The sequence below is a fragment of the Mycobacterium sp. NGS29 genome (assembly GCF_059812965.1).
Map to the genome: position 1 here is coordinate 113,602 of NZ_JCALDR010000001.1, position 111,911 is coordinate 225,512.

A 111,911-nucleotide genomic window follows, 5' to 3' on the forward strand; every position below is an offset into this window, starting at 1 on the left:
GCTGTACGGCGATCCGGAACTCGGCGCGCTGAGTGGCCAGACGTTCATCGGCGCCGAACTCGCCGAGCGGTACGGCATCACCGACGAGGACGGCCGCCGACCGCCGTCGCACCGTCACCTCGGTGCGCCGCGCACACCCAGCACGGTCGTGGTGCGCTGAAGCTCAGGCCAACTCAAAAGCACTGATGGGCGCCGCCTCTGGATACTGCGCCGGACCGCCGATGTCGAAAGCGGCATTGAGGGCGGCGACGAACTCCGGATTGTGCAGCGGCTCGCTGGGTATGTCGAGCTTGATGCCCCTGGCATTGACGTCGTCGACCATGATGTCGACGGCCTTGTCTGCGGTCAGGTCGTCGGTGCCCTCCATGTTCTTCTTCAGTTCGTCGAGGTCGGAGAAGACCTCGGCCGACCAGTGCACCAAGAAACGGAGTTCGTCGGTGTGGTGGCGGCCAATCACCTCGTGCCCATTCTTGAGCAACCACTGATCGCGGTCGCCGGGGTCGCCGGTGAACACGGTGTCGAACCCCAGCCCGGCCGGAATCTGGTGTTCCAGCGGGCCGTTGGCCTCGCCGCGGTGCACCATCATTTCGTTCTGCACCACCACGCCGCGGTTGTAGATCGGCGGCAACACCCGCTGAGGTGCCTTGAGCGGACCGTCGGGCCAGTAGGTGAATCCGCTGGTGCTGTCGAGGGAAAACCACGTGATCACCTGCGCCGTCTTGATCAGGTACTCGGTGAACAGGCCGGACTTGCCCATCACACTGGTGAGCCAGGTAGGTGCGTTCTCGTGCCGCACGCCGCGGAAGCTCGGCGAATCCAGGTGCCCCGGATCGCGATTGGCGCAGGGGCCGTTGATGTTGAACAGCATCAACTGCGGCTTGGCGTATTCGGCACCCCAGTAGCTCTTGGCCATCTCCAGGAACCGGGCGTGATAGAAGCAGTCGTGCAGTTGCGGGTAGAGCACCGCGCCATAGTTGGCCAGGTAGCCGCGGAACGTCGGGGTCAAGAAGAGGTCCAGGGACGGCGTGTAACCCTCGGGGAACAGACCGCTCATCGTCGCGATCAACTCATCGGCGGAGGCGAAATGTTGGGAAATGATCAGCCGCCATGGACCTTCGGTGCGGACCACGTCGAGTAACCGCTCGCGTTGATCATCGGTGTAGACGTCAGCGACTTCGCGGGGCGGTGCGGCGGGACGCAGCACATCCGATAGCTCTTCGCGGCGCTGTGCGGAATGCATCACGTGTCTCCTTGTCGCAGTTGCTTGTTCAATCGTGTGGGGTGCGGGCCCGGGCAGTGTCCGGGGTGTCCGGTGACCGGGACGTTAGAAGGGAACGCCGTTGGCGAGTTTGGCGCGCAGCAAGGCTCCGAGTTCGGCGATGGCCAACCGGCCCCGCGCGGTCGCCCCGGGCCGCATCAGGAAACCGTGATACATCCCGGGGTAGCGGGTCAGGGTGGTCTGCACGCCTGCGTCGCACAGCCGGGCCGCATAGCGCTCTCCCCAGTCGCGGATCGGATCGCAACCTGCGGTGACCACGATGGCCGGTGGGAGACCGGACAGGTCAGCTGCGTAGGCCGGAACCAGGTACGGGTCACCGGGTGCGCCGGCGTCCCCGTCGGCCACCGCGTGCAGGAAGTCGATGTCGTCGCGGCTGAGCATCGGTGCGTCAGCGAGCGACGTGATGGACGGAGCGGTCATGTCGCGATCCAGTCCGGGATACAACAGCACCTGAGCGCAGAGCCGTGGCCCGCCGCGGTCGCGGGCAGCCAGGGCGACCCCGGCCGCCAGTGATCCACCGGCGCTGTCGCCGACGACGACGAGCCCGTCGACCCATGGCTGACGTGCGGCCCACTCGGCCGCGGCATAGGCGTCGTCGAACTGGGCAGGGGGCGGGTATTCCGGCGCGAGCCGATATTCGACCGACACGACCGTTGCACCGGAGGTCGATGCCAGCGCGCGGGCGAGCGGTTCGAAGGAATGGTTGGAACCCATGACCATGCCGCCGCCGTGGAAGTAGACCAGCGCCGGTCCGACGGAATCGCTGGTCGGCCGGTAGACCCGGACCGGAACGGAACCGGCGAAAGCGTCGTCGATGCAGACCATCTCGGCCATGTCGTCGGGCAGCGGAGCAGCTTCGATCGCGGCACGTATCGCGGCCAGGCCGCGCTGCCGCATCGGCGGCAGCGGACCGAACGACGCCACCCGTGCGGCCGCGTCCGGATCCAGACTCATGTCAGCTCTGGGCAACGTTGTGTGGCAAGGGATTCGGCGCGGTCGCGCATGGCGTCGACGACCGACGGTTGGGTCACCAGATAGAAGCGTCCCTGGGCCGCCTGCTCGAACAGCGTCGCGGCGGCCGCCCACGGATCCATGGCCGTGGCCTTGACGTCGAGCATGGCTCGCCGTTGCTTCTCTGCCATGCCCACATCGCCGTTCAGGTCGACCCCGCCGGCGGACTCGAAGATGTTAGAGGTCACCGCACCCGGCAGGACAGCCTGGACGTGAATGTGGTTGTCGTGCCCGGCGGTTGCCACCTCCAGACGCAGACATTCGGTCATTGCCAGGACCGCGTGTTTGCTCATGATGTAGGGCGTTTGCAACGGGATTGCCACCACCGCACCGACCGACGAGAGATTCCATACCCACACCTGTTGCCGGGTTGCCATCATCTTCGACAGAAATGCTCTGACGCCGTGGAAGACTCCGCTGATGTTGACGTCGACGACGCGCTGCCAGTTGGCCAGCGGTGTGTCCCACAGGTAGCCGAATTGCTCGACCCCGGCGTTGTTCACCAGTAGCCGGACCGGACCCAGCTCCCGGTAGGTGCGGTCGGCCAACTCCTGAACAGCACCCGCGTCGCGGACGTCGCACACCACGTCAACGGCGCGGTCGCCGAGTTCGTCGCGCAGCGACGCCACCGCCGCGGCATCGATGTCGGCGAGCACCACCGTCATGCCCAGGTGGCTCGCGTACCGCGCCAGCCCGGCGCCGATTCCGGCACCGGCCCCGGTGATGACGGCAACGCCGCCGGCGAAAGTGTCGCGGGCGCTCACGACCCGGTGGCGGCATGCCGCTCGGCGAGCAGCACCGAGTTGGTGGTGTCCAGCACGACGTCGATGTCGGTGAACTGCAACCCGTCGGCCGTGCGGCGGACACCCACCTCAGCGACGCCGCTGGACACCGCGAACGGCACGAAGTTCGCGACTTGGTTGACGAAGATGTAGAACCGCGCCCGGTCGACGGCGGTCCGGTGCACATTGGTGGCGTGGTGCCGCAACGGGTAGGGGCTCTGCTCTCGGTGTTGGGACAGCCACTCCATGACCGCATCGCGGCCACGCAGCTCCGGCGACATCAGTTCCTCGAAAGGGCTTGTGCCACTGTCGCTTCTGCTGACATAGCGGATGTCTTCGGTGAAGCATGCGGTGAGCTCGTCGTAGTGCGCCGCGTCGTAGTGGTACCAGAAGCCGGCGATGAACTCCTGCAATTCCGGCAGCGTGATGTCGTTGCTCATGGGGCCAGTCAACCCTGCTGAATCAGGGATGAAACCCGGCTTGTCCGGTCAGTGGAACACCATCAGGACCCGGTGATCAGACCCCACAGTCCGCCTGCACTCGCATACAGGGCCGCGTCGGTCACCTGATCGTCCCAGTACCGCAGCGAACCGAACTCCGAGCGCCAGGCCAGCGCGGCCCGGGTGAATTCGTGCAAACGGTGCTCACGGGTGGTACCGATGGCGCCGTGCACCTGATGGGCATTGCGCACCGCCACCGAGGTCGCGTGCCCCGCACACGAACGCGCCACGGCCACCAGGAACTCCAGGTCGGGCGCCGTCCAATCGCTGGCGACCCCGGCGGTCGACGCGGCTTCGGTCGCTGCCCGGGCGAGCGCGGCTTCGGCGGCCAGGTCGGCGACGAGATGTTGTACCGCTTGGAATTTGGCCAGGGGGCGACCGAACTGGGTACGGGCAGTCACATGCTCGATGCACAACTGCAGGATTCGGTCGAGTGCGGCGCACACCTGAATCGCACGCACCAACCCCGATCTCAGCCGCAACTGGGTGATCTGGGCCAGGGTCACCGGTAACCCGGGCAGGTCGGTGACGTCGACGGTCACCTCGTCCCGTGGCTCACCGACCAGGTTGCTGCCAGGCATGATGTGCAGGTCGTCGACCGGGAGATCGGCGGCACGGTATCCGCCCTGCGCCCGCCACACCACCACGACGTGATCCGCCGCGGCCGCCCACGGCACACCGCTGGCGCGTCCGTGCTTGTCGAGCATGCACACCGTCCGCACCGCCGCGCCGGCCGGCGCCCCCAGTGCCGCCAACAGCCAGCACGCCAGTAAATCGTGCTCCGCCAACGGGATTCGAACGCCATGGGACGCCGCGGCGCCCAGCAATTCGGCCGCTTCGTACCACCCGGCGCCGCTGCCCCCGTCCTGCTCGGCGCCGGTGAGTCGCACCAGGCCCAGTTCGTCGAGTTGCTGCCACAGCGCGCGATCCAGTTCGGCCGTCGTCGCGGGCGCCGGCTTGGCGCGGTAGTCGGCGAAGACGGAGTCCATCATGTCGACCAGGTCCCGGTCGACGACCGTCCGGCCGGTCACCGTAACCCCAATCCGCGGGCGATGACCCCACGCAACACCTCGTTGGTGCCCCCGCGCAGCGTGAAACCCGGTCGCTGGTCGACCGCCGCCCGGACCAACTCCGTGTAGATCGCGTCGGGGGCATCCAGCACGTCGGCGAACTCCGCGATATCTCCCTCGGTCGTGGTACCCAGCACCTTGACCACCGCGGCCGGGATGTCGGCCGGATCGTGGCGCTCGAGGGCGCCGGCCACCGCGGTCGACATGTGATGCAGGCCCGCGACACGGGCCACCAGCCGCCCCAGACCCGCATCGCGGGGAATCGCGTTGGCGGCCATCCGATCCGCGCAGACCGCCAGCAGCGGGAAGGTGGACAGGAATCGCTCGGGGCCACTGCGTTCGAAGGCCAGCTCGGACGTGACTTGCCGCCAGCCGTCGCCGATCTCACCGAACACCATGTCATCGGGCACCACCGCACTGTCCAGGATGACCTCGTTGAAATGGTGGGCGCCGTTCATCGAGATGATCGGGCGGATCTCGATGCCGGGACTGCGCAGGTCCACGATGAACTGGCTCAGGCCCGCATGCCGGTGCTGCGGGTCCACCGGTTCGGTACGGGCCAGCGCGATGAACGCTTCGGCGACATGGGCGCCGGAGGTCCACACCTTCGTGCCGGACAGCGACCAGCCGCCCTCGACCCGCTCGGCTCGGGTACGCACGCTGGCCAGGTCGGAACCGGAATCCGGCTCGCTCATCCCGATGCCGAAGAAACATTCCCCGCGCACGATCCGCGGCAGAAAACGCTGCTTCTGCGCTTCGGTGCCGTACTTGAGCAGCGACGGGACTATCTGACGATCGGCGATCCAATGCGCCGCGACCGGGGCGCCGGCGGCCAGCAGCTCCTCGGTGACCACGAAGCGGTCGGTGAAGGTGCGGCCGTGCCCGCCGTACTCGGTCGGCACCGTCATGCCCAGCCACCCGCGTTCAGCCAGCGCGGCGGTGAAGTCCTCGTCCCACTGCGACAACCAGGCGTCGACCGACGGGACGAATGTGCCTGCGGCCAGCTGCTCGGCGATGAACGTGCGCACCTCGGCCCGCAGCGACGCGGTCTCGTCGGTCTCGATGCCGGCCGCAGGCACCAACCGCGGGGGCGCGGTAGCCATCAGCTTGTCCGCCACTTGGCGATGCGCTGCTCGTGCTCGGGATCGCGGTGCGCCAGCGGCTGCATGGCGGCGGCCATTCCCAGCGTCGACTCGAGCGACCCGGTGCGCGACTCCTGCAGCAGCCGCTTGGCCATCCGCAATGCGTGCGGCGGGTTCTTAACGATCCGTTCGGCCAGCTCCCGCGCTGCCGGGAGCAGGTCTTCGTGCGGTACCACCCGGGTGACCAGACCCCACTCCAGCGCGGTCGCAGCGTCGATCCGGTCCCCGGTGAACGTCATCTCGGCGGCCCGTTGGTACCCGACGACGCGCTGCAGGAACCAGCTGCCGCCATCGCCGGGGATGAGGCCGAGTTGGACAAAACTCTCCGCGAAAGATGCACGCTCAGAAGCGATCCGGATATCGCACATGGTCGCCAGGTCACAGCCGGCGCCAATGGCGGCGCCGTTGATCGCACCGATCAAGGGGACTTCGAGCCGGGCCAGGGCCCGGGGGATGCGCTGAATTCCGTCGATATAGGCATGCCGTTGGTCAAGGGGACTCAGCCCGAACATGCCGGCCTGGTCGGCCATCTCCTTGACGTTGCCGCCCGCCGAGAAGATCTTGCCTGCAGCGGTTAGAATCACGGCGCGGACCTCGGTGTCGGCGTTGGCGTGGTCGACCGCAGTCTCGAACGCGGCGATGACGTCCTTGCCGGTGATCGCGTTACCCACGCTGGGCAGGTTGATCGTCCAGGTCCGGATCGGTCCGTCGGAGGCGATGTCCAAAGCGTTGCTCATGCTGGCCACTGTAGGGAGTCCGATTTCGGGCTCGTGTCCCGCTCAGAGGAAAGACTCGTCGTCGACCTGCTCGCCGGCTCCGATACTGACGGGCATGCCCACGCTCGATCCCGGAGAACTCCGGCGCAACCTGCAGCAGGCTGACCCGGGCGTCCTGGTCGCCGTGCTGGCTCAGCTCACCGGCGACCCGTCGGTGGTCGACACATTCGGCCCGCGCATCTCACACATCCCCGACCCACCGGAACGCGCCGGGGTCGCCGATGCGGCCACCGCGCAGGCATTGGTCACCGCGGTGATGGCTGCCCTGGATCGGCCCGCCGCGCCGGTCGCGGACCCGGCGCTGTTCCAGCGACTGTTGCCGGTGGCGCTGGGCAGTGAAGTGGACGACGAATTCGTGCCGCTGCTGCTCGAACAGGGTGGTTTTCAGCCTTCCCAGCCGACGTTGCCGCGCACCGTGCCGATTCCGTCGTCGACGACGGTGGCGATCGTCGGCGCGGGCCTGGCCGGCATCGTCACCGCACTAACCGCCACCGACGCCGGCGTCGCCTTCGAGATCTTCGACCGCAACGACGAGGTCGGTGGCACCTGGCTGACGACCACCTACCCAGGCATCGGCGTCGACACACCGTCGGCGTACTACTCGTTATCGCGCGAGGTGAATCCGGAATGGAGCAGCTACTACCCGCAGGGCGCCGAGTACCAGGCGTATCTGGTGGCGCTGGCTGACAAGTACGGGCTGCGTGCCCATACGCGGTTCGGCACCGAGGTCGAAGCGCTGTGGTGGGATGAGGACAATTCCCGGTGGCAGATCCACGCCGTCGACCGGCACGGCAACCGCTTCGTCAGCCACGCCCGGGTGGTGGTCACCGCGGCCGGTTACCTCAACCGCCCCCGCTGGCCGGACCTACCGGGCCGAGAAACCTTTGCGGGCACCAGCATTCACTCAGCACAGTGGGACCCGGCGCCGGAGCTGACCGGACAGCGGATCGCCGTCGTGGGCGCTGGATGCACCGCCGTGCAGATCGTCGATGCCTGTGTCGATCAGGTCGCACACCTGACACTGTTCCAGCGACAACCGCATTGGGTGGCGCCGCGTAAGCGACCGACCGACGACGTCCCGGAATACCGCCGATACCTCGGGCGCCATCTGCCGCATTACGCGAAATGGCACCGGCTGAAGTCGTTCTGGGGCACCGCGGACAACAACTACCCGGTCATTCTGCGAGACCCGGACTGGGCTGAATCGCATCTGTCGATCTCACCGGCCAACGACGTGCTGTTGCAGATATGTCTGGACTACATCGACCGGACCTTCGGTGCGGGAAGCGAATTGGCGAAGAAGGTCACGCCTGACTTCGCGCCCTACGGAAAGCGGATCATCCGCGATCCCGGCGGCTACTACGCGGCGCTGACCCGCGACCATGTCGACGTCGAGGCCCGTGAACCCGCGGCGGTCAACCCCGCAGGCATCGTCACCCAGGACGGCAGACAGCTCGACCTCGACGTCATCATCTACGCCACCGGATACCACCTCGACTTCTTGTCCACCATCGACATCCGCGGGCGGGACGGGCGCAGGCTGGCCGACGAGTGGGGCGACAGCCCGGCTGCCTACCGCGGCGGCACTGTGCCGGGCTTTCCCAATCTGTTCATCAACTCTGCACCCAACTACAGCCCCGGCCACGGCGCAGGCGCCAATTTCTCGATGGAGGTGATGGCGCACTACATCGTCGAGTGCCTGCAACTGATGGCGCTGCGCGCGGCGACCACGATGGAAGTGACCCGCGAGGCGTACGAGGAGTATGTGGCCGGAATCGACGAGGCGATGGCCGGCACGGTCTGGTGCCACACTCCCAACGCACACACCTACTACCGTTCCGGTTCGGGCCGGGTCGTGGTGGCCACCCCGTACCGGTTGGTCGACCTCTGGCATCAGCACCGCGCGCCGGTCGAAGAGCATTTCGAGTTGCGATGACGGGATTGCTCTGCGACCGAACGGCTTTGGTGACGGGCAGCAGTCGCGGGATCGGCCGCGCGATTGCCCGGCGACTCGCCGCCGAGGGTGCCACCGTCGTAGTGACGGCGCGCTCGCTGGAGCCCTCGCAGTCGGTGCGTGGCGGGATCGGCTCGGCGCTGCCCGGAACAATCGGTGAGACGATTGCACTGATCGAGGCCGCGGGGGGTCGGGCGATCGGCGTGGCGGCTGACTTGGAAGATGCCGCGCAGCGCGACGGACTCATCAATGCGGTGCTCGACCGCACCGGCCGTATCGACATCCTGGTGAACAATGCGGGTTTCGCCGACTACGCGATAGTGGAGGACATGTCGCTGCAGACTTTCGACCGAACGGTCGACCACTACCTGCGGATACCGTTCTTGTTGACCAAAGCCGCTGTCCCGCAGATGCGTAACCAGGGCGCCGGCTGGATCGTCAACATCGGGTCGGTCACCGGGGTGGCACCGGTGCGTCCTTTCCGGGATTACAACAAGACCGCCGGCGACGTCGTCTACGCAGCGTGCAAGGCTGCGCTGCACCGTTTCACGCAGGGGGTGGCGGCCGAGTTGCTGGACGCCAATATCGCGGTCAACTGTGTGGGTCCTTCGACAGCAGTGCGCACTCCCGGTGCCGCGCAACTGATTCCGGAGACGTTCCCGACCGAACCGGTCGAGTACCTGGCCGAAACGGTGCTGGCGATGTGTCAGCTACCCGCTGCCGAGCGCACGGGTGTGGTGGCGTTCAGCCTGCATTACCCGTGGTCACACAGCCTGCCGGTGCATTCGCTGACGGCCTGTCAGTGCTTCCGTCGCTCGAGCCCCCCGCGACCGCCAGCCCCAATATCCCCGTCGGATAACCGCTCCCAGTGCACAGTCGCGGGCAGCGTGCAGAAACTGTGGCACACCCGATCGCGAACGATGACCTCGGGGCATTCCGGGTCGAACCACCGGTCCACCACCGCCCAGTGGATCGGATGCATCAGATAGGGACCGACCAGACCGTCGGCGTCGGTAAAGGCCTGCTCGAACACGTGCGTCCACCGCGTCTCGCCGACCGCTTCGTCGACCCTGCTCAGCTGCCATGCGGTGATGGTGTTCACGTAGCGCGGCATGGACCGGAGTTCGTCCTCGAACCGCGCGATGGTGTCACCGCCGGTGCCGGGTGTGACCCGCAGCAGCAAAGTGCGGTAAACCGTACCGCGGGTGCAGTGGGTGCGGACCGGGTGACCCGGATAGTTGGCCCCGTTGATTCGCGTCACCCCGGGATCCCCGACGGCCGCCGTGAAATCTGCTGCGAGTGCGTGCCATTCGTCTTCGGAGGCAAAGCGCAGGTGAATGAGAACATCGCCGCCGTTGCGGGAACCGGGCATCGTCGGCTGTGCGATCCAGTACGGCGCGCGAGCCGCGACCGCTCGCACGTCGGCGATGATCCGGTCGCGGTCACACGCGGCTACGTCCAGCAACCTGGTGACGCTATACATCGCAGAGACCGTCGATGTCCTGCGGGGCCGCGGCGAAAGACCGCGACCGTTGCTCCACCAAGTCGGCTATCCGCGACCACCAATGGGCGAGAGCGGGATCCGATCGCCCCTGCCAGGTCATCTCCCACCAAGCCTGCACACGGGGCAAGGTCCAGGTGATCGTGACGGTGTTGACGTCGTCGTCGAACCAGATCGGCGGGCTCACCAGGACGTCGCGCAGTGTCATGCCCCGATTCCGCGCGCCCGGGGCATAGTCGGCGAGGTAAGCAGTCACGAATTCGCGGGCACACCCCCGCCGGGTGACAACCCGGTCGATCACCACCACTTCTCCGTCAGGCATGGGACGACCCCACAACCGCGTGCAGCGCCGCGCAGGCCTGCTGCCGAGCAGCAATTGCGATGTCCAGAGCAGGCATGCTCATGAAACCGTGTATGCCGCCGTCGAATTGAGTCCGCATCACGGTTACGCCGGCGGCCTGTAGGGCGTCCGCATAAGCCGATGCCTCGTCGCGCAGCGGATCGTGTCCGGCGATCACCAGCACGGCGGGCGGCAGACCCCGCAGGTCGGCGTGCAGCGGCGCGGCGTACGGGTGGGTGCGATCTGCCGGCCGAGGCGCGTACTGGTCCCAATACCACTGCATGGCCGGCTTCGGGTTGTAGTAACCGCTTCCGAACAGCCGGTAGGACTCGGTATCGAAGTCGGCCGCCAGCACCGGATAGATCAGCAGCTGCGCGGCGAGCGCCGGTCCGCCGCGATCACGTGCCATCAGCGTGGTCACCGTGGCCAGGTTGCCACCTGCGCTGTCTCCGCCAACCGCGATACGGCCGGTCTTGGCGCCGAAGGCTCCGGCGGCCGCCGCAGCGGTGACCGCGTACATGTCTTCTGCCGCGCCCGGCCAGCGATGTTCCGGCGCCAGCCGATAGCCTACCGAAATAACAACGGCTGGAACCAGATTGGCGAATGCACGACACAGGCCGTCGTGGCTGTTCAGATCGCAGAACACGAACCCGCCGCCGTGGGCGTACACCAGCACCGGCAGATCGTCACCGTGTGGCCGGTAGATCCGCACCGGGATGTCGCCGCCGGGGCCGGCGACGACGTCGTCGCGAACGTCGGCTACGTGTTCGGGCTCGATTGGTGGAACGAGGCGCGCCCGGATCGCCGCTCTGGCTTGGGCGCCGGACATGGTGTGCACCGGCGGAAATCCCGCGTCGAGCGTCTCCAGCAGCGCGGCGATCTGCGGATCGAGGATCACGCGTATTGCAGCGCGGGGCGCAGCGGTCGCAGCGGCTGCAGGGTCGGAGCGACGCGTTGCGGGCCGTCCTCGACATTGCGCCAGATGCCCATCGCGATCATGCGGACCGGGGCGGCCAGCCGCTGGTCGAACATCATGCGGTTCATGGGACCACACACCGACACCGCCGCCACGGCTTCGGCGGCGGTACCGATCGGGGCGGCGACGCAACCGAATCCGAGTAACGATTCCTCCCGCTCGTAAGCGACGCCGTGAGCGCGCACCTTCGCCAATTCGACCGTGAGCTGGGACCCGGTGGAGATGGAGTACCTGGTCTTACGCACCCGCAGGTCCACGGTGGAGTCTCCGTCGCGGTAGGCCAGCATCGCCTTGCCCACTGCCGTGCAGTGCGCCGGCTGACGACCGCCAACGCGGGTGGGCAGCGCGCTCCCGATGCGCTCGCCGACCTTGTCCAGGTACACCACGTCGGTACCGTCCAGCACTGCCAGATGTACGACAAGACCTGTGGCGCAGTGTAATTCAGCTAGCAGCGGTTTGGCGGCGCGGACCAGCCGATCCTGGTGGACCGCCAGCGAACCCAACTCGACCAGCCGCATTCCGAGTTCGTAGTCCCGTCCGCTGCGCCGCAACCACCGCAGCTGTACCAGTCGCTCGAGCATCCGGTGCGCCGACGATCGGGGCAGACCGGTGCGGCGCACGATCTGGGCCAAGGTGAGCCGCCCGGGTCCGTCGAAGGCGTCCAGGACCAGGGAGATGCGGTCGATGACGGCGCTGGGGGTTTCGACGGTGCCCGACATGCAACCTCCTACATGGAATATTCCTAATAGGAATACCACACGAGTGTGTCGGCTGTCACCCTCACCTGCCGAGCAGACGCAGAATCGTCCAAATCATTGCCCCGTGATGCGATTCTGCGTCTGCTCGCGCCACCTCGCGCCACTTACATCCGCATCGCCGCGGGCGGCTCGTCGATCCACTGGTGCCCCCAATAGCTGTCGGCGGTGATTTCCTCTGCGGTGTAGGAGGTTTCGTCGACGCGCATACCCTCGGTGCCGAACTCGATGTCCCAGTCGCCGGGGGCACGCACATAGAACGACACCATCTTGTCGTTGGTGTGGCGTCCCAGCGTGGACGACACCTGGAAGCCGTCGGCATTGACGCGGTCTAGTGCCTGCCCGACAGCGTCGAGGGTGTCCACTTCGACCATGACATGGACCAGTCCCGGGTCGCGCTGATGCATCGCGGGAGCTATGGCCAAACTGTGGTGGCGGGCATTGATACCCAGGAATCTGACCCGGATCGGTCCGAACTCGGCGGGCAGCGGTATCCGAAACGCGCCACGCGACCGGAATCCCAGCACCTCGGTGTAGAAGTCGAACAACCCGTTAGGGTCCCGCGCCGGTACGACCACATGACCCAGGCCCTGGTCGCCCGTCACGAACTTCGCGCCGAATGGTGTGACGACCGGGCTGTGGTCCAGCACGGCGCCGTGAAACACCTCCAGGGTAGTGCCGGCCGGGTCCTCGAAGGTGATGACCTCTTCGACCCGGCGGGCGTCGGCTTCCCCGACTGACAACTCCTTGACCGGGACGCCGGCGCCGTCCAGCGCGGCCTTGACCCGCCGCAACGCGGCACGGTCGCGGACCTCCCAGCCGACGGTGATCACCCGGTCGGTCTCGCCAGGCACGACGATGATGCGGGCGGCCCGCTCATCCATCCGCAGGTACAACGCATCCGGGTCGGGGCCCTTCCCCTCGGCGAACCCCAGCACGCCGAATGCGAACTTGCGCCATCGCTCGATGTCAACGGTCGAAACTGTAATGTAGCCAAGGCTTTTCAAGTCACTCACGGACAACTCCTCAGATCAGATCAGTGCGCGCAGCGGCCCCATCGGCGGTTCCACGCCGAACGAGCTGAGCGCCGAGGCGTGGTAGGTGGAGCCGGGTACATGGATGGCATGCATCTGGCCGACGTGCACGTCGCGCCAATAGCGTTGCAACGGCTTGTCCATTCGCGAGGCGTTGCCGCCCGAGCGGGCGAAGATCTCGTCGACGGCCGATACCGCCCGCCACACCGCGCGCACCTGGGTGCGCCGGCCGGCGGCGCGGTCGGCGAAGGACACCTCCTTGCCGGCGGCGACCATGTCATAGATGCGGTCGGCGTTGGCCAGCAGCTCCTGGCGCGCGGCGTTGATGTCGGCAGCGGCTTCGCCGATGGCGTACATGACGTAGGGATCGTCCTTGATTGCAGTCCCGGTCGCGCCGACCCGCTCCCGCTGGTAGTCCAGGTGCGCAGCCAGCGCCCCTTCGGCGATCCCGATGGTGGCCGCGGAGATGCCCAGCGGGAACATCGTCGACCACGGCATCAGGTAGAGCGGTTCAGTCATCCCGGCCTCGCGCTGCGCGGTGCCGTCCATCACCTTGGTCGCGTCCATGGTCCGGTACGTCGGCACGAATGCGTCGGAGACGACGACGTCCTTGGACCCGGTCCCGCGCAGCCCCACCACATTCCACGAGTCGTCGACGATCTGATAATCCTTGCGCGGCAGGATCATGTGGATCATCTTCGGGGGCATCAGCGGTACGCCCTCGGAGTCGGCCAGCATTGCGCCCAGGATGATCCAGTCGCAGTGGTCGGTGCCGGAACTGAATTGCCAGTGTCCGTTGAACAGGTAGCCGCCGTCGACCGGCTTGGCCACGCCCTGCGGCGCGTAGGGGGATGCCATCCAGGTGTCGACGTCGTCGGCCCAGATCTCGGCGGCGACCTTCGGGTCGGCGTAGGCCAACTGGTAGGGATGCACGCCGACCACGCCGACGATCCAGCCGGCCGCCGGATCCAGTGCCGCAGTTGCCATCGTCGTCTCGGCGAATTCGCGGGGATGCACCTCGAAGCCCTGGTACTGCTTGGTCTGCAGCAGCCGGATCAACCCCACCGACTTCATCATCTTGACGGTGTCGTCGGTGAGCCGGCCGATCCGCTCTGCCTCGGTGGCCTGCTCGCGCAGTTGGTCGGCTAGCTCTACTACTCGGTCAAGTACCCGCTCGCTCATGCTGTCGTCCTAACGTATGTGGGGCTGCATCTGTGTCTACTCCACTGGGCGCTGCGACTCACCGGCAATCCCGGTCAGCGGACCAGATGCGTCGCAACCCCGGCGGAGGTCCTACGGTGAACGGTGTGGACGATGAGCAGACCCTGGATGCGGTAGTGGTCGGGGCCGGATTCGCCGGTCTGTACGCCCTGCACAAGCTGCGTTCCCAGGGGCTGTCGGTGCGGGTGATCGAGGCCGCGCCGGCGCTCGGTGGTACCTGGTACTACAACCGCTATCCGGGCGCGCGCTGCGATGTGGAAAGCGTCGACTACTGCTACTCGTTCTCCGATGAACTGCAGCAGGAGTGGGACTGGACCGAGAAGTACGCCACCCAGGCCGAAATTCTGCGCTACCTGAACTGGGTCGCCGACAAGCTCGACCTGCGCCGCGACATCGTGTTCGAGACTCGCGTCGTCTCGGCCGTGTTCGACGAGGCGACGTTGCGTTGGACGGTCAGCACCGACACCGGGGAAACATTCACCGCGCGGTTCTGTCTGATGGCTACCGGACCGTTGTCGGATGCGATGATCCCCGACGTCAGCGGTCTGGACACCTTCGCAGGCGAGGTCTATCACACCGCACACTGGCCGCACGAGCCCGTGGACTTCACCGGAAAGCGGGTCGCGGTGATCGGCACCGGATCCTCTGGCATTCAGACGATTCCGATCATCGCCGAGCAGGCCGCACATCTCTACGTCTTGCAGCGCACCCCGAACTTCAGTGTGCCGGCCGGCAACGCGCCCTTGTCCGCAGCAGAACTCGCCGAGATCAAGGCCGGCTACGCCGAACGCCGCCGCCTGTCCTGGCTCAGCGGTGGCGGCTCGCCGCACCTCACCGCGGCGAAGCCGACGATGGAATTCAGCCCCGACGAGCGGCGTGCTGCCTTTGAAAAGCGTTGGCAGCTGGGCGGTGTGCTGTATTCGAAGACATTCCCGGATCAGATGACAGACGTGACGGCCAACGACGAGGCGCGCCGATTCTACGAGGAGAAGATCCGCGCCGTGATCGACGATCCCGCGACAGCAGAGTTGCTGATTCCCAACGACCATCCGATCGGGACCAAGCGAATCTGCACCGACAGCAACTACTTTCAGACCTTCAATAAGCCGAACGTATCGCTGATCAGCGTGCGCGCCACCCCGATCGAATCGATCGACCCCACCGGCATCAACACCTCAGCCGCCCACTACGACCTTGATGCGATCGTGTTCGCCACCGGTTTCGATGCACTGACCGGGGCGCTGGGCAAGATCGACATCGTCGGTCGCGACGGAGTGTCGTTGCGCGATAACTGGGCACACGGACCCCGTACCTACCTCGGCCTGGGCATCGACGGATTCCCCAACCTGTTCGTGATTTCCGGCCCCGGGGCTCCCGCGGTACTGGCGAACATGGTGTTGCACGCGGAGGCGCACGTGAACTGGATCGCCGACGCCATCGGCTACCTCGACGACCACGCCTATGCCGCAATGGAACCCACCCGGGATGCGGTGGACGGTTGGGGCGTGGAGTTGAAGCGACGCGCCGACGCGTCCCTGTTCGTCAAGGCCGACTCCTGGTACATGGGCGCCAATGTGCCCGGAAAGCCCCGCGGTTTCATGTTGTTCGTCGGTGGGTTCGCCACCTACAACCAGATCTGCGCTGAGGTCGCCGATGCCGGCTACAAGGGATTCGACCTCCTCAAGGCGCCATGAGCACAGGTTTGGCGGGCCGGGCCGTCCTGGTCACCGGGGCATCGCGGGGGACCGGCCGGGTGCACTGCCTCCGGTTCGCTGAGGAAGGCGCCGACGTGATCGCGCTCGACTTCCCGCAGGCCGCCGATGAATTACGCGTCACGGCAAGCGAAGTCGAGGAACGTGGTCGCCGTTGCGTGACGGGCCTGGCTGATGTCGCCGATCTCGCTGCGCTCACCGGTGTCGTCGACGCCGCGGTCAGCGAGGTGGGTCGGCTGGACGTGGTGATCGCTAACGCCGGGATCCACACCGCCGGCGCGCCGTCATGGGAGCTGGACCCGCAGGTATGGCAACGCACACTCGACATCAACCTCACCGGGGTGTGGCACACGGTCCGGGCGTCGGTGCCGCACCTCGGCCCGGACGGGGGATCGGTGGTCATCATCAGCTCCACCAACGGAATTCGGGGTACCGCCAACACCGCGCACTACACCGCCAGCAAGCATGCTGTGGTCGGCCTGGCCCGCACGCTGGCCAACGAGCTCGGCGCGCGCAGGATCCGGGTCAATACGGTGCATCCCGGCGCCGTGGCGACCCCGATGGTGCTGAACGACGATACTTTCCGTCGCCTGCGTCCAGATCTGGAGAATCCGACGGCAGCCGACGCCGCCGAGGTGCTGATGGCGCGCAACCTGTTGCCGGTGCCGTGGGTCGAGCCGGTCGACATCGCCAACGCCGTGGTCTTCCTCGCCTCCGAGCAGGGCCGATACATCACCGGCACCCAGCTCGTCGTGGATGCCGGTCTGACGCAGAAGACCACATGAGACTGGCCGGTAAAGTTGCCCTGATCACCGGTGCGGCGCCGAACGCTGAAGCGACCGGCTTCCCCGGCGTTGACACTGCGCCGGCGGTGTCGTGCTCCCGCAGTTTTGCGCCCTGCACGCAGAGTGACGTGTCGTCGGCCGGGGCCCATGACTAGCGGGACAGGAACGCCAGCACTGTGCTCTCGAACGCGGCCTTGGCTTCAATCATCGCCCAGTGCCCACAGTTGGGGAATACGTGCAGTTCGGCATTGGGAATGGTGCGCATCGGGATCAGCGCCATGTCGAGCGGGCTCACCCGGTCGTCGCGTCCCCAGGTCAGCAAGGTCGGTGCGGTCACCTTGTGCATCACCGCCCACGGCATCGGTCGGTCGGCGGCGCTCATCGCCGCCATCATCGCCGCATACGCGGCCTTCCCGTACATGCGGCGCGCTGCGGCCAGGGTCTGGGGATCGATGGCCAGTTGCCAGCGTTCCTCGACGAGTTCCTCGGTCACCAAGGCCTGGTCGTACACCATCGACTTGAGCCAGTCGACGAGTCGTTGCCTGGTCGGTTCTTCGGTGAACTCCTGCAGCAGTCGGATTCCCTCGCTGGGACCGGGACTGAAGGTGTTGGTGCCGATGCCGCCGATGGTCACCAAACGGTCGATACGGTCGGCGTGCCGGATGGCGAAGTTGATCCCCACCCCGCCCCCCATCGAATTGCCGATGATGTGTACCCGCTCAATATCCAGCGCATCCAAGAACGGCGCCACCACCCCCTGGGCGGTGATCATCGGGTGGCCACCGAGATCGTCGGTAACGCCGAAACCGGGGAATTCCAGGATGAGGCAACGGAAGTGGTCCGCGAAGGCGGGCAGTACACCACAGAAGTTGCGCCACCCGGTCACGCCGGGGCCCGAGCCGTGTAGGAACAGCAGGGTGGGTGCGCCGTCGTTGGCCGAGTCGTAGTAGCGCAACACACCGGCGGAGGTGTCGATGTCGCGGAGGTCAGAAGTGTTGGGCACCACCGTCACCCTGCCATGCTGTTGCAGACGCGCGGCGGCGGTGTACCGCTGAGCGGGTATGTCGGTGTTGGAGAAGTGTGAGGAAGGAATGAGATGAACGCATCCGTCGAGCGGCAGGGCTTGGTCGTGGGAGTTGACGGGTCGCCGTCATCGAACGCTGCCGTTGTCTGGGCGGCCCGTGACGCGGCGCTTCGCAACGTCCCGTTGACCCTGGTTCACATGCTCAATGCCTACGTGCCGACGTTTCCGCAGATACCGCTGCCGGGCGGGGCGGCGGTATGGCAGGAAGACGACGGCCGCCGGATACTCGGTCAGGCAGTCGACCTTGCGCACGAGGCCGTGGGCGCGGATCGGACGATTCAGATCGCGAGCAAACTGAAGACCTCGCCGCCGGTCCCGACACTGGTCGAGCTGTCCGAGCGGGCCGAGCGGATCGTCGTCGGCAGCAACGGGCGGGGCGTGGTAGGGCGGGTCCTGCTGGGTTCGGTGAGTTCCGGTGTGATGCACGGCGCCAAGTGTCCTGTCGTCATCGTCCGCGACGAGGAGCCCGCGCCTGCCGCCGATGCTCCGGTGGTGGTCGGAATCGACGGGTCGGAGGTCTCGGAGCTGGCAACCGACATCGCGTTCGACGAGGCGTCGCGTCGTGGTGTCGAGTTGGTGGCGGTGCACGCCTGGAGCGACGGCGAGGTTCTCGACCTCGGCGGGTTCGACTGGGCGGAGCTGGAGTCACAAGCGGGACAGATCCTGGGCGAGCGGCTGGCCCGGTGGCAGGAGCGCTATCCCGATGTCACCGTGCGACGCCGGGTGGTCCGGGACCGGGCGGCCCGCGAGCTGATCGATCAGTCCCGCTCGGCGCAGCTAGTGGTGGTCGGAAGCCACGGCCGCGGCTGGATCGCCCAGCTCATGCTCGGCTCGGTCAGCCACGCGGTGGTGCATTCGGTGCACACGCCGGTGATCGTGGCGCGGCCCAGGTAATCCGCCGGGTCAGCAGGCCACGGCGGGTGGGTCTCGGTACCCGACGGTGGCAGCAGTCAGGACGGTGCCCCAGGCCCGCGCCGCGCCGCGCCGCATCGCCTCCGGGTCGCCCGAGGTGAGGAAAAGTCGGGTGGCCGGCGCCGCCTGCTGCAACTGCGGATACCGCGCGGCGATCGCGGCGGCCATGTGTTCGGCCGGATCGATCAGCCGGGTCTGCGGTAGCGCGTCCGCGAACCAGCGGGCGGCAGCGGGGTAGTGCGTGCAGGCCAGCACCAAGGCGTCCATTCGACGAAGCGGCGCCACGATTTTGGCCAAATCCGCCCGAAACCGCGGGGAGCCGGTGTGACCGGCTTCGATGTGCGCGGACAGCGGCTGTGCCACTCGGGACACCACCACCCGCCCGGATCGGGCGAGTCCGCGGCGGTAGTGACCGGCGGTGATGGTGCGCCGCCCGCCCACCACCCCGACGCGGTCCAGCTCGTTGGGAACCGAGGCCAACCCATGAGTGATGATTCCCCGCACCGGAACCGTGGCGGCGCCCAGTCGGTGCGTCACCGTGCTGGCAGCGTTGCAGGCCAGCGCCACCTCGGTCACGCCTCGCTCGGCCAGTGCGCTGACCACTGTCAACAGCCGATCGGTCAACTCATCGGCGGTCATCCGGCCATACGGCAGCACACCGGCATCCGACCAGTACAGCACCGGCAGGCCGGGCACCGACCGGTCCAGGGCTTTGAGCAGGCCGACACCGCCGATACCCCAATCGACGATGCCCAGGCAGGAATTCGGGCTCATGGCGTCACGGGTAAGACAGGGGCGCGGTCTGCCCCTTCGTCAACGGTCCGGAGTCGAAGGCCAGCACCCGCGCGGACATGGTGGCTGTCAATGTGTGCAGTCGGCTGTCGGGGAAACGGCTGCCGAAATACCACCGGTACTCGTGCTCGGCACGAATTGGGTTGTGTTGCAGCATGTTCTGCCAATCCGGGTGGGTGGTCAGGCAGGCCAGATCGGTGACGAACTGAGGCCGGGTGCGTCGGGTGCGCACGTGTGCGGCGGCCGAGCGGGCCAGCACCGGTAGATCGCGCATCCGGGCCGGTTTTTCGACCATATCGACCACCCACAATCGACCACCGGGAGCCAGCACCCGGCGGATCTCGGCCATCACCGGATCCCAATCCAGGTAGCGGAACGAGAGGAACGAGACCACCACGTCCACGTGATCGTCAGGCACATCCAGCACGGGTCCGTCGACCTTGCCGAAGCGCAGCCTGCCGCGGCCGTGGCTGCGCTCGCGTGCCCGGGCGAGCATGCCAGCCGAACTGTCCACGCCGACGGCAAAGTCGATGTGGCCGTTGTCATCCAGGGCGCGCAGCAGAGCGCCGTTGCCGCAACCGATCTCGAGCACCCGAACGCGGCGGCCGAGGTCGTCGTGGACCGCGGCAATCCGATTGGCCACCCACTTCCACTCCGCGTCGCGGACCCGGATGTCGGCGTAGGCGCGGTCGTAGAGTTCAGCCACCCGGTCGTACGAACGCTCGGGATGGGTTGCGGCGGGCCGACTTTCCATCATCGGTTCGGCGGCGCAACCCAGATACTTGCGCATACTTCCGGACCACCCGTGCGACTTCTTGCCCGGAGCCGCGATCAGGTAAAGATTCGGGCGAGCCGCCGGTTGACGGCCCGCCCACGCAAACCGGTCCCTGCGAGCGGACACGGTGGTGTAGTTGTGGTTGCCGAACGCGGACACCCCGAACACGTCGGCGAAGAACGGGGCGAACCAGCGCGCGGTTCGGCAGGCGTGGAAGTAAGCCCGTCCGTCGGGGGTGAACGGAATGGTGATGGCCCGCCATTCGTGCGGTGAGAACTGCTCAGGCCACTCCGTGGAACCGAACATGGGGCCGTACATGCCCGCATGGCCGATCAGGTGCAGTTGACTGAGCACCCGACCGCACAGCGCCAGCCAGGCGAGTTCGGTTTCAAACTCAGTCTTGTGGCGCAGACCGGAGACGATCACTTCGGCCTCGGGGTGTGCGGCGGACAATTCGCGTCCCATGGTGGCGGCCGCCACGGCGAACTCCGCCGAACCGCCGCGGTAGTGGGTGGTGTATCCCACCCAGATGACCGGCTTGGTCTGAGTTTTCGGCGCGATGGCGGCGAACGGGATGCGGGGATGGTCGCCTGCTGGGATCCAGGCGCCGTAGTCGCCGACGAGTTCGAGCGCCTCGCGGTGCTCCATGTCGAACACTCGCATGCCGGCCGGTGGTGGGCTGTACAGGTGCAGCGTGATGCCGTCGGTCTCGGCCGCCATGTCGTGGATGACGTCGGGCGAAATGGTGATCGCCGCCGCCGGCTGCCGCGTGGTCTCCTCGGTGGCCGCGAGTTGTGTTCCCGCCCAGTCGAATCGGCGTTCGTGGAACCGCCCGGTGACGGGGATGACGATGCCACTGGAGCCGCCGTGGTCATGGGGGGCGCACCGGTGGCCCGGTCGCCAGCGGGCGAGCATGATCTCCACCCGGTCGTCGACGCGCAAAATCGACCGCGAGTAGGGTTCGCCGTCGTTGGGGTCCTGCGCCAGTGCCGACAACAACGGTCTGGCTGCCGCGGTGGCGGCCAGCAGTTCAGGTCCGGGGACCTCGCCGCTGATCGCGGTCGCGGTGAGTGCGTCGAGCAGCGGTGCCAATTCGGCGAGTCGCTCGCGCAGGTCAGGAGGCAGCGGGTGCGCGATGTCGGTCATTTCAGGTTCCCTTTTCGACGAAGCCGCCCGAAGTGGCCGTCGTAATGGCGTGGGTAGATGAGTCGTTGCGATGTTGTTATCGACGCAACGTTCTCGCCGGGACCTAAAAGGATTCTTGAAAGATTCTTGGAGCGCCTGGCCGGCGCCGAGATGTCAGGCCGAAGCCGGGGCTGCTGCCGAGGTCATGCCGGCCAACCGGCCCGAAATCAGTTCCTCTGCTTCGCTGACGATACGCGTCACCAGTTCGCCGACGGTGGGGATGTCGTTGATCAGACCCATGGCTGTACTGACGCTCCAGATGCCGGCGTCGACATCACCGTCGTCGAATACCTTGCGGCCCCGGGTGCCGGCCACCAGGTCCTTGATGTCCTCGAACTGGCCGCCGTCCTTCAGGATTTCGACGACTTCGCGGGACACCACGTTGGAAGCCACCCGTGCGGTGTTGCGCAGGCTGCGGAAGATCAACTCGGTGCCGCGCTCGTCGCCGGCCACGATGGCCTCCTTGACGTTCTGGTGGATACACGATTCGGCGGTGCACATGAAGCGCGAACCCATATTGATGCCGTCGGCACCCAGCGCCAAGGCGGCGACCAGGCCGCGGGCATCGGCAAAACCGCCGGAGGCGATCATCGGGATCTCGATCTTGTCAGCCGCCGCCGGGATCAGCACCAGGCCAGGGATGTCATCCTCGCCGGGGTGGCCGGCGCACTCGAAGCCGTCGATGCTGATGCCGTCGACGCCCAGGCTCTGCGCTTTGACCGCATGGCGCACCGAAGTGCACTTGTGCAGCACCTTGATTCCGTTGTCGTGGAACATCGGCAGATGCGGTGCCGGGTTGGAGCCGGCAGTCTCGACGATCTTGATGCCCGCCTCGACGATCACCTGGCGGTATTCGTCGTACGGCGGCGGGTTGATCGCCGGCAGGATCGTCAGGTTCACCCCGAACGGCTTGTCGGTCAGGTCGCGGGTCTTGGCGATCTCATTGGCCAGATCTCCCGGTGTCGGCTGGGTGAGCGCCGTGATGAAACCCAATGCGCCCGCATTGGCAACGGCGGCAACCAATTCCGCGCGCCCGACCCACTGCATGCCGCCCTGGGCGATGGGGTGCTCGACGCCGAACGCCTCGGTGAACTTCGTAGTCAGTGCCACTCTGCTGTCTCCTGTTGTGTGCTGCTCCCGCAAGTTACGGTAAGCGGCGCCGATGCGTTCGGTGACAGCGGGCTACCGAATCCGGTGGCTCCGAGCCAGGTGACAGACTGCCGAGGTGCCTGACGTCGAATTCACCTCAGTGGCGCCGATCGTGCCCGTGCGCGACCTCGCGGCCGCCTTGGACCGCTACCGCCGGCTCGGTTTCGACACCCGCGCCTACGACGGCCCCGACCGCTACGGCTTCGTCGACCGTGGATCGGTGTCCCTGCACCTGACCGAGTGGGCCGAACACGATCCGCTGACCACCGCCGCTGGTGTCTACCTGTACGTCAGTGACGCCGATGCCTTACACGCGCAGTGGAAAGCGTTGGACGGTCTCGGCGGCCGGCTGCACCCGGTGCGCGAAACTCCGTACGGATTACGAGAGTTCGCCTATGTGGACCCGGACGGCACCCTGCACCGCGTCGGGTCGCGAACCTAACTGTTGCGGTAAACCTTGAGCGCGGTGGTGATCATCGGAATCTGCAGCGGCAGACGGGCAATGGCGAGGGCTCGCATGTACCACGGCTTGTCCCACCACAGCCGGACCATGTTGACATTGCCGGGAAAGACCCCGAGAAACAGCGCGACGGCCGCCAGCGCCCCGAGTTTCCGGGTTGGCGGCGCAAGCAGCAAGGCCCCGATGCCGACCTCCGCGACGCCGGAAGCGTGAGTGTAGAACCGCGCGGTTCCGGGCAGTTCGACCGGGATGATCTCGTCGAACGGTTTGGGTGCGGCGAAGTGCAGGATCCCCATGCCGACCAAACCCGCACCCATCCGGGATGCGGTTTTCTGGGCTGAGTCACGCTGAGCTATTGCAGTGGAGGTCATGCACCCAGTGTGACCGACCGACTAGCCATACAAACTTGGCATGGCTGTATTCCCTAATCGGTATTACCAACCGCACCGCTCTGGCTCTATCGTCGGCCGTGTGCCCTCCATCGATCAGGTGCTCGGCGAGGCCCGCGCGCAGACCGGCCTGAAAGACTTCGGTGCAGAATCATTCCGCGAAGGTCTGGTTATCCTGCTGTCCGCACTCGACCGCGAAGCCCGACTGAACGACCGGGGACAGGCGTTTTTGCGGCAGCGCATCGTCGGTTATCTCGCACAGCGTCTGCAGGTCGAGGACTGGTATCGGCGGCACCCCGAAATCGACGACGTGCCGCTGGTGCAGCCAGTGATCGGACTGGGGCTGCCGCGTACCGGCTCGACGGCGTTGTCGATGTTGCTGGCCCAGGATCCCGAGGTGCGCTATCTGCGCCGGTGGGAGTCGTCGCAGCCGTGCCCGCCGCCCGCGACGGTGCGGGGACCCGACCCACGCATCCCGCCCGACAAGGGCGAAATGGTCGGCACCCGTTACCACGTGCCGGCCGCAGTCCACGGTCCGATGGAATGCCACGAGCTGATGGCGTTGAATTTCACGTCGCACATCTTTCAGTCGTTCGCCGAAATACCCTCCTATTCATCGTGGTTGGTCGACTCGGCGGATCTGACGTCCACGTACCGCTATCAGCGTCGGGTGATGAAACTGTTGCAATTCGGGGAGCCGCACCGGCCTTGGCGGTTGAAGTGTCCGTCGCACGTGCTGTGGCTCGACGCCTTGAATGCGGTTTTTCCCGACGCACGGTTTGTGATGACACACCGCGACCCCACCGACGTCATCTTGTCGGTTGCCGACCTCTACGCCGACATCATCGGGTCGTTCAGCGACGACGTCGACCTCAAGTACATCGGCCGGCTCAACGTCGAACACTGGTCGCGCGGCATGCAACGGGTCCTGGAATTCCGCGCGGACGATGCCGACGAGCGCTTCTACGACATCGATTTCGTTGCCATGCAACATGATCCGATCGGTGTGGTCACCGAGTTGTACGGTTGGCTGGGGTTGCCGGTGGGGGAGGAGTTCGAAGCGCGCATGCACAGTTGGTGGGCGGCAGCGGCCGCCGAACGCGAACCGCCGTCGCACGCAGACCCGGCGGCGTTCGGCATCGACTTCGACGAGCTGCGAGCACTTTTCGCCGGATACGTCGGCGCCGCGCGGAACTGGACCGCCAATGTCAAGGATTCACATGTCCATTGACCTGACCGGCGGTATCGACCCGGCCCGCGAACTCGTCTTCGCGCAACGCCCCGACGACCCCGAGATGCGTGACTCGGTCAGCTTGTGGGTGGTCGACGACCGCGGCGAACTGGGCTTGCCGCGTATCGGTATCGAAGCGGTCGCCGCCAACTGGGACGCCCATGACATTCAGGTCAATGTCGCGTTCCCCGACGGGCGCGTGTACCGGCTGCGGACCAATGGCACGTCGCTACCGGCGCTGGACAATGCCGGCCGACCCACGGTGCTCGGCGCCGGCGGCTTGGTGTTTCAGTGCATCGAGCCGTTCAAGACCTGGACGATGAGCTACGACGGGCCCGCGGTGCAGACTTCGTCCGCCGATCTGGTCCGAGGCCGCAAAGACGGCCCGACGGTCGCTATCAGCTTTCACGTCGAGGCCACCATGGCCGTTCCGCCTTGGGTGCAGGGTGCGCTGCGGACCGACGCCGCGCTGCAGCTGCAGGACTCGATCGGCAACATGATGGGTGGCCCCCGCTACGAACAACTGTTCACCGCTGTCGGGCGGGTATCGGTCGCTGCAACCGAAAAACGTTTCACCGGAAGCGGATTGCGGATCCGCAGACAAGGGGTGCGCAAGCTCGCCGGATTCTGGGGGCACTGCTGGCAGTCCGCGGTCTTCCCCAGCGGCAAGGCATTCGGTTACATCGCCTACCCGCCGCGGCCGGACGGCCAGCCGAGCTACAACGAGGGATTTGTGTTCAGCGGCTCCGGCACGCTGATACCGGCACGCGCGGTGCAAGCACCCTGGCTGACCCGACTCGAACCGGGGCCCGACGACGTGTCACTGGTGCTGGAGACAGCCGAAGGAACCGTCGCAATCGACGGGCAAACGGTGTTCACCACCCACGACATCCACCACAACGACGATATGTATTCGATGCAGGCGCTCAAGCAGGAGACGTCCAGCTTTCCCGCGGTGCAGCAGGCGGGGGTGCGCTATCGCTGGGACGGCGAGGAAACCTTCGGCATGCTGGAACGGTCCAACCCGCTCGACAAGCTCACGCGTTAAACGCCGGTGGCGCGGCGGTTGATCTCACGCAGCATCCAGGTCGGCGCGGCGTTGGCGATAGTCATCAGTGCCTTGGCCTGCCTGCCGACCGCATAGTGCGGCCCATGCGGCAGCCGGGGCCGGCCCTGCGCGATCTTCAAAATCGTGTCGGCGACGTCGTCAACGGTGAGCGAAATTCCCATCGTGCGCGTGCTGCCGGTGTCCACACCGTCCACCATTCCGGTGTCGACGAACAGCGGCCACACCGCACACACCCGGATGTCGTCGGCGGCCCATTCCAAATCGAGCGCTTCGGTGAGTCCGCGGATCGCGAACTTGGAGGCCGAGTACGTCGCGAGTTCGGCCTGACCGTACATGGCGGACGCAGACGACACGTTGATGACCTGAGCGTTGGGCGTCGCGCGCAGATATGGATATGCCGAATGGCAGCCGTTCAGCGTTCCACCCACATTGACGTCGATGATGCTGCGCTGATCCCGCAGTGATATGTCCACAAAGCGGCCGGCCTTGAGGATGCCGGCATTGTTGATCAGCACATCCAACGTGCCGCCGGTGTGTTCGGCCAGTTCGCGGAGCCGGGTGGCCCAGGCGTCCGGGTCCTGCACCTCGAGGGAGTCCACCACCGCCTCGGGCCGCAGCTGTTCCCGCAGCTCATCGAGCGCCTTCCGGTTACGGCCGTACGCGGCCACCCGGTAACCCGCCTCGTCGAACTTGAGCGCCGTGGCGCGGCCGATGCCTGCGGTCGCGCCGGTGATGGCGACGGTTTTGCTGCTCACGGTTCATGTCGTTCCCCCCTGGCGCAGGGTGTAACCGGAATCGGCAGGGGTAAATGCCGTTGCACCAGCGGGCAATAGCCGGGCAGCGCCGGCGTTTAGCATGAGTGGCCATGGTCGAAATTCACGTGCAACGCCGAATCGCCGCACCCGTGGAACAGGTCTTCGACTGGCTGGCCGACCCGGCGGCCCTGGTCGCGGCTCCGCTGGTGATCACGTCGGGGTGGGCGAAGAACTCACTGGCCGAGGGTGCGGGCGCGGTCCGGGAAGTGTGGGGGACCGGTATGTGGTTCCGCGAAGAGATCACCGCCTACGACAGGCCGCACAGCTACACCTACCTGATCGTGCGCTCGGTCCCCGGATTCGATCACGAGGGCGGCACCTTGACCTTCACCCCCTCCGGCGATGGCACCCAGGTGGACTGGCTGACCAACTACACCCACCCGGTGTATGCCGGCGGCAAGCTGATGGAGAAGGTCAGTCGCCCGCTGCTGCGGCTGAGCTTTCAGGCGATTCTGAATCGCTGCGCCAACGACCTGGAGAGCTGACGATGCCGGATCGAGCACGCTCGCGCACATTCGTCGTGACGGGGGCCGCATCGGGCATCGGGTTGGCCACCGCGCGGCGACTGCTCGACGAAGGGGGCACTGTCGTCGGCGCCGACCTGGCGGCACCGCCGGATCTGGGACCGCGGTTCTGCTTCGTCGCCGCCGACGTGAGTGACGAGGCCGCGGTCGCCTCGGTGTTCGCCGCCGTGCCCGACCGCCTCGACGGCGTGGTGCATTCCGCCGGTGTCGCGGGTGGCGGCCCCGTTCACCTGCTTCCCCGATCCGAGTGGGACCGGGTCATCGCGGTCAACCTCACCGGCACATTTCTGGTGGCCAAAGCGGCATTGGCCAGGATGATCGAACAACCCCGGGTCGACGGCGAGCGCGGTTCGATCGTGACGCTGGCCAGTGTCGAGGGTCTGGAGGGCACCGCGGGCGGCAGTTCCTACAACGCCGCCAAAGCCGGCGTGGTGCTGCTCACCAAGAACATCGCGGTCGACTACGGGCCCAGTGGGATCCGGGCCAACGCGATCTGCCCGGGCTTCATCGAAACCCCGCTAGCTGAAAGCGTTTTCGGTATGCCGGGGATGGAGGGCCCGCGCGCTTCGATCACCCGCGAGCACGCTCTGCAGCGGCTGGGCCGGCCCGAGGAGGTCGCGGCAATGGCGGCTTTCCTGGTGTCGCCGGACGCGTCGTTCGTGACGGGTCAGGCCATTGCGGTCGACGGCGGCTACACGGCCGGCCGCGACCACGAGGTGGTGCAGATGTTCGGGTTCCCCGAGTAATGCTGATAGGACAGACGAATGACCGCGATCAAGAGTGAATCGGTGCTGGCGCAGGCGCAGCGGATGCGCGAGTTGGTACAAGCCGAAGCTGCGGCGTCCGAACGGAACCGCACCCTGACCGACGCGATCGTCGACGAGCTGTGGGCCAGCGGGCTGATGACGGCGTTGAGTCCGCCCGAGGCCGGTGGCAGCGAGCCGTCACTAGCCGAGATGATCGAAACGTGGATCGAAATGGCCTGGCAGGATGGGTCTTTCGGTTGGATCGGGATCGCCAATCTGCCGTCGCGGTTCGCTGCGGCCACCTATCTTCCCGACGACGGCTTCGCCGAAGTGTTCACCGCCCACGACAACCACGTCACGATGGGCGGCCAGTTCTTCCCCAACGGACAGGGCATCGTCGTCGACGGCGGGTACCGGGTGAGCGGGGCCTGGAGCTTCGGTTCGGGCACCGGCCATGCACAGTACGTGGCGGCGGGGTTCTTCCCGATGGACAACGGCGAGATGCGCTGGATCGGCGACGGCATCCCTGACATGCAGGTGGCTGTCATGCCGCGCGCGGAGATCCGGTTCAACGACGGCTGGCACGTGCAGGGGCTCAAGGGCACCGGGTCCTATGACTACAGCGTCGAGGACGTGTTCGTGCCGGCCGGACGCACGTTCGCGCTGTTCGAGCGGGTGCCGCAGCGCGGAACCTCGCCGGCTGCCCGGATGGGGCTGATGCCGGTGACCGCCGCCGGACACGCCTCCTGGGCACTCGGGGTTGCCAAGAGCATGCTCGACGACGTCACCGATCTGGCTGCGACGAAATTCCGGATGAGCGACATGGCGTCGTTGGCCAGCCGACCCACCTTTCAGAAGGGGTTGGCACACCACGTCTCGGCCTGGCGTGCGGCGCGTCTGCTGGTTCTCGACTCTTTCACCGCCGCCGAATCCGCGGTTGCCGCCGGTGCCGACCTCAGTCCGAGCCTGCGCGCGGATATGCGCGCGGCAGCGGTGTACGCCACCGACACGGCCCGCGAGTGTGCCGAATGGGCTCACCTGGTCGCGGGCACCAGTTCGATCCGCGAAGGCAGCCGCCTGGAACGTGCTTTCCGCGATATCTACACCGGCACCCAGCACGCGTTCATCAGCGAAAAGGTGGCGATCGACGCGGCGCAGATCTGGCTGGGCGTCATCGAAGACCAGTTCGGGCTCTGAGAGCGCTCACGCGTAGCCAGGTAAAGACGGTTAATATTGCCAACATTTCCCTGTTGAGAAAGCTGGTGGCATGAACGATCATGACCTGGCCGCGCAGTTGGCCACCGACGCAGGCCAATTGCTGCTCGGCGTGCGTGCGGAGTTCGCCGACGCGGAGGCCGGTGAACGGAAGGCCGCGGGGGACAAGCGATCTCACGATTTTCTCATGACGGCACTGAGCCGTGAGCGCGGCGACGACGCAGTGCTCTCCGAGGAGGGCGCCGACGACCCGGTCCGGTTGCGGTCGCAGCGGGTGTGGATTGTCGACCCGTTGGACGGCACCCGCGAATTCTCCGAACTCGGGCGCACCGACTGGGCGGTCCACGTCGCCCTTTGGGAGGCCGGTGAGCTGGTGGCCGGCGCCGTCGCGCTGCCGGCGCAGGGCGTTACCTTGGCAACGCCCGAGGTCGTGCCACCGCCCGCCACCCCCGACAAGCCCCGCATCGTGGTGTCGCGCACCCGTCCGCCTGCCATCGCGCTGGCCGTGCGGGATGCCCTGGACGGCACCCTGGTCGAAATGGGTTCTGCCGGAGCAAAAGTAGCGTCGATCGTGCAAGGTTTGTCCGATGTGTACGTGCACGCCGGGGGCCAGTTCGAATGGGACTCCGCAGCGCCGGTGGCCGTCGCCAGGGCAGCAGGTCTGCACACCTCGCGTATCGACGGGTCGGCGCTGGCTTACAACCAGTCCGATCCGAGACTGCCGGACCTGGTGGTGTGCCGTCCCGAGTTCGCCGCGGCGGTGCTCGCCGTCACCCGGAACTCGTGATCGACGAACGACTCGCACCGGCTGCAATTCAGCGGCGCTCGCGCACCGCTCGTCCCATCCGCGAAACCGCTTCGGTCAGAATAGCTTTCGAGGTAGCGAAGTTGAGTCGGACGTGACCGGATCCACCGGTGCCGAACACGTGTCCGGAACTGAGCGCGACGCGGGCCCGGTCCCGAAACCAGCGTGCCGGCCCGGACAGGTCGGCCACCACTTTGACCCCCGCGCTGTGCGCGTCTTCGATGCCGAGTTCGCGACAGTCCAACCAGGCCAGATACGTGCCGTCCGGGCGCAGCAGCCGCACTGCGGGCAGGTGTTCGGCGACCAGATCGCCGAGCAGCGAACGGTTTTCGTCTAACCCGGTCAGGAGTGCGTCGAGCCAGTCGCCGCCGGTGCTGAAGGCCGCGGTATGCGCGATGAGCCCCAGGTGACTGGCGCCGTGGCCCACCTCCTCGGGCATCCGGCGCAGGTCGGCGGCCGATTCCGGCCCGGCGATGGCCAGCCCCGCTTTGATGCCGGCCAGATTCCAGGCTTTGGACGCAGACGTCAGCGCCAGAGCGTTGTCCGCTCCGGGCACACTCAGATAGGGGGTGAAGCGCGCCCCGGCCAAGACCAACGGAGCGTGAATCTCGTCGGACACCACGCGGATATCGAACTGGCGGGCAAGTTCGGCGACACCGCTCAGCTCGGCGACGGTGTGTACCGCACCCGTCGGGTTGTGCGGGTTGCACAACAGAAAAGCGACTTTGCCCCTCGCCCCTGCCGACTTACGCGCCTGCGCAAAAGTATCCGCCAGCACATTCGGGTCGATTCGGCCCTGCGGGCCCAGGGGCGCTTCGACCACGCGCCGGCCATCGTGCGAGATGAACGCGTAGAACGGGGCGTACACCGGGGAATTCACTATGACGGTGTCACCCCGGTCGGTGGCCAGTCGCAGCATCTCGACAGCGCCGAGCATGACGTCGGGGACGACGCGGGTACGGCCCACCGACAGCCCGGCCCACTGCCAGCGCTGCGCGGCGAACTCGCTCACCGCCTCGGCGTACGCCTTGCCGTGCGGGTATCCGGTGTCGCCGGCGTCGACCGCCCGCCGGATAGCGTCGGCCACCGACGGCGCCAGCCGGACGTCCATCTCCGCGACCCACAACGGCAACACATCGGCCGGGTGGGCGCGCCATTTCATGCTGGTGCGGTGGCGCAACTGCTCGAGAGTCAATTCCTCCAGCGGGTTGGCCGTCACTCGCGGCAGTTTAGTTGAACGCTTGCCCGCCCCCTCGGCTCGCGGGAGCCAGGCAATGCTGAACAAACGTCAGGTTGACGGCACGGAACAGCGGCTGCAGTTTCTCACCAGGAAAGGATCGACGTGGTGTCCACGACGTCGACGGCGATGCGCGTCGTCAACGCCGTGCCCTACGTGGTCGCCGCTGAAGCGGGCCTGCTCAGCTCGCTGGACGTGCCGATGACCCTGCCGCGGAACGCATTCGACTGATCAGGCCAGTTGAACGCGGCCGGTGATCAGGTCCATGATCGCCTTGCCGGGCGCGAACGATCCGGTGATCGACGACATGGCGTGGCCCTGGTCGACGTTGAGCGTGATGCCGTTGATAGAACCCGACGCGGCGCTGTTGAGCATGATCATCGCTTTGCCGATGTCCTCGGGTGTCAGCGTCGCGCTGCCGGTGTCGTCGCGGTAGTCCTGCGCGAAAGTCAGCCACAGGTCGGCATTCGCGCGGGCCAGCGGGGTGTCGGTGGGACCGGGGCAGACAGCGTTGATCCGCACACCCTTCTTCTGGAAGTGGTAGCCCTGCCATGCGACATAGCCGTTGATCGCCTTTTTGCTGAAGCCGTAGTGGATGATGCCCTGCGGTTCGCGCTCCTGACACCAGTCGTGCGCCGACTTGTAGTCGGGCGTGGCCAGGAAGTCCTGCACCAGCTCCAGGTCGTTCTCCCAGCCCATCCCGGCGACCGACGAGATGAAGCAGATGGCCGAGCCCCGGGGAAGCAGATCCTTGGCGAACAACCGCTCGATGAGGTGGCGGTGCCCAATGAAGTTCACCTGCATCAGCTTCGGTCCGTCGGCGACGCCCGCGGCAGAAAACAGAGAGTGGACGGGCCCGTCGAGTTCGTCGACCGCCCGGTCGATCGAGTCCTGGTCGCTGAGGTCCAGCGAGATCACTTTGTCGGCGTCGTAGTCAACGGACGCGAAGTCCATCACCGTGACATGCGCGCCGAGGTCCTTGGCGATCTGTGCGGCGGCTGCGCCCATGCCGGTCGCTCCACCGACCACCAATACCCTTTTGCCCTCGTAGCCTAGTAAGTCTGACGCCGTCGTCATCTTTCCTCTTTTCCCAGGTGGTTGCTCGATGGACGTTACAATATCCGGACCAGATGTTAGTTTCAAACTAGCTGTTGACCCCGTTCGCCAGACCGACGTAGCGTACGTGGCACAAATATTAGGTTGTCTAGGAGATGGCGTGTACACGCTGCGCTTCGACATGCGGGCTCCGGCGTTCGGGGCGAATCCGACGGCACTTTATGCCGCCGCCCCAGCGATGTGCGCCTGGGCGGAGGGTCACGGCGCCCTGGCCGCTGTGGTCTGCGAGCACCACGGTTCTGAGGACGGGTATCTGCCGTCTCCGTTGTTGCTCGCCTCGGCGATAGCGGCGCGCACCGAGCGGCTGGCGCTGAGCCTGATCCTGATCCTGCCGTTCTACGACGCGGTGCGACTGGCCGAAGACATGGCGGTCCTCGACATCTCCAGCGCCGGGCGGGCGTCCTACATCATGGCGCTCGGATACCGGCCCGAGGAGTACGAGATGTTCGGGTTGGCACTGGGTGACCGGGGCCGGCTGGCCGACGAGAAGCTGGGTCTGCTGCGCCGTCTGCTCGCCGGTGAGACGGTCGTGCAGGACGGGCGTCGGATTGCGGTGACTCCACGACCGCTGACACCCGGCGGCCCGGCGATGATGTGGGGCGGCGGCAGTCTGGCCGCCGCGCGGCGCGCCGGGAGGTACGGGCTGGGCATGCTTGCCAACGGCAATGTCCCGGGTATGCGGGAGGCCTACGAGAACTCCTGTCGCAAGCACGGTTTCGAACCGGGGCCGGCGTTCTTCCCCGATCGCAATACGCCGTCGGTTACCTTCGTCGCCGATGACGTGGACCAGGCGTGGTCGGAGCTCGGAGAGCACCTGCTGCACGATGCGCGCACCTATGCCGCGTGGAATCCCGGCAACGAGACGTCGGCTGGTTTCTCGCATGTGGACACCGTCGACGAGCTGCGCGAGACGGGTAAGTCGCACGTGATAATAACGGTGGAACAAGCGGTTTCGCGAATCCGGTCCGGCAAGATGCTGACCCTGTCGCCATTGTGCGGCGGGGTGTCGCCGGACGTGGCGTGGCCATATCTGAAGCGGGTCGGTGAGGTCGTAGTGCCCGAAGCCGCTCGTCCGCTCGCCGCGGGGACTGCATGACGACGACCGAGATCTATTACGATCCGTTCGATTTCGACATCGACGACAACCCGTATCCGATCTGGAAGCGGATGCGCGACGAGGTTCCGCTGTACTACAACGACAAGTTCAACTTCTATGCGCTGAGCCGGTATGAGGATGTCGCCCCCGAATTGACGAACTGGGAGACCTACCGGTCGGGCCGTGGTACCACGATGGACATCATCATGAGCGGTATCCAGGTACCGCCCGGTGTGATTCTGTTCGAGGATCCGCCCCTGCACGATCTGCATCGCCGGTTGCTGTCACGGGTTTTCACACCGCGGCGGATGGAGGCGATCGAACCGCTCACCCGAGACTTCTGTGTGCGGGCGCTCGACCCGCTGGTCGGTTCGGGCCGCTTCGACTTCATCGCTAACCTGGGGGCGATGATTCCGATGCGCACCATCGGCTACCTGCTGGGCATCCCCGAGGAAAGTCAGGCCGATATCCGCGATCGGGGTGGGCGGGCGATCAACCTGCGCGAGGGCACATTTCGGGCGATCGACGACGATTTGTTCGAGAAGAGCTATGAGGTGTTCTCCGAATACATCGATTGGCGGATGGAGCACCCTTCCGACGACGTGATGACCCAGTTGCTCAACGCCGAGATCGAGGAGAACGGGGTGGTGCGGCGGCTGGATCGCACCGAAGTGCTGATGTACACCAGCATGATCGCCGGAGCGGGCAACGAGACGACGACCCGGCTGATCGGCTTCATCGGTCAGCTGTTGGCCGAACATCCTGACCAACGTCGCGAGATCGTGGCGGATCCGTCGCTGATTCCGGGAGCGATCGAGGAGGTGTTGCGCTACGAAGCGCCGTCACCGGTGCAGGCACGTTACGTGGCGCGCGACGTCGAGTGTCACGGGGCCCTGATCCCTGAGGGCTCGATCATGTTGCTGCTCAACGGTTCTGCCAACCGCGACGAGCGCAGATTCCCCGACGGTGAGCGGTTCGATATCCATCGCAGTGGGGGACACCTGAGCTTCGGTCACGGTCTGCACTTCTGCCTGGGTTCGGCGCTGGCGCGCATGCAGGCGCGGGTGGCACTCGAAGAGGTCATCAAGCGGTGGCCGACATGGGAAATCGACTATGCCGCCGCACAGAAGGCGCACACGAGCAGTGTGCGGGGATGGTCGAGTTTGCCGGTGATCACCGGATAGGCTCCCGCACCGGGGACCGCGCCGTCACTCGCGTCCCAGTAGTCACCGTCCGGCTGTGTGCAGACGATTGCCCGGCTCCGAGCGACAATCCCACTCCAGCGCGACGTTGCCGGGTCAGCACACGCGTCTTGTCACACTGCTGTGCCACGGTGACATCATGACGCCCGAGTGGGTTCAAGCCGTGACTGGGGTGACGCTTGTGACGGCGGGGACGGTGCGGCCAGCAAAGGGCCTCCGCGTGATTTCAGCGGTGCCCAGCACCTAGTTAGGCTGTGCTAAGTGAACGGCGTGTTTATCGGCACCTTCCTGATCGGCCTGCGCGAGGGCCTGGAGGCGACGCTCATCGTGAGCATCGTCGCCGCCTTCCTCAAGCGCAACGGCCGGTCGATCCGGCCGATGCTTGCCGGCGTGGCTCTCGCGGTTCTGCTCAGTGTGGGCGTCGGGGTCGGGTTGGATCTGCTGTCGGCGGCGCTGCCGCAGCGACAGCAGGAAATGATGGAAACCGTCATCGGGGCGGTCGCGGTGGTGTTCGTGACCTCGATGATCATCTGGATGAACCGCAACCCGGGCCGGCTCAAGGGCGACCTCGAACGTGAGGCCCGAGACGCTCTCGGCCGGGGCCGTTTCCTGGCGCTGGCGCTGATGGCCTTCCTGGCGGTCCTGAAGGAGGGCTTCGAGACGGCGGTCTTTCTGCTGGCTACGGTTCAGGCGTCGCACGACAGCCACTGGGCGGCTGTCATCGGCGGGGTGACAGGGATCGCGGTGGCAATCGCACTCGGTGTCGGCCTGTACTTCGGCGGCCTGACTCTCAACTTGAGCCGTTTCTTCCGTATCACCGGTACGTTCCTCGTCTTCATCGCCGCAGGGCTGGTGCTCAGCGCATTGCGGACCGCCCACGAGGCCGGCTGGGTGGCGATCGGGCAGCAGCAGGTACTCGACCTGTCGTCCTGGATCCCGGGCAGTTCGGTGCGTGGCGCGTTGATCACCGGGTTGTTCGGCATACCCGCCGATCCGCGGCTCGTCGAGGTGCTCGGCTGGCTGCTCTACGCGGTACCGGTGCTGACGATCTTCCTGTGGCCCGCCCGCAGCGTCGCCAACGCCACTGTCCGTCGCAGGCTGCTGGTGGCCACCGCCGGGGTGCTGATCATCGTCGCGGCGGTGCTGCTGATCGCGGTGCCGGCCCGAAATTCCACACCCGCCGCGCACGCGCGCACGGTGACCGACCATCGCGGCCGCCCCGGCACCGTGTCGCTGGCCGGGACGCTGAGTGGTCGTTCGCTCTCGATCACCACTGACGGCGGACCGGCAGGTACCGTCGCGCTCGTCGCCGCCGGCACGGATTCAGTGGACGGCGTGCCGGTCCGGGTGTGGCAGGCGACTCTGCCCGCACCCGCCGACGGCGCCCCGACCGCCACGCTGGCCGAGCTGGCGGGTCTGACCGGCGGCCGCCTTCCAGTGGGAGTGTCCGCATCCCGCACCCCGGGCCCGTTTCACGTCCGATGGGCCACCAGTACCGTGTACACCGTTCGCGCTCAGGATGATTCGGTACTGAGCGCGCAGGCGACAAGCAACCGCACCGCCGTCCTCAGCGGCGGCGGACTTGCAGCGCCGAAGACAGTCAGCCTCGGCGGGCTACCCACCGATTGGGCGACTATTGACGACGAGTCGGTCACCGCGCAACTCAAAGCCAACTCTCAACTGCACGCCGAACGTCTACTGTGGCGGCTCTGGCTTCCGTTGGTGCTGGCGGTCTTCGCGTTGGGTTGTATAGCCACCGCGCTGCGCAGCCACCGCACCGAACACGCGCAAGGAAAGGGAAGAGTCGCCAATGCCGAAGCGCACCAGCCGGTCTAGCGCTGCCATCGCGACCGCCGCAGCAGTGCTCATGACTGGGTGCAGTTCCGGCGACACCGACCCGCCCAGGTCCGGGACCCACCAGGTCTCGGTGACGATGACCAACGACAGCGGCAAGGACCGTTGCGTGCTGAGCACCACCACGGTGCCGGCCGGACCGGTGACATTCACGGCGTCGAACACGAGTGCACCGGGCATCTCCGAAGTGGAGTTGCTCAAAGATCAACGCATCGTCGGCGAGAAAGAGAACCTCGCCCCAGGGTTGGATTCGGTCTCGTTCACCGTCACCCTGGACGGCGGCTCGTACCAGATCTATTGCCCGGGCGCTGAAATCGAGTACCAGACCCTGACAGTGACCGGGCGGGCTCCGGCGCCGGCCACCGGCACGGTGGCGACCATCCTGGGCCAGGGCACCAAAGATTATGCGGCCTACATCGTCAATCAGATCGAGCAGCTGAACGACGCCGTGCAGGGGCTCAATGGCGCCGTCCAGGCCGGGAATCTCGACGGGGCCAAGACGGCCTACGCCAGAGCGCGGCCGTTCTACGAACGTGCTGAGACCAGTGTCGAGGGGTTTGTGCTGCCCGGGTTTGCCGTCGGCGACAACGCCGGCAACCTCGACTATCTGATCGACATGCGCGAGTCCACTCCGGTGGATGCGAAAGTCGGTTGGAAAGGCTTCCACGCCATCGAACGTGACCTGTGGCAGGCCGGTGCCATCACCGGTGGCACTAAGGCGCTCAGCACCGAATTGCTGGGCAACGTGGGCAAGTTGAAGGACACTGTCACCAGCCTGCAGTACCGGCCTGAGGACCTGGCAAATGGGGCGGCGGACCTGATCGAGGAAGTGCAGAACAATAAGATCACCGGCGAAGAAGAAGCCTTCAGTCACATCGATCTCGTCGACTTCGCCGCGAACGTGGAGGGTGCTCAGCAGGCCTACGCGGCGCTGCGACCGGGGCTGGACAAGATCGACAGCAATCTGGTCAAGCAGATCGACCAACAGTTTCAGGATGTACTGACCGTGCTGGCCGGGTATCGCGACCCGACAGCGTTGGGCGGTTACCAAACTTTCGTCTACGAACTCCAGGCCCGTGACGCACCGAAGTTGACCGCGGTCATCCAGCCGTTGCACCAGAGCCTGTCCGTGGTAGCCCAGAAAGTGGTCACGGCGAACTGACATGACCGACGACGACAGCAACGAACCGCCGAAACCGTCTGGCAGCATACCGGTTTCGCGGCGACGAGTGCTCGGCGGCACGATGCTCGCCGGACTGACCGGTGCCGTCGGGGGCGGGGCGGCCGGTTACGCGATGGCCGAGCGCGGTGACCGAGACGATCATGACACGGTCGATCTAAGCCGCCGCTACCCTTTTTACGGGCAGACGCACCAGGGCGGTATCGCGACGCCCCCGCAGCGCTATTGCGTATTCATGTCCTTCTCGCTGGCCCCCGGCGCCGGACGTCCCGACCTGCAGGCGTTATTGGCCCGGTGGTCCGCGGCGGCCGCGGTGTTCCAGCAAGGCAATCCCGTTGGCGCAGTGCAGCCGTCGGTCGAAGTGCAGCCACCGGCCGACACCGGCGAGGCCTTCGGGCTCAGTCCCGCGGGTCTGACCGTCACCGTCGGGCTGGGACCGTCGGTGTTCGGCGACAGGTTCGGACTTGCCGGCAAGCGGCCGGCGTTGTTCGCCGACCTGCCGCTGCTCAACGGTGATTATCTGGACCCACGGCTACGCGGTGGCGACGTGTCGGTGCAGGCTTGCGCCGATGACCCGCAGGTCTGCTACCACGCCACCCGCAACCTGACCCGCCTGGGTCGCAATATCGCCGCACCGCTATGGCAGGTGCTCGGTTTCGGTCGTGCCTCGGCCGGCCCCGGCCAGGCCACTCCGCGAAATCTGATGGGATTCAAGGACGGAACCCGCAACGTGATGACCGACGAGCAGTACCGCCGGTTCGTGTGGGTCGACAACAGCGATCAGGCCTGGATGAACGGCGGTACCTACCAGGTCGCGCGAAAAATCCGCATGCTGCTGGAAACCTGGGACACCGACCGAATCGGTGACCAGCAGCAGGTCATCGGTCGCAGCAAACAGGAAGGTGCACCGCTGGGCGGCAACGCCGAATTCGACACGCCGGATTTCGCGGCAACGGGACCGGACGGAAAGCCGGCGATCGACCCGCTGTCCCATATCGGCTTGGCCGCACGGGAAAACAACAACGGCATCATGATCCGCCGTCGCTCCTACAACTACACCGACGGACTGGACGTCACCGGCCAGCTCAACGCCGGGCTGCTGTTCATCTCCTATCAGAATGATCCGCAGAACTTCATCCGGCTGCAGAACCGGTTAGGCGCCAACGATTTGCTGAACGAGTACATCCGGCACATCGGGTCGGCGATCTTTGCCGTACCTCCCGCGCCCAGCCAGGGGCACTACATCGGTCAGTCGCTGTTCAGCTGATTGGTTCAGCAGTGGGCGTTTCAGCTCCATTCCTGCGGGAACACGCAGCCATCATGGACATCACCGTGACCTTTGTCGGAAACGCCACGACGCTGATTCGTGCCGGGGAGATCACGGTGTTGACCGACCCCAATTTCCTGCACAGGGGTCAGCACGCGTACCTCGGCCACGGCCTGATCTCCAAGCGCCGCAAGGAGCCTGCTCTCTCCATCGAGCAGCTGCCGGCGGTAGATGTCGTTCTGCTGTCACATCTGCACGGGGATCACTGGGACCGGGTGACATCGAAACGACTGAATCGCGAACTACCGGTCCTGACCACGCCGCCCGCGGCGAACAGGTTGCGGACGAAAGGATTTGACCGGGCGACGGCACTATCGACCTGGCAGACGCACCACCTCGTCAAGGGTGACGTCCAGCTCACGGTGACGGCGCTACCGGGCCGGCACGCTCCGGTGTGGGCCAATCGGCTCCTTCCGCCGGTCATGGGCAGCATGCTCGAGTTCGGCTCCATCCACGCAGCAGAGAGCCGACGCATCTACGTTTCCGGGGATACCTTGCTCATCGACGAACTGGGGGAGATTCCGGTTCGGTTCGATGCCATCGACGTCGGCATATTGCACCTGGGCGGGACCCGGCTGCCCGCCGGCTCCCGATTGCCGTTCGGGCTCACCGTGACGATGGATGCGCGACAAGGCGCCGGACTTGTCGAGCTGCTCGACCTGCCGAAGATGATTCCGGTCCACTTCGACGATTACACCGTCTTCGCTTCTCCGCTGGCGGATTTCACGGCAGAGATGCAGCGTCGCGGCTGGGCGGACCGTGTCATCGAGATCGAACGCGGTGCAACGGTGTCGCTTTAAGCCTTCTGATCCACCAACACCGCCCCCTCAGGTCGGTCTCCGAGTGTCTGCAGATGCAGGTTGATGTCTTTGCCCTGTGCGGTGAGCCGAAGGATGTGAGCGAGCTCGGCCGGGGCATCACATTGCAGGTAGTGATCGGCGGTCGGTATCACCCAGTAACGGCTCTGGCCCGGCATATTCCGCAGGTAGGCCTGCCAGACGTGGTTCGCGACCCGCAGCGGGGCTACCGTGTCGTGCAGGCCCCACACCAGAGTGGCGTTGACGGGGATCTTGGAAAGAGCCTCGAGCCAACGCTTTTCATCGGCAGCGCGCTCGTGCAGATACTGGATGGTGTCCGGCAGGACACGGATGCCGTCGTTGTAGGCAAAGCATTTTGCCAGGGCGGAGATCTCGGCATCCCCGGTGGTGCGGCGCGGCATGAAGGTGGTGATCCCGAGTCCGGCGGCCAGTAGCTCCGGGGTGGTTTCGGCGGCGGCTGCCCGTCCCGTTGCGGAGTCGAGCAGCGCGAGTTGGAACGCGGTGAGGTTGGACAACGGCAGGTAGATGTTTGCATTGGTGATGATGAGATCGACTGGCAGTGCGGACTTCTCCGCCAACAGGCCGGCCGCGATCATGCCGACGCTGCTTCCGCGGTCATGGGTGATCATGCGGTAGTCGGTCAGTTTCCAGACCTCAGTGATCGCGTGGACCAGCAGTCGTGCGTCGTCGTAGAGCGAGTAGACGTACGGCTCGGGTGGTTTGTCGGATACACCGTAGCCGGGAAAGTCGAGGGCGAAAATCTCGAAATCTTCGCTCAGTGCACGCGCCAACGGGTAGTAGTCGACGCTGGACGTCGGGAAGCCGTGTACGCACACCAATGCGGGCGCCCCCGGTCTGCCGAACCGGCGCAAAAACACCGTGACCCGCTGCCCGTCGTTGGCATCGGTAGTCGATCGCCAGCTCAATTCCGTTCCGCCACTGTGCCATTCCACGAAAATGTCCATGATCTCGGCCTTTCGAGGTTAGGTGTGGGGGAAGGTCACGACGCCCAGCAGCAGGGGCAACTGATTGGTTTTCAGGACAGGTGCCGGCAGCATCGCGGGCCCGAAAAACGAACCGCTGAGGTAGTTGTCGGCATTCCACACCTGATTCGCGTCGAGCTGACCCTGGTAGCTGAAACCTTCGATGACGTACGGCAGGGCGTCGGCCTCGAACAACGACGGGCCGCTCATCAGCTGGAAATGCAGGTGCGGCGCATTGGAATTGCCGGTATTGCCCAATCTGGCGATCTGCTGACCCTTCTTGACCTGGTCACCGGGCTTGACCATCAGCGAACCCTGGATCAGGTGGGCATACATGGCATAGACGCCACTACCGAGATCCATGATGATGTGGTTGCCGTCGACGTTGTCCACGGTCAGCTTCGCGGCCAGTTCGGGCACGGACGCGGGCAGGATGCCGGGCACGTTGGCCTCGAGAGCGTCCAGCGTCGAGACGATGGTTCCGTCGGCCACGGCGTAGATGCCCGAGCCGTAGTCGCTGAAGCTCTCGTTCCTGGTCCGGTCACCGGTATAGAAGTTGCCCTGGTCGTTCATCCGCATCCAGTCGATCGCGAAGCGCTGGCTGTTGTTCAGTTTCATGTTGAGCGGCAATATCGCGTCGCGATGCGCCCAGCCGGGATCGCAGCAGCCGTTGAAAGCCACCCAATTGTTGCCCCGCAGCGGCGGCGCGATGGCACGCGGCGTGCCGGCCGAGATGTCGAACGGGGCGCCCAGCATGTCGATCGGGCCCGGAACCTTGGAGGCGCCCGGATTGGTCACCCCGGTTCCGTGCAGCCGCAGCATCACCGCCCGAGGGAAGTCGGTCAGCTTGTCCAGGCGGAAATCGAGCAGCAACGACCTGGACGTCGCGGGTGCGATGGTGAAGTCGGGTGCGGGTGCGGCGGGCAGGATCCGCAACCGGTTGCAGTTGCCGAAGGTGCAGGCGGGATCGACCAGCTGGTTGCCGGAGAACGATGCCAGCACGCGTTTGGGGTCGCGGGCGTCGACGACGTCGACGGCGGTCAGGGCGGAGGGTTCGGCACTGGAGTTGGTGACCTGCATGTCGAAGGCCAAGTGATATTTGTCGTCGGTGCCGGGAAACGGAAACGTCGGCCGGCTGATCGGGGCAACTGTCAACGGAGTGAAGGCATCGGGCACCGTGATTCCGGCCAGCGGATCCGTCCTACCCGGACTGCTCGTCCCGCCGGATTGTTTCGGAGAAGCTGCGCAGGCAGTGAGGGCGAGCACGAACCCGATGACTGCCAAGCTTTTCCGTGCTTGGCTGCGCCGATCGGACGTCATTGTGCCTCCTCGATCAACCCGGGTGAGCGTTGCACGGGACGCGTCGGGTCCGAGCTCCACTCCGACCACGAGCCGGGAAATAACGCCGCCGGATAGCCGGCAGCGGCCAGCCCGGCGACCACCACGGCGGCGGTCACCCCGGACCCGCAATACACTCCGACAGCCGTATCCGGTTCAATACCAGTGTCGGACAGGTGTTTTCTCATAGTCTCTGTCTCGAGGAAGCTGCCCTCGGGGGTCAACAGTGTCCCGAACGGCAGGTTCTTCGCGCCGGGAATGTGGCCCGCGACGGGGTCGACGGGCTCGCTGTCGCCTCGGTAACGTTCGGGAGAGCGTGCATCGAACAATTGCACGCCGCCCGCACCTGCTTCCTCGGCCGTCAGGGTTGGTCGGCCGCCGGCGTACAGATCATCATGTGGCACAGTCACATTCCCGGCCGGCGGTTTGACAGGCCCGGTCTCCACTGCGCCCCCGCATGAGCGCCACGCAGCCAATCCACCGTCCAGGATGCGCACATTGGGCAGCCCCGCCGCGGTCAGCACCCACCACGCGCGGGCGGACCCGGCGCGGTTCCAGTCGTCGTAGACGACGATGAGCTCGCCTTGGTGGATGCCCAACCGGCGCGCGGCCGCCTGCAGCTGAAATCCCGACGGCAACGGATGGCGGCCCCGGCCGGCCACCTGGTGGTCGCTGAGATCGTCTTCGAGCGAGACGTAGACAGCACCAGGTAGGTGTCCGGCCAGGTAGGCCGAAAGTCCGTCCGGGGTGCCGAGTTGCCAGCGGACGTCCAGGATGGTCAGTGGATCGCCGGCTTCGATGAGGTTGACCAGCTCGGCTGCACTGATCAGCACCTCGCTGCGCACGTTCACTGCTCAACTCTAGCGCCGGGCGCACGGACAGTCCTGAGGGTCAATCTTCTTCGGGCCAGGCCTGCCAGCTGATCATGCTTCGCAGGGGACCGGCAAATAACGGTTGCACCGCATCGGAGCGCCAGCGCTCCTCGACCAGGGGTGCCACAGCAGCCGCGACAGCCAGCGGGTCATCGTCGAGGTAAACCACAGTGATGTACTGCGGCTCGGACCGCCAGCCGCGCGGCGCCGGATTCCATGTAGGTCCGAACATCCAGGCACCCGCGGTCCCGGGTGCCGCCAGCAGCGCCGGATAATGTTCGGCGACAGACCAGTTCAGCCACTGATCGAGCCGCGGGCCGCGCGGTTCCTCGACGATCAGCAACACGCCGCGGTGCGGGCGGAACGGCACCACCTCGGCGGAGACCGCCGATTGAGGTGCGGCGTGGCACTGCAGTAGAGGCAGGCCGCCGATCTGCAGCAGCGGCCGCATGCTGGGCATGCGACCGATGTCCCGCAACGTCCGACCGAGGTCGATGAAGTCGTCCAACGTGTCCTGGACCGGGTCGCCGACCAGGTAGTGCACGGCGTTGCCGATCTGGCCCAGCGGGCCGTGCGACGCCAGGCGGGCCGATGGATAGGCACCGTCGGCGATCCAGCGCAGCCCGTACACGATGCCGGGCAACCGATACTGCTCGGGCATGTGGTCCAACAGGTGCCAGCGCAGATAGCTGCCGTCGTCACCGGGTGGCGCCGCCGCGGTGAAGCTGAAAATGCCCGCCTTGACGCGGTTCACGAGGTACTCACCGCGCAAAACCCTCGTGGAACTCAGTCGGCTTTGCGGTCCCGGCGCTCATCGCGGTAGATTCTAACAGTGCTCGAATTAATTCGAACGAGGATTCAATGACCTCCGCGGTACGCCGTCCGTACGGGGAGCTGGACCGTGACCAGGTGGTGGCCTCGCTGCACACTCTGGCGCGACGTGTCGGCGTGCAGCACATCACCATGCGGGGAATCGCGGCCGAACTCGGGTCGGCGGTGCCGTCGGTCTACTACCACGTGCCGGGGAAACAGGCCGCTCTGGACCTGCTGGCAGAATCGGTACTTGCCGACATCCCGGTCCCGCAGGACGGCCCGTGGGATCAAAGGGTCGCCGAACTGTATTGTGCGGCACGGGAAGTGATACTGGCGGTTCCAGGCATCGCGAACATTCTGCAGACCGGCGGGGGTGGGGAGCGGGCCCGGCGGTTGGACCGGTTGAGCCGCTCGCTGCTGGCCGAGGCCGGTCTCGCCAAACCCGTTGCCGCGGCCGCTCATACGGTGCTGTACACCTATCTGCTGGGTTCGGTCAGTCTGGATGAGACGCGGCCGTCCAAACGCCCGTCCACCGCGCGCTTCCGTGCCGGACTCGACGTGATCATTGCCGGGATCAAGGCCTCCTCATGACCGTTCCCAAGCTCGGCTCGTTGGTCGTCGAAAATCAACACGGCCCCGCCGACCGGGACGCCGCAACGGTGCTGGATCCCGACACCTTCGTCGCCGGCGCGCCGTTCGACGCCCTGCAGAGACTGCGAGCCACCGCACCGGTCCATCCGGTGCAATTGCACGGCCTGCCCCGGGCGTGGCTGCTCACCCGGCACGCCGACGTGCGACTGGTCAGCCGCGACACCAACACCTTCACCAGCAACAGAGGCAACACGCTGGTCGAGGTGGAGGCAGCCCCGACCTCGGCGATGCTGCCGGGGATCGACCCGCCGCGCCACGTCAAGATCCGCAAGCTGATCAACCAGGGTTTCACCGTCCGCAATGTGCAACGCCTGGAACCGCACATGCGCAAGGTCGCCCGCGACATCGTCGCCACTATCACCGACAAGGGTGAATTCGATGCTGTGCCAGACATTTCCGCGGAGATGTCGCTGCAGGTGATCGCCGACGTACTGGGTGTGCCGGCCGAAGACAGGTTGGACGTGTTTCGGTGGAGCAACGCCATCGGCAGCCTGGGCATCGAAGATCCCGACTACGCGCCCACCCCGGAAGCGCTGGGTCAGGCCGCCGCTGAAATGTTCGCCTACTGCAACCAATTGGTGAAGCACCGACGCACGCACGGGCTGACCGACGACATCCTGTCGGCGTTGCTGGCCGCCGAGGTCGACGGCGAGAAGCTCAACCGCGACCAGCTCAACGAATTCTTCTTACTGCTGGCCGTCGCCGGCAACGAGACCACCCGAAATACGCTCAGCCACGGCATTTTGGCGTTGTCGCAGCACCCGGAACAACAAGCGCTGCTGGCCCGCGACCCGTCGGCGGTCAAGCCTGCCGTCGAGGAACTGCTGCGCTGGGCCACGCCGGTCCTGCACTTCCGCCGTACCGTCACCTGCGATGTCGAAATCGGCGGGCAAGAGATCCCCGCCGGCGACTGGGTGCTGATGCACTACCTGTCGGCCAATCGCGACGAGGACGTGTTCGACCGGCCCGATGAATTCGACATCACCCGGACCGATGCCGGTCATGCCGCATTCGGTGGCGGGGGAGTGCACTTCTGTCTGGGCGCTCAACTCGCGCGTCTGGAACTGCGGGTGATGATCGAAGAGCTGTACGCCGGCGTGCCTGGTCTCACCGTCACCGGCGAGCCGGAGCGCCTGCGGTCCTCGTTTTTCCACGGCATCAAACGACTTCCGTGTAGCACCGGTTAGCTACTCGACGTCTGCCGGTCCGAGCAGTCGGACCTCTTCCAGGTCCATGGTGGCCTGCACCTCGCGCAGCACGATGTCGTCAATCTGTCGTTGGTCGCGCAGTTTGGTGACGGCTTGACGTTTGCGGTCCAGGACGCGAAGACGCACCTCCCGGATCAGGTCGACCTTCTCTGCCAGTTCGTTGGTGCCGGGGTCGTCACCGCCGGCCGCCACGAGCAGGGCGTGCTCCTGGTATTCCTTTTCCAGACGCGCCAAAATTTTCGGTTCCACGTCGAGTTCGGCGGCGACTTCCGGCAACGCCTCGAGAGCTGCCTGCGCCCCGCGCGTTCGGGCCAGCTGCACTTCGTCGGCGCGGGCAACGTCTTCGGGCAACCGTGCCCACCGAACGACGGCGGGCAGGGTGCTGCCCTGGACCAGAACCGTCACCAGGATCACCACCGAAACGACGAAGATGATCAGGTTGCGGTCGGGAAACGGTGCGCCGGTGTAGGTTTCGAGCGGTACGGCCAAGGCTGCGGCCAGCGACACCGCGCCGCGAAAGCCTGCCCAGCTGGTGACGGTCCGTTGGCGAAAGTCAACATGCCGGCTCCGGCGTCGCATGCTCTTGTCGACGGCACGCCCCAGGACGGTGGTGAGTTCGACCCAGGCGAACCGCGTGACGATGACCACGCCGGTGACGGCCAGTGCCAGCATTGTGGCGCGTCGCAGCCCGTCGCCGTGGTCGTTGATGCCGCGCAGCGCGCCGGGCAGTTGCACACCGACGAACACCCACAGCGATCCGTTGATCAGGAACGTCGAGATGTCCCAGAAGGCGAAGGACTGCAGTCGCGACCGGGCCCTGATGACCCGTGGACTGACATAGGTGATGACGAGAGCCGAGACCAGCACCGCGACCACACCGCTGCATTCGACCGATTGGGCAAGCAGGAAGGCCGCGAACGGCGTCAGCAGGCTCAGCGCCCCCTCCTCGAGCGGTGCGTCGATGCGGCGACGCAATAGTGTCACCAGGAACCCGATGATCAGCCCGGCGGAGATGCCACCGAGGTAGGAGTAGATGAACCGCGCGGTCAGCGCGACCGGGCCAACCTCGTGGCCACCGACGGCGACGGAGATGGTCACCCCGAACAGCACCAGCGCCGTGCCGTCGTTGATCAAGCTCTCGCCCCGCAGCACGGTCAGCGCGCGCCGCGGTAGCTTCTTGGCCAGCCCGGCGACCGCGGCAGCGTCGGTGGGCGAGAGCACGGCACCCAGCACCGAGGCGGCATGCGACTCCATGCCCAGCGCCCGTGCGGTCCAAGACACCGCGAACGCGGTGGCGATCACCAGTCCGATGCTGGTCATCACGATGATCCGCATGTTGGCCTTGATCTCGCGGAAGCTGGTGTTCAGGCTCTCCCAGTACAGGATCGCCGGCAGGAAGAGCAGCAGCACGAGTTCGCCATCGATGTGCACATTGCCGAAGCGAGGAATCAGCCCCAGCAGCACACCGAGAAAGATGAGCAGAACCGGTGGGCCCACGCGGTAGCGGCGGCCCAGCAGCGTACCCAGGACGACGGTGGCAACCAGCGCGACGATGACGACAAGCGCAAACACCTGCCCATCCTCGCCTATGGGCTACGAGCAGTCGCAGCAGTCTCCGCAGTCGCAGCAGCAGTCGCAATCGCAATCGCAATCGCAGCAGCAGGCATCGGTGCAGCGGTCCCAGCAACCCCGCTTCTTCTTCGGCTCGGGAGGAAGCTGGCCGGGAGGCGGGTATCCGCCGGGTCCGTATATGCCGTACTGGTTACCGCCGAAGTTGATGCCGTCCTGTTCGCCGTGCGGGCTGCCATACGGGTAGTTGGCCCGCGGTACGGCACCGGCGAAAGTGCGTGAGACCGAGCGGCGTATTTCTTTGGTCAACAGCCGGCGCGGCAGGCGATCGTCGGTGAACTCGACATCGGCCAGTGCCAGTTCGATGCCCAGCACCGCATCATCGCACAGCGTGCGGACCTCGGCCATGGATATCCCGGTGGCGGCCAACGGATTCCACTTTCCATGTGCCAAATCGTCGTGGTAGTCCTCGACCGCGTCCAGCAGATGCGCGACCCGTCCGAAGAGTTGTCCGACCTCGCGCAGCGGTGCCTCATTGGCAGGGCGGCCGGCCAGCACCGCGGTGTGGGCGAATGCGGCGGCCACGGCCGTCTCGGTCGGCTCGGTGACGGTCAGCAACGGACTGCCCGGACCCGTGGTCGCCTCGAGTTCCATCTGCCGGTCCATGGCGCGGACCAGCACGGCGGTGTCGAAACCCAAGCGGCGGCCGGTATCAGTGCCGCGGCGGACCCACCGTTCGGCGACGCGTCGCGCAGCCGGACGTATCCCCGCCATGCCGACTACGCCGTCGCGGTCATCCACGTGGTCACGGACCTTCGCCGCGGCCAGTGCCAGCGACACCACAGCGGCCAGACGCACGCATTCGCCGGTCGCGACGTCGGCGCGTTTCATACCGCGCAGCGGGCAGGGCCCCGCGGTGCGACGCATCGGCTCCGCCTCCGACTGGGCTTCAACGAGCAGCGAGACGATCAGGCCGTCGTAGTTGGTGGCGATCCGCGCCGCTTGCCCGTAGTCGTCACGCAGAGCCAGGCACAGACCGCACAGTTGGGCGCGCCAAGCCGCGGTGAGTTCGCCGCCGAGATGATGACGACAGGGCCGAATGATGCCAAACACGGATTGAAGTTACCTGACCAGGCTGCGGTGCGTCCGCAAACGCGTATTCGATGTGGCGCGCGAATGGCTGCCGCACTGTGGCTATTTCACCAAACACGTTGTCCGCCAGGGTTATCCAAGTGCACTCAGTGCGTAGCACCGATGATCGTGCCGCAACGGAGGTGCACCAGATCCGGTCAGCGCGCACCGGACTGGGGCGGTGAACGGTTAGGGTGCACTGATGAAGGTCAGGCTGCTGGCGGTGGCGACCGTGCTGGTGATGCTATCGGGGTGTTCGAGTCCGGGCAGGGCATCGACCAACGCCATCGACGTGTCCATGGACGAAGTGTTGAAGCAGAACGCCATTACTCGGGATGTCACTCTGTCGGTGGGCGACACACTCAAGGTCTCGCTGGGCGCCAACCACAGCACTCCTTATCGTTGGACACCCGATCCGAAGATCGCCGACGGCGCGGTCCTGACGCAGACCGGTCACGAATACGTCCGGGGTAGCACCGACCGGGTGGGTGCACCAGGCACTGAGGTCTGGACGTTCACCGCGTCGACCGCCGGGACGACCACACTCGTCGCCGATTACGGTTCCATCGTCGGTGATGCCCCGCCTACATGCACGTTCACCGCCAATGTGGCGGTGCGCCAGCCGTGACCACCGTCGATTTCCACTTCGACCCGATGTGCCCGTTCGCCTTCCAGACGTCGGTATGGATCCGTGCAGTGCGTGCGCAGCTGGGGATCACCATCGACTGGCGGTTCTTCAGTCTTGAAGAGATCAACCGGGTGGAGGGCAAAAAACATCCCTGGGAACGGGATTGGTCATACGGCTGGTCGCTGATGCGGATCGGCGCGTTGTTGAGACGCTCGGATATGGACCTGCTCGATCGCTGGTATGCCGCAATCGGACACGAACTGCACACGTTGGGTGGCAAGCCGCATGATCCCGATGTCGCCCGCAGGTTGTTGGTTTCGATCGGTGTCGACGACACGATTCTCGATGCGGCACTAGCGGATTCGACGACCCACGATGAGGTACGCACCGAGCATCAACGGGTCGTCGACGCGGGAGTCTTCGGGGTGCCGACGCTGTTTATCAACGGCCAGCGCCTGTTCGGGCCGGTGTTGGTAGATCCGCCGACAGGGGACGGGGCGGTCAAGTTGTGGAACGTCGTCACCGGCATGGTGGAATTGCCGCACGTCTATGAAATTCAGCGTCCCAAGTCCGCCGTCGACGCCGAGTTGATCGGCCGCAGTTTGCGGCCCTACCTGGACGGTCGTGACTGGGTCAGCATCAACCGCGGTGAGGTGATCGACTTGACGAGGATTTCAGACCATGGCCAGCGGTGAGATCTTAAGCCCGATTGCCAAGGCGCCGGCCAGTTCTCGGCTGGCGTCGTAGTCGAAGATCACATGGCCGCTGAGCACGTCGATGTCGCGCTTGGCCCGCTGCAGCGGATTGTTCAGAAAATGTGCACTCGCGCCGGAAGCCTCGAGTAGGTGGCCGACCACCGCACGGGATTCTGTCACGACGTGGGCGGCCGCCAAGCGCGCGTCAGCCCGCACGGTACGCGGAACCCGTTCTCCGGCTTGCAGAAGCGTCTCGATCCGGTTAATCGTGTCGGCCACCAAACCGTGTAGCGCGCGCAACCGAACCCGAGCTTCACCCAGCCTCGCCTGCGCCGCGGGCCTGTCTTTCTGCTTGCTGCCCTCATAGGCGATGACCCTCTCGCAGAGCCGGTCGGTGAACAGATCGACCACTCGCTCGGCAGTACCCAATGCCGGCATCGACGCGAGGAATGCCAGGGCGGGCACCATCGGCCAGCGATAGAGGGTCGTGTCGTGCAGCAGCGCGCCCGGCGCGGTGCCGCCGTAGATATCGGTGACCTTGACGAGTCGGTGCTCGGGAACGAAGGCGTTCTCGACCACGATGTCATTGGAGCCGGTGGCGCGCATGCCGTCGGTCTGCCAAACGTCGACGATCTGATAGTCCTCGGCAGGCACCAGCACCAACGCGGGATAAATCCCGTCGTCGGGTCCGCAGAGCGCACCGACGATGGTCCAGTTGCCTTCCATCACCCCGGTGGCCCACGACCAGCGACCGGTGAGCCGGACGCCCCCGGCAGTCGGTGTGCCGCGCCCGGTCGGGGCCAGCGGCGAGGAGGCCAGGAATGGAATGGATGCGAAACCGTCCGCCTGCGCCCGCTCGCCGAACAGTGCCAACATCCAGTTGTGCAGAGTGAAGAAACCCGCTGTCCAGGCGGTCGAGGTGCAACCGTGGGCGAGCCGGCGGACTGGATCCAGGATCGCCTGGAAGTCAGCCTGCTGACCGCCGAATCGGGCAGGCTTGAGCAAATCGAGCAGACCTGACTCGTGCAATTCCTTGACGGTGTCAGCTGGTAGTCGCCGAAGTTCTTCGGCCTCTCGGGCGCGTTGCTGAATTCGTTGCACGAAGTCGTCGGAAATGCCGGTCACTGCGACACCATACCTTTTGGTATGTTCACTGCCGCAACATGAAGTCGAGAAAGGCCTCATGGTGCAACCATTTCCGGGGCGACGGACCGGTCAGGTGCAGCAGTCCCACGCCGGCGGCGAAGGTGGTGTTAGCGCGCAGTTCGGCTTCATCGCCGTCGAAGCCATAGTCGCGGAATGCTTGGCGCACTGCGCTGAGTAGCCGGCGGTCCGCCTTCTGGACCGCATCGGCGACGGCCGTATCAGAGCGAGCCCATTCGCGCATGGCCCGTTCCAGTGACCATTGTCTCGGCTGTACCAGCGACGTCATCATCCGGGACAGGCGGTCCCGCGCCGGGATGTCGCGCAGCTGTTCGATATCGCGACGGTCTTCATCTTTCAGCTGGGCCCAGGATTCGATCAACGTCTGACGGTAGGTCGCCATGTCGACGAAGTGCCAGTAAAAGCTGCCTTTTGTGACGTGCAGTCGCGCGCAGAGGCGGTCGAGTTTGAGTGCGTTGAGGCCTTCGTCGGCGATGATCGCGTAGCCGGCCTGCAACCAATCGTCGACGGTCAGCCGACTGCTGCTCGACGTGCGACCGGTCGCCATGGAATCGCAGCCTACGTATCGTCGCCGAATAACGGGGGCCCTGGATGGGAACCCTGGTATCTGCCAGGAAAGGACACGTGCATGACGTCGCCGCACAGCGGCTCACTACTCGGTACCCGGTTCGGACCCTATGAATTGCGGTCCCTGATCGGCGCGGGCGGAATGGGCGAGGTGTACCGGGCCTATGACACCGCCCGAGGGCGCATGGTTGCGGTCAAATTGCTGCGCAGGGAACTGGCGGCGGACCCGGCGTACCAGGAACGTTTCCGGCGAGAGTGCCGATTGGCGGCGCGGCTGCAGGAACCGCATGTCATCCCCGTGCACGACTTCGGTCAGATCGACGGCGTGCTATTCATCGACATGCGCCTGGTCGACGGAGGCACCCTCAAAGACCTGCTGCACGAGCGAGGTGCGCTCGATCCGGCACACGCGGCGTTGATCACGACGCAGGTGGCCTCGGCTCTGGATGCGGCGCATGCCGACGGCCTGGTACACCGCGACGTCAAGCCGGAAAACATCCTCCTCACCGCCGACAACTTTGCCTATCTCGTCGATTTCGGCATTGCTCAGGCGGGCGGTGACCCGAGTATGACGGCGGCGACAGGCTCGTTGCTCGGCTCGTGCGGTTACATGGCGCCGGAACGGTTCACCGGTGACCGGGTGGGTGCGCAGACCGACGTCTACTCGTTGACGTGCGTGCTCTACGAATGCCTCACTGGCGAAAAGCCTTTCGAGGTACCCGAGATTCACCAGCTAATCAGTGCACACATGTTCTCGGCGCCGCCCCGACCCAGCATCATGCGCCGGGGAATCGACCGGTCCTTCGACGACATCGTCGCCACCGGAATGGCCAAACAGCCTGCGGCACGGTTTGCTTCGGCAGGCGAGTTGGCGACGGCGGTTCGCTTGGCGGCCGGGTCCAACGTGGCACCAGTTCCCGCCCCGGTTGCGGCCATCGCACCGGCTGTGCCACGTCGCACGGTGCGCACCCGGCCGTTCCGGGTGCAATACCCGAACCCGGACGCTACCGGCAACAGTCCTTACCCCGTCCCGCCACCGCCACGGCCGGTGGTCCAGAAGTCTGGCCGGGGACCGGTTCTGGTGGGCGGGCTGGCGGCGGCGATGCTGGTCGTCGCGGCTGTGCTGGCCGGCATCTTGGCGTTCGGCTCCGGATCTGCACGCGATACCGCGGTGCCGGGTGCATCGACATCGCCTGCGTCGCAGTCGTTGTCGCTGTCCGGCCCGGTCGATGGTGCCGACGAATTGGGCTTCGTCGGCCACCCGGCAAGATGCGACGTCGGAAACCCTCCGGCAGCGGTGGTGCGAACCGCCCAGTCCCTGGCGGTGATCTGCCAAACCGGGTCGCAGAGCTACTACTACCGCGGTGAACGGATCCGGGACGGTGCCAACATCGAACTCCGCAACGCGGTGCGGGTCTCCGATGGATTCGATGTGACCAACCCGTCCAACGGAGTTCGTTATGAGATTCGGCCGCGACAGCTTTCGATCATCAGCGGCGATCACGTGGATTCCGCCGAGCCGGTGTTGCAGTACGCCACATCACGTTAGCGGCGATATGCGTGTTGAGAGTTCTTGCGCCTGTTCCGCCCGGAACGGCTTGAACTTGTGGCATGTGCCAGGCGGTAGGCGCCGTCGACTTCGTTGATGTCCAGCGCGGGTTGGCCCTCGGGCCGCGGGACGCCCATCGGATACCTTCCCGGGCGAACTAGTGGACGCCTCCGCGGTTCGTCGGCGGTGCCACGCCTCCGGCGCTCGATTGTCACTGGGCTATCTTTGCGTTATTACGCTGTTCGGCCGCGCGGAGAAGTGGGTGGGCGTCATCAAGGACTGGGCAGCGGGAGCCACCATCGGCGGATTGCAGATCCCTGACCGGCCCGATCTCGCACGGATGCGGCGGGATCGGTATGCCCGGCTACAGTCCCAGCTCTCGTCGCAGCGGCTGGATGGCCTGGTCTTACTCGCATCCACCTCGGTGACGTACGCGACCGGTGCCGCGATGCCGGCCATGGACGGCGACCGGGCGGCACTGTTCCGCGCGGTCGCGATCGTGGTCAAGGGCGAGCCGATGCCCCACCTCTACTCGATCGTCGCCGACGGGGTTCCGCTCGGTGTGCACCTGCACCCACCGTTGTTTCCCGATCTCGACGACGGGATCGATGCATTCGCCGCTGCTGTGGCCGACCATTTCCCGACTGGTGCCCGGGTGGGAATCGACCACTTGTCACACGCGATGGTCCGCCGATTGCAGGGTGTTTCATGGGTGGACGCCGCCGGCGTGATGGGTGCGGTCAAATTGGTCAAGACGGTGGACGAAATCGCGTGCGTCCGGGAGGCGCAGCGGCTCAACGAACTGGCGATGGAAGCAGCGTTGCAGGCGTTGCGGATCGGACTGCGCCAGAACGACTTGAGTGCGGTGTTCCTGCGCCACGTGTTCGAGTTGGGGGCTTCGGCAGGCGGCATCGACCCGATCTTTCAGGTGATGCCACCACGGCGGTCACAGGGCCCATGGACGTTGCACGGTGACCTCGCATACCCGACGGTCACCACCGACCGCTTCCTGCGGTACGGCGACGTCATCTGGGTGGATGCCGGGATCATGTGGGAGGGGTACGCATCGGGCTACGGACGCACCTGGATCACCGGACGACACCCGAATGCAACCGAGCTCGCCCAGTTTCGCCGCTGGCGCGCCGTCGTCGATGCGTGTCTGGAGGTCCTGGCACCGGGACTGAATGGCCAGCAACTCTGTCAGGCGGCCATCGATGCCAACAATGGTGTCCGGCCGTGGCTTTCGCACCTCTACCTGGCACACGGGGTGGGCGTCGACAATGCCGAAATGCCGCTTTTCGGAACCGACCTGGGCAACGAATTCGACGCCGGCTTGGCTCTTCAGCCGGGCATGGTCGTGGTGCTGGAACCGGTGATCTGGGAGGACGGCGCGGCGGGATTCCGCGCCGCGGACCTCGTGGCCGTGACCGATCGGGGCTGGGTCAAGCTGAGTGGTTCCAACTACCAGCCCTTCGGGTGTGCCCCGTGACCCCGGTGCCGCGCGATCCAGGGGTGCGCGTCGGGACGATGAGCCTGGAGGACGGTGCCCGGATCGACTTCGGCTGGCTGCGTGGCGAGCGGCGGCTGAAAGTGCTGTCGGGCATGGAAACTCACGATCTGGATGCGTTGATTCTCAGCGGTCCGGGAAACGTGCATTACGTGTCCGGTGCCCGGCTGCTGGGCCGGGCCGGGGTGCTGCCCTTCACCCCGCTGGCCGTGGTGGTGCGCTCGACTGGACGTGTCCATTTGCTGTCGTCGTGGGACGAGGGCGTCCCGCCGGAAATCGGTCGCGAGGACCTGTACGGGATGAGCTGGAACCCGAGGAAGCTGATGGCGTCGGTGGCGTCGATACCCGGGATGCGAAAAGCCAAGCGGATCGGTACCGATGGAACCTCGCCGTCGTTCGTGTTGCTGGCCGGGCTGGCCAAACTCGGGGAGATAGTGGACGCCGGGCCGCTGATGGAGGCCGCACGCCGGGTGAAGACGGCTGAGGAGATCACCTGTCTGCACGTGGCATCCGCGATATCGGAGTCGGCCCTGGGTGCGCTGGAGGCCGCGTTGCAGCCAGGCGTTACCGAGCGGGAGTTGCTCGGGGTCTACTACGCGTCGATCGCGGCGCTGGGATCGCCCGTTGCACCCTCGGAAAGTGTTTGTTTCGCAACGCCTTTGAGTGGATCGGTGCCTTTCCGGCACCTGGCCACAGACCGACCGGTGCGGGAGGGGGAGTTGATTGTCCTGGCGCCCGGGGCACTGTATGCGGGATACGAAGCTGGGTTGGCCTGCACGCGGATGGTCGGTGGGTCGAGGTCTGTTCGGGCTGCCGCGCTGCTGACGGCGTGCTCGTCAGGTTTGGATGCGCTGGTGGCTGCGTGCCGGCCCGGGGTTACCGGTGCCGATCTGTATCGGGCCTGGGAGCGGTCGGGTCGTGGTGAGCCGGCGGTGTTGTTGGCCCATGGGCTGGGCTTGGGTGCGGAGGCGCCGGCGATCGGCCTGGGACGCGGTCTGAACGCGTCATTGGCGGAAGGGATGGTGTTGAGCGTGCAGTCCTGGGTGACCGAAGCTGGTGTCGGAGGGTGTCTGGAACGTGCCACGGTCCTGATCGGCAGTGCGCGTGGCACCGTCTTGTCCCGCTACGGGAGGTCGTAATGGGTTCGCAGTCGGTCGTTTTCAACCATGTCGGTTTGTGCGTCCGGAGCAGGGAGCGGTCGCGCAGGTTCTACGAGGGCCTGCTCGGATTCGAGTACTGGTGGGAGTTGGACGCGCCGGAGGAGGGGACTGCTCAGCTGCTGCAGCTGCCCCGGCCGGTGGGGTTGCATGCGACCTATCTGGTCAGGGACGGGCTGGTGCTGGAGCTGCTGGACTACTCGGGGCGTGTGGTGTCCGGTGGCGGCGAGCGGACCATGGATCAGGTCGGGTTGACCCACATCTCCTTCTCGGTGTCAAACCTGGCGGCGGTACTGGATCGCGTCGGCGACTTCGGGGGCGAGGTGGTCGACGGTACGGTGTCCGCGGGATCAGCGATGGTCAGGGATCCGGACGGGCAGTTGCTGGAGTTGTTGACGGACGGGTGGATGCAGGTGTTGCCGGCGCGTCCGTAGGGCCGCTTCGCCGCCCGAACCGAAATCCCCGGACATTTTATTCTTCCTTGCGCGCGCCTCACCGAAAAGTCTCAACTAGAGCTTTAACCTTTCGATCCATGACCGTTCGGGGGTGCCTGCACTTACCAGAGCTCGAGATTCTCTCGGCACTGGACTTTGACACCGAGATTCCGTGTATCTGCCAGAAGTTCTGCAACGAAGCTGAGCATCCGGCCGATTGGTGGATCACCCTGTCGTGTGGTTGCCGATACCCGTTCTGCAAGAAAGCGTTACAAATCTCCAAGATCCGGTTGAAAGTGCGGTCGCTGACGTGCCGGTTGTGCTCGGCACCGGACATCACCATCCGGAGCGTGAAGCGCGCCTAGCCAGCTGGGCTCTGACTGGCGATTCAGTTGTACGCCGTGCTCTGCGCCACCGGGTGCGTCGTGCTGATGAGCTTGGCGATGCAGTGATCGCGGTCGAATCCCCTGCTGCTGCACCATGACAACGCGCCCCTGGCGTCGCTGAAGCTGTACCCCGCGATGGTCACCCAGTAGTTCGATTCTGAGAACGTCGACCAGTCGCCGGACCACAGCAGCTTGGCGTTGTAGAGCGATCGCAGCCGCTCGTGCTCCTGTAACGCCATCGCGTTGTCCCAGGCGACGCCACCCTCGACGGTGCCCGGACGCTTGGAGCTGAGCTGCGGAACCCATTTGTTGGCGGCTTCCGATGCAATCAGGGAGCGGTCGAGGTTGACGTATTGGCGCAATTGCTGCTCGGCCGTCTGTGCCTGCGCCGCGGTCGTGGTCGGAATCGCCACCGAGCGTGTCGTCGTCGGCGTCGTAGTTTGGTCAGTCGGCTGAGCCGTCGTCTCGTAAGCGGGTTGCGTCGAAGTTGGATAGGCGACCGCCGAGGAGGGGTAGTCCGAACCCGAGTTGCGGTTCGCCACGACCGCGACCGTGAGGACGACGACGACCACCACCAGTGCGGCCGCGAGCGCGGCCAGCGTGGGCACCAGGTACCGGCGCGCATCCTGCCCCGGTGGGGCAGCGAAATATGTTGGCGCAGAGCTGAATTGCCTGTTGAAATGCTGATTGTTGCGCGGTGGGGGTTGATACTGCGATGCGAAAACCGTGTGATCGGGACCCGCTGTCGGCCTGGGTGTCGACAAGGCGCGCTTGGCCGCGCGCGCACATGCGCCGGCGCTGCCGTAGCGATCGTCGGGGTGTTTGGCCATGCCGCGGGCGATCACCTCGTCGAGGGCCGGCGGAATCGTGGACCTGGCCATACTGGGCCGCGGCGGCGGCGACGACAAGTGAGCCGCTATCACCTGCTCGGTGTTGCCGACGAAGGGCTGACGACCGGTCAATGCCTCGTAGAGGACACAGGCCAGCGCATACACGTCCACCGCCGGTGTTGCGGGCGCTGCGCTGTTCAGTCGTTCGGTCGCCATGTAGGCGAAGCTGCCTACCTGATAGCCCGTGACGGTCAGATGACTCTCTCCGGGTGTCTCGGCGATGCCGAAGTCGACCAGGTACGCGAAGTCGTCGGCGGTGACCATGATGTTCTGCGGCTTGACGTCGCGATGGATCAGCCCGTTGGCATGCGCGGCGTCCAGCGCTGCCGCCACCTGGCTGATGATCTCGACGGCACGTGTCGGCGTGAGGACCTGCGTGGCGATGATCTCGTGCAAGGTCTGGCCCTGGACCAGCCGCATGTCGATGTACAGCGTGTGGTCGATCTCGCCCCAGTCGTGAATCGGAATGACGTGTGGCTCCTGCAAGATCGCCGCCGCCCGCGACTCACGCAGGAATCGCTCCCGGAACGTCGCGTCGCCGGCCAACTGTTCGCTGAGTACCTTCAGCGCGACGGGCCGGCGCTTGTCGGTGTCGAATGCCTCATACACCTCACCCATACCGCCCTTGCCGAGCAGTCGGTGAATCTCGTACTTACCGAACGTCCCGCCCACAAGTGTTTCCATCGGATTCTGCCTTCCTCCCCGCAGTCAGTATGCGACAGGGGTGTGACACCCGTCAGGCGTTTGCCGGATTGCAATGCTGTCAATGCTCGTCGGAGCCGTGGCAGCTGAGTGGACACGCGTAAATATCGAACAAAACGCAGCCAGGAGTCATGGCAGCACTAGTAAACAGCGGGACTGATGTGGCGGATGTGGCATCTGAGTCAAACGATCTGGTGTTTGCTGTCATCAACGCCGCGGTAATCGCGCGTTGCGCCATTGGCGGCCGAGATTTACTTCAACGGCGTCGTCGAGTGAATACTCACGTGATGCCAGTCATCCGTGTCGTTCGAGGAAATATCACCGAGCAGAATGTCGATGCGATCGTCAACGCCGCGAACAACGCCATGCGTGGTGGCGGTGGAGTGGACGGTGCCATCCATCGCGCGGGGGGTCCTGAAATTCTGCGCGACTGCGTAAAGCGGTTTCCCGACGGGCTCGCCACCGGCGACGCGGGTTGGACGACGGCAGGAGACCTCCCGGCTCGGTGGGTTATTCACACGGTCGGGCCGAATTACAAAGCGGGGCAGCGTGATCGGTCCCTATTGGTGTCCTGCTACCGTCGCTGTCTCGAGGTCGCCGACGAACTCGGCGCGCGAAGCGTCGCATTCCCGCTCATCAGTGCGGGAAGTTACGGCTGGCCCGGCCGCGATGCCATCGCAGCAGCTATCGAGACGATCGCCGCCTCCGACGCGGAAGTCAACGACGTCGTCATCGTCGTACTCGGCGAGAATGCGCACGACACGGTGCTCGAGCAGCTGGCGGCGCAGACTCCGACTAGCGCGGGAAATCCTGATTCAGGCACGTAGATCAGCAATCTCGGAGCTAGCTGACCCAAGCACCCCAATCGGATAAGGTTTGCGCTGGCAAGTCAACAGGCTGGGGAGCGTACATGGCGCAGTTGTATCAGCAGCACAAAAAGGTGATCGAAGCCCATCTGAACAACACCAGCATCCGCGCATTGACCGGCGCCATGGTGGCCTACGAGGGCAACATCGCGTTCAAGAACGCCGGCTTCGGGGGCGGCTCGGGCATGCTGGCCGGGCTCAAGCAACGCGTCACCGGCGAGGCGCTGAGCCTGATGGAATGCACCGGCCAGGGCCGGGTGTTCCTGGCGGTCAACGCGCAGAACGTGACGATCATCAACCTCAACAACGAGCAGTTGCAGGTGGAGTCGCGCCAGTTGCTCGCACTGGCCGGCAACCTGCAGACCAACGTGACGTTCACCGGTCTGCGCGGAGCCTCCTCCGGCCAGGGGTTGTTCACCACCGTGGTCACCGGTCAGGGCCAGGTCGCGCTGCTCTCCGCGGGCGGCCCGCTGATTCACCTGGAGGTCAGTCCGCAATACCCCCTGGTGGTCGACCCCGACGCCTTCGTGTGCGCGAAAGGCCAGATGCAGCAGTCGTTTATCACCGACGTGTCGTGGCGGACGGCGATGGGCCAGGGCAGCGGTGAGAACTTCTCCCTGCGGTGGGACGGCCAGGGCATCGTTTCAATACAACCGGCCGAGCGCTAGGGAGCCGCAGTGGTATTCACCAAGGTCAACTCGAAGGTCGTCAAGGTCAATGTCGGCCAGGCCGGCGGCGTCGTGGCCCGCACCGGAGCAATGCTGTTCTACACCGGCGACGTCGCCTTCGCGCCGCACCAGGTTCCCGGAGCGGGGCAAATGGGCGGTATGGGCGGCATCGTCCGGCTCGCCGGGCGCATGATGCAGGGCGAACACGAGCGCACCATGATCGCGCAGGGCAGCGGCGAAGCGCATTACGGCTACGCCGGCCTTGAAGTTCACATCGTCGAGATCCAGCCAGGCCAGGTGCTGCGCGTCGAGGCCTCGCGGTTGCTGGCCAACACCGCCGGGCTGCAATCCTCGGTGGTTTCGGTGGCCAGCACCGGCGGTGGTGGCGGCGGCGGGATGATGGGCATGTTGCGTGGCGCGGCCAGTGGCGCACTGACCGGCCAGGGCTTGTGGACGACGCAGCTGTCCGGACACGGCGCCGCGGTGCTGCTGGCGCACGGCGGGGTTCTCGAACTTCAAGTGGGAGGCCCCAATCCGATAGTGGTGGATCCGCAGGCTTTCGTCGGCGTGTACGGCAACGTGCAGACCGAGTTGAAGACAGCGATGAGTTGGCGGGACGCGGTAGGACGCGGATCGGGTGAAGCGATGCAACTGAAATGCCATGGGCAGGGAACCGTTTTCGTGCAAGCGTCGGAGGAGAAGCTGTGAGCACGTTTGGCCAATCGCTGAATCCGAACACGCTGCCCAACGACGACAACATTCCGGACAACGCCTACGCGTTCTGCATCGACCTGCTCAACCCGTGGTTCATCCGTAAGGGCGCCATGATTGCCTACTACGGGCAGATGCAGTTTCGGGCACTGACCCACGGTCTACAGGGTGGGCTGATGCACATGGTCTCGCAACAGTTCTCTGCGCCACTGTATTTCGGTGATTACACGGTCGCCGAGGGTCAGGGCAAGCTCATCATCGGCGACCGCGGCTATGACATCAACTCCTATGACCTCGACGACGGCAACCTGACCATCCGCGCGGCCAATCTGCTGGCGTTCCAACCGGGTTTGTCGCTCAACCAGTCGATCGTGCCGGGCTTCGTCACCCTGATCGGCACCGGCAAGTTCCTCGCGTCCTCCAACGGTCCCGTCATGTTCGTTGAACCACCGGCGCGCGTCGACCCCGAAGCGTTGGTCGGCTGGGCGGATTGCCCGTCCCCCAGCCATCACTACGACCAGCGGTGGATCGGCAGCTTCCTCGCTGCGGGCGCGGCGCGATTCGGCATCAACTCGGGTGAGGAACGTCAGTTCGATTTCACCGGCGCCGGCACCATTCTCATCCAATCAAGTGAGAAGGTGCTCAGCGACTCAGCGGTGGTGCGCACCATCGAATCTCAGCTCTACGGACTGACCAGCGGCGGATTGCAGCGGCTCAACCAGGTGATCACCGCGCAGCTGACGCAACAGCACCACTAGCGCTCGGCGTTGGGGCGATGCCTCAGTCCTTACGGCCGGCCTGCCACTGCAGACCCCAACCGTAGGCCTGGTCGAGAAACCGCTGGCTGCCGCTGATGTATTGCACCTCGCGGTTGACGTGCAAGGCGCCCTGGGCGTAGTAGACCTGGGCGATCGCGCAGATGCGCGCCTCGTTGTTGGGCGAGTCCATCCGGACCTCGACCTGCGGCCCCGATGTCGGGTACAAGGTGACCACGCCGTCGACTGCCGCCCAGTTCGGTGCGCCCTCGTAGATCATCGCGAAAATCAAGATCCGCCGAAAGCGTTCGGGCTGTTCGAGATTGATGCGCATATTCTCCCCACCGGCCGCTGATCCGGTGCGGTCGTCGGCATCCAGGGCGATGTAGGGAGCCCGGTCCAGCGACCCGTACGAGTTCCCCAGCGCCTGGACGACACCTTTTTGTCCGGTGGACAACTCATAGAGACAACCCAGGTCGAGGTCGACGGCACCGGCGTAGCCGCCGGTGTTCCAGTTGAGGTTGACCCGCATAACGCCTTGTTGCTCACCGGCTTTGGTCAGACTGATCCGCGGGGCATCCTTGGTCAGTTTGATTTTGGACAGGTTGACTCCGCTGGGGGCCGACGGAGGTGGTGGATGCGATGGCGCCGCAGCTGGAGTTGACCGGGGCCGCTTGGTGTAATCGATTGCCATTGCCGGCCTTTCGGTGACGTTGGACGTGCCGCTATTCAATCTCGGCAGGCTGCGGTTCCGGTGTTTCCTCGGCCGCTTCGCGACGGTTGCGGACCACGCTGGTGAGGAACGCCGCGCCGATGAGCACCACGCCGATCATGCCCGTGACCACCTCGGGCAGCTCGTATTTGGGGTTCACCGACACCAACAAGATCACCGCCAGGGCGCCGATCGCCCAGTGCGCGCCGTGTTCGAGGTAGACGTACTCCGACAGCGTTCCCTTGCGCACCAGGAAAATGGTGATCGAACGAACGAACATCGCCCCGATGAAGCCCAGGCCCAGCGCGATCAGGATGGGGTCGGCGGTAATCGCGAAGGCACCGATCACTCCGTCGAACGAGAACGACGCATCGAGTACTTCCAGGTAGAGGAACAAGAAGAAACCCGCTTTGCCCGACGCCTTGGCGAGGTCGGAGGGCCCGACCCGGGCCGGCTCGTCGGATTCGTCCCCGTCCCCGTCCCCGTCCTCGTCGACCTCGAACATGGACCCGAGACCGTCAATGACGATGTAGGTGATCAGGCCCAACAATCCCGACAACAACACCGTGGCGCGTTTGTCGGGTTCCGCAGCGAACTGTGACGCCAGCAGGATCGACCCTGCGGCCACCGCGACCGCCAGCTGGTCGAGCTTGCCGGCTTTACCCAGCGGCCGCTCCAGCCACGACAACCAGGTGATCTCGCGTTCGCTGAAGATGAAATTCAGGAACAGCAGCAGCAGGAACGCTCCGCCGAACGCGGCGATCTGGGGGTGCGCGTGGTGCAGTGCGGTCTCGTAGCTAGGAGTGCCGTCAGCAAACGTCTCGGCGTGGTTGGGCGGCGGATTGAGCGCTCGGTCGATAGCCTCGCGCGGCCCCATGTGAGCGGTGATCCACACCACCAGCAGTGGAAAGACCAACCGCATACCGAACACGGCGATCAGGATTCCGATAGTGATGAAGATCCGCTGCCAGAATTCGTTCATCCGGCGCAGCACGGTCGCGTTGATGACCGCGTTGTCGAACGACAGCGACACCTCAAGGACGCCCAGGATGGCGCACAGGATCAACGCATGAACACCGCCGTAAAACCAGGCGACGATGAGCGAAATGATCGTGACCAGAAATGACGGCCAGAAGATCCGCAATGCCATACCAGCCCCCCTACCAGGCCGGACGCCCTAGACGTTGACGCCGTAGTCGCGAGCGATGCCGGCGAGGCCGGATGCGTAGCCCTGCCCGATGGCGCGGAACTTCCACTCGGCGCCGTGACGGTAGAGCTCGCCGAAGACCATGGCCGTCTCGGTGGAGGCGTCTTCGGAGAGGTCGTAACGGGCCAGCTCGCTGCCGTTGTTGCGGTCGATGACGCGGATGTAGGCGTTCTGGACCTGCCCGAAGCTCTGGCTGCGAGCGTCAGCGTCGTAGATCGACACCGGGAAGAAGATGTTGGTGATGTTCGGCGGGGTGGCCGCCAGGTCGACGTTGATGACCTCGTCATCGCCTTCGCCCTCACCGGTGAGGTTGTCGCCGGTGTGCTCGATGGTGCCTTCCGGTGAACGCAGGTTGTTGAAGAACACGAAGTGCTGGTCGGAAAGCACCTTCTTGTTCTCGCCGGTGGCGATGGCGCTGGCATCGAGGTCGAAGTCGGTGCCCGTGGTGGTCCGAACGTCCCAGCCCAAGCCGACCGCAACCGCCGTCAGATTCGGCGCCTGCTTCGTCAACGAGACATTGCCGCCTTTGCTCAGACTGACACCCATCGAACACCCCTCCAGATGATTCAAAGAACTTTGTCGGACTAGATACCTGCAAACACCAGTCGTTGCCAACCGTAGTACACCAGCGCTGAGTAAAGCGACGGCTATCGGTAGGGATTCTTGAGCCCCGCTAAGATCGGACTGTGCGCGGGCGGTGGTTCAGACGGTCTCGCGAGCCCGGCGACAACGCGCACCTCGGTCCGGCGCAAGCGGCTCTGACAGCATCGTTTCTGGACCTGGAAAACCGCCGGAACGTGGTGGAATCCCTGTTTGAGGCCGCCGCGGCGGTCGAGCCGCAGCCCTCCCTCGAACCGCAGTTCGACGCCGTCCGCGCGGCGTGTTACGACGCTACCGCTGCCTACCTGTCCGCAACCGGATCGGACAGCGACGGGCTTGGCGCCTCCCGGAAGCCGTACCAGCTGACCGGGGCTACCGAACGGGCGCAGCAACTTATCGATTCGGCGCGGCACGGCTTGGATCAGTTCCATGAACGACACCGCGCGACGATGGACGCGGTGGCCGCTCGCGGCGTTGCTGCGCAAGCCGAGGCTGCTGCGGCGACCACCGAAGCCGATGGTGTCGCGCAGCGGTTGGCGCAGACCGCGCCTGCATTACGGGCCTACCCGTCCGTGCACCGCGCGGGTGAGGAATTGACCGCGGCATACGACAACCTGCAGTCGGTCCGTGCGCAGCGCAACGTGGCGTCGCTGGCCGGTGCCAGCCGCCGACTCAGGGCCGCCGTCCGGGCGGTTTCCGAGGCTCTCGACGCGGCGCCCCAGCTCGACGAACGGGCACAACAGACGGTCGCCTCGTTGCGCACCCGGCTGGATGCGTTGCGCAACCGGGTGGACAGTGTCGACGCCAACCGGTCAGCGCTGCTGCGGGAATTTCACGCCAACAGTTCGAAGGATCTGCTCGACAACGGCCCGGCGAGTCAGAAGCATCTCGAACGCGCCGACGAACTGCTGGCGCGCGCCGTCGCCGTTCAGCGCGAGCGCCAACCGGAAGCGGTGCTGGACCTGGCAACCCAGGCGCGCGCCGAGCTGTCCGCAGCCGAAGAACGCATCGATGCCGTCGCCGACCGGCTTGTCATGCTCCGCGAGCTGCGCAAGGATCCGGCTAGCAAAGAAAAAGAGGTGCGTTTCCGGCTGCGTGACGCCCAACGGTTAGCGGTCGACCGCGGCGCCGCCAAGGAATGGGGTACGGCGTTGGACGCCCAGGCCACCCGCATCGACCTGCTGGTCGAGGGTCTTGGTGTCCCGCACCCGGACTACTGGGGCTATTACCGCGGGATGGAGGACGTATCGAAGTTCATCACCACGATCGTCAACCGGATCCGGCAGGGAGCGGCGAAGTGAGGCACCCGTCGTCGGCGACGGCGATTCGACATTTCCACCATCTGGCGCCAGCCGAACAGGAACGGCTGTTCATCCGCCCTCCGGAGGTGCTGGCCGTCGACGGCGACCGTGAGCTGCTTGCCGTCGGGTTGGGAGCCACCCTGTACATCCCCGCTGACCGGGCCGAACTCGCGGCGACCGTCGCCAGGCGTGCCGCCGAGGGGGTGTGCTCGATGGTCTTCGACCTCGAGGACGCCGTCGACGAAGGTGCGGCAAGTGGTGCACTGAGCAACGTCGTCGGCGTCCTTGATGAGCTTGCCGTGACCGCAGATGCGACGCAGGCAATGCTTTTCGTGCGGGTCCGTAGCGTGGAATGCATTTCCCGCATCGCAGAGGCATTGGCCGACGGACGGGATGTGTTGACCGGATTCGTGATCCCGAAGTTCTGCGCGGCAACTGGCGAGCGGTTTCTGCAAGAGATCACCAACGCCGGCCGAACCCTCGGCAGACACCTGTATGGCATGCCGGTATTGGAGTCGGCGGAGTTGGCTTTCCGCGAAACCCGCAGCGGTGAGTTGACGGCTATAGCCGAGGTCCTTGCCGGGCACCGGGATTCAGTGTTGGCTCTGCGCATCGGTGCGACCGACATGTGCGGGCTGTTCGGGATCAGGCGCGATCGCGACCTCACGATTTATGACGTGCGGGTGATCGCGGACGCGATCAGTGACATCGTGAACTACTTCGGTCGTGCGGACGGTACCGGATACGTGATCACCGGTCCGGTATGGGAGTACTTCGCCGATCACGAGCGATTGTTCCGGCCGATGCTGCGGACGACGCCGTTTGCTGAGCACGACGCGGTGCGGTTCCGTGATCAGTTGGTGAGCCGCGACTTTGATGCCCTGCTGCGCGAATTGAGCCTCGACCGAGCCAACGGCCTGCACGGCAAGACCGTCATCCACCCCTCGCATGTGCCTGCTGTGCACGCACTGGCCGTGGTGACTCACGAGGAATACCGCGACGCCCTGGACGTTGCCGAGGCCGAGGTGAGTGGAGTGCGCCGCTCGGAATACCGGAACAAGATGAATGAGCCACGGCCGCACCGTATTTGGGCCGACCAAGTGCTACGTCGTGCTCGCGTCTTTGGTGTCACGCGGCAGGGCGTGTCCTTCGTCGACCTGCTCACGGTGCTTGCTGGACGATGACCCGATCGCACTGGGCAACAAGCTCTTTCGGTTTCGCGGTCCTGGACAGCGATGGGACCGATCCGGTCTCGGTGACTGATCTGGTGTTGCCCGGACTGCGCCGCAACCCACGCCGTGCCCACTTGCTGGTCTCGACCGTGCTGGGTAAGCACATCGCTGCGTCGCCGGCCTCGGTGATCGGGGCGGGGCACCGGCTCGGCGACCGCATCCGCGATGGCATCGACGGTGAACTCGACGTGCTCGGAATGGCGGAAACCGCGACAGGATTGGGGCATTGTGTCGCCGATCGCGTCGACGCCGCCGTCTATATCCACACGACCCGGCGACCCGCGGCGCCGGAGCTGATCTATGCCGGGTTCCAGGAGGGGCACTCCCACGCCACGGATCACACGCTGCAACCCAGCACCGGCGACCTGCTCGAACAGCGACGGACCTTGGTCATCGTGGACGACGAAATCTCCACCGGTAGCACGGCGTTGGCCGCCATCTGCGCTCTGCAGCGTCGAGCACCCCGATCGCGTTACGTGGTGGCCTCCCTGGTGGATGTCCGCGAGCCGCACCACGAACACGCGGTGCAGCGCACCGCCGCGGAACTCGGTGTGCAGATTGATCACGTGAGCCTCGCCAGAGGGCGGGTCACTCTGCCGGACAGCATGGTTGACGACGTGAATGCGTTGCCGTCGCCAACGCTCAATGCCGCGTTCGGTGCTCGCGCCGGCTCCGCCCGCCGGATCGAGGTGGCCTGGCCCGACTCGATCCCGGAAGGAGGCCGACACTGCTTCACCCGGGCGGACCGCCCGGCGCTGGACCGTGCCTTGGAGCATGCGGTGGCCCAGGTGGCTGACGGGTTGGACGCCGGTCGCCCGGTGTTGGTGGTGGGTCACGAGGAGTTCATGTACCTGCCGCTGCGGGTGGCAGAGGGGCTCGCGGGTGCGGGGCTTGCCGTGCGCTACCAGTCCAGTACGCGGTCGCCGGCCTACGTGCGCGATGTGCCGGGCTATCCGCTGCGCCGCGGGTACCAATTCAGTGCGTGTGAGCCAGGCGACGACGCGCCCCGGTTCCTCTACAACGGGTGGGCTCCCGAGGAATCGGGTGGTGAAACCCAGCTGGTCCTGATGGTGGACTCTGGCGCCGACACGCTGCGCCTCAACGAATCTGGCGGCATCGTCGATGTCTTGACCACAGCAGGCTACGACATGCTGGTGGCAGCGGTGCACGGACCGGACGTGGCCGGACTGGCCGTCGCGCGTTGCGGTGCGCACTCGTGAAGCCGCTGCGCGGGCCGGCTTTCGGGTCCTACACCGCCGAAGAGGTGAGCTGGCTGCTCACCGACCTGTCCGAGGTTGCGCTGGAGGCGGACACCCTCGAACGGGAGCGGGAGATCCAAAGCGGCCGCGCGCATTACGCCGAATCCCTGCCCATCGAGTACCAGCCCGACCACGACTACCGCGAGCTGTTCACCACCGTCTTGGCGGAGAGCGCGAGACGGCTTGCCGTCGCCGTCGGCGTGGTCACTGAGTTGGTACTGGCCGAGCGCGGCCGTGACGTGGTCCTCGTATCGCTGGCCCGGGCCGGCACGCCGATCGGAATCCTCATGCGGCGCTGGGTGCTGCGCCGGCACGCCAATGCCGTTCCGCACTATGCAATTTCGATCGTCCGGGATCGGGGGATCGACACGGTGGCATTGGATTACCTTGCCGCTCAACATGCTCCGGAGATGGTCGTGTTCGTCGACGGTTGGACTGGGAAAGGTGTCATCACCCGCGAACTCAGCGCCGCCTTGGCGGAGTATCACCGGGTGACCGGCATCAGGTTCAACGATGACCTGGCCGTGCTGGCCGACCCCGGGCACTGTGTGCGCACCTACGGAACTCGTGACGATTTTCTGATCGCATCGGCCTGCCTGAATTCGACCGTCTCGGGTCTGGTCTCCCGTACCGTGCTCAACCCCCACCTGCTGGCCCCGGGGGAGTTTCACGGCGCCAAGTTCTATCGTGAGCTGGCCGCCGACGATCAGTCCGCGACCTTCCTCGACGCAGTGTCGGTGCACTTCGAGGACGTCGCCGAGGACGTCCGGCAGGGCGTGGCAGCGGTCCGCGGCAGCGACCGGGCGCCGACCTGGTCGGGGTGGGCGACAGTCGAGCGGATACAGCGCGAATACGGCATCGCCACCACCAACTTCGTCAAGCCTGGCATTGGCGAGACGACGCGCGTCCTGCTCCGGCGGGTGCCGTGGCGAATTGTGCTGCGCGACAACGACGATCCTGCCCATCGCCATATCCGGATGCTGGCGCAGGCCCGCAATGTGCCGACCGTGCACGATCCCGACCTGGCCTTTGCGTGCGTCGGGCTGATCAAGGACATCACCGCATGACGGCGCTGATCGCCTGCGACCTGGACCGCACCCTGATCTACTCGCAGCGCCACTTCGGTGCTGAAGACCGCACCTGTGTGGAGATTTACAACGAATCGCCGGTGTCTTTCATGACTACCGAGGCGGAGGCCGGGCTGCGGGCGCTGGCCGCTCGGGTGACGGTGCTGCCCGCCACCACCCGCACCGTTGTCCAATACCAGCGAATAAAACTGCCGGGCGGCCCTTTTCGTTATGCGGTGACGAGCAACGGTGGCAAGATCCTGGTTGATTCGGTGGCCGACGCCGATTGGAGCAAGAAGATGGCCGCCCGGATCAGCGGCGGCGGGCCGCCGTTGACGGACATCGTCGCCGCGTTGAAGGCACGCATCAGCGATGACTGGGTGCTCAATTTGCGCGTGGCCGAGAATCTCTTCTGCTACCTCGTGGTCGACGAGGCCTCGATGCCGGCCAATTTTTTGGACGACTGGGCGGGTTGGTGCGGGGACCGCGGCTGGACGGTGTCCCGGCAGGGCCGCAAGATCTATGCGGTGCCCGAGAGCTTGCGCAAGTCGCATGCTGTCGCGGAAGTACGCCGACGCCTGGTCGATGAAGGTGCGTTACCGGAAACGGCGCCGGTGCTGGCCGCCGGTGACGGTGCACTGGACGCCGACTTGCTGAGCTACGCTGACAAGTCCATTCGCCCCGCGCATGGCGAATTGCATGTACTCCACTGGCAGTCACCGCGCACGGTGGTGACCGCCTCCAGCGGCGCCCGCGCGGCCGCCGAGATACTGACCTGGCTGGCTCGGCAGGCGCGCTGACCCGGTGTGACCAGCGGTTCGGTGCGATACGCGGCGGCTCCGTCAGACGGGCTCCACCACGCGACACCGGCTGCGCCGCACTGTCGGTGGCCCGCGGTAGAACTGCGATATGTCACAGTGTGCGGGGACCGGGTGAAGCGGCGGAGGGTCGCCGAGGCGTTGGTGATCATCGGGGTCTTGCTGGCCGTAGTGGTCGGCTGCGCGTCGCCGGTCACTCAACCCAGAGCGGTGCCGCCGAATCCCGTGGCGGCGCCTTCGCCCACCACGTCCAGCGCTACCCTCGCCCCGGGCATTTCTCAACACATCGCTCAGTTGTTGAGCTCGGCCGTCGTCATCCCGCGGCTCGCGAACGTCCCGGGATATGAACGAAGTTGCAAGGCGGGCAAGGGTTGTGTGTTCGGGCCGGCGTGGGCCGATACCGAACACACCGGATGCGATACCCGTAATCGGGTGTTGGGGGCGCAGTTGACCGACGTTGTGTTCAAACCCGGGACCAGGAATTGCAAGGTAACCGCCGGAATCCTCCAGGACCCGTTTCCGGCGCGACCCTCGTGTTCGGCGCCCCCGCCCGCGACGCCATCGAGATTGACCATGTGTTCGCGTTGAAACGGGCGTGGGATGCCGGCGCGGCGCAGTGGTCCGCTGCGCGGCGCCTCGAATTTGCCAACGACACCGCAAACCTGCTCGCGGTGTCGGCGGCGGAAAACGGGCGCAAGTCCGACTCCGGCCCGGACGAGTGGCTGCCAACCAATCGCCAGTTCACGTGCCGGTTCATTGAGATCTACCTCGGCGTCGCGGTCAAGTATCAACTCGCCGTCACTGCAACGGATAAGTCTGTCGCTGAAAGTAATTGCCCGCCATGACTGTTCGGGTTCAGTGCGAATGCGCCCGCAGTCGCGTGGTAAAGATCGCCAAATAGCGACTGCTGCATGACCGCTGTCGCAAGTATTACTACTTCGGCTTCAGTGCCACGATCTGGCTGTTGTGTCCTCCGACATAGACGGTGCCGTTCCTGTCGACCGCCAAACCCCACGGATTGTCGAGTCCGGTGAAGCGCAGCTCGACTTGTTCTGAGGATCCTGGGGGCAATTTGAGGGTTCGATTGTGCCCGGCGTCGTTGACGTAGACCGCGCCCTGACCGTCCAGCGTTACGCCGCCGGGTTTCTTCAGGTTTTCGAAGCCCACCTCTTGCTGGTCCTTGCCGGGAGCCAACATCAGCACCCGATTGTTTCCCCCGTCAGCGACGTACACCGTTCCACCGCTGCTGACCACCAAACCGGTCGGACTGTTCAACCCGGAAAAAGGCACTTCTTCTTGCACGATCGACCCGTCGCGCAGCATCACCACCCGGTTGCGCGCGGTGTCGGTGACATAGACGGTGCGGCTGCCGTCCACCGAGAGGCCGGTCGGGTCTTGCAAGTCGGTGAAATGCAGCTCCTCTTGTTTCTGTGATCCGGCGCGGAGCACCAGCACGCGCCGGTTGCGGGCGTCGTTGACGTAGACCGAGCCGCCGGGGTCGGCGGTCACCCCGGTCGGATAGTTGAGGCCCTCGAAGGGCAGCGGGTGCGGCGCGTCCGCGCCCGCGAACAGCGCCAGAATCCGGTTGTGCGGGCTATCGGCGACGTAGACCGTGCCGGCCGCGTCGACCGACAGCCCCTGCGGTTCGCTCAGCCCGCGAAACGGCAGCGTGATCTGGTGAAACTCTTCGGTGGCGGGACCCGAACTACCGAAGGCGACAACCCCGGTCAGGATCGCTGCCACCGTGACCAGGACCGCCGCTGCGACGGCCTTGCGCCGCCACCACGGCTTCGACGGTTGCGGCGGTGTGGTGGCCGGCCGTGCGGCAACCGGCGCAGGGGTGGGAGGTGGAGTTTGCGCCGGTCGCGCCATGGTGGGCGGGCCAGGGTCATGCTGGGGCAGCGGGGTCCGCGGGCCAGGGTCCTGCTGTGGTGGCGGGGTTCGCGGAGGCGGCATCCGCGGGGGCGGCGGCGGCGGGGGCTGCGGTGGCGGGAATCGAGGCGGACGCGGGTCCGGGCGCGCGCCGAAATGGTCGTGGATCGGGACCGCCGGCCGCATCAGCGTGGGTTCCGCTTGTGGCGGTGCGACCAGCGCATCGTTGGCGGCTTTGGCCAACTCCACCGCGGTGTCGTACCGGTCGTCGGGGTGTTTGGCCATGCCTTTGGCGATGACGACGTCCAACGCCCCCGGCAACCCGGGATTGGTGCTGGTGGGCCGCGGCGGCGGCGCAGTGAGGTGACTGGTGACCTGTTGCTGCAGGGTGGTGCCCGGAAAAGGGTGTTGCGCCGTCAGGCATTCATAGAGCACACACGACAACGAGTAGACATCCGAACGGGCGTCGACGGTTGACGTGCTGAAGCGCTCCGGGGCCATGTAATGCCACGTTCCGACAAAGTCTCCCGCCTTGGTCAACGCCAGATCGCCTGCCGCGCGGGCGATTCCGAAATCGATCAGATATGCGAAATCATCGGGGTCGAGCAGGATGTTGGACGGCTTGACATCGCGGTGCAGCAACCCGTCGCGGTGGGCGGCGTTGAGGGCTTTGGCGACCTGGTTGATGATGCCGACAGCGCGCGCGGGCGCCATGGGCCCGGTGTTGAGTTCGGCCTGCAGGTCGCGCCCCTCGATCAAACGCATGTCGACGAACAATCGACCGTTGATTTCCCCGTAGGTGTGAATGGGAATCAGATGGGGATTGTTCAGCCGTGCGGTCGAGTGCGCTTCGCGTCGAAAGCGTTGCTGGAAAATCGCGTCGTTGGAGATCTCGGCGGGCAGGATTTTAAGCGCGACGACTCGTTCGGTGGCGGAGTCGTACGCCCGCCACACCTCGCCCATGCCGCCACGGCCCAGCAACTCGATGAGCTGGTATTTCCCGAACGACGTGCCCTCCAACAAGCCCTCCATCAATTTTGCCAGCAACCCAGCCAAACCATAATGCTCCTTTTCCATGGTCGACCGCTAGGCTGCCCCTGTTTAGCTGCATCAAGTCCGGGCCGGGTGGCGCGCGCTCATCACCCCTTGATCCTCCGGGTCCGCCAATAAGGTTGATTCACAACACAGCTCGTGAATCGGACCCGAAGATGATGCGAGGCAACGTCATCGCTCACCCGTGCGCTGAGCGCGCAACCGGGATCGGTAAGCGCACCGGTTCGGTCCCCGCAGACCGTGCACGGAGCTCATCGTGCCCATAGTGCTGGACGTCGCCGCTGTCCTTTGGACGTCGAGAGCGACCTCGGCCGTTCCCGTAATTCCCGGACCGACCCGGAGCAACACCTGCGCGAGGCGCTTGACAGCTGAAATTTGCTGAGCGCCAATGGGAATGGGCTACCCGAGTTCGAAGGAGTCCCGCGACACTCGGAAGAAGTGCTTGCTGGCGGTGTCGGTGCAGCGCACCCCCGACTGCTCGCTGAGGCACGTCAATGTCCCGGCGCTGATGGTTTTGCCGTAGTCGAGAGTCGGTTCACCCGGCACTTCTGTGGTGTCACCGTGACAGGTGACCGCTCCGGGTTTGCCCGGCGACAACGTGAATCGGTTGCCCCACTTGATGTGTTGGGCGCACTCGGGGGGTGGCGGCGGAGTGAAGGTGTAGTCGCTGATGTCACACTGGACCAGCGTGCTGTCCAGAATGCAGGTGATGTTGCCGGACGGGGATTTGAAGTTCTTCGAGTCCGCGTGTGCAGTGGCCGGTAGGGCGAGCGCCGTCACCGCCGACACCGTTGCAATGGAACCGAGCATCACGATCCGCATTTTTCAGAGCTTAGCCCCCGCGGTTCACAGCTGCGACGGTTCAGGTGAGGGGCGTGAGCAGGCGCCCGGTTGTTACCATCGCGCGGTGAGCCGAGTATCCAGGCGCGACGTGCTGAAATGCGCCGCCGCAGCACCGCTTGTCCTCGCCGCCACGGTCACCGGTCCACGCGCCGCGGCCGTCGGGATCGCCGGCATGAGCGTGTTCCTCGACCCCGGTCACAACGGTGTCGCCGACGCGTCGATCAATCAGCAGGTGCCGAACGGCCGCGGCGGCACCAAACCGTGCAACACCTCGGGCACCGCGGCGGGCAACGGATATCCCGAACATGCGTTCACCTGGGATGTCACCAACATGGTGGCGGCGAATCTGAGCGGTTTGGGCGTCAACACCCAATTGTCCCGGAGTGACGACAACTCGGCCGGGCCCTGCATCGACGACCGCGCCGCGCGTGCCAACGCCGCGCACCCCGACGCGATCGTCAGCATCCACGCCGACGGCGGCCCCGCGTCCGGACACGGCTTCCACGTCAACTACTCCAGCCCGCCGCTGCGACCTTCTCAAGAGGGACCGTCGATGCAGCTTGCCAACGCGATGCGCAGCGCCCTGATCGCCGCCGGCTTCCGCCCGGCCAACTACATCGGCTCCGACGGTCTGTATGGCCGTGCGGACCTGGCCGGCTTAAACTTCGCGGAATACCCGGCCGTCCTCGTCGAACTCGGCAACATGAAGAACGCCGAGGACGCCGCCCAGATGGAAACCGCCGACGGTCGGGCCCGATACGCCACCGCGGTCACGCAAGGAATAGTTTCTTATCTCCAAGCCAAAGCGGGGTAGCGCCCGACGGGTGATGACGGTGGCCGCAACGCTGGTTGCGGCGGCCGCGATTGTCACGCTCACCGCCGTCTACACCTACCGGCACGGACCGTCGCCGCCACGCTCGGACCCTTCAGTGCCACCGGTGCCGCCCAGCGCACCCACCCCGCACGCGCCCGACCTGGCCGGCGATTTCACCCAGCTGGCCCACCGGCTGAACGCCGCGATGGGCCTGGCGGTGGTCGCCGTCGGAAGTGCAGAACCGCCATTGACATACGGCGACTGGCAGCAGGGCCCGGCCTGGTCGACGATCAAAGTACCGCTGGTGATCGCTGCCTACCGCGCGCAGGGAAAAGTCACCGACCAGATGAAGGCCGCGATCATCGAATCCGACAACGCCGCAGCCGAAGCGCTTTGGCAGCAACTGGGCGATCCAGCCACCGCCGCCGCCGCAGTGCAGCAGGTCCTGCAGGAGACCGGTGACCCGACGACCGTCGAATCACGAAGGCTGCGAAGGGAATTCACCATATTTGGACAGACGAATTGGTCGCTGACCAATCAGGTGCGGTTCACCGGCCACGCATTCTGCAACAAGGCAAACGCGCCGATTTTCGCTCTGATGGGCGACATAAGCCCGCAGCAACGCTGGGGCATCGGCCAACTCCCCGGTGCTCAGTTCAAAGGCGGCTGGGGTCCGTCGCCAGCTGGCAAATACCTTGCGCGTCAACTGGGTGTCCTTGACACCCCGACCGGCAAGGTCGCCGTCGCGATCGCCGCGGAGCCCGAGTCCGGCCTGTTCGACGACGGCAAACGCGCACTCGACGCCGCCGCCAGCTGGCTGACCAGTCACCTAGCCCAGCTTCCCGCCGCCCAGTGCAAGGCCGACAGCTAGACATCCACGTGTTGTGCCGCATAATTCCTACGGGAGGGCGATGACGGTGTCAGCGGTGGATCAGCGTGTCGGGACTACCTTCGGCAAATACACGATCACCGGTGTCCTTGGCAAAGGCGGCATGGGGGAGGTCTACGAGGCCTACGACAACCAGATCGGCAGGACCGTCGCCCTCAAGATCATCAAGAGTCAGTACGCCAACGACCGCAAGTACCGCACCCGCTTCGAGCGGGAATCGCATGCCGCGGCGACATTGCAGGAACCGCATGTCATCCCGATACACGGATTCGGCGAGATCGACGGTTCGCTGTTCATCGACATGCGCCTGGTTCGCGGCAGAGACCTGGAGACCTTGCTGGCCAACGGCCCGCTGGATGCGAACCGGGCAGTGATGATCATCAACCAGATCGCCGCGGCCCTCGATGCCGCGCATGCCGACGGCCTCGTCCATCGTGACATCAAGCCGCAGAACATTCTTGTCACCCCAGCCGATTTCGCGTACCTGGTCGACTTCGGAATCGCCGAAGTGGTGGGCGAACACACCCGGCTGACCGCCACCGATATGCGCGTCGGCTCGTGGGCCTATATGGCGCCCGAACGTTTCACCGGCACCGAGATCACGCCTGCCGCCGACATCTACTCGCTGGCCTGCGTGTTGTACGAGTCGCTGACCGGCCAGCTACCTTTTCCAGCGCAGACCCAGGGTGGCCTCGTCGCGGCCCACATGTCGTCGCCGCCGCCTCGACCCAGCCTGGCCAACCCGCGGGTCCCGCCGGCGCTGGACGAGGTCATCGCGCGCGGCATGGCCAAAGAACCTGACGATCGCTACGGCAGCGCCGGGGCATTCGGTCGCGCTGCCGAACGGGCGTTGCGCAGCGGCGCGCGCACCGCGGTCGACCCCGTCGATCGCACCGAAGAGATGCCGACCCGCGCTGCGGCATGGTCACCCGTGCCTCCGCCGCCGCGTCAGTATGTCTATCCGCAAACTGTGCCGCCGTCGGGTCCGCAGCCGGTGTCGGTGCCGGAACCTCAGCAGCCGCCGCGGCGGCGCTGGGTCGTTCCCGCGGTGGTCGGCGCATCGGTGGTGCTGATTCTCGGCGCAGTCGGCATGGTTGTCGGCCTGCTGGCGCAACCGGACCCGCCGCACGCCCCGTCGTCAGCGACGGTGCCGCCGACCATTCCGCCCTACGCCGGCGAAAGCGCCCCAACGTCTATTCCGCAGGAATCGATCCCGCCGCGCCCGGCCGATGCCACACCTCCGCTGGTCACGGGACCGGACCAGAGCGCCAGTCGCCAAAGTTGCGACCAGGGCTTCCAGCTGAGCAACACCACCGGGTTCGGGTCACACGGGGGGCGTGGCTCACCCCAGACGTCGTGCTATTTCGCCAACACCGTCCTGCGCACGTACTGGAATACCTACGGCAACGCCACCAATGGGCAGCGAACGGTATCGGCGCCGGGAGCGGTCGACTGCTTCACCGTCCCGGGCGCGAACTGCGATCCGAAGAACGCCGCGAACTTCCTGATGCAGTGCGCCGGCGACGGCGCGAACCCGTGGATCAGGTGCACCGGGGGCAAGGACGCCGTGGTCTACCTCTGGTGAGGCTGTGACCCGGCGGCCTCGCCCGGACCATGATCTGGTCGAAAGTCTTTGATATTCGCCGGGATACGCTGTGCCGCATGACCGAGCCGAGCAAGGAAGAGCTGTGGGTGCGCCGCACCGAATGGCCCTTGGCACTGATCGCCCTGGCCTTTCTGGTCATGTACTCGGTGCAGGTCCTCACCCGGCCCGCTGGTGAGGAGGCCCGGCTCCTCTGGCTGGCGACATGGCTGGCGTGGAGCCTGTTCGTCGTGGACTACATCGCGCGCCTGATCCTGGCCACCGACCGCCGCCGGTGGTTCTTCCAGCACCTGATCGACCTGCTGGTGGTTGCGCTTCCGCTACTGCGCCCGCTGCGCGTGCTGCGCCTGCTGCTGTTGGTCGGCGCTTTGCAGCGGGCGGTCGGCGACGTCATCCGCGGCCGCATCCTGCTCTATACGCTGTCCGGTGTCACGCTGCTGGTCTATGTGGCGTCGTTGGCCATGCTCGACGCCGAACGTGGTCAGCCGGGCGCCACCATCGCCTCATTCGGCGACGCGGTGTTCTGGTCGATCACCACGGTGACCACCGTCGGCTACGGCCACCTGTATCCGGTGACGGTCACCGGACGCGGCATCGCCGTCGTGCTGATGATGGGCGGCATCGGTCTGGTGGGGGTGGTGACGGCGTCGCTGGCCTCGTGGATCGTGCAGCGCGTCGAAGAAACCGACACCGCGAACCAGGTGGCAACGGCCGCCCAGATCGAGGAACTGCGCAGCGAGATCGACGCGCTGTCCCAGCAACTCCGACACCGGGACGCAACTCCCTAGTTCAGTCCGAGACGGTTCACCGACTGGGAGAACCACGAGTTGAGCGTGCTACGTTCTGGCCCAGATGTTTCGTCGCAAACTTTCTGAAGTCCAGCATGTGCTGCAACCCGCCGTGCGGCTGCGCGAGCAGGCGGAGGCGCTGGCTGAGTACGTTGGTCACGGGGACAGTGTGCTCGACGTCGGGTGCGGCAGCGGACACCTCTCGGTGTACCTGCGCGAGATGTATGGGGCGGTGCCCACCGGCATCGACGTCAAGGACTCCCGCTCCGTCGACATCCCGTTCGCCGAGTTCGATGGCACGTCAATTCCATTCCCGGACAAAGCATTTGACAACGTGATCCTCAGTGAGGTACTGCACCACAGCCACGACCCGGTCAGACTGATCACGCAATGCCGGCGAGTGGCGCGCCGGCGCATCATCGTATTCGAAGACATGCCCGACGGGCCCATCGGCAAGCTCGCCCTCTACGCACACGTGCACGCGTTCGCGCGCTACCACCGATATCCCTTCGCGCCAGCGGGTTTTGACGAGTACCGGGAGGCGCTGGCGTGGCTGGGGACGACCGCGACGAGCGTCACGCGCATTCCGCAGCCACCGGAATGGTTAACGGTGTACCCGCGGGTGTTGATCGTCTACGAACTGGACTGCAACTGAGGCGATCAGGTGCCAGGCAGGGCGTGGTCGACCAGGACTTCGTTCGCGGCCCGTTCGCCGGAACGCACGGCGCCGTCGATCCAGCCGCACATCACCGCCGAACTCTCGGTGCCGGCCCAGTGGATGCGACCACACGGTCGGCGCAGCGCGTGACCGAATTCAGTCAGCACACCGGGCGGAGCGTGGCTGAGCATCCCACCGCCCGAATACCGTTCGCGACTCCAATTCTGCTCGACGTAGTCGACCGGCCTGGCCGCTTTCGGCCCGAACCGTTCCACCAGTGCGTCGAGGACCACCTGCCGGCGTTCGTCCTGGTCGAGGCGTTCGTATCGGCGTGCGATCGGGCCTTCGATGATCACGCACAGGATCCCAGGTGTAGCGGAGTCGGTACACGCATCGATGGTGATGGTCGCCACCGAGCCCGGCGCTGCGGACTGTCCGCACAGGCCGTCGGCCCGCCAGAACGGCTCGTCGTAGACGATGGAGACCTTGACGACGGCACCGCTCGGCATCCGCTGATGCAGAAACGAGCGGTCGGTGGGAAGCATTGGCTCGTAAGCGATTTGGCTGGCGATGGCGATCGGGACCGCTACGACTGCATGCCGGGCGCGGACACTGCCGTGGTCGGAGCGCACGGTGACGCCCTCGAGATCCTGGGTAATGGACCGCACTGGTTGAGACAGCGCGATCGCGTCACCCAGCTCGGCGGACATCGACCCATAGAGGGCGCCCATCCCGCCGACCACCCGGGAGTCCTGGGAGGCGCCGGGGCCGCCGAGCACGAAACCGGGGCCGCCGGCCGAGCCCATCTGGTACAGCATGAACAGCATCGACACCTCCGAGGCCGCCGAGGTGTAGCAGCCCGAGATCGCGGCGTCGAGCAGGTCGTGCGCAGCCTTGGACTTGACGTTGCGGTCCAACCACTGAGCGAGCGTCATGCGGTCCCACCTGGCGGCCTTCTTGGCCTCCCACGGCGCATCCAAGGGAATCGTCTTGCACATGTGGCCGAGTTCGAGGAAACTCGCCCCGAGATTCAGCGCGGCCCAAGGGCTCATGCTCCACGGGATGGTGCCCTCGTAGCGGTACTGCTTGCCGTCGACGAACATCATCGCGGCCCCGTCGTGATACTGCTTGAAAGTCTTGACGCCGAACTCATCCAGCAGTGCGAGGATCCGGTCCTGGGTGGGGCCCACCCACGCCCCGCCCCTGTCGATCCAGGATCCGTCGTCGCGCGAGACGGTGAAGGTGCGGCCCCCGACCCGATCGCGTGCCTCGAGCAATCTCACCGAACAGCCCGCCTGCTTGAGTCGCAACGCAGCGGTCAAGCCCGCGAAACCCGCACCTACAACGCAGACGTCGACGTCGGTCATCCTCACAGCCCTACCGGCAAATGGGTTGACAGTCAACGGCGAACAGGTGCAACCGCGCTCGGCGGGCTAAGTCCAGGCGACTGGCAGCGATTTGATGCCGTGAATGAACTGGGACAGCAGTCGCGCCGGCTCTTCGACTGCGACGATGTCCGGTATCTCGCGGCGCAATTCGTCGAACACCACCCGGATTTCGCGACGCGCCAGATTGGCTCCCAGACAGAAGTGAGCGCCGCCGCCGCCGAAGCCGACGTGCGGATTGGGGTTGCGTGCAACGTCGAACGCCCACGGGTCGGCGAATTTCGACTCGTCCCGGTTCGCCGAGCAGTACCACAACGAAACCTTGTCGCCCGCAGCCATTTTGGTACCGCTGAGCTCGAAATCCTGGGTCAGGGTGCGGCGCATGTAGACCACTGGCGAGGCCCAGCGCACAATTTCCTCGACCGCGGTGTGCTCCAACGCCGCATAATTCGCCCACCACTTCTCCCGCTGGTCGGGGTAGCGGGACAACGCCAGCACGCCGTGGCTGATCGCGTTACGGGTCGTCTCATTACCGGCGACCACCAACAGGATGAAGAACATGGCGATCTCCGACGACGACAATCGCTCGCCGCCCACCTCGGCTTCGACCAGCGCGGCGGTCAGATCGTCGTGGTGATCGGCGCTGGCACGGCGGTGATCGTCGGCCAGCTGGGTCGCGTAGTTGCCGATTTCCATTGACACCCGGATGAACTCGTCGTAGTCCGTGGTGAGGTCCGGGTCGCCGAAGCCCAGAATGACGTTGGTCCAGTGGAATACGCGTTGATGGTCTTCTTCGGGAATGCCCATCATGTCGCAGATGATCTGCAGGGGCAGCGGCCCGGCGAGTTCGCTGACCAAGTCGGCCCGCCCGTCGGGATGGGCGGTGATCATGGAGGTCACCAGCCGGTGCGCGCGGTCGCGCACCGACGCCTCGATGCGGGCCACCACCTTCGGCGTGAACGCCCGGCTCACGATTGAACGCAGCCGCTGATGGCGGGGGTCGTCCAGCACGATCATCGAACCGAAGTACTCCGCCAACTCCGGGGTCTGATCGTTGATGGTGATACTCGGACTCGAGCTGAACACCTCCGGGTGGCGGCTGGCGAAGAAGACATCGTCCAGCCTGGTCAGCGCCCAGTGCCCCGCACCGGCATCGAATCCTTCCATCTCGACCGCGGGCCAGAACGAGATCGGTGCCTGGCGGCGCAGGGTGGCGAAGGCGCCGTCGCGATAGTCGTCATTGCGCGCCCAGAAATCCAGTGACCCCAACTCGATATCGCAGAGGGGAATCTCCGGTGGCCGCGCCCCGTTGACCCGGGGCGCCAAACTCCTGGAAGCCGGCTTCGCCGCCGCTGCCGGCCTGGTCTTGAGGTCCATTCGATCCTCCTCTGTCCCGCTTCGCCGTTGAAGGGGCCACTCCCGCGAGCCTAGACCTCCGGACTGATCCAGCGTCTGTTTCAAGCCGCGGTGTCAGTGCGAGCAGATGGCCCGACCGGGCGTGCCGGTCGAATGCGCGTCGTTGACCACGTTGCCCGCGACCACGATCTTGCAGGCGATGGTGCCCTGGCCCTGCGCGCTGAGCACGAAGACCTGGCCGCCGAACGCCTGGAACTGGGTCGACCACGGCAACGGCACATTCGTCGCGCGCTGCTGGCCCGCCTCGGATTGCCACGAAATGTATTCGGCGACACCGGGGCCGCTCACCTCGTAGCGGACTTGGGGGAACTCGCCGGGTTTGGGGGTGGCGCTGGCTACGCCACAGGAGACCGCGAAGGCGGTCCCGACGGCGAAGACGATCGAAGCTGCACGACGACTGCTCATGGTTGTTCATGTTGTCATCACCGAGGGGTGATTACGAGACCCTTTTGACTCAGAAATTATGGTGAACCCGGGGCTGGCTGACTTGGAGGTGCTGATGTCGGAAGTGGGCGCGTTACGCGTTCCTAAGCGGGTCGTGGTGTGGGGCACCGGGTTCGTCGGTCGAATGGTGATCCCCGAGATCGTCAAGCACCCGCTGTTCGAATTGGTGGGTGTCGGAGTGAGCAGCCCGGACAAGGTCGGCCGCGACGTCGGCGACATCTGCGGATCGGCCGAACCGGTCGGCGTCATCGCCACCGACGACGTCGAGGCGTTGATCGCGCTCCAGCCCGACGCGCTGGTGCACTACGGACCCACCGCGATGCACGCCAAGGACAACATCTCGTTGATCACCCGCTTCTTGCGGGCGGGCATCGACGTGTGCTCGACGGCGATGACGCCGTGGATCTGGCCGACGATGCCGCAGAACCCGCCGAACTGGATCACGCCCATCACCGAGGCGTGCGAGTTGGGGGAGTCGTCCTGCTTCACCACCGGTATCGACCCCGGGTTCGCCAACGACCTGTTCCCGATGACGCTGATGGGTCTGTGTTCTGAGGTACGCAAGGTCCGCGCGTCCGAGTTGCTGGACTACACCAACTACGAGGGCGACTACGAACGCGAGATGGGCATCGGGCGCGAGCCCGAATACAGCCCCATGCTGGAGAACAGCGACGTGCTGATCTTCGCGTGGGGAGCGACCGTGCCGATGATCGCCCACGCCGCCGGAATCATGCTCGACGAGATGACCACCACCTGGGACAAGTGGGTGACGCCCACCGACCGCAAGTCCGCCAAGGGCGTCATCAAGGCAGGACACGTCGCGGCCGTCCGGTTCACCATCAACGGGCTGTACCAGGGCGAGACGCGCATCCAGCTCGAGCACGTCAACCGCATCGGTCTCGACGCGGCCCCGGACTGGCCGACGGGCCACGACAACGACGTCTATCGGGTGGACATCGAAGGCACCCCGAGCATCTTCCAGGAGACGGCCTTCCGGTTCACCGACGGCTCCGGCCGCGACGCCGCCGCGGCCGGCTGCCTGGCCACCGGCCTGCGGGCGCTGAACGCGGTGCCCGCGGTCAACACTCTGTCTCCGGGCTGGGTGACCGCGCTCGATCTGCCGCTGATCCCCGGGGCCGGCACCATCCGCTGACCGGTGCGGTGGTCGTACAGCCTGCGCATAGCCGACACACAGATTGGCTATAAGTCTTAGCGCAAAGGTTGCGGTTAGGTGAGAATGCAAAGCGTTCCACCGGACACGGGGATTGGACTAGATGGCAGACGGAGTTAGGCCTGCGTTGGGCCTGTCGATCGGTGCCACGAACTTTGCCGCCGTGACACCGGACCACGCCATCACCCGTAAACCCGTGCTGACCCTGTTTCGGCAGCGTGCACCCGAAGTCGGGGTGCCGTCAGAGAATCCCAGACTGGACCAGCCGGGGCTGGTCATCACCGACTTCGTGGACCGGGTCGGCGACCGGGTCGGGATCGTGGCGGCCGACGGCTCGATACACCGCAGCGAAGCGCTGGTGGCCGACGGGCTGCGTGCGCTGGCCTACTCGGTCACCGGCGGACGGCCGTTGCCCGACAATGTGGCGGTCACCTACCCGGCGCACTGGGGCGCGCCCGCGGTGGACGCGCTGGGAGCCGCGTTGAGCCGGGTCTCGGAATGGTCGCACTCCGGCAAGCCGCTGACGTTGATCCCCGACGCCGCCGCAGCCTTATTCGCCGTGCGCGCAAATCCCGGCATCCCGGCGCGTGGCATCGTCGCAATCTGCGACCTCGGCGGCAGCGGTACCAGCATCACGCTGGTCGACGCCGCCGGCGACTACCAGCCCGTTGCCCCGACGGTGCGCCACGACGATTTCTCCGGTGATCTGATCGATCAGTCGCTGCTGACCTACGTGATGTCTGAACTGCCTGCCACCGGTTCGTTCGATCCGACCGCCACCGCGGCGATCGGCTCGCTGAGCCGGTTGCGCGGCGAGTGCCGCAACGCCAAGGAGCGCCTGTCGGCCACTACAGTGACCACCCTTGCCCAGGACGCGCCGGGGATGCGCGGTGAGGTCCGGCTGACCCGCAACGAACTGGAGGAGACCATCCGCGGGCCGCTCGACGGATTCGTCCGTGCGGTCGAACAAACGTTGAGCCGCAACGCTATTCGCGAGTCGAGTGTGGTCGCGATCGCGACGGTCGGCGGTGGCGCCAACATCCCGGCAGTGACCACGACGCTGTCCGGGCGGTTCGGCGTCCCGGTGGTCACCACACCGCGCCCGCAACTGACCGCCGCGATCGGTGGCGCGCTGCGCGCCGCGCGTGGTCCTGCAGACACCAGCGCGACGGTGCTGACTCCGGCTGCGGCTGTTGCCGCGGCCCCGGCAGCGGCACCGGCCATACGACCGTTGACGCAGCAGGAGGCTCTCGACGGCGGCGCGGAGCTCAACTCCGACGCGCCGGTCTCGCTGATGCAACCGGCGCTGGCCTGGTCGGAGGCGGCCGACGACGCGTCGAGCGTGATGCCGGCCGCCGGCGATCGGCAGGGCTCGGGGCTGACGTCGGCTCGCCCGCAGTTGGCATTCGAGCAGGAAAGTCGACCGGCCGCCGAGCCCAAGAAACCACCGATCCCGTGGTACCGACTGCCGGCGGTGATCATCGTCAGCACCACGGTGGCGCTGCTGCTGGTGGGTACCGCCGTGGCGATCGGGCTGAGTTCACACAAGCAGGGCGGTACGCAGCCGTCGGTCAGCACGGCTCCCGTCACCTCCGCACCGTCGTCAGCACCGCCCCCATCCAGCACTGAAAGCCCCCCGCCGGAGACAACGACGCCGCCGTCGCCGACAGCCGAGCCACCTCCGCAGACGCGCCAGGCCCCACCGCCGTCGACTCGGCCGCCGGCCCCCACCACCGAAGCGCCGCCCCCACCACCGCCGACCACGCAACCGCCGGCACCCACACAGCCGCCGCAAACCACCCAGCCCCCGGCCACCCAGCCGCCTGCGCCCCAGCAGCCTACGGTCACCCCGCCCAGCCCGCCGCCGCTGCCGCAGCTGCCGCAGATTCCCGGCCTTCCGCAGATACCAGGAATCCCCGGCGCTTTGCCCGCGCCGGGGATCCGAATCGGCTGAACCGGGTCAGGTCTTCGCCGGTTCCTTTTCGCCTTTGTCCTGCTTGTCGTCCTGCTCCTGCTTGTCTTTCGCGTCTTGGTCAGCCTGGGAATCCTCATCGGAGGCCCGCTCGTCCTTGGCTTCCGCCGACGAGTCGTCGTCGTCATTCTGATCGTCGAACTGGCCTTCTTCCTTGGCCGTCTTGATGATCTCTTCGTTGAATTTCTTGTCCCGCTCGATATTTTCTTCGGCGGTCTTCTTGGCGTCCTCGTACAGCTCGTCGTCGGACTTGTCCGCCAGCTCGGCCGTTTGATCGGCGTTGGCACCCCGGTCGCTGGTGGCGTTCAGGTCCTTCTCCTTGGAACCGTCGTCGCCACCGGAATCCTCTGAGTCGCCGCTGTCGGACTTTGTGGCTTTGTCGCTCTCGGATTTCGCGGAGTCGTCTTGGCGCTGTCCTTCGTCGGAATCTGAATCTGAGTCGGAATCCGACTTCGATTTGTCCCGCTCGGCCTCAGCCTTGGCGGCCGGCGAATCGTCGTCGTCGGCATACTTGGCGTTACCGTCGTCGTCCAGCCACTCGTTGACGGCGGTGCCGGTGATGGTCCCGCCGGAGCCAGGCAGTACGAGGGTGGGCTGGTATTTGTAGGCCGACCGCATCTCCGCGGCCTTCTCTTTTGCCTCGTCGTCGGGCTTGGGCTTCCCGTCTTCGTCGGTCTCGACTTCGTCGCCGTCGCTGTCCTTGTCGGTCTCGCCCTTGGCCTCGCTGTCCTGGTCTCTTTCCTCGTTGGAGGCCTCGGCAGTGTCCACGCCGCCCCTATCGGTGGTGTCCTTGGTGGCCTTGTCCGCCGATTCGTCGTCGTGTTCGCTCATGCTGATACCCCTTAGAAGTTGCTGATGCGACCCATGCTGTGGGGGAGGTTACCCACTTGGGCATCGCGACGAAACGCGCGCTTCCGGCGCGCGCCTCTTGACCAGCACGATCGTGACGATCGGCTGCTCCCGCAAAACGCCGTGCCTAGATCAGCTAATAGCAACAGCGTGCATCGCTGCTACGCGGGATAGCTGACACCCGTGAGACGCTCGGAGGTCTCCCAAAGGCGTTGGCAATCATCGTCATTGGCTGCGCGGCTGGGGATCTTCGCCTCGGCGACACCGCCGCCGGCGGCTTCGTAAAGGCCGCGCGGCCCGTAGAACGCGCCACCTTCGGCCGCCGGATTGGCGGCCGCGTACAACGCCGGCAGTATCCCTTCGTCGATCTCCTGCCACAAGAACGGCGCAAAGCGCCATGACGTCGTATACAGACGTCCCATCAACGTCGGCTTGTCGCGGCCATGGGAGGGGCCGCTGATCTGCAAATTGGTTTTGGTCAAACCCGGGTGTGCCGCGTTGGAGACAATGCCCCAGCCGGCTGCGCGACTGCGCTTGTCCAACTCGCGGGCGAACATCAGAACCGCCAGCTTCGACTGGCTGTATGCGGCCATCGAGGCGTAGGACTTCTCGAACTGCAGGTCGTCGAAGTGGATGCGACCGCGGCGAGCGGCGATGCTGCTCAACGAGACCACCCGCGCGCCCGACGCTGCGCGCAGCAGCGGCAGAAGATGCCCGGTCAGCGCGAAGTGCCCCAGATGATTACTGCCGAACTGTAATTCGAACCCGTCTGAGGTGGTGTCGCGTTCCGGCGGCGTCATCACCCCGGCGTTGTTGATCAGGATGTCGATGGGCCGGCCCAGTGCGTTGAGGTGCTCACCTAACGCCGCGACCGACCCGAGCGACGACAGGTCCAGCGACTTGATGGTCAGCTTGGCATCGGGCACGACTGCGCGGATCTCCTTGATTGCCGCCTCGCCCTTGGCCTGGTTGCGGATGGCCATCAGCACCTCGGCGCCGGCCGCCGACAGGCGCTTGGTCAGGCCGAACCCCAGGCCGCTGTTGGCGCCGGTGACGACCGCTAACTTGCCGGACAGATCGGGCACGGTGGCTATCAGCTCATGAACCATGGGCGCGGCTCCTTCCCGCTGGTGGGTTTCGCGTGCCACCAGTGTCCCCTTCGTGGTGCCGATCCCGCGCGGGGACCCTGGCTCTGCTGGCCTCGCGGTGTCGATCGGGTGGCTGGCGCGCAGCCGACGGCTGTCGCCCCGAGTCGCCGCTATTCGGTCCCGCCCCCGCCAATTTCCTCCCGCCGGCGCCTTCGCGGCCGAGCGCCGACGGTGTCCGGGTCGAAAGGCCGAAAACACTTGCGGCACTGCGAGATCCGGGGGCACTGACCGAACCGAGCTCCGGGCGGAGAAACATCAATGTCCGCGGGCGACCCACTCCTCGTAATTGACGATCTCGTCGCCGATCGTCGTGTCGTCACCGTGACCGGTGTGCACCACGGTCTCGCCGGGTAGTGTGCCGAGCTGCTCGGAAATCGACTGCAGGATGGTGGGAAAACTCGAGTAGGAACGCCCGGTTGCGCCCGGTCCGCCGGAGAACAGCGTGTCGCCGCTGAACACCACGCCCAGATCGTGGGCGTACCAGCACACCGACCCGGGGGAGTGGCCGGGGGTGTGCAGGGCCCGCAGTTCCGTTCCGCTCACGGTCAACGTTTCGTCATCGGAGATGTCCCGAAATGCTTTGTCGGGGTGCGTCATTCGCCACAGCACTGCATCGGCTGGATGCAGCAGCACCGGTGCGTCGAGTGCTTCGCCGAGCTCTGGCGCCACAGTCACGTGGTCGTTGTGTCCGTGCGTGCACACCACCGCGATCACATGCCGGCCGTCGACCGCCTCCACGATCGGCGCTGCATCGTGCGCGGCGTCGAACACGATGACATTGGAGTTGTCGCCGACGAGCCAGATGTTGTTGTCGACTTCCCAGCTGCCGCCGTCGAGTTCGAAGGTGCCGTGGGTGACCACGCGATCGATGGAAACCACTACAGCACCACCACCGAGCGCAGAACCTTGCCACCATGCATCTTGTCGAAAGCCTCCTCGATGTCTTCTAACCCGATTCGTTCGGAGACAAACTTGTCCAGCGGCAGCCGGCCCTGCAGGAACAGATCGATCAGGGTGGGAAAGTCGCGCTCGGGCAGGCAGTCGCCGTACCACGACGACTTCAGCGACCCGCCGCGGGAGAAGAAGTCCACCAGCGGCATCTCCAGACGCATGTCGGGCGTCGGCACCCCCACCAGCACGACCGTGCCGGCCAGATCGCGCGCGTAGAAAGCCTGCTTCCACGTCTCGGGCCGGCCGACAGCGTCAATCACCACATTGACACCGAATCCGTCGGTCAGGTCTTGAATCGTCTCCACCACGTCCACCTCGCGGGCGTTCACGGTATGGGTGGCACCGAACTCGCGCGCCCAGTCCAATTTGGTGCTGTCGGTGTCCACCGCGATGATCGTTCGTGCACCGACCAGCGCGGCGCCGGCGATTGCCGCGTCTCCCACACCGCCGCAGCCGATCACCGCGACGGTGTCGTCGCGGGTCACCCCGCCGGTGTTGATCGCCGCGCCGATGCCGGCCATCACCCCGCAGCCCAACAGGCCGGCCACGGCAGGATCGGCGGCGGAGTCGACCTTGGTGCACTGGCCGGCGGCCACCAACGTCTTGTCGGCGAACGCCCCGATGCCGAGCGCGGGGGTCAGCTCGGTGCCGTCGGTGAGCGTCATCTTCTGCTCGGCGTTGAACGTGTCGAAGCACAGGTGCGGCCGCCCGCGCTTGCAAGCCCGGCACTGGCCGCACACCGCACGCCAATTCAGCACCACGAAGTCACCCGGCTCGACGGCGGTGACGCCGGGGCCGACTGCCTCGACCGTGCCCGCTGCCTCGTGGCCGAGCAGGAACGGATACTCGTCGTTGATGCCGCCCTCGCGGTAAGTCAGGTCGGTGTGGCACACGCCGCAGGCCGTGATATCGACGACGACCTCGCCGGGTCCGGGGTCCGGAATGACGATGTCGACCACCTCGACGGGCTGGCCCTTTGACCGCGAAATCACGCCGCGCACTGTCTGACTCATGCGTTCAAACTACTGTCAGCCACCGGGTGCGGAGTACCCGGTGTGCGCCCACGCTGAGGTGTAGCGTCGCTGTGCGTGACGACAGCCGAAACCACGCAGGAATTCACCGAGCGGATGGTTGAGGTGATCGACAGCGCGGGACTGGCGATCCTGCTCAGCGTCGGCCACCAGACCGGACTGCTCGACGTCATGGCCGATTTGCCGCCCTCGACCAGCGCTCAGATCGCCGAGGCCGCCGGTCTCAACGAACGCTACGTCCGGGAATGGCTCGCCGGGATGACCACCGGGCACGTCGTCGAGTACGACCCCGTCGCGGCGACTTATCTGCTACCCGCATCCCGCGCCGCGGCGTTGACCCGGGCTGCCGGCCTGAACAACATCGCCCGGGTCACCCAGTTCGTGTCGCTGCTCGGTGAGGTTGAACAGAAAGTCATCGACTGCTTCCGCTCCGGTGGCGGCGTGCCCTACCGCGAATATCCGCGGTTCCACAAGGTGATGGCCGAAATGAGTGGCGAGGTGTTCGACGGGGCCCTGATCGACGTGGTGCTCCCCATCGTCGAAGGCCTGCCGGAGCGGTTGCGCGCGGGCGCTGAGGTCGCCGACTTCGGCTGCGGCAGCGGCCACGCCGTCAATCTGATGGCGCAGGCATTCCCGGCCAGCCGCTGCACCGGAATCGACTTCTCCGAACAGGCCCTGGCCGCCGGCCGCGCCGAAGCCGAGCGGCTGGGCCTGGCCAACGCGAACTTCGAAAGCCATGACCTGACCCGGCTGGACAAGGTCGATGCCTACGACGTCATCACCGCCTTCGACACCATCCACGACCAGGCCCACCCGGCCCAGGTGCTGGCCAATATCTACCGGGCACTGCGCCCCGGCGGCGTCCTGCTGGTGGCCGACGTCAAAGCCTCCAGCCGACTGGAGGACAACGTGGGGGTACCGAGAAGCACGTACCTCTACACCGTTTCGACCATGCACTGCATGACTGTCTCACTGGCGCTCGACGGCGACGGGCTGGGCACTGCGTGGGGACATCAACTCGCCACGTCGATGTTGACCGATGCGGGATTCGGCGAGGTACAGGTGACCGAGATCGAGTCGGACCCGTTCAACATCTTCTACATCGCCCGTAAATGACCGCGGCCCTGGACGCGCTGGCCGACTGGCCCGTCCCGCACGCCGCCGCAGCGGTCGTCGGGCCGGACGGGGTGCTGGTGACGCACGGAGACACCGCGCGCGAGTTCGCGCTGGCGTCGGTGACCAAGCCGTTGGTGGCGCGCGCCGCGCAGATCGCTGTCGAGGAAGGCGTCGTCGACCTCGATACCGAAGCCGGACCGCCCGGGTCCACCGTGCGTCACCTACTCGCGCACGCATCGGGACTGGCCATGCTCACCGGCGATGTGCTGGCCAAACCCGGTGCCCGCCGGATCTACTCCAACTACGGGTTCGCGGTGCTGGCCGAGACGATCGAGCAGGAGTCGGGGATCGAGTTCACCCGTTACCTGACTGAGGCGGTGTGCGAACCGTTGGGCATGACCAGTACCCGGCTGGACGGTGGCGCGGCCGAGGCCGGGTTCGGGGCGGGTTCCACCGTCGATGATCTGGTGCTGTTCGCCGGCGACCTGCTGCGTCCGGCAACGGTGTCGGCGCAGATGCACGACGACGCGATCACCGTGCAGTTTCCCGGCCTCAACGGGGTGTTGCCCGGATACGGTTCCCAGCGCCCCAACGACTGGGGGTTGGGCTTCGAACTGCGGGACTCGAAGTCACCGCACTGGACGGGTGGGCGCAACTCGGCGCGCAGCTACGGCCACTTCGGTCAATCCGGCGGCTTCATCTGGGTGGATCCGGCGGCGGACGTAGCGCTGGTGGTGCTCACCGACCGGGACTTCGGGGACTGGGCGCTAGAGCTGTGGCCAGCGCTTTCCGACGCGGTACTGGCCGAGCGGGCCGCCGGGGAAAATGCACACTAGCGCAACATAGGCATCACAAGGCACAATAGACACGCAAGACACACGGATAATTGCTCTATCGAGTTCACCAGGTCGTTGGGGAAGACGTCCCTCGTGGAACCGAAGGAGCAAAACATGCGTGCGTCGAATCAGTTTGCCGACGTTACGGCCGGTGTGGTGTACGTGCACGCCTCGCCCGCGGCGGTATGCCCACACGTGGAGTGGGCGTTGTCGTCGACTCTGCAGGCCAAGGCGAACCTGGTGTGGACCCCGCAGCCGGCCATGCCCGGGCAGTTGCGCGCTGTCACCAACTGGGTGGGGCCGGTGGGGACGGGGGCCCGGTTGGCGAACGCATTGCGCTCGTGGTCGGTGTTGCGGTTCGAGGTGACCGAGGATCCCAGTCCCGGCGTCGACGGCCACCGGTTCAGCCATACCCCGCAGCTCGGTTTGTGGAGCGGGGCGATGAGCGCCAATGGCGACATCATGGTCGGGGAGATGCGACTGCGGACGATGATGGCCCAGGGCGCCGATACCCTTGCCGCTGAATTGGATTCGGTGCTGGGTACAGCCTGGGACGAAGCGCTCGAGGCGTATCGCGACGGCGGCGACAGCGGTGAAGTGACCTGGCTCAGCCGGGGCGTGGGCTAACAGCTCACCCTCATCCGACCGGCGTTTCAACGGGTTTCGCCGACACCGGGATGTCGACGTTGCCCGCGCATGCGCCGCTGGCGATGTCGGTATGGAACACACCGGTGAGGATGCCGTATTGCCCCGGCGTGTACACCGTGATCGACTTTGCGGGAGCGTATTCGACGCTGCCGTCGGGCAGGAGGCAGTCCCACTTCCACGTCATTTCGCGCACCCACTGGGCCCCGTTCCAGGTGAATTCGACGGTCTTCGGCATGAATTCGCTCTTCGGTGGCGACGGGTTGATGACGGTGGCCATGCAGACACCCGCCGAGCAACTCGAGGTCAGGGAGACGGTGCTGCGGTGTGCAGATTCGTTCTGTCCGGCCGCAATGCTGGTGCCGGACTTCGCGTTTGCGCTGAGTACCATGACGTATTCACCGTTCCAGGACGCCACTTCGCCCGCCTGAGCCGCAGGCGACAGGAACGGCGAGGCCAATACGGCTGCCGACCCGATCAGCGCGGTCCTACCGAAACTCGACATGCCAGAGACTTCGCGTGCGGTGACCCGCTCGTTACACCTGCTTGGGTCGCAGCACTTGCAGTGCGGCCGGCACCGCGCAGATCTCGGCGGGCAACGGGCAGGCGAAGTCCCCGTCGGCGTAGACGTTGATGCCGGGGCACTCGACTTCCACGGTCTTGGCCCGGGCCGTCGTCACGTCGTCAAGTTGCACGTGGGTGCCCTTGATGGCGGTCGGGAAGAAACGGATCAGCCTGGTGCGCGACTGCGATCTGACCATGGTCAGATCCAGCAGGCCGTCGCTGCGATCGGCGTTGGGGCAGATCAACATACCGCCGCCGTAGCTGCGGGTGTTGCCGAAGGCGGTCATGGTGAGGTCGGCCTCGATCTCCTGCTTGCCGTCGAGAACCAGCCGGAAAGGCAACAGGCGCAACTGGGACAGTTCGGCGAGCATCGCGAGGTAATACCGCATCCGGCCGTGCGGCCACGTCATCCGGTTGGCACGGTCGGTCACCAGCGAATCGAATCCCGTCGCCGCCACGGTACCGAACCACTTGACCGAGTCTCTACCGCCGCCACGACCTGTGATCCGGCCCAGGTCAACGGTTTCCGTGCACCCGGCTACCACGATGTCCGCCGCGGCCTCGGGATCCTTTGTCGGGATACCGAATTCGCGGGCATGGTCGTTGCCGGTGCCGGCCGGGACAATGCCCAACGGCACATCGCTCTCGGCGAGCACCTGCAGCGCATTGGTGATGACGCCGTCTCCACCGGTGACCACGACCGCATCGGTGCCCTTCTCGACGGCCGCGGCCAGCAGATACCGGGCGTCCTCGGCGTTCTCGCCGACGATCTCGATGACTTCCACACCGCGATGGTGTAACCGGGCGATCGCACGCTGCGACGCCTCGACGGCGGCGCCGTGCCCGGACAACGGATTGGTCAGCGCGGTGACCTTGTTGATCTCACGCGTACCCAACCGGCCGATGGCCGGCTTGTCTCGGGTCATGGAATCAGCTTGCCCGGATTGAGGATTCCGGCGGGATCCAGGGTCGCTTTGATCGCGCGCAACAGCTCGACACCCAGCTCACCTACCTCGTCGCGCATCCAGGCCCGGTGGTCGGCACCAACCGCATGATGGTGAGTGATGGTTCCGCCGGTGGCCATGATGGCATCGCAGGCGGCCTTCTTGGCGGCCCACCACTGCTCGATCGGGTTGCCACGTTGCCCCGCGACCACGGTGAAGTACAGCGACGCACCCGTCGGATAGACGTGCGACACGTGGCACATCACCAGTGCGGGGCTGCCCGAGTCGGCCAGTGAATTCGTAATCGCTTCGGTGACAGCGGTTTTCAGCGCCGGGATATTGGACCAGTCGGTGGCGGTCTCCAGCGTCTCACACAGCGCGCCGGCGGCCAGCAGCGAATCGCGCAGGTACGGCGCGCTGAACCGACCATGCTCCCAGGCCCGGGCGGGTTCGGCGCCCAGCGACGTGCCACCGTGGGCTTCCAGCAGAGCGCGGGTCTCGGCGTGCCGGCTTGCGGTATGTTCTTCGGTTCCTTCGAACAGGGTCAGTCCCAGGCAGCCGCCGGTGTTCTGGTTTTCGCCGATCGTTTCGTGGGTGGCCAGGCTAACACCCGTCTCGGCCTCGTCGGAGAGTCGCACGACGGTCGGTCCGGTGCCGGTCTGGGTGATGGCGCGCAACGCTGCGACGCCGGTGGCGAAGTCGGGGAACGACCAGGCCTCGTAGCGGGTGGTCTCGGGCACCCGGTGCACCCGCAACCGGACCTTGGTGATGACGCCCAGGGTGCCTTCCGAGCCGATCGCCAGCTGGCGCAGATCCGGCCCGGCCGCCGACGCCGCCACCCGGCCGAGATCCCAGGTGCCTACCGGTGTCACCATCCGCAAACCCAGGATCATGTCGTTGAACCGCCCGTAGCCGGCCGAATCCTGACCCGAAGACCGGGTCGCCGCGAAACCGCCGATGGTGGCGTACTCGAAACTCTGCGGAAAGTGTCCCAGTGAGAAGCCATGTTCACCCAGCAGGCGTTCGGCTTCCGGCCCCGTGACGCCGCCGCCCAGTTCGGCGATGCCCGACACTTCGTCGAGGGAGTGCAGCTCGTTGAACCGGCGCAGATCCAGCGAGATCACCGCGTTGAACCGACCGCGGGTGGGATCCAGCCCACCGGTGACGTTGGTGCCGCCGCCGAAGGGGACGACCGCGATGCCGTGGTCGGAGCAGTAGCGCAGTATTTCGGCGATCGAGTCGTCGTCGCCGGGCAGTAGCACCGCATCGGGCGCATCCTGGAGGCCCCGGTCTTTGCGGCGCAACATGTCGGGAGTGGACTTGCCGCCGGCCCGCAGCACCCGGTCGTGGTCCCCGGTGCGGAAATACTGGGCGCCGACGATCTTGGCCAGGCCGTCCTGGTCAGCTTGCGTCAAGGCCGACGGGCGCAACCGAACCTCGTCGAAGCCGAGTTCGGATTCTTGCGAATCCTCAAGTCCGACAACCTGTTTGAGCATAGACCGGATTCCGTCTGAGAGCGGTTTGGCCGCCGCGGGATCCCCCCACGCGTTCCATTTCATCGGCGGAAGGTATTCCTCAGCGTGCGTCATGCGTTACAGTATTACACATGCTGTCAATGAGTAACGACTCCTCGGTGGATGCGGGGGATCGCATACTGGCGGCGGCGGCGAGCTGTGTGGTCGATTACGGCGCCGATCGGGTGACTCTGGCCGAGATCGCCCGGCGCGCCGGGGTGAGCCGCCCGACCGTGTATCGCCGCTGGCCCGACACGCAGTCGATCATGTCGACCTTGTTGACCAACCACATCACCGACGTGATGCGGGACGTGCCGTTCGACGGCGACGATCGTCAGTCTCTGGTGAGGCAGGTTGTCGCAGTGACCGACCGGCTGCGTCGAGACGACCTGATCATGTCGGTGATGCACTCCGAATTGGCGCGCGTCTACATCACCGAGCGACTGGGCACCAGCCAGCAGTTCCTGATCGAGGGACTGACGAAGCGACTGGAAGCAGCGCAGCAGGAGGGCAGCGTCCGCCCGGGCGATCCGCGCCAGTTCGCGACCATGATCCTGCTGATCGCGCAATCGACCATCCAGTCCGCCGACATCGTCAAACCCATCCTGGACGACGCAGCGCTTGCCACCCAGCTCACCTACACACTGAACGGATACCTGTCCTGATGCAGAACCTGACCGCGCTCAACGCCGCCCGACGAACCGGCGACCTACAGGCCCTCGCCGATGGTGCCGGGATCGACGTCGTGGTCATCGGCGGCGGCATCACCGGGACGGGTATCGCGCTGGACGCCGCGTCCCGGGGGTTGCGCACGGTGCTGGTGGAAAAGCACGACCTGGCGTTCGGCACCAGCCGGTGGAGTTCAAAGTTGGTGCACGGTGGTCTGCGTTACCTGGCCAGCGGCAACGTGGGCATCGCCCGCCGCAGTGCGGTCGAGCGGGGAATCCTGATGGCGCGCAACGCTCCTCACCTCGTGCACGCGATGCCGCAACTCGTCCCGCTGCTGCCGGCGATGAAACACTCCAACCGGGCGCTGGTCCGCGTCGGCTTCCTGGCGGGTGACGCGCTGCGAATATTGGCCGGAACCTCGTCGTCGACGCTGCCCCGGTCGCGCCGAATCTCGGCACGGCGGGTCGTGGAGCTGGCGCCGACGGTGCAGCAGGACGGTTTGGCGGGTGGCTTCCTCAATTACGACGGGCAATTGATCGACGACGCCCGGCTGGTCACCGCCGTCGCGCGCACCGCAGCGCAACACGGGGCGCGCATCCTGACCCATGTCGCGGCATCGGAGGCGACGGCCAACACGGTGCGGCTGACCGATCGGCGCAGCGGACAGTCGTTCGAGGTGCGCGCCGGGGCAGTGATCAACGCGGCGGGGGTATGGGGTGGCGACATCGACCCGGCGCTGACATTACGGCCAAGTCGCGGAACGCATCTGGTTTTCGATGCGGCTTCGTTCGGCAATCCGACAGCGGCGCTGACCATTCCGATACCGGGTGAACTCAACAGATTTGTGTTCGCGATGCCCGAGCAACTCGGCCGCATCTACCTCGGACTGACTGACGAGGACGCGCCCGGCCCGATTCCCGATGTGCCACAACCTTCTTCGCAGGAGATTTCGTTCCTGCTGGACACGGTGAACACCGCACTGGGGACCAAGGTCGCGCCGTCCGACGTCATCGGGTCCTATGCCGGTCTGCGGCCGCTGATCGACACCGGCGGCGGCAGGACCGCAGATGTGTCGCGCGACCATGCCATTTTCGAGTCACCGAGCGGAGTGGTCAGCGTGGTTGGCGGCAAGCTGACCGAATACCGGTACATGGCAGAGGATGTGCTGAACCGGGCGATCAGCGTGCGAAACCTGCACGCCGGTCCGTGCCGCACGCGCAACTTGCCGCTGATCGGCGCCCCCACCAACCCGGGCCCGGCCGGACCCGGTGCTGGACTGCCGAAATCGCTGATGGCGCGCTACGGAGCCGAGGCGGCGAACGTCGTCGCGACCGCCACGTGTGAGCGGCCAACCGAACCGGTTGCCGAGGGCATCGACGTGACCCGGGCCGAGTTCGAGTACGCAGTGACGCACGAGGGTGCGCTGGGTGTCGACGACATCCTGGATCGGCGCACCCGGATCGGTCTGGTGCCACGCGACCGCGCCAAGGCACTGGCGGTTGCGCAGGAGTTCCTGGCAGCCGTGGACTAGCGGGTTCAATCCCGCGCGGTTCGGGTACGAAAGGTTTCGATGAAGACCTCCGGGAGCCGCCGATGGTTGCGCGACGAGATCACCGTCACCGATCCGGCTGCGATGAAGCAGGCCATCACGGGCACCGCGATCGGAAACGTGATGGAGTGGTACGACTTCGGGGTCTACGGCTATATAGCCACCACGATCGCGCAGGTGTTCTACCCCGGCAACAGTGTCAGCGCGGTGCACCTGCTGGCCACGTTCGGCACCTTGGCAGCAGCGTTCGTGGTACGTCCGATCGGCGGCATGATCTTTGGTCCGCTCGGCGACCGGATCGGGCGCAAGCGGGTGCTGGTGATCACGATCCTGATGATGACGGCCGGTACGACGATGAGCGGTCTACTTCCGGGTTACAGCGCGATCGGCATCTGGGCGCCGATATTGCTTATCGTCGCCCGGGTGTTTCAGGGGCTGTCCACCGGTGGCGAATTCGTCGGCGCGATGACCTATCTGGTGGAGCAGGCACCGGACCGCAAGCGCGGCATGCTGGTCGGTTTCCTGCCGTTGGGCAACTTGATCGGTTTCGTGTTCGCCGGATTCCTGGTGACCGGGCTGCAGGCCTGGCTGCCTGAGGACGACTGGCTGGCCTGGGGTTGGCGGGTTCCACTGCTGCTGGCCGCGCCGCTGGGTTTGATCGCGCTGTACATGCGGCTGCGGTTGGACGAATCCCCGGCATTCAAGCAACTGAACGAGCGCGCGGAAGCCACCGAAGAAGGCAGCCAGTTCCGGCGCACCGTGGTGGAGCAATGGCGGCCGATGCTGATCTGCGCCGCGCTGGTGCTGACGTCGCAGGTCGCCGATTTCATGGTGACCGGCTACCTGCCGACTTACCTGAAAACCGTTGTGCACGTTAGTGAAACAGCCGCACTGGCGATGATCGTGACTACCCTGGCGATTTTGATGGCGACCATCGTGTTGGTCGCCCGGTTGTCTGATCGGATCGGCGTCAAACCCATCATGCGGACAGGCTGCGTCCTGTTGATCGTGGCCTCGATCCCTGCGTTTCTGCTGATGCGCTCCGGCGGCATTTATCCGGTGATCTTCGGCGGCGTGCTGTTGGTCGGACTGATGGAACTGTGTTTCGACAGCACGACGCCGTCGGCTCTGCCCGCGCTGTTTCCCACCAAGGTGCGCTACGGCGCGCTGGCCATCTCCTACAACCTGTCGATATCCACCGTCGGTGGCATCACGCCGCTGATCGCCCAAGCGCTCATATCGAGCACCGGCGACACGATGGTGCCGGCCTACATGCTGATGGCCGCGGGGTTGGTGGGTGTGATCACTCTGCTGTTCACCCCGGAAGTCGCCGGCAAACCGCTGCCCGGCTCCGGTCCGTCGGTCGAGACCGAGGAAGAGGCCCGCGCGCTGGTGGGTTAGCCCCTTTTGGCGAGCAGACGCAGAATCGCACGACGCGGGTACCCCGCGCGCGATTCTGCGTCTGCTCGGCGAGGCTGGGGCCCCTTCAGCTGGCGATTTCTGCGCGTCTCAGGTGACTAGCGATGCGCTCGACCATGCGGCGCGGTTGGCGCCGGACGTCGGTGATCACGATCGGGACAATCGTCCACCCGACCTCCTGGATCCCCGCGGAGCGCACCTTGTCGTTGAGCATCTCGGTGCGCCCTGCATGCCAGTCGATACTCTCGTACTCGGCCGCGACCCGCGCTTGCGGCCAAGCGAAGTCGACTCGCCACAGTTCGCCGTCGCGACCGTAGATCGGATATTGAAGTTCGGGAACCGGCAGCCCGTTGTCGATCATGGCCAACCGAGCTTCACTTTCCATTGCCGATTCGGCGCGTCCATCGGTGAAGGGCAGTAGTTCGCGCACCGCGACGATGCCTCGGCGCCCGCGCTGTTCGGCGACGGCGATCTCAATTTCGTTGCGCGTGCACTGTTTTGAGTGCAATGCGGCATCCAGAGTCGCTAGAGCTCGCGGCCGGCGTAGTTGCCTTGCGACCTCGACGGCTGTCCAGGCGGGGGCGGTTGCCAGACGTCCTGCGACCGAATCCAATCGGGCGCCGTGGCGTTGATGAACCATCAGACCGACGGTGGGACGCATTCGCACGCCAGGATCGAGAACGTGTATAGCAACAGTGTTTTCGGTGTCGAACCCGTATAACGCGGCTGCTGTGCCCAAGCATGGGACAGCTTTCCGTCCCATAAACATGTCAAGTGCTGCCAGGCGGCCCAACAGATCTGGCTGCTGTGCTGCGTAGACGCCGTACCACAAGCGAACGAGTCCGCCATTCTTGACTTGCACATCAAGCTGTTGGCGAGTCATGACCGTCAGCAGTTGTTTAGTGGTGGCGAACCCGCCTGATCTTTCGAGCAGCGATATCGCCTCGGAGTGCACAGCGAAAGCCTGAGGCAGCCGTTTCGCGAGAGCCAGTCACCGCTGGGGATTACTGGTGAGCAGACGCAGAATCGCACGTTTTCACCGGAAAACGTGCGATTCTGCGTCTGCTCGCGGGAGAGGCGGGAGTGGCGGGAGTGGCGGGAGAGGCGGAGAGTTTACAGCGGGATGTTCTTGTGCCGACCGCGGCGAGCGGGGGCCTGGGCCAGCGCCTCAGTGAGCTTGCTGCGGGTGTGCGACGGGTCGATCTTCTCGTCCACCACACCGATGTCGATCGCGCTGTCCACCCCACCGGCGATGCGCTCGTGCTCGGCGGCCAGCTCGTTGTGCAGCGCCTCGCGCTCGTGCTCCGGCGCGGCGGCCAGCTTGCGCTTGTGCAGGATGCCGACGGCTGCCTTCGCCCCCATGACCGCAACCTCAGCGTCGGGCCAGGCGAACACCTTGGTGGCGTTCAGCGAGCGGGAGTTCATCGCGATGTAGGCCCCGCCGTAGATCTTTCGCGTGACCAGGGTGACCCGCGGCACGGTGCACTCACCGAACGCGTGCAGCAGCTTGGCGCCGCGGCGGACCACGCCACCCCACTCCTGGTCGACACCGGGCAGGTACCCCGGCACGTCCACGACAACCACCAGCGGAATGCCGAATGCATCGCACAACCGCACGAAACGCGCTGCCTTCTCGGCACTTTCGGAGTTCAGGCAGCCGCCCAGCCGCAGCGGATTGTTGGCGATCACACCCACCGTCCGGCCCGACAACCGGCCGAGCCCAACGACGATGGACGGTGCCCACTTGGCCTGGAACTCGGCGAACGGCGCGTTGTCGTCCAGGATCGCGGTGACGATCGGATGCACGTCGTAGGCGCGGCGGGCCGACTCCGGCAGCAGCGCTTTGATGTCGGTGTCGCCTGCTTCGGCCTTGCTGCGGTCGAAATGCCCTTGCTGGCAGAACAATCCGACCAGCTCGCGACCACGCTGATAAGCGTCGAGTTCGTCGTCGGCGACGATGTGGCACACGCCGGACTTCTTGTGGTGTGTCTCCGGACCGCCCAACGACGCCATGTCGACGTCCTCGCCGGTGACACTGCGCACCACGTCGGGGCCGGTGACGAACACCCGGCTCTCCGGAGCCATCACGATCACATCGGTCAGGGCCGGACCGTAGGCGGCACCGCCGGCGGCGAAGCCGACGACCACCGAGATCTGCGGAATGTAACCCGACGCCCGGATCATCGCCTCGAACACCGTGCCGACCGCGTGCAGCGCCCGCACACCCTCGGCCAGCCGGGCACCGCCGGAGTGCCAGATGCCCACGATCGGGCTTTGCTCTTCGATGGCGGTGTCATAGGCGTTGACGATGTGCTGGCAACCCTCGGTGCCCATGGCGCCACCCATCACGGTTCCGTCGGTGCAGAACGCGATGGTGCGGACACCGTTGACCGTCCCCGCCGCAGCGAGCAGACCGGACCGGTCCCGCTCGTGCAGCAGTTCCACGCTGCCGTCGTCGAAGAAGTTGTTCAGACGCAACAGCGGATCGCGAGGGTCGAGCGACTCGCCAACCGCCTCGGGGGCCATGATTGTCATCGCGGGTCTCCTAGTCTCCGGGTGATGCTCTGTTTATCCGACGAAGCTTGGCGTTTCCTTGAGGTGCCGATCAGTAGCGCCCGAAGGCGATCGCCACGTTGTGACCGCCGAATCCGAACGAGTTGTTGATCGCGTAGTTGAAGTTGCCCGACCGCGGCTTGCCGGCCACCACATCCAGATCGATCTCCGGATCCTGGTTGACCAGGTTCAACGTCGGCGGAATCACCTGGTCCCGCAACGCCAGCACGGTCAAGATGGACTCCACCGCGCCGACCGCGCCCACCGAGTGGCCGAGCGCACCCTTGGGTGCGAAGACCGCCGGCCGGTGGCTGCCGAGCGCGTTGTTGATGGCCTTGCCCTCCGCCACGTCACCGACTTGAGTGCCGGTGGCGTGCGCGTTGACGTGGCCGATGTCGGCCGGGGTGAGACCCGCCAGCTGGATCGCCCGCGAGATCGCATGCCCCGCGCGAACGCCGTTGGGGTCGGGCGCCACCATGTGGAAGCCGTCCGAGGTGATGCTGGCCCCCATGATGCGGGCCAGGATGTTCGCCCCGCGCGCCTTGGCGTGCTCCTCGGTCTCGATCACCATCAGCGCAGCCGCCTCGCCGAACACGAACCCGTTGCGGTCTTTGTCGAACGGCCGACACGCACCGGCCGGATCGTCGTTGTTGGTGGACAGCACGATGCGCATGTTGGCGAAGCCGGCGATCGGCACCGCCTCGATCTTGGTTTCCACGCCGCCGCAGATCGCCATGTCGGCTTCGCCGAGCACAATCTGCTGCCACGCGTGCGCGATGCCCTCGGCGCCGGACGCGCACGCCGAGATCGTCGTCATCACCCCGGCCTTGGCCTGCCGTTCCAGGCCCACCGCCGCGGCGGCCCCGTTGGGCATGTACTTCTGCACCGTCAACGGAGAGACCGCCCGGAAGCCGCGCGTGCGCATCTCGTCGTAACCGAAAACCAGCTCCTCGGCCGAGCCCAGGCCGGTGCCGATGGAGACCATCAACCGGTTGGTGTCGACTTCCGGCGAACCGGCGTTCTCCCACACCCGCCGGCCCATGATGGTGGACATCCGCTGCAGGTAACCCGTGCGACGCAACTCGATTCGCGTCAGTTGGTCGTCAAATGACTCCAACAGGTGTCCGCCGATCCGGACCGGCAGGTCGAACTCCTCGACGAACGAATCCTCGAGGGTGCGAATGCCACTTTGGCCGTCGAGCAAACACTTCCAGGTGTTCTCGGCGTCGGTTGCCAAGGCGGTCGTCATGGCAATGCCGGTAACGACCACATTCGGGAAGGATTTCCCGGTAACCAGCTCTGTCATGGCCTGTGCCACTGTTCCTTCCGTGCTAATGGTGATCGCGAGCCCGGCTGTGCCGGGACACGCGACTCACCACTATTCAGCTTCAGTAGCGCCCAAACGCGAGCGCCACGTTGTGACCGCCGAACCCGAACGAGTTGTTGATGGCGTAGCGGTACTCGCCGTAGCGAGGCTCACCCGCGACTACATCAAGGTCGATCTCCGGGTCGGGGGTCTCGTAATTGAGTGTCGGTGGGATGACACCGTCCCGAAGGGTCAGCACCGTGAGCGCCGATTCGAGCGCGCCGACGGCGCCGATCGAGTGCCCGAGCGCCGATTTCGGCGCATAAACTGCGGCCTTCTCGCAACCGGCTACCCGGATTGCGTTGGCCTCTGCCGCGTCACCGATCGGTGTCGCGGTTCCGTGCGCATTGACGTGGTCGATGTCGTCGGGGGACAAGCCCGCCAGCTCCATCGCACGCTGCATCGCCCGGCCGGCGCGTACACCGTCGGCAGCGGGCGCCACCATGTGGAAGGCGTCCGAGGTGATACCGGCACCCATCAATCGGGCCAGCGGCTTGGCGCCGCGAGCCTTGGCGTGCTCCTCGGTCTCGATGATCATCAGTGCCCCGGCCTCGCCGAACACGAAGCCGTCCCGGTCCTTATCGAACGGTCGCGACGCGCGCTCTGGCTCGTCGTTACGCGTCGACATGGCCCGCATCATCGAGAACGCCGCGATGGGCAGCGCCTCGATGGGCCCTTCGACCCCGCCGCAGACGGCGAAATCCGCATCGCCCATGACGATTTGGCGCCACGCGTGGGCGATGGCCTCCGAACCCGAGGAACAGGCTGACACCGGAGTGATCACCCCGCCACGCGCCCCGAGCTGCAGGCCCACCACCGCCGCGGCGCCGTTGGGCATGATCATCTGAACGGCGAGCGGCGACACCTTGCGGGGGCCGCCCTCGTTCATCAGGTCGTAGCTCTCCACGATCCGCTCGGCGCCACCCAGGCCGGTGCCGACCACGACGCTGAAGCGATCGGGATCGACCTCGGGTGCGCCCGCGGTCTCCCACAGCTGCCCGCTGAGCAATTTGGCCAGCCGCTGAACGTACGACATGCGCCGCAGGTCGAGACGTCCCATGTGGTTGTCGACGGGTTCCTTCAGGTGCCCACCGATTTTGGCCGGTAGGTCCCATTTAGTGACGAACTCGTCTTCGAGGACGTGGATGCCGCTCTCGCCGGCTAACAGACCCTTCCACGTGCTCTCGATGTCCGGCGCGACCGATGTCGTCGCCGCGACGGCGGTTACCACAACGCTGGGGTAACCGCCATTAGCAGTGGAAGGCTTGGTCACTTGCTGTCCGCTTCCAGCCTGGACTTGACGTTGGCGACCGCCTCGGGGTTCTCGGTCTCCAGCTTGGCGCGCAGCGCCTCGGCGGCCTCGGGGTTCTCTTCCTCGAGCTTCTGGATGTAGGCGACGACGTCACCGACGGTACGCAGACCGGCGAGGTCCTCGTCCGGGATCTTCACGCCGTACTTGTCCTCGGTCTGCACAGCGATCTCGACCATCGACAGCGAGTCGATGTCCAGGTCGTCGACGAACGACTTCTCCGGGGTGACCTCGGAGGGCTCGATGCCGGTGACCTCTTCGATGATCTCGGCGATACCGGCGATGATTTCTTCCTGACTGACGGCCACAGTTAGTTCCCTTCGTAATATGTTGTGTGTAAACCGATTTGACGTGCTGTTGATTCTTCTGGCGGGAGCGGGCGGCTAGAGATTCGCCAGCTCGTCCAGATCTGCGGGTGACTTGACGGCTCGCGTCGGAACCCCCCGAAGTTCGCGTTTGGCGATCCCGGTCAGAGTGCCCGCGGGCGGGAACTCCACGATCGCCGTGACTCCGTGCTGACCGAGAGTCGCGGTGCACAGATCCCAGCGCACCGGCCGGGTCAGTTGAGAAACCAGGGACGACATCGCCGCGGCGGCGTCGGCGACCGGCTTGCCGTCGTAGTTGGACAACAGCACGGTGGTGGGCTCGGCGGTGGCGATGCCGGCTGCGGCTGCGGCGTACCCGTCCAGGGCCGGAGCCATAAACTCGGTGTGGAAGGCGCCGGCGACACCCAGCGCGCGCACCCGGGCCTTGGCCGGCGGGTCCTCGGCGAGTTTCTCCAGTGCGGTCAACCGTCCGGCCGCGACAATCTGACCGGCGGCGTTGCGATTGGCCGGGACCAGGTCGAGTTGGTCGAGTCGGGTGAGCACCTCGGTCTCGTCGCCGCCGAGCACCGCGGACATCCCCGTCGGTTCGGCGGCACAGGCCTTGGCCATCTCCGCGCCACGGGTGGCGGCCAGCATGACGGCGTCATCGGCGGCCAGTACGCCGGCGATGGCGTAGGCGGCGATCTCTCCCACGGAGTGACCCGCCACGATGGTGTCCTGGCCGGCGAGCAGCCCGCGCCTGGTCAGCTCCTGGTGAGCGAGCAGCGTGGCCGCCACGATCAACGGTTGGGCGATCGCGGTGTCAGTGATTTCCTCGGTCGACGCGGTGGTACCCAGCCGTGCCAGGTCCAGGCCGCTGGCCTTCGACCAGGCGGCGATCTGGTCTGCGGCGCCGGGTAGTTCCAACCACGGCGACAGCATTCCCTCGCTCTGGGAGCCCTGTCCGGGCGCAAGCAATGCAATCACGTGTCTAAGAGAACACTGTGAAGACGCTTTTACGGGGTGTAACAGATTATGAACCTCGTCTTAGGTTTTTGTATACCTCCTACAAAATAGCTCCGTAAGCTACATGTTTGAGATACACCCGCGATCTGTTGGCTAAATCACTATCGGCTGGAAGGCGCGGCAATACCCGCTCTGACCGGGGACGGAAGCGGCGGGATGGAAATAGCGGTGGCGCCAGCGGGATGCGTTGGATAGTTCAGCTGGCCCACCGTCGCCGCCACGCGCAGCACGTACGCATCCCGTGGTTGGGTGGGATCGCGGCCGGTGAAGTCGGTGATCCGCTTCAATCGGTACCGCACCGTGTTTGGATGAACGAACAACTTCCTGGCACAGGCCTCAATCGCGCCGCCGGAATCTAAGAAAGCGTCCAAGGTTTCGACGAGGGTGGGTCCGGCGTCGGCCAGCGGGCGCATGACATCGGTGTGCAGGGCCACGATCGACGATGCGTCCCCCATCAAGGCCCGCTCAGGCAGCAGCTCACGGGCCAGAACGGGGCGCGGCGCACCACGCCAGCCGGCGACGGCGTTCATCCCGGAGATGGCCTCGCTGGCGCTGTGATAGGCCGCGGTCAGCATCGGTGCGGTCGGGCCGATCACCACCGGGCCGTCGGAGAACGCCTCCAGAAGTTCCTTCAAGAACTTGTCGGTGGGGGTCAACTGACCGGAGACGATGGCCACCAGCCAGGTGCCGTGCACGTCGGTGAGGGCCGCCCGGCCGTGTCGGGCGGCGATGTCGCGGACGTCCTGGCTGGCCCGCTCGCTGTCGCCGTCGACCCCGTCGCGGCCGGATCCCGGAGTGCCCACCACCACCGTGGCCGGTGCGGTGGTGTCCCAGTTCAGCGCGGCGGCTCTGGACAGCAGTTCGGGGCCGGTGTCCCCGCGCACAATGGCGTCGACGACGCTGGCCTCCATCCGGCTGTCCCAGGCGCCACGCGCCTCGGCGGCGTCGGCGTAGGCGGTGGCGGCGGTGAAGGCCAGATCGCGGCTGTACTTCAGGATGCCCACGGTCAGCGCGGTCAGCTGCTCTTCGGAGCGGGCCAGCAGCGGCACCACTTCTTCGAAGAACTCCATGGTGACCCGCACCATGTCCACGGTGTGGCGCAGCGCGATGCGCCTGGTCAGGTCCTGCGGGACCAGCTCGAAGGCCTGTGCGGTGTAGCTGACGTTGCTGTGCGGGTCCTGCATCCACTCGACGAAGTTGACCACCGCCGTCTGCACCACCAGCGCGACGCTGGCGCGCTGCGAGGCTTCCAGGTCGGCGAAGAACGGCAGCCGCTCGTGCATGGCCGAGACGGCCTCGGTGGACAGCCTTCCCGAATACTGCTTCAACCGCCGCAGCAGCGAGTCCGGCACGGCGTCCAACATCTCCAGTGGTGACTTCGGGCGCTCCCGCGGGGCGGACTGTTTGTCGTCCATCCCTAAAAGCTACGCCGCTTTTCTGGAAGGTTCCCCCAAAGGGCGGCGCGACGTTCCGGCGGGCTCAGGCCACGCCGGGATCGGAGGTCTGCTCCGGAGCGGCCAGGACGTCGTCGATCTTGTACTGCTTGGCGGCCTTCACCGCCACCGACTGGTCGATCTCGCCGTCGCGGGCCAGCGCTTCGAGCACCGCGACCACCTGCGATTCGGCGTCGGTGTTGTAGTAGCGGCGCGCCGCAGGCCGGGTGTCGGAGAACCCGAACCCGTCCGTGCCCAAGGTGACGTACGTGCCCGGCACCCAGGGCCGGATCTGTTCGGGGACCGCGCGCATCCAGTCCGACACCGCGATCACCGGGCCGCGGCAGTCGGCCAGCACCTTGGTCACATAGGCCTCGCCCGGCGGCTGGTCCGGATTACGTAGCCGGTGTTTCTCCACGGCGACGCCGTCGCGGTTCAGCTCGCCCCAGCTGGTCACCGACCACACGTCGGCGGCCACGTCCCACTCCTCGGCGAGCATCTCGGCCGCCTTCAGCGCGTCCGGCATCGCCACCCCGGACACCAGGATCTGCGCACTGCTGCCGAGTTCTTCCTTGGCGGCGCGGTAACGGTAGATGCCCCGCAGCAGGCCGTCGGGGTCGAAATTCTCCGGTTCTGGCGGCTGGACGTAGGGCTCGTTGTAGAGCGTGATGTAGAAGTACACGTTCTCCGGGTTCTTGCCGAACATCCGCTCCAGACCGCTCTCGACGATGTAGGCGATCTCGTAGGCGAACGCCGGGTCGTAGGACACCACCGCCGGGTTGGTGGCGGCCAGCAGCAACGAATGGCCGTCGGCGTGTTGCAGGCCCTCGCCCACCAGCGTGGTGCGTCCGGCGGTGGCGCCCAAGGCAAACCCGCGAGCCATCTGGTCGGCCGCCGCCCACAGACCGTCGCCGGTGCGCTGGAACCCGAACATCGAATAGAAGATGTAGACCGGGATCATCGGCTCGTTGTGCGTGGCGTACGACGTTCCGGCCGCGGTGAACGAGCCCACCGAGCCGGCTTCGTTGATGCCCTCGTGCAGGATCTGGCCGACTTCGCTTTCCTTATAGGCCAGCATCAATTCGGCGTCGACGGCGGTGTACAGCTGGCCGTTGCGGTTGTAGATCTTCAGCGACGGGAACCACGAGTCCATCCCGAAGGTGCGCGCCTCGTCCGGAATGATCGGGACGATACGCTTCCCGATTTCCTTGTCGCGCAACAGTTCTTTGAACGTCCGCACCAGCGCCATGGTGGTGGCGACTTCTTGTTTGCCCGACCCCTTCTTCAGCGCCTTATAGGTGTCGCGACCCGGCAGCGTCAGCACCTTGGCCTTGGTGCGGCGCTCGGGCACGAAGCCGCCGAGGGTGCGGCGACGGTCCAGCAGATAGCGGATCTCCGGGGCGTCCGGACCCGGGTGGTAGTACGGCGGCAGGTACGGGTCCTCTTCGAGTTTGTCGTCACTGATCGGGATGCGCATCGAGTCGCGGAACCGCTTGAGGTCTTCCAGCGCGAGTTTTTTCATCTGGTGGGTGGCGTTGCGGCCCTGGAAGTGGGCGCCCAGCGAATAACCCTTGATGGTCTTGGCCAGGATCACCGTGGGCTGGCCCTTATGGGTCAGAGCGGCGTGGTAGGCGGCATAGACCTTGCGGTAGTCGTGCCCGCCGCGCTTGAGGTTCCAGATCTCCGAGTCGCTCATATTCTCGACCAGCGCCTTGGTGCGCGGGTCGCGGCCGAAGAAGTGGTCGCGCACATAGGCGCCGTCGTTGGCCTTGTACGTCTGATAATCGCCGTCCGGGGTGCTGTTCATCAGATTCACCAGCGCACCGTCGCGGTCGGCGTGCAGCAGGGCATCCCACTCGCGGCCCCACACCACCTTGATCACATTCCAGCCGGCGCCGCGGAAGAACGATTCCAGCTCCTGGATGATCTTGCCGTTGCCGCGCACCGGACCGTCGAGGCGCTGCAGGTTGCAGTTGATGACGAACGTGAGGTTGTCCAGGCCCTCCAGCGCACCTACGTGGGCCAGGCCGCGGCTTTCCGGCTCGTCCATCTCCCCGTCGCCCAGGAAGCACCAGACGTGCTGATCGGAGGTGTCCTTGATGCCGCGGTCGTGCAGGTAGTGGTTGAACCGGGCCTGGTAGATGGCATTGAGCGGCCCGAGTCCCATCGACACCGTCGGAAACTCCCAGAAGTCGCTCATCAGCCGTGGGTGCGGATAGGACGGCAGCCCGCCGCCGGCGTGGCTGTGTTCCTGGCGGAAGCCGTCGAGCCGGTCTTCGCTGAGCCGGCCCTCGAGGTAGGCGCGGGCGTAGATGCCGGGGGAGGCGTGTCCCTGGATGAACACCTGGTCGCCGCCACCGAGGTGCGACTTGCCGCGGAAGAAATGGTTGAAACCGACCTCGTAGAGCGCGGCCGAGGACGCATACGTGGAAATGTGACCGCCGACGCCAACCCCCGGCCGTTGCGCGCGGTGCACCATGATCGCCGCGTTCCATCTGATCCAGGCCCGGTAGCGCCGTTCGACGTCCTCGTCGCCGGGAAACCACGGCTCCAGCTCGGTCGGGATCGTGTTGACGTAGTCGGTTGAGGTGAGCGCCGGGATGGAGACCCGCTGCTCGCCGGCCCGTTCCAACATTCGCAGCATCAGATAACGCGCCCGTGCCGGTCCCGAACGCACCAGCAATTCGTCGAAAGACTCCAGCCACTCCGACGTTTCCTCGGGATCGATGTCGGGCAGATAGGACGCCACCCCTTCGCGGATCACCCGAACGCGATCGGGTTCGCTTGTGCTGCTTGAGGTTTTGGCCAGATCGTTGCGGGCGAACTCGGTGGTCAACGCACTACTCCTGTAGGTGGCAGGGTCGCTACTTATCGATCGCCCCTCTATCGTGCCGCACTTCCGTCTCTGGCGGATACCCACCGGACGGCACAGCTAAGTCGGTAGGTATGGGCAGTTCGGTTTGTGACCCGGTAACGTCACGTTCCGTGCAAATGGGAAGGCGTGCCGCCCGTCGCGGCCACGTGGGGGAGTTCCCCAGGCGAGGCGCTCTTGCAGTGGGCTGTACCGCCCTGGTCGCGATCGGGATCGTCGGCTGTACGAAGGTCGCCGACGGCAACGGCGCTGCTGATACCAATGTGGCCCCGGCTTACCGGTCCTCGGTGTCGGCGTCGGTGTCGGCGTCGTCAGTGACGTCCAGCTCCCGGGAGTCCCAGCGCCAGCAATCTGTGACGACCAGCATGATCCGCGGCTCGTGCGGGGCGCTGGCAAATGCGGTGTCCGACACGATCGACAAGGTCAACGCCTACGTCGCCGCGTTGAACGCGGGAAAGAACACAGGTCCCACCGAAGGACCGGCCATCGACGCGCTCAACAGCGGCGCCAACGCGGTCACGGGCAGCCTCAACACTGCGCTCTCCCCGGAGCAGCGTGACGCGTTCAACGCCTACGCCGACGCGGCCCGGGCGGTGGCAAACGCCATCTCGACCCATGCCGGGCCCTCGGAGTTCAACAGGCGGGTGGAGGCGTTCAACAAGGCGAAATCCCGAGCGGTGGACTCCTGCCGGGGTTTCATTTAGCGCGCGGGTCTGTCCGATCGCTACCTACGCTGCAACGGCCGAGTTCATCGAATACGTCGACCGTTCAACAACGTCACGGCCACGGCGCAGAAACTGTGCGTGGGCTAGCCGTATCAACTCGGCGATGGCTGTGCGACGATAGCGTCCATCGCTTGTCGTGAGGTCGGTTGAAGGAGGTTCACGGTGGTCGCGGCGGATCACGCCCCGAGCTACGCTCGCAAACTGGGCATCCAACGAGACCAGGTCGTCCAGGAGTGGGGCTGGGACGAAGACACCGACGACGAAATCCGCGCTGACGTCGAGGATGCGTGCGGCAGCGAGTTGCTCGATGAGGACACCGACGAGGTCGTCGACGTCGTGTTGCTCTGGTACCGCGACGGTGACGGTGACCTGGTGGACATCCTGATGGACGCGATCAGCCCGCTCGCCGAAGACGGGGTGATCTGGGTGTTGACGCCCAAGACCGGCCGCTCTGGTCACGTGCTGCCCGCCGACATCGCCGAGGCGGCGCCCACCGCCGGCCTGATGCCGACGTCGTCGGTGAACCTGGGTAATTGGAGCGCTTCCCGACTGGTGCAACCGAAGTCGCGGGCCGGGAAGCGTTGATGCTGGACGTCGGAGCCACTGCCCCCGACTTCACGCTGCGCGACCAGAATCAGCAGCCCGTCGCCCTGAGCAGCTATCGCGGGCGCAAGAACGTGCTGCTGGTGTTCTTTCCGCTGGCGTTCACCGGGATCTGCCAGGGCGAGTTGGACGCGGTCCGCGACAACCTGCCGGAATTCGAGAACGACGACACCGCCGTGCTGGCCATCTCGGTGGGACCGCCGCCCACGCACAAGATCTGGGCGGTGCAGAGCGGGTTCACCTTTCCGGTGCTGTCGGACTTCTGGCCGCACGGTGCGGTCAGCCAGGCTTACGGGGTGTTCAACGACGCGGCCGGCATCTCCAACCGAGGCACGTTCGTAGTGGACCGCTCCGGGATGGTGCGGTTCGCCGAGATGAAGCAGCCGGGGGAGGCTCGTGATCGTGCTGTGTGGAGTTCGGCGCTGGCGGCCTTGCGGGGGTGAGTGGGTGGTTTGTCACGGTGGCCCCGCTGCACCTGGGCCGGGGCATGACTGCTCGTGAAAATCGGTATCGCCGGTGCCGTTTTGGGTCGTCAGCGGTTCGGCGTGTAGCCTGCGCCGGGGCATAAGGGCGCGTAGCTCAGTGGTAGAGCTCTGGTTTTACACACCAGCGGTCGGCGGTTCGATACCGTCCGCGCCCACTTACCGCGTTAGTTACCAGGGGGCTCTTTCAGCTTGCGCGGACGCCGCACCGGTGGCTGGGTCTGCCACGCGCCGCCGGCGCGGTACAGCTCAGGTGGTCGGCCACCGCGCGGGCTGGATTTGGCTCGCTGCCCCGTCGGCTCGATGTAGCTGTCCGATGTGGCGGCCCGGCCGGCCCCCGGTGTCGGCGTGGTGAGGCTGCGCCGGAAGTTGGCCGGGTCGATTTCGGCCTGCCAGAGCTCCTCGTAGACACTCTGAAGCTCCGACAGCGCGAAAGTTTCTCCGACAAAAGCCGTCGCGAGGTTTGTCTGTTCGAGCTGTTCAGCCGCTCGGTCTACGGCGTCGGACAGGATTCGGCGGTGGTCGAACGCCAGCTCGAGGTGCTGAACCGCGTCAGTGACCGGCCATAACCGGGCCGCTACGGCATCGGTGCCGGCCTGCAGGATGCCGGGATCGGGCGTCACCGCCAGATATGCCACCGTGACGACGTTGGTGCGCGGGTCGCGTCCCGGGTCGCCGTACGCACCGAATTGCGCCAAGTGCTTGGGTGCGGTCACCCCGGTCTCTTCACGCAGTTCGCGTCGGGCCGCATCGTCGAGTGTCTCGTCGGGCCGTTTGAATCCACCAGGCAACGCCCATGTGCCGGCATACGGTTCGCCGCCGCGCTGCACCAGCAGCACCTGCAGGCGGCCATCCCGCAAGGTCAGAATCACGATGTCGACGGTGACGGCGAAGTTCGGATAACGCGACGAGTCGTAGCCTGCCGCGGAGCGCTTTCTCGGGCTCGTCACGAGAGACATCGTAGGCGGATATTTGTCGAAAAGACAATTACCTGTTATGGTCTCACTGACAATTACTGAGGTTGATAAGGGGGGACTGCCATGGCGGATCAAGCGGAACGTGACGTGGCGCAACTCTTGGCACGGATCGCGAAGTTAGAGGCGTTGCTCGGTCGGCGATCCACCCCGGAGAGCTCTCGCGCAGACATCTGGTTCTTGCTGGACCGGTCCGGATCGATGAAGGTGATCGCCGAAGCCGTGGTAGAGGGTTTCGACGGGTTCATCGCCGAACAGCGCAGGGAGAAGGGACAGGCAACCCTGACGCTGGTCCAGTTCGACGGTGCGGACGTCCACGATGTGCTCGTCGACGCCAAGCCGCTGGATCGGGTCGGTTCGATCGCCGGTCGGTTCCTTCCGCGCGGGATGACGCCCCTGTACGACGCGATCGCAGAGATGCTGGACCGCGCCGAGGAATATACCGAGCGCTCCGGCGCTGACCCGGCGGATCAGTTGGTCGTCATCATGACCGATGGCCTGGAAAACGCCAGCCGGCGGTGGACGGCGCCAGCGATCTTCGATCGTATTGCGCGCCTGCGGAAGTCGGGATGGACCTTCGTTTTCATGGGTGCGAATCAGGACAGTTACGCCACCGGTTCGGAGATCGGTTTGACCGCTGGGAGCACTTCGAACTACACCGCCTCGCGGACGAGCGTGCTGGCCACCCACCGCGGGCTGACGCGGTCCGTACGCGATTGGCGGGGTAAGTCGCGCGACGTTCGGCGCGCCGACGCCGACAACTTCTGGGGCGGCATCAAGGAAGGCGAAGAACAGGGCGCCCGTCAGTGACGCCACGCGAAGGTGGCGAGAGCCGGCGCCTTCGCCGAAGCTGACATCGGC

General features: G+C 65.8%; 108 protein-coding genes, 1 tRNA gene and 2 pseudogenes (1 of these 111 running past the window's edge). 57 read left to right on the forward strand and 54 right to left on the reverse strand.

Annotated features, from left to right (window positions below):
* A protein-coding gene (locus tag AC5Y5Z_RS00545) for an SDR family NAD(P)-dependent oxidoreductase (RefSeq protein ID WP_499922790.1) crosses the window boundary here: on the forward strand, nucleotides 1-160 show its 3' end. 632 nt of this gene lie to the left of the window's left edge; only the last 160 of its 792 coding nucleotides appear in the window; its start codon lies off the left edge, out of view; its stop codon occupies nucleotides 158-160.
* A 3-nt stretch (nucleotides 161-163) separates the two neighbouring features.
* Here the strand turns inward: AC5Y5Z_RS00545 and AC5Y5Z_RS00550 are convergent, their stop codons facing one another.
* The 7 genes from AC5Y5Z_RS00550 to AC5Y5Z_RS00580 all read right to left on the reverse strand — a co-directional run bounded on the left by AC5Y5Z_RS00550 (nucleotide 164) and on the right by AC5Y5Z_RS00580 (nucleotide 6,521).
* The gene (locus tag AC5Y5Z_RS00550; protein WP_499922792.1) at nucleotides 164-1,240 is read right to left on the reverse strand and encodes a hypothetical protein; all 1,077 of its coding nucleotides are present in this window, start codon (nucleotides 1,238-1,240) and stop codon (nucleotides 164-166) included.
* A gap of 84 nt (nucleotides 1,241-1,324) precedes the next feature.
* The gene (locus tag AC5Y5Z_RS00555; protein WP_499922793.1) at nucleotides 1,325-2,233 is read right to left on the reverse strand and encodes an alpha/beta hydrolase; all 909 of its coding nucleotides are present in this window, start codon (nucleotides 2,231-2,233) and stop codon (nucleotides 1,325-1,327) included.
* Nucleotides 2,230-3,054, reverse strand: a complete 825-nt coding sequence (locus AC5Y5Z_RS00560; RefSeq protein WP_499922795.1) for an SDR family NAD(P)-dependent oxidoreductase — start codon at nucleotides 3,052-3,054, stop codon at nucleotides 2,230-2,232. Before AC5Y5Z_RS00560 ends, AC5Y5Z_RS00555 begins: the two co-directional genes overlap by 4 nt.
* Nucleotides 3,051-3,512, reverse strand: coding sequence for a nuclear transport factor 2 family protein (locus tag AC5Y5Z_RS00565; RefSeq protein WP_499922796.1), 462 nt, complete (start codon nucleotides 3,510-3,512; stop codon nucleotides 3,051-3,053). Before AC5Y5Z_RS00565 ends, AC5Y5Z_RS00560 begins: the two co-directional genes overlap by 4 nt.
* 62 nt (nucleotides 3,513-3,574) lie before the next feature.
* Nucleotides 3,575-4,564, reverse strand: a complete 990-nt coding sequence (locus tag AC5Y5Z_RS00570; RefSeq protein WP_499923160.1) for an acyl-CoA dehydrogenase family protein — start codon at nucleotides 4,562-4,564, stop codon at nucleotides 3,575-3,577.
* A 35-nt stretch (nucleotides 4,565-4,599) separates the two neighbouring features.
* Entirely contained in the window at nucleotides 4,600-5,745 is a 1,146-nt protein-coding gene (locus AC5Y5Z_RS00575; protein ID WP_499923162.1) for an acyl-CoA dehydrogenase family protein, read from the reverse strand.
* Nucleotides 5,745-6,521 (reverse strand): crotonase/enoyl-CoA hydratase family protein, encoded by a 777-nt coding sequence (locus AC5Y5Z_RS00580; RefSeq protein WP_499922798.1) that lies wholly within the window; start codon nucleotides 6,519-6,521, stop codon nucleotides 5,745-5,747. Before AC5Y5Z_RS00580 ends, AC5Y5Z_RS00575 begins: the two co-directional genes overlap by 1 nt.
* 94 nt (nucleotides 6,522-6,615) lie before the next feature.
* On the opposite strand from AC5Y5Z_RS00580, the gene AC5Y5Z_RS00585 reads away from it, so the two are divergent.
* Nucleotides 6,616-8,496 carry a flavin-containing monooxygenase gene (locus tag AC5Y5Z_RS00585; RefSeq protein WP_499922800.1) on the forward strand — a complete coding sequence of 627 codons (1,881 nt, stop codon included), beginning with the start codon at nucleotides 6,616-6,618 and terminating at the stop codon, nucleotides 8,494-8,496.
* Nucleotides 8,493-9,373, forward strand: a pseudogene (locus tag AC5Y5Z_RS00590) (SDR family NAD(P)-dependent oxidoreductase). Before AC5Y5Z_RS00585 ends, AC5Y5Z_RS00590 begins: the two are co-directional and overlap by 4 nt.
* On the opposite strand, the gene AC5Y5Z_RS00595 reads toward AC5Y5Z_RS00590, so the two are convergent.
* The 6 genes from AC5Y5Z_RS00595 to AC5Y5Z_RS00620 form a co-directional block, all read right to left on the reverse strand.
* On the reverse strand, nucleotides 9,314-9,997 hold the full coding sequence (locus AC5Y5Z_RS00595) for a Dabb family protein (protein WP_499922802.1): 684 nt from the start codon (nucleotides 9,995-9,997) through the stop codon (nucleotides 9,314-9,316). The pseudogene AC5Y5Z_RS00590 and the gene AC5Y5Z_RS00595 sit on opposite strands and share 60 nt — an antisense overlap.
* A complete protein-coding gene (locus AC5Y5Z_RS00600) occupies nucleotides 9,990-10,337 on the reverse strand; it encodes a hypothetical protein (RefSeq protein WP_499922804.1) in 348 nt (115 codons plus the stop codon). The genes AC5Y5Z_RS00595 and AC5Y5Z_RS00600 overlap by 8 nt, the downstream gene beginning before the upstream one ends.
* Nucleotides 10,330-11,253, reverse strand: coding sequence for a LipP1 family hormone-sensitive lipase (gene lipP1, locus AC5Y5Z_RS00605; protein ID WP_499922806.1), 924 nt, complete (start codon nucleotides 11,251-11,253; stop codon nucleotides 10,330-10,332). Before lipP1 ends, AC5Y5Z_RS00600 begins: the two co-directional genes overlap by 8 nt.
* Nucleotides 11,250-12,050: an IclR family transcriptional regulator gene (locus AC5Y5Z_RS00610; RefSeq protein ID WP_499922808.1), complete on the reverse strand. Its 801-nt coding sequence runs from the start codon at nucleotides 12,048-12,050 to the stop codon at nucleotides 11,250-11,252. Before AC5Y5Z_RS00610 ends, lipP1 begins: the two co-directional genes overlap by 4 nt.
* Before the next feature lie 143 nt (nucleotides 12,051-12,193).
* Entirely contained in the window at nucleotides 12,194-13,102 is a 909-nt protein-coding gene (gene bphC / locus AC5Y5Z_RS00615; protein WP_499922812.1) for a biphenyl-2,3-diol 1,2-dioxygenase, read from the reverse strand.
* Between the two features lie 15 nt (nucleotides 13,103-13,117).
* Nucleotides 13,118-14,302, reverse strand: a complete 1,185-nt coding sequence (locus AC5Y5Z_RS00620; RefSeq protein WP_463824646.1) for an acyl-CoA dehydrogenase family protein — start codon at nucleotides 14,300-14,302, stop codon at nucleotides 13,118-13,120.
* Nucleotides 14,303-14,388: 86 nt separating this feature from the next.
* Between AC5Y5Z_RS00620 and AC5Y5Z_RS00625 the strand changes: the two genes are divergently transcribed.
* Together AC5Y5Z_RS00625 and AC5Y5Z_RS00630 are read left to right on the forward strand one after the other, a co-directional pair.
* On the forward strand, nucleotides 14,389-16,035 hold the full coding sequence (locus AC5Y5Z_RS00625) for a flavin-containing monooxygenase (protein ID WP_499922814.1): 1,647 nt from the start codon (nucleotides 14,389-14,391) through the stop codon (nucleotides 16,033-16,035).
* Nucleotides 16,032-16,838 (forward strand): mycofactocin-coupled SDR family oxidoreductase, encoded by an 807-nt coding sequence (locus AC5Y5Z_RS00630; protein ID WP_463824644.1) that lies wholly within the window; start codon nucleotides 16,032-16,034, stop codon nucleotides 16,836-16,838. The genes AC5Y5Z_RS00625 and AC5Y5Z_RS00630 overlap by 4 nt, the downstream gene beginning before the upstream one ends.
* Nucleotides 16,839-16,989: 151 nt before the next feature.
* Here AC5Y5Z_RS00630 and AC5Y5Z_RS00635 read toward each other — a convergent pair whose 3' ends face one another.
* A complete protein-coding gene (locus AC5Y5Z_RS00635; protein WP_463824643.1) occupies nucleotides 16,990-17,841 on the reverse strand; it encodes an alpha/beta fold hydrolase in 852 nt (283 codons plus the stop codon).
* A 93-nt stretch (nucleotides 17,842-17,934) separates the two neighbouring features.
* On the opposite strand from AC5Y5Z_RS00635, the gene AC5Y5Z_RS00640 reads away from it, so the two are divergent.
* Nucleotides 17,935-18,816, forward strand: coding sequence for a universal stress protein (locus tag AC5Y5Z_RS00640; RefSeq protein WP_463824642.1), 882 nt, complete (start codon nucleotides 17,935-17,937; stop codon nucleotides 18,814-18,816).
* 9 nt (nucleotides 18,817-18,825) lie between these two features.
* Here AC5Y5Z_RS00640 and AC5Y5Z_RS00645 read toward each other — a convergent pair whose 3' ends face one another.
* From AC5Y5Z_RS00645 to AC5Y5Z_RS00655, 3 genes are all read right to left on the reverse strand, one after another.
* Nucleotides 18,826-19,608: a glutamate racemase gene (locus AC5Y5Z_RS00645; protein ID WP_499922816.1), complete on the reverse strand. Its 783-nt coding sequence runs from the start codon at nucleotides 19,606-19,608 to the stop codon at nucleotides 18,826-18,828.
* Between the two features lie 4 nt (nucleotides 19,609-19,612).
* Nucleotides 19,613-21,547, reverse strand: coding sequence for a methyltransferase domain-containing protein (locus AC5Y5Z_RS00650; protein WP_499922819.1), 1,935 nt, complete (start codon nucleotides 21,545-21,547; stop codon nucleotides 19,613-19,615).
* A 153-nt stretch (nucleotides 21,548-21,700) separates the two neighbouring features.
* Complete coding sequence (locus tag AC5Y5Z_RS00655; RefSeq protein WP_463824639.1) at nucleotides 21,701-22,696, reverse strand: NAD(P)H-dependent flavin oxidoreductase; 996 nt, start codon at nucleotides 22,694-22,696, stop codon at nucleotides 21,701-21,703.
* A 115-nt stretch (nucleotides 22,697-22,811) separates the two neighbouring features.
* On the opposite strand from AC5Y5Z_RS00655, the gene AC5Y5Z_RS00660 reads away from it, so the two are divergent.
* Nucleotides 22,812-23,177 carry a bleomycin resistance protein gene (locus tag AC5Y5Z_RS00660; protein ID WP_499922820.1) on the forward strand — a complete coding sequence of 122 codons (366 nt, stop codon included), beginning with the start codon at nucleotides 22,812-22,814 and terminating at the stop codon, nucleotides 23,175-23,177.
* On the opposite strand, the gene AC5Y5Z_RS00665 is transcribed toward AC5Y5Z_RS00660, so the two are convergent.
* Entirely contained in the window at nucleotides 23,174-23,566 is a 393-nt protein-coding gene (locus tag AC5Y5Z_RS00665; RefSeq protein ID WP_499922822.1) for a DoxX family protein, read from the reverse strand. The genes AC5Y5Z_RS00660 and AC5Y5Z_RS00665 overlap by 4 nt on opposite strands.
* A gap of 100 nt (nucleotides 23,567-23,666) precedes the next feature.
* Here AC5Y5Z_RS00665 and AC5Y5Z_RS00670 point away from each other — a divergent pair, with 100 nt between their 5' ends.
* Together AC5Y5Z_RS00670 and AC5Y5Z_RS00675 are read left to right on the forward strand one after the other, a co-directional pair.
* Entirely contained in the window at nucleotides 23,667-24,815 is a 1,149-nt protein-coding gene (locus tag AC5Y5Z_RS00670) for a sulfotransferase family protein (RefSeq protein ID WP_499922823.1), read from the forward strand.
* Nucleotides 24,805-25,863, forward strand: coding sequence for a DUF7064 domain-containing protein (locus AC5Y5Z_RS00675; protein ID WP_463824635.1), 1,059 nt, complete (start codon nucleotides 24,805-24,807; stop codon nucleotides 25,861-25,863). Before AC5Y5Z_RS00670 ends, AC5Y5Z_RS00675 begins: the two co-directional genes overlap by 11 nt.
* On the opposite strand, the gene AC5Y5Z_RS00680 is transcribed toward AC5Y5Z_RS00675, so the two are convergent.
* Complete coding sequence (locus AC5Y5Z_RS00680; protein ID WP_499922825.1) at nucleotides 25,860-26,639, reverse strand: SDR family oxidoreductase; 780 nt, start codon at nucleotides 26,637-26,639, stop codon at nucleotides 25,860-25,862. The genes AC5Y5Z_RS00675 and AC5Y5Z_RS00680 overlap by 4 nt on opposite strands.
* A 110-nt stretch (nucleotides 26,640-26,749) precedes the next feature.
* Here AC5Y5Z_RS00680 and AC5Y5Z_RS00685 point away from each other — a divergent pair, with 110 nt between their 5' ends.
* The 4 genes from AC5Y5Z_RS00685 to AC5Y5Z_RS00700 all read left to right on the forward strand — a co-directional run bounded on the left by AC5Y5Z_RS00685 (nucleotide 26,750) and on the right by AC5Y5Z_RS00700 (nucleotide 29,971).
* Nucleotides 26,750-27,184 (forward strand): SRPBCC family protein, encoded by a 435-nt coding sequence (locus tag AC5Y5Z_RS00685; protein WP_499922827.1) that lies wholly within the window; start codon nucleotides 26,750-26,752, stop codon nucleotides 27,182-27,184.
* Nucleotides 27,185-27,186: 2 nt separating this feature from the next.
* Nucleotides 27,187-27,969, forward strand: a complete 783-nt coding sequence (locus tag AC5Y5Z_RS00690; RefSeq protein WP_499922828.1) for an SDR family NAD(P)-dependent oxidoreductase — start codon at nucleotides 27,187-27,189, stop codon at nucleotides 27,967-27,969.
* An 18-nt stretch (nucleotides 27,970-27,987) separates the two neighbouring features.
* Complete coding sequence (locus AC5Y5Z_RS00695; protein ID WP_463824631.1) at nucleotides 27,988-29,166, forward strand: acyl-CoA dehydrogenase family protein; 1,179 nt, start codon at nucleotides 27,988-27,990, stop codon at nucleotides 29,164-29,166.
* Nucleotides 29,167-29,236: 70 nt separating this feature from the next.
* Nucleotides 29,237-29,971, forward strand: coding sequence for a 3'(2'),5'-bisphosphate nucleotidase CysQ (locus AC5Y5Z_RS00700; protein ID WP_463824630.1), 735 nt, complete (start codon nucleotides 29,237-29,239; stop codon nucleotides 29,969-29,971).
* A 28-nt stretch (nucleotides 29,972-29,999) separates the two neighbouring features.
* Here the strand turns inward: AC5Y5Z_RS00700 and AC5Y5Z_RS00705 are convergent, their stop codons facing one another.
* Nucleotides 30,000-31,208, reverse strand: coding sequence for a MalY/PatB family protein (locus AC5Y5Z_RS00705; RefSeq protein WP_499922830.1), 1,209 nt, complete (start codon nucleotides 31,206-31,208; stop codon nucleotides 30,000-30,002).
* 138 nt (nucleotides 31,209-31,346) lie between these two features.
* Here AC5Y5Z_RS00705 and AC5Y5Z_RS00710 point away from each other — a divergent pair.
* Nucleotides 31,347-31,457, forward strand: a pseudogene (locus tag AC5Y5Z_RS00710) (dihydrodipicolinate reductase); the annotation flags it as partial.
* Here AC5Y5Z_RS00710 and AC5Y5Z_RS00715 read toward each other — a convergent pair.
* On the reverse strand, nucleotides 31,458-32,303 hold the full coding sequence (locus AC5Y5Z_RS00715; RefSeq protein WP_499922831.1) for an SDR family oxidoreductase: 846 nt from the start codon (nucleotides 32,301-32,303) through the stop codon (nucleotides 31,458-31,460).
* 139 nt (nucleotides 32,304-32,442) lie between these two features.
* Here AC5Y5Z_RS00715 and AC5Y5Z_RS00720 point away from each other — a divergent pair, with 139 nt between their 5' ends.
* The 6 genes from AC5Y5Z_RS00720 (at nucleotide 32,443) to AC5Y5Z_RS00745 (ending at nucleotide 39,801) form a co-directional block, all read left to right on the forward strand.
* The gene (locus AC5Y5Z_RS00720) at nucleotides 32,443-33,438 is read left to right on the forward strand and encodes an LLM class flavin-dependent oxidoreductase (RefSeq protein ID WP_499922833.1); all 996 of its coding nucleotides are present in this window, start codon (nucleotides 32,443-32,445) and stop codon (nucleotides 33,436-33,438) included.
* Nucleotides 33,435-34,622 carry a cytochrome P450 gene (locus AC5Y5Z_RS00725; protein ID WP_463824626.1) on the forward strand — a complete coding sequence of 396 codons (1,188 nt, stop codon included), beginning with the start codon at nucleotides 33,435-33,437 and terminating at the stop codon, nucleotides 34,620-34,622. The genes AC5Y5Z_RS00720 and AC5Y5Z_RS00725 overlap by 4 nt, the downstream gene beginning before the upstream one ends.
* Before the next feature lie 279 nt (nucleotides 34,623-34,901).
* Entirely contained in the window at nucleotides 34,902-36,476 is a 1,575-nt protein-coding gene (gene efeU / locus AC5Y5Z_RS00730) for an iron uptake transporter permease EfeU (protein WP_499922834.1), read from the forward strand.
* A gap of 31 nt (nucleotides 36,477-36,507) precedes the next feature.
* Entirely contained in the window at nucleotides 36,508-37,656 is a 1,149-nt protein-coding gene (gene efeO, locus AC5Y5Z_RS00735) for an iron uptake system protein EfeO (protein WP_499922835.1), read from the forward strand.
* Between the two features lies 1 nt (nucleotide 37,657).
* Nucleotides 37,658-38,941, forward strand: a complete 1,284-nt coding sequence (gene efeB, locus AC5Y5Z_RS00740; protein WP_499922837.1) for an iron uptake transporter deferrochelatase/peroxidase subunit — start codon at nucleotides 37,658-37,660, stop codon at nucleotides 38,939-38,941.
* 53 nt (nucleotides 38,942-38,994) lie between these two features.
* Entirely contained in the window at nucleotides 38,995-39,801 is an 807-nt protein-coding gene (locus AC5Y5Z_RS00745) for an MBL fold metallo-hydrolase (protein WP_499922838.1), read from the forward strand.
* Here the strand turns inward: AC5Y5Z_RS00745 and AC5Y5Z_RS00750 are convergent.
* From AC5Y5Z_RS00750 to AC5Y5Z_RS00765, 4 genes are read right to left on the reverse strand one after another with little or no spacing between them, the layout of a single operon-like run.
* Nucleotides 39,798-40,784 carry an alpha/beta fold hydrolase gene (locus AC5Y5Z_RS00750; RefSeq protein WP_463824621.1) on the reverse strand — a complete coding sequence of 329 codons (987 nt, stop codon included), beginning with the start codon at nucleotides 40,782-40,784 and terminating at the stop codon, nucleotides 39,798-39,800. The genes AC5Y5Z_RS00745 and AC5Y5Z_RS00750 overlap by 4 nt on opposite strands.
* Before the next feature lie 18 nt (nucleotides 40,785-40,802).
* Entirely contained in the window at nucleotides 40,803-42,122 is a 1,320-nt protein-coding gene (locus AC5Y5Z_RS00755; protein WP_499922839.1) for a M23 family metallopeptidase, read from the reverse strand.
* A complete protein-coding gene (locus AC5Y5Z_RS00760) occupies nucleotides 42,119-42,991 on the reverse strand; it encodes a sulfurtransferase (protein WP_499922841.1) in 873 nt (290 codons plus the stop codon). The genes AC5Y5Z_RS00755 and AC5Y5Z_RS00760 overlap by 4 nt, the downstream gene beginning before the upstream one ends.
* 40 nt (nucleotides 42,992-43,031) lie before the next feature.
* Nucleotides 43,032-43,766, reverse strand: coding sequence for a hypothetical protein (locus tag AC5Y5Z_RS00765; RefSeq protein WP_499922842.1), 735 nt, complete (start codon nucleotides 43,764-43,766; stop codon nucleotides 43,032-43,034).
* Nucleotides 43,767-43,873: 107 nt separating this feature from the next.
* Between AC5Y5Z_RS00765 and AC5Y5Z_RS00770 the strand changes: the two genes are divergently transcribed.
* On the forward strand, nucleotides 43,874-44,416 hold the full coding sequence (locus tag AC5Y5Z_RS00770; protein ID WP_499922844.1) for a TetR/AcrR family transcriptional regulator: 543 nt from the start codon (nucleotides 43,874-43,876) through the stop codon (nucleotides 44,414-44,416).
* Entirely contained in the window at nucleotides 44,413-45,663 is a 1,251-nt protein-coding gene (locus AC5Y5Z_RS00775) for a cytochrome P450 (protein WP_499922845.1), read from the forward strand. Before AC5Y5Z_RS00770 ends, AC5Y5Z_RS00775 begins: the two co-directional genes overlap by 4 nt.
* On the opposite strand, the gene AC5Y5Z_RS00780 is transcribed toward AC5Y5Z_RS00775, so the two are convergent.
* Together AC5Y5Z_RS00780 and AC5Y5Z_RS00785 are read right to left on the reverse strand one after the other, a co-directional pair.
* Nucleotides 45,664-47,256, reverse strand: coding sequence for a Na+/H+ antiporter (locus AC5Y5Z_RS00780; RefSeq protein ID WP_499922847.1), 1,593 nt, complete (start codon nucleotides 47,254-47,256; stop codon nucleotides 45,664-45,666).
* A gap of 21 nt (nucleotides 47,257-47,277) precedes the next feature.
* Nucleotides 47,278-48,366, reverse strand: coding sequence for a DUF5685 family protein (locus AC5Y5Z_RS00785; RefSeq protein ID WP_499922849.1), 1,089 nt, complete (start codon nucleotides 48,364-48,366; stop codon nucleotides 47,278-47,280).
* A 220-nt stretch (nucleotides 48,367-48,586) separates the two neighbouring features.
* On the opposite strand from AC5Y5Z_RS00785, the gene AC5Y5Z_RS00790 reads away from it, so the two are divergent.
* The gene (locus AC5Y5Z_RS00790; RefSeq protein WP_463824613.1) at nucleotides 48,587-49,012 is read left to right on the forward strand and encodes a protease inhibitor I42 family protein; all 426 of its coding nucleotides are present in this window, start codon (nucleotides 48,587-48,589) and stop codon (nucleotides 49,010-49,012) included.
* Entirely contained in the window at nucleotides 49,009-49,707 is a 699-nt protein-coding gene (locus AC5Y5Z_RS00795; RefSeq protein WP_499922852.1) for a mycothiol-dependent nitroreductase Rv2466c family protein, read from the forward strand. The genes AC5Y5Z_RS00790 and AC5Y5Z_RS00795 overlap by 4 nt, the downstream gene beginning before the upstream one ends.
* Here AC5Y5Z_RS00795 and AC5Y5Z_RS00800 read toward each other — a convergent pair.
* Both AC5Y5Z_RS00800 and AC5Y5Z_RS00805 read right to left on the reverse strand, forming a co-directional pair.
* Nucleotides 49,687-50,892, reverse strand: a complete 1,206-nt coding sequence (locus AC5Y5Z_RS00800; RefSeq protein ID WP_499922853.1) for an acyl-CoA dehydrogenase family protein — start codon at nucleotides 50,890-50,892, stop codon at nucleotides 49,687-49,689. The two genes, AC5Y5Z_RS00795 and AC5Y5Z_RS00800, sit on opposite strands and share 21 nt — an antisense overlap.
* Nucleotides 50,858-51,418, reverse strand: a complete 561-nt coding sequence (locus tag AC5Y5Z_RS00805; RefSeq protein ID WP_499922855.1) for a TetR/AcrR family transcriptional regulator — start codon at nucleotides 51,416-51,418, stop codon at nucleotides 50,858-50,860. Before AC5Y5Z_RS00805 ends, AC5Y5Z_RS00800 begins: the two co-directional genes overlap by 35 nt.
* 81 nt (nucleotides 51,419-51,499) lie before the next feature.
* Here AC5Y5Z_RS00805 and AC5Y5Z_RS00810 point away from each other — a divergent pair, with 81 nt between their 5' ends.
* The 5 genes from AC5Y5Z_RS00810 to AC5Y5Z_RS00830 all read left to right on the forward strand — a co-directional run bounded on the left by AC5Y5Z_RS00810 (nucleotide 51,500) and on the right by AC5Y5Z_RS00830 (nucleotide 56,450).
* Nucleotides 51,500-52,987 (forward strand): serine/threonine-protein kinase, encoded by a 1,488-nt coding sequence (locus AC5Y5Z_RS00810; RefSeq protein ID WP_499922856.1) that lies wholly within the window; start codon nucleotides 51,500-51,502, stop codon nucleotides 52,985-52,987.
* A 262-nt stretch (nucleotides 52,988-53,249) separates the two neighbouring features.
* Nucleotides 53,250-54,476: a M24 family metallopeptidase gene (locus tag AC5Y5Z_RS00815; protein WP_499922858.1), complete on the forward strand. Its 1,227-nt coding sequence runs from the start codon at nucleotides 53,250-53,252 to the stop codon at nucleotides 54,474-54,476.
* Nucleotides 54,473-55,633, forward strand: a complete 1,161-nt coding sequence (locus tag AC5Y5Z_RS00820) for a M24 family metallopeptidase (RefSeq protein WP_499922859.1) — start codon at nucleotides 54,473-54,475, stop codon at nucleotides 55,631-55,633. The genes AC5Y5Z_RS00815 and AC5Y5Z_RS00820 overlap by 4 nt, the downstream gene beginning before the upstream one ends.
* A complete protein-coding gene (locus AC5Y5Z_RS00825; RefSeq protein WP_463824606.1) occupies nucleotides 55,633-56,085 on the forward strand; it encodes a VOC family protein in 453 nt (150 codons plus the stop codon). The genes AC5Y5Z_RS00820 and AC5Y5Z_RS00825 overlap by 1 nt, the downstream gene beginning before the upstream one ends.
* Nucleotides 56,086-56,183: 98 nt before the next feature.
* Nucleotides 56,184-56,450, forward strand: a complete 267-nt coding sequence (locus AC5Y5Z_RS00830) for a hypothetical protein (protein ID WP_463824605.1) — start codon at nucleotides 56,184-56,186, stop codon at nucleotides 56,448-56,450.
* 23 nt (nucleotides 56,451-56,473) lie between these two features.
* Here AC5Y5Z_RS00830 and AC5Y5Z_RS00835 read toward each other — a convergent pair whose 3' ends face one another.
* Nucleotides 56,474-58,045: a serine/threonine-protein kinase gene (locus tag AC5Y5Z_RS00835; RefSeq protein WP_499922861.1), complete on the reverse strand. Its 1,572-nt coding sequence runs from the start codon at nucleotides 58,043-58,045 to the stop codon at nucleotides 56,474-56,476.
* A 305-nt stretch (nucleotides 58,046-58,350) separates the two neighbouring features.
* On the opposite strand from AC5Y5Z_RS00835, the gene AC5Y5Z_RS00840 reads away from it, so the two are divergent.
* The 4 genes from AC5Y5Z_RS00840 to AC5Y5Z_RS00855 all read left to right on the forward strand — a co-directional run bounded on the left by AC5Y5Z_RS00840 (nucleotide 58,351) and on the right by AC5Y5Z_RS00855 (nucleotide 61,066).
* Nucleotides 58,351-58,890: an O-acetyl-ADP-ribose deacetylase gene (locus tag AC5Y5Z_RS00840; protein ID WP_499923163.1), complete on the forward strand. Its 540-nt coding sequence runs from the start codon at nucleotides 58,351-58,353 to the stop codon at nucleotides 58,888-58,890.
* An 83-nt stretch (nucleotides 58,891-58,973) separates the two neighbouring features.
* On the forward strand, nucleotides 58,974-59,597 hold the full coding sequence (locus AC5Y5Z_RS00845) for an AIM24 family protein (protein ID WP_463824600.1): 624 nt from the start codon (nucleotides 58,974-58,976) through the stop codon (nucleotides 59,595-59,597).
* A gap of 9 nt (nucleotides 59,598-59,606) precedes the next feature.
* A complete protein-coding gene (locus tag AC5Y5Z_RS00850; RefSeq protein WP_463824599.1) occupies nucleotides 59,607-60,305 on the forward strand; it encodes an AIM24 family protein in 699 nt (232 codons plus the stop codon).
* Nucleotides 60,302-61,066 carry an AIM24 family protein gene (locus AC5Y5Z_RS00855; RefSeq protein ID WP_463824598.1) on the forward strand — a complete coding sequence of 255 codons (765 nt, stop codon included), beginning with the start codon at nucleotides 60,302-60,304 and terminating at the stop codon, nucleotides 61,064-61,066. Before AC5Y5Z_RS00850 ends, AC5Y5Z_RS00855 begins: the two co-directional genes overlap by 4 nt.
* Before the next feature lie 22 nt (nucleotides 61,067-61,088).
* On the opposite strand, the gene AC5Y5Z_RS00860 is transcribed toward AC5Y5Z_RS00855, so the two are convergent.
* Genes AC5Y5Z_RS00860 through AC5Y5Z_RS00870 form a run of 3 tightly spaced genes read right to left on the reverse strand, consistent with a single transcriptional unit; the run spans nucleotide 61,089 to nucleotide 63,528 of the window.
* Complete coding sequence (locus tag AC5Y5Z_RS00860; RefSeq protein WP_499922864.1) at nucleotides 61,089-61,757, reverse strand: TerD family protein; 669 nt, start codon at nucleotides 61,755-61,757, stop codon at nucleotides 61,089-61,091.
* A gap of 31 nt (nucleotides 61,758-61,788) precedes the next feature.
* Nucleotides 61,789-62,925 carry a DUF475 domain-containing protein gene (locus AC5Y5Z_RS00865; protein ID WP_499922866.1) on the reverse strand — a complete coding sequence of 379 codons (1,137 nt, stop codon included), beginning with the start codon at nucleotides 62,923-62,925 and terminating at the stop codon, nucleotides 61,789-61,791.
* A 27-nt stretch (nucleotides 62,926-62,952) separates the two neighbouring features.
* Nucleotides 62,953-63,528, reverse strand: a complete 576-nt coding sequence (locus AC5Y5Z_RS00870) for a TerD family protein (RefSeq protein ID WP_463824595.1) — start codon at nucleotides 63,526-63,528, stop codon at nucleotides 62,953-62,955.
* A gap of 254 nt (nucleotides 63,529-63,782) precedes the next feature.
* On the opposite strand from AC5Y5Z_RS00870, the gene AC5Y5Z_RS00875 reads away from it, so the two are divergent.
* The 6 genes from AC5Y5Z_RS00875 (at nucleotide 63,783) to AC5Y5Z_RS00900 (ending at nucleotide 70,104) form a co-directional block, all read left to right on the forward strand.
* On the forward strand, nucleotides 63,783-64,883 hold the full coding sequence (locus AC5Y5Z_RS00875) for a hypothetical protein (RefSeq protein ID WP_499922870.1): 1,101 nt from the start codon (nucleotides 63,783-63,785) through the stop codon (nucleotides 64,881-64,883).
* Nucleotides 64,884-64,906: 23 nt separating this feature from the next.
* A complete protein-coding gene (locus tag AC5Y5Z_RS00880; RefSeq protein ID WP_463824924.1) occupies nucleotides 64,907-66,067 on the forward strand; it encodes an HpcH/HpaI aldolase/citrate lyase family protein in 1,161 nt (386 codons plus the stop codon).
* Nucleotides 66,064-67,335, forward strand: coding sequence for a phosphoribosyltransferase family protein (locus AC5Y5Z_RS00885; RefSeq protein ID WP_499922872.1), 1,272 nt, complete (start codon nucleotides 66,064-66,066; stop codon nucleotides 67,333-67,335). Before AC5Y5Z_RS00880 ends, AC5Y5Z_RS00885 begins: the two co-directional genes overlap by 4 nt.
* A complete protein-coding gene (locus AC5Y5Z_RS00890; protein WP_499922874.1) occupies nucleotides 67,332-68,441 on the forward strand; it encodes a cysteine protease StiP family protein in 1,110 nt (369 codons plus the stop codon). The genes AC5Y5Z_RS00885 and AC5Y5Z_RS00890 overlap by 4 nt, the downstream gene beginning before the upstream one ends.
* Nucleotides 68,438-69,241 (forward strand): HAD family hydrolase, encoded by an 804-nt coding sequence (locus tag AC5Y5Z_RS00895; RefSeq protein ID WP_499922875.1) that lies wholly within the window; start codon nucleotides 68,438-68,440, stop codon nucleotides 69,239-69,241. The genes AC5Y5Z_RS00890 and AC5Y5Z_RS00895 overlap by 4 nt, the downstream gene beginning before the upstream one ends.
* A gap of 551 nt (nucleotides 69,242-69,792) precedes the next feature.
* Nucleotides 69,793-70,104: an HNH endonuclease family protein gene (locus tag AC5Y5Z_RS00900; RefSeq protein WP_499922877.1), complete on the forward strand. Its 312-nt coding sequence runs from the start codon at nucleotides 69,793-69,795 to the stop codon at nucleotides 70,102-70,104.
* 88 nt (nucleotides 70,105-70,192) lie between these two features.
* Here the strand turns inward: AC5Y5Z_RS00900 and AC5Y5Z_RS00905 are convergent, their stop codons facing one another.
* Nucleotides 70,193-72,187 (reverse strand): serine/threonine-protein kinase PknD, encoded by a 1,995-nt coding sequence (locus AC5Y5Z_RS00905; protein ID WP_463824589.1) that lies wholly within the window; start codon nucleotides 72,185-72,187, stop codon nucleotides 70,193-70,195.
* A 396-nt stretch (nucleotides 72,188-72,583) separates the two neighbouring features.
* The gene (locus AC5Y5Z_RS00910; RefSeq protein ID WP_463824588.1) at nucleotides 72,584-73,006 is read right to left on the reverse strand and encodes a DUF6636 domain-containing protein; all 423 of its coding nucleotides are present in this window, start codon (nucleotides 73,004-73,006) and stop codon (nucleotides 72,584-72,586) included.
* Between the two features lie 85 nt (nucleotides 73,007-73,091).
* Here AC5Y5Z_RS00910 and AC5Y5Z_RS00915 point away from each other — a divergent pair, with 85 nt between their 5' ends.
* From AC5Y5Z_RS00915 to AC5Y5Z_RS00935, 5 genes are all read left to right on the forward strand, one after another.
* Complete coding sequence (locus AC5Y5Z_RS00915; RefSeq protein WP_499922881.1) at nucleotides 73,092-73,841, forward strand: Rv3717 family N-acetylmuramoyl-L-alanine amidase; 750 nt, start codon at nucleotides 73,092-73,094, stop codon at nucleotides 73,839-73,841.
* Nucleotides 73,842-73,854: 13 nt separating this feature from the next.
* Nucleotides 73,855-74,712 (forward strand): hypothetical protein, encoded by an 858-nt coding sequence (locus AC5Y5Z_RS00920; protein ID WP_499922883.1) that lies wholly within the window; start codon nucleotides 73,855-73,857, stop codon nucleotides 74,710-74,712.
* 55 nt (nucleotides 74,713-74,767) lie between these two features.
* Complete coding sequence (locus tag AC5Y5Z_RS00925) at nucleotides 74,768-76,315, forward strand: serine/threonine-protein kinase (RefSeq protein WP_499922886.1); 1,548 nt, start codon at nucleotides 74,768-74,770, stop codon at nucleotides 76,313-76,315.
* Between the two features lie 77 nt (nucleotides 76,316-76,392).
* Nucleotides 76,393-77,121: a potassium channel family protein gene (locus AC5Y5Z_RS00930; protein ID WP_499922888.1), complete on the forward strand. Its 729-nt coding sequence runs from the start codon at nucleotides 76,393-76,395 to the stop codon at nucleotides 77,119-77,121.
* Nucleotides 77,122-77,218: 97 nt separating this feature from the next.
* Nucleotides 77,219-77,776: a class I SAM-dependent methyltransferase gene (locus AC5Y5Z_RS00935; RefSeq protein ID WP_499922889.1), complete on the forward strand. Its 558-nt coding sequence runs from the start codon at nucleotides 77,219-77,221 to the stop codon at nucleotides 77,774-77,776.
* Between the two features lie 5 nt (nucleotides 77,777-77,781).
* Here AC5Y5Z_RS00935 and AC5Y5Z_RS00940 read toward each other — a convergent pair whose 3' ends face one another.
* The 3 genes from AC5Y5Z_RS00940 to AC5Y5Z_RS00950 all read right to left on the reverse strand — a co-directional run bounded on the left by AC5Y5Z_RS00940 (nucleotide 77,782) and on the right by AC5Y5Z_RS00950 (nucleotide 80,985).
* Nucleotides 77,782-79,146 carry a flavin monoamine oxidase family protein gene (locus tag AC5Y5Z_RS00940; RefSeq protein WP_499922891.1) on the reverse strand — a complete coding sequence of 455 codons (1,365 nt, stop codon included), beginning with the start codon at nucleotides 79,144-79,146 and terminating at the stop codon, nucleotides 77,782-77,784.
* Between the two features lie 66 nt (nucleotides 79,147-79,212).
* Entirely contained in the window at nucleotides 79,213-80,541 is a 1,329-nt protein-coding gene (locus tag AC5Y5Z_RS00945) for a cytochrome P450 (RefSeq protein ID WP_499922893.1), read from the reverse strand.
* 93 nt (nucleotides 80,542-80,634) lie between these two features.
* Nucleotides 80,635-80,985, reverse strand: coding sequence for an MmpS family transport accessory protein (locus tag AC5Y5Z_RS00950; RefSeq protein WP_499922894.1), 351 nt, complete (start codon nucleotides 80,983-80,985; stop codon nucleotides 80,635-80,637).
* Nucleotides 80,986-81,079: 94 nt separating this feature from the next.
* Between AC5Y5Z_RS00950 and AC5Y5Z_RS00955 the strand changes: the two genes are divergently transcribed.
* Nucleotides 81,080-82,177 (forward strand): NAD(P)H-dependent amine dehydrogenase family protein, encoded by a 1,098-nt coding sequence (locus AC5Y5Z_RS00955; protein WP_499922897.1) that lies wholly within the window; start codon nucleotides 81,080-81,082, stop codon nucleotides 82,175-82,177.
* A 121-nt stretch (nucleotides 82,178-82,298) separates the two neighbouring features.
* On the forward strand, nucleotides 82,299-84,149 hold the full coding sequence (locus AC5Y5Z_RS00960; RefSeq protein ID WP_499922900.1) for an Hsp70 family protein: 1,851 nt from the start codon (nucleotides 82,299-82,301) through the stop codon (nucleotides 84,147-84,149).
* Between the two features lie 6 nt (nucleotides 84,150-84,155).
* Here the strand turns inward: AC5Y5Z_RS00960 and AC5Y5Z_RS00965 are convergent, their stop codons facing one another.
* From AC5Y5Z_RS00965 to AC5Y5Z_RS00980, 4 genes are all read right to left on the reverse strand, one after another.
* The gene (locus AC5Y5Z_RS00965) at nucleotides 84,156-84,998 is read right to left on the reverse strand and encodes a putative sodium/potassium/calcium exchanger (protein WP_463824577.1); all 843 of its coding nucleotides are present in this window, start codon (nucleotides 84,996-84,998) and stop codon (nucleotides 84,156-84,158) included.
* Nucleotides 84,999-85,177: 179 nt separating this feature from the next.
* Nucleotides 85,178-86,125, reverse strand: a complete 948-nt coding sequence (locus AC5Y5Z_RS00970; protein WP_463824576.1) for an SDR family oxidoreductase — start codon at nucleotides 86,123-86,125, stop codon at nucleotides 85,178-85,180.
* Between the two features lie 294 nt (nucleotides 86,126-86,419).
* Nucleotides 86,420-87,043 (reverse strand): MBL fold metallo-hydrolase, encoded by a 624-nt coding sequence (locus AC5Y5Z_RS00975; RefSeq protein WP_463824575.1) that lies wholly within the window; start codon nucleotides 87,041-87,043, stop codon nucleotides 86,420-86,422.
* The gene (locus tag AC5Y5Z_RS00980) at nucleotides 87,043-88,128 is read right to left on the reverse strand and encodes an S-(hydroxymethyl)mycothiol dehydrogenase (RefSeq protein ID WP_463824574.1); all 1,086 of its coding nucleotides are present in this window, start codon (nucleotides 88,126-88,128) and stop codon (nucleotides 87,043-87,045) included. The genes AC5Y5Z_RS00975 and AC5Y5Z_RS00980 overlap by 1 nt, the downstream gene beginning before the upstream one ends.
* Before the next feature lie 114 nt (nucleotides 88,129-88,242).
* Here AC5Y5Z_RS00980 and AC5Y5Z_RS00985 point away from each other — a divergent pair, with 114 nt between their 5' ends.
* The 3 genes from AC5Y5Z_RS00985 to AC5Y5Z_RS00995 all read left to right on the forward strand — a co-directional run bounded on the left by AC5Y5Z_RS00985 (nucleotide 88,243) and on the right by AC5Y5Z_RS00995 (nucleotide 90,725).
* On the forward strand, nucleotides 88,243-89,262 hold the full coding sequence (locus AC5Y5Z_RS00985; RefSeq protein WP_499923165.1) for a class I SAM-dependent methyltransferase: 1,020 nt from the start codon (nucleotides 88,243-88,245) through the stop codon (nucleotides 89,260-89,262).
* Nucleotides 89,259-90,098: a serine hydrolase domain-containing protein gene (locus AC5Y5Z_RS00990; protein ID WP_499922909.1), complete on the forward strand. Its 840-nt coding sequence runs from the start codon at nucleotides 89,259-89,261 to the stop codon at nucleotides 90,096-90,098. Before AC5Y5Z_RS00985 ends, AC5Y5Z_RS00990 begins: the two co-directional genes overlap by 4 nt.
* Before the next feature lie 114 nt (nucleotides 90,099-90,212).
* Entirely contained in the window at nucleotides 90,213-90,725 is a 513-nt protein-coding gene (locus tag AC5Y5Z_RS00995; protein WP_463824572.1) for a DUF3145 domain-containing protein, read from the forward strand.
* Between the two features lie 10 nt (nucleotides 90,726-90,735).
* On the opposite strand, the gene AC5Y5Z_RS01000 is transcribed toward AC5Y5Z_RS00995, so the two are convergent.
* From AC5Y5Z_RS01000 to AC5Y5Z_RS01010, 3 genes are read right to left on the reverse strand one after another with little or no spacing between them, the layout of a single operon-like run.
* The gene (locus tag AC5Y5Z_RS01000) at nucleotides 90,736-91,248 is read right to left on the reverse strand and encodes an Rv2253 family sensor-like surface protein (RefSeq protein ID WP_499922913.1); all 513 of its coding nucleotides are present in this window, start codon (nucleotides 91,246-91,248) and stop codon (nucleotides 90,736-90,738) included.
* Nucleotides 91,249-91,279: 31 nt separating this feature from the next.
* On the reverse strand, nucleotides 91,280-92,233 hold the full coding sequence (locus AC5Y5Z_RS01005; protein ID WP_499922915.1) for a diacylglycerol kinase: 954 nt from the start codon (nucleotides 92,231-92,233) through the stop codon (nucleotides 91,280-91,282).
* On the reverse strand, nucleotides 92,230-93,810 hold the full coding sequence (locus tag AC5Y5Z_RS01010) for an FAD-binding oxidoreductase (RefSeq protein ID WP_499923167.1): 1,581 nt from the start codon (nucleotides 93,808-93,810) through the stop codon (nucleotides 92,230-92,232). Before AC5Y5Z_RS01010 ends, AC5Y5Z_RS01005 begins: the two co-directional genes overlap by 4 nt.
* Before the next feature lie 47 nt (nucleotides 93,811-93,857).
* Here AC5Y5Z_RS01010 and AC5Y5Z_RS01015 point away from each other — a divergent pair, with 47 nt between their 5' ends.
* From AC5Y5Z_RS01015 to AC5Y5Z_RS01025, 3 genes are all read left to right on the forward strand, one after another.
* A complete protein-coding gene (locus AC5Y5Z_RS01015; RefSeq protein WP_499922917.1) occupies nucleotides 93,858-94,430 on the forward strand; it encodes a TetR/AcrR family transcriptional regulator in 573 nt (190 codons plus the stop codon).
* Nucleotides 94,430-95,965 (forward strand): glycerol-3-phosphate dehydrogenase/oxidase, encoded by a 1,536-nt coding sequence (locus tag AC5Y5Z_RS01020; protein ID WP_499922919.1) that lies wholly within the window; start codon nucleotides 94,430-94,432, stop codon nucleotides 95,963-95,965. Before AC5Y5Z_RS01015 ends, AC5Y5Z_RS01020 begins: the two co-directional genes overlap by 1 nt.
* Before the next feature lie 102 nt (nucleotides 95,966-96,067).
* Nucleotides 96,068-97,384, forward strand: coding sequence for an MFS transporter (locus AC5Y5Z_RS01025; protein WP_499923169.1), 1,317 nt, complete (start codon nucleotides 96,068-96,070; stop codon nucleotides 97,382-97,384).
* Between the two features lie 85 nt (nucleotides 97,385-97,469).
* Here AC5Y5Z_RS01025 and AC5Y5Z_RS01030 read toward each other — a convergent pair whose 3' ends face one another.
* From AC5Y5Z_RS01030 to aceE, 8 genes are all read right to left on the reverse strand, one after another.
* Entirely contained in the window at nucleotides 97,470-98,357 is an 888-nt protein-coding gene (locus AC5Y5Z_RS01030; protein WP_499922921.1) for a type IV toxin-antitoxin system AbiEi family antitoxin, read from the reverse strand.
* 158 nt (nucleotides 98,358-98,515) lie between these two features.
* On the reverse strand, nucleotides 98,516-99,937 hold the full coding sequence (locus AC5Y5Z_RS01035) for an acyl-CoA carboxylase subunit beta (RefSeq protein ID WP_499922923.1): 1,422 nt from the start codon (nucleotides 99,935-99,937) through the stop codon (nucleotides 98,516-98,518).
* Nucleotides 99,938-100,007: 70 nt separating this feature from the next.
* Complete coding sequence (gene kasB, locus AC5Y5Z_RS01040) at nucleotides 100,008-101,261, reverse strand: 3-oxoacyl-ACP synthase KasB (protein WP_463824565.1); 1,254 nt, start codon at nucleotides 101,259-101,261, stop codon at nucleotides 100,008-100,010.
* Nucleotides 101,262-101,343: 82 nt separating this feature from the next.
* Nucleotides 101,344-102,594: a 3-oxoacyl-ACP synthase KasA gene (kasA, locus tag AC5Y5Z_RS01045; protein WP_463824564.1), complete on the reverse strand. Its 1,251-nt coding sequence runs from the start codon at nucleotides 102,592-102,594 to the stop codon at nucleotides 101,344-101,346.
* Nucleotides 102,591-102,938: a meromycolate extension acyl carrier protein AcpM gene (gene acpM, locus AC5Y5Z_RS01050; protein WP_463824563.1), complete on the reverse strand. Its 348-nt coding sequence runs from the start codon at nucleotides 102,936-102,938 to the stop codon at nucleotides 102,591-102,593. The genes kasA and acpM overlap by 4 nt, the downstream gene beginning before the upstream one ends.
* Nucleotides 102,939-103,013: 75 nt before the next feature.
* A complete protein-coding gene (locus AC5Y5Z_RS01055) occupies nucleotides 103,014-103,922 on the reverse strand; it encodes an ACP S-malonyltransferase (protein ID WP_463824562.1) in 909 nt (302 codons plus the stop codon).
* Between the two features lie 140 nt (nucleotides 103,923-104,062).
* A complete protein-coding gene (locus tag AC5Y5Z_RS01060) occupies nucleotides 104,063-105,376 on the reverse strand; it encodes a PucR family transcriptional regulator (protein ID WP_499922925.1) in 1,314 nt (437 codons plus the stop codon).
* Between the two features lie 64 nt (nucleotides 105,377-105,440).
* On the reverse strand, nucleotides 105,441-108,230 hold the full coding sequence (gene aceE, locus AC5Y5Z_RS01065) for a pyruvate dehydrogenase (acetyl-transferring), homodimeric type (RefSeq protein ID WP_499922927.1): 2,790 nt from the start codon (nucleotides 108,228-108,230) through the stop codon (nucleotides 105,441-105,443).
* A gap of 149 nt (nucleotides 108,231-108,379) precedes the next feature.
* Between aceE and AC5Y5Z_RS01070 the strand changes: the two genes are divergently transcribed.
* The 4 genes from AC5Y5Z_RS01070 to AC5Y5Z_RS01085 all read left to right on the forward strand — a co-directional run bounded on the left by AC5Y5Z_RS01070 (nucleotide 108,380) and on the right by AC5Y5Z_RS01085 (nucleotide 110,234).
* A complete protein-coding gene (locus AC5Y5Z_RS01070; protein WP_463824559.1) occupies nucleotides 108,380-108,970 on the forward strand; it encodes an Rv2240c family protein in 591 nt (196 codons plus the stop codon).
* Nucleotides 108,971-109,153: 183 nt separating this feature from the next.
* Nucleotides 109,154-109,576: a DUF3052 domain-containing protein gene (locus AC5Y5Z_RS01075; protein ID WP_463824558.1), complete on the forward strand. Its 423-nt coding sequence runs from the start codon at nucleotides 109,154-109,156 to the stop codon at nucleotides 109,574-109,576.
* Entirely contained in the window at nucleotides 109,576-110,037 is a 462-nt protein-coding gene (locus tag AC5Y5Z_RS01080) for a peroxiredoxin (protein ID WP_463824557.1), read from the forward strand. Before AC5Y5Z_RS01075 ends, AC5Y5Z_RS01080 begins: the two co-directional genes overlap by 1 nt.
* Nucleotides 110,038-110,162: 125 nt before the next feature.
* A tRNA-Val gene (locus tag AC5Y5Z_RS01085) sits at nucleotides 110,163-110,234 on the forward strand.
* A 9-nt stretch (nucleotides 110,235-110,243) separates the two neighbouring features.
* On the opposite strand, the gene AC5Y5Z_RS01090 is transcribed toward AC5Y5Z_RS01085, so the two are convergent.
* Entirely contained in the window at nucleotides 110,244-111,026 is a 783-nt protein-coding gene (locus AC5Y5Z_RS01090; RefSeq protein WP_499922928.1) for an NUDIX hydrolase, read from the reverse strand.
* 90 nt (nucleotides 111,027-111,116) lie between these two features.
* Between AC5Y5Z_RS01090 and AC5Y5Z_RS01095 the strand changes: the two genes are divergently transcribed.
* Entirely contained in the window at nucleotides 111,117-111,860 is a 744-nt protein-coding gene (locus AC5Y5Z_RS01095; protein ID WP_499922930.1) for a VWA domain-containing protein, read from the forward strand.
* Nucleotides 111,861-111,911 lie beyond the last annotated feature (51 nt).

What these genes read in the sequence shown, in the direction of transcription:
- AC5Y5Z_RS00810 (WP_499922856.1), top strand. Translation starts at nt 51,500, where the DNA reads ATGACGTCGCCGCACAGCGGCTCACTACTCGGTACCCGGTTCGGACCC.
- AC5Y5Z_RS00715 (WP_499922831.1), bottom strand. Translation starts at nt 32,303, where the DNA reads ATGACGACGGCGTCAGACTTACTAGGCTACGAGGGCAAAAGGGTATTG.
- AC5Y5Z_RS00685 (WP_499922827.1), top strand. Translation starts at nt 26,750, where the DNA reads ATGGTCGAAATTCACGTGCAACGCCGAATCGCCGCACCCGTGGAACAG.
- AC5Y5Z_RS00995 (WP_463824572.1), top strand. Translation starts at nt 90,213, where the DNA reads ATGCGTGCGTCGAATCAGTTTGCCGACGTTACGGCCGGTGTGGTGTAC.
- AC5Y5Z_RS01080 (WP_463824557.1), top strand. Translation starts at nt 109,576, where the DNA reads ATGCTGGACGTCGGAGCCACTGCCCCCGACTTCACGCTGCGCGACCAG.
- AC5Y5Z_RS00625 (WP_499922814.1), top strand. Translation starts at nt 14,389, where the DNA reads ATGCGTCGCAACCCCGGCGGAGGTCCTACGGTGAACGGTGTGGACGAT.
- AC5Y5Z_RS00930 (WP_499922888.1), top strand. Translation starts at nt 76,393, where the DNA reads ATGACCGAGCCGAGCAAGGAAGAGCTGTGGGTGCGCCGCACCGAATGG.
- AC5Y5Z_RS00920 (WP_499922883.1), top strand. Translation starts at nt 73,855, where the DNA reads ATGACGGTGGCCGCAACGCTGGTTGCGGCGGCCGCGATTGTCACGCTC.
- AC5Y5Z_RS00550 (WP_499922792.1), bottom strand. Translation starts at nt 1,240, where the DNA reads ATGCATTCCGCACAGCGCCGCGAAGAGCTATCGGATGTGCTGCGTCCC.
- AC5Y5Z_RS00985 (WP_499923165.1), top strand. Translation starts at nt 88,243, where the DNA reads ATGGTTGAGGTGATCGACAGCGCGGGACTGGCGATCCTGCTCAGCGTC.
- AC5Y5Z_RS00860 (WP_499922864.1), bottom strand. Translation starts at nt 61,757, where the DNA reads ATGGCAATCGATTACACCAAGCGGCCCCGGTCAACTCCAGCTGCGGCG.
- AC5Y5Z_RS00565 (WP_499922796.1), bottom strand. Translation starts at nt 3,512, where the DNA reads ATGAGCAACGACATCACGCTGCCGGAATTGCAGGAGTTCATCGCCGGC.
- AC5Y5Z_RS00690 (WP_499922828.1), top strand. Translation starts at nt 27,187, where the DNA reads ATGCCGGATCGAGCACGCTCGCGCACATTCGTCGTGACGGGGGCCGCA.
- AC5Y5Z_RS00585 (WP_499922800.1), top strand. Translation starts at nt 6,616, where the DNA reads ATGCCCACGCTCGATCCCGGAGAACTCCGGCGCAACCTGCAGCAGGCT.
- AC5Y5Z_RS00770 (WP_499922844.1), top strand. Translation starts at nt 43,874, where the DNA reads ATGACCTCCGCGGTACGCCGTCCGTACGGGGAGCTGGACCGTGACCAG.
- AC5Y5Z_RS00620 (WP_463824646.1), bottom strand. Translation starts at nt 14,302, where the DNA reads ATGAGCGAGCGGGTACTTGACCGAGTAGTAGAGCTAGCCGACCAACTG.
- AC5Y5Z_RS00980 (WP_463824574.1), bottom strand. Translation starts at nt 88,128, where the DNA reads ATGAGTCAGACAGTGCGCGGCGTGATTTCGCGGTCAAAGGGCCAGCCC.
- AC5Y5Z_RS00945 (WP_499922893.1), bottom strand. Translation starts at nt 80,541, where the DNA reads ATGGACCTCAAGACCAGGCCGGCAGCGGCGGCGAAGCCGGCTTCCAGG.
- AC5Y5Z_RS00870 (WP_463824595.1), bottom strand. Translation starts at nt 63,528, where the DNA reads ATGGGTGTCAGTCTGAGCAAAGGCGGCAATGTCTCGTTGACGAAGCAG.
- AC5Y5Z_RS00895 (WP_499922875.1), top strand. Translation starts at nt 68,438, where the DNA reads ATGACGGCGCTGATCGCCTGCGACCTGGACCGCACCCTGATCTACTCG.
- AC5Y5Z_RS01005 (WP_499922915.1), bottom strand. Translation starts at nt 92,233, where the DNA reads ATGACCCGAGACAAGCCGGCCATCGGCCGGTTGGGTACGCGTGAGATC.
- AC5Y5Z_RS00885 (WP_499922872.1), top strand. Translation starts at nt 66,064, where the DNA reads ATGACCCGATCGCACTGGGCAACAAGCTCTTTCGGTTTCGCGGTCCTG.
- AC5Y5Z_RS01015 (WP_499922917.1), top strand. Translation starts at nt 93,858, where the DNA reads ATGCTGTCAATGAGTAACGACTCCTCGGTGGATGCGGGGGATCGCATA.
- AC5Y5Z_RS00650 (WP_499922819.1), bottom strand. Translation starts at nt 21,547, where the DNA reads ATGACCGACATCGCGCACCCGCTGCCTCCTGACCTGCGCGAGCGACTC.
- AC5Y5Z_RS00555 (WP_499922793.1), bottom strand. Translation starts at nt 2,233, where the DNA reads ATGAGTCTGGATCCGGACGCGGCCGCACGGGTGGCGTCGTTCGGTCCG.
- AC5Y5Z_RS00600 (WP_499922804.1), bottom strand. Translation starts at nt 10,337, where the DNA reads ATGCCTGACGGAGAAGTGGTGGTGATCGACCGGGTTGTCACCCGGCGG.
- AC5Y5Z_RS00960 (WP_499922900.1), top strand. Translation starts at nt 82,299, where the DNA reads ATGGCAGACGGAGTTAGGCCTGCGTTGGGCCTGTCGATCGGTGCCACG.
- AC5Y5Z_RS00965 (WP_463824577.1), bottom strand. Translation starts at nt 84,998, where the DNA reads ATGAGCGAACACGACGACGAATCGGCGGACAAGGCCACCAAGGACACC.
- AC5Y5Z_RS00955 (WP_499922897.1), top strand. Translation starts at nt 81,080, where the DNA reads ATGTCGGAAGTGGGCGCGTTACGCGTTCCTAAGCGGGTCGTGGTGTGG.
- AC5Y5Z_RS00640 (WP_463824642.1), top strand. Translation starts at nt 17,935, where the DNA reads ATGAACGCATCCGTCGAGCGGCAGGGCTTGGTCGTGGGAGTTGACGGG.
- AC5Y5Z_RS00910 (WP_463824588.1), bottom strand. Translation starts at nt 73,006, where the DNA reads ATGCGGATCGTGATGCTCGGTTCCATTGCAACGGTGTCGGCGGTGACG.
- AC5Y5Z_RS00695 (WP_463824631.1), top strand. Translation starts at nt 27,988, where the DNA reads ATGACCGCGATCAAGAGTGAATCGGTGCTGGCGCAGGCGCAGCGGATG.
- AC5Y5Z_RS01000 (WP_499922913.1), bottom strand. Translation starts at nt 91,248, where the DNA reads ATGTCGAGTTTCGGTAGGACCGCGCTGATCGGGTCGGCAGCCGTATTG.
- AC5Y5Z_RS00755 (WP_499922839.1), bottom strand. Translation starts at nt 42,122, where the DNA reads ATGACGTCCGATCGGCGCAGCCAAGCACGGAAAAGCTTGGCAGTCATC.
- AC5Y5Z_RS00800 (WP_499922853.1), bottom strand. Translation starts at nt 50,892, where the DNA reads ATGAGGCCTTTCTCGACTTCATGTTGCGGCAGTGAACATACCAAAAGG.
- AC5Y5Z_RS00790 (WP_463824613.1), top strand. Translation starts at nt 48,587, where the DNA reads ATGAAGGTCAGGCTGCTGGCGGTGGCGACCGTGCTGGTGATGCTATCG.
- AC5Y5Z_RS00665 (WP_499922822.1), bottom strand. Translation starts at nt 23,566, where the DNA reads ATGACCTCCACTGCAATAGCTCAGCGTGACTCAGCCCAGAAAACCGCA.
- AC5Y5Z_RS01010 (WP_499923167.1), bottom strand. Translation starts at nt 93,810, where the DNA reads ATGAAATGGAACGCGTGGGGGGATCCCGCGGCGGCCAAACCGCTCTCA.
- AC5Y5Z_RS00845 (WP_463824600.1), top strand. Translation starts at nt 58,974, where the DNA reads ATGGCGCAGTTGTATCAGCAGCACAAAAAGGTGATCGAAGCCCATCTG.
- AC5Y5Z_RS00990 (WP_499922909.1), top strand. Translation starts at nt 89,259, where the DNA reads ATGACCGCGGCCCTGGACGCGCTGGCCGACTGGCCCGTCCCGCACGCC.
- efeB (WP_499922837.1), top strand. Translation starts at nt 37,658, where the DNA reads ATGACCGACGACGACAGCAACGAACCGCCGAAACCGTCTGGCAGCATA.
- AC5Y5Z_RS00675 (WP_463824635.1), top strand. Translation starts at nt 24,805, where the DNA reads ATGTCCATTGACCTGACCGGCGGTATCGACCCGGCCCGCGAACTCGTC.
- AC5Y5Z_RS00575 (WP_499923162.1), bottom strand. Translation starts at nt 5,745, where the DNA reads ATGGCTACCGCGCCCCCGCGGTTGGTGCCTGCGGCCGGCATCGAGACC.
- AC5Y5Z_RS00595 (WP_499922802.1), bottom strand. Translation starts at nt 9,997, where the DNA reads ATGTATAGCGTCACCAGGTTGCTGGACGTAGCCGCGTGTGACCGCGAC.
- AC5Y5Z_RS00700 (WP_463824630.1), top strand. Translation starts at nt 29,237, where the DNA reads ATGAACGATCATGACCTGGCCGCGCAGTTGGCCACCGACGCAGGCCAA.
- AC5Y5Z_RS00840 (WP_499923163.1), top strand. Translation starts at nt 58,351, where the DNA reads ATGCCAGTCATCCGTGTCGTTCGAGGAAATATCACCGAGCAGAATGTC.
- kasB (WP_463824565.1), bottom strand. Translation starts at nt 101,261, where the DNA reads ATGACAGAGCTGGTTACCGGGAAATCCTTCCCGAATGTGGTCGTTACC.
- AC5Y5Z_RS00750 (WP_463824621.1), bottom strand. Translation starts at nt 40,784, where the DNA reads ATGGACATTTTCGTGGAATGGCACAGTGGCGGAACGGAATTGAGCTGG.
- AC5Y5Z_RS00570 (WP_499923160.1), bottom strand. Translation starts at nt 4,564, where the DNA reads ATGATGGACTCCGTCTTCGCCGACTACCGCGCCAAGCCGGCGCCCGCG.
- efeO (WP_499922835.1), top strand. Translation starts at nt 36,508, where the DNA reads ATGACTGGGTGCAGTTCCGGCGACACCGACCCGCCCAGGTCCGGGACC.
- AC5Y5Z_RS00805 (WP_499922855.1), bottom strand. Translation starts at nt 51,418, where the DNA reads ATGGCGACCGGTCGCACGTCGAGCAGCAGTCGGCTGACCGTCGACGAT.
- AC5Y5Z_RS00745 (WP_499922838.1), top strand. Translation starts at nt 38,995, where the DNA reads ATGGACATCACCGTGACCTTTGTCGGAAACGCCACGACGCTGATTCGT.
- AC5Y5Z_RS00970 (WP_463824576.1), bottom strand. Translation starts at nt 86,125, where the DNA reads ATGGTTCATGAGCTGATAGCCACCGTGCCCGATCTGTCCGGCAAGTTA.
- AC5Y5Z_RS00865 (WP_499922866.1), bottom strand. Translation starts at nt 62,925, where the DNA reads ATGGCATTGCGGATCTTCTGGCCGTCATTTCTGGTCACGATCATTTCG.
- AC5Y5Z_RS00940 (WP_499922891.1), bottom strand. Translation starts at nt 79,146, where the DNA reads ATGACCGACGTCGACGTCTGCGTTGTAGGTGCGGGTTTCGCGGGCTTG.
- AC5Y5Z_RS00950 (WP_499922894.1), bottom strand. Translation starts at nt 80,985, where the DNA reads ATGAGCAGTCGTCGTGCAGCTTCGATCGTCTTCGCCGTCGGGACCGCC.
- AC5Y5Z_RS00835 (WP_499922861.1), bottom strand. Translation starts at nt 58,045, where the DNA reads ATGGAAACACTTGTGGGCGGGACGTTCGGTAAGTACGAGATTCACCGA.
- AC5Y5Z_RS00830 (WP_463824605.1), top strand. Translation starts at nt 56,184, where the DNA reads ATGACCGTTCGGGGGTGCCTGCACTTACCAGAGCTCGAGATTCTCTCG.
- AC5Y5Z_RS00775 (WP_499922845.1), top strand. Translation starts at nt 44,413, where the DNA reads ATGACCGTTCCCAAGCTCGGCTCGTTGGTCGTCGAAAATCAACACGGC.
- AC5Y5Z_RS01095 (WP_499922930.1), top strand. Translation starts at nt 111,117, where the DNA reads ATGGCGGATCAAGCGGAACGTGACGTGGCGCAACTCTTGGCACGGATC.
- AC5Y5Z_RS00825 (WP_463824606.1), top strand. Translation starts at nt 55,633, where the DNA reads ATGGGTTCGCAGTCGGTCGTTTTCAACCATGTCGGTTTGTGCGTCCGG.
- AC5Y5Z_RS01020 (WP_499922919.1), top strand. Translation starts at nt 94,430, where the DNA reads ATGCAGAACCTGACCGCGCTCAACGCCGCCCGACGAACCGGCGACCTA.
- AC5Y5Z_RS00645 (WP_499922816.1), bottom strand. Translation starts at nt 19,608, where the DNA reads ATGAGCCCGAATTCCTGCCTGGGCATCGTCGATTGGGGTATCGGCGGT.
- AC5Y5Z_RS00610 (WP_499922808.1), bottom strand. Translation starts at nt 12,050, where the DNA reads ATGTCGGGCACCGTCGAAACCCCCAGCGCCGTCATCGACCGCATCTCC.
- AC5Y5Z_RS00630 (WP_463824644.1), top strand. Translation starts at nt 16,032, where the DNA reads ATGAGCACAGGTTTGGCGGGCCGGGCCGTCCTGGTCACCGGGGCATCG.
- AC5Y5Z_RS01035 (WP_499922923.1), bottom strand. Translation starts at nt 99,937, where the DNA reads ATGACAATCATGGCCCCCGAGGCGGTTGGCGAGTCGCTCGACCCTCGC.
- AC5Y5Z_RS00725 (WP_463824626.1), top strand. Translation starts at nt 33,435, where the DNA reads ATGACGACGACCGAGATCTATTACGATCCGTTCGATTTCGACATCGAC.
- AC5Y5Z_RS00580 (WP_499922798.1), bottom strand. Translation starts at nt 6,521, where the DNA reads ATGAGCAACGCTTTGGACATCGCCTCCGACGGACCGATCCGGACCTGG.
- AC5Y5Z_RS01025 (WP_499923169.1), top strand. Translation starts at nt 96,068, where the DNA reads ATGAAGCAGGCCATCACGGGCACCGCGATCGGAAACGTGATGGAGTGG.
- AC5Y5Z_RS01060 (WP_499922925.1), bottom strand. Translation starts at nt 105,376, where the DNA reads ATGGACGACAAACAGTCCGCCCCGCGGGAGCGCCCGAAGTCACCACTG.